Below are 115,343 nucleotides of genomic sequence, written 5' to 3' on the forward strand. Positions count from 1 at the left end.
CTGATGTCACCAATGCCGCTACACTCGTTACCGACGATGAAGTGTTCGTTGTATACCGTGCAAACACAACGGATCCGAAACTCGTAACAGATCAAGTATATAAAACAGCTTTGTCCATCGTCCCTCGCTATTATAAAGCATATGTATCAACAAACCAAAAGTTGATTTCTCAAATTCAAGGTCTTCAATCTGGTAGCTTAAACGATAAAGAATATGAACAAAGTCTTGATATGCTAAAACGTGAAATGAGTAAAAATCCTCATTTGAACAATACAGGGGATCAAACTTTGAATGATATGATTAAAAAGTAAAAGGTGGAGAAAACCTCCACCTTTTTACTATTTCTTACGATTCGCATAAACCTCCATCGCATCACACATAAACTGAGCTAATCCCCCGCCGAACTTATCAATATTTTTCGTAAAGCGCTCATCAGCGACATACATTTGACCGAGTCCCTTAAATGCATCTAATGAATATTCACCGAAGTTTTGCAAGTAATCGTACCATACCCCGATTGCGGATTGCGCCTCTTTAGAATCAGGTGCTCCATTTCGAAGTGTTGCTAGATTTCTGTAAATATTATTAAACTCCTCCTGTTTCTCTTTAGACATCCCCTTCGCTGTTTTATTCGCTTTATCTACAGCCTCATCTCCCCATCGTTCACGTGCTTCTTCTTCGTACGGGTTATGGCTAAAATCAAACCCTTCAAATTTCTCTTTATTTGTCATCTCAATGTCTCCTTTTGTATGCTTAATTGTTTTATCAATCGTCGCTATCACTTTATCCAACCTAGCTCGCTTTTCAAGAAGCATTTTCTTATGAAGCTGTAATGCCTCTTCACGGTCGAATGAAGGACTCATGATAATCTCCTTAATCTTCTTTAAAGGGAAGCCAAGCTCTTTAAAAAATAAAATTTGCTGCAACGTTTCTAAATTTTCATTGGAATACAGACGATATCCAGACTCTGTCGTCTCATCTGGGGTTAACAACCCAATTTCATCGTAATGATGCAGTGTGCGCACACTAATTCCAACTAAATTAGCTACTTCTTTTATCCTCATTGTCATGCGTATCTCCCCCTTAATACATACGATAAAGTATGACGTAACGTTAAAGTCAATAAAAATTTCATTTTGTTTTTGAAAGATTCATCTCTCCACATTCCCCTACATTTCATGCATAATATATATGTACATACATTAGAAAGCGGTGAAAGTATGGTTTCAAATACTGTAATTGCCAGTATCATAATTCAACTCGTTGTTTCGGTTCTGGTCCCAATTATTGTACTCGTTTATTTCCGTAAGAAATATAATATTAATTGGAAAATAGTTGGCGTTGGTATCCTTATCTTTATCGGGTTTACCCAAATTCTCGAAACACCATTCCAATTATTCATGCGTGGTAATCCCACAACAGCTGAGTTTTTAAAGAGCCCATTTATCTTTTCGATTTTCGGCGGACTAACTGCTGGTATTTTTGAAGAACTAGGTCGTTTCGTTGCCTTTTACTACTTACTGAAAAAATATCGAGATTATAAAGACGGTCTTGCGTACGGAATTGGACACGGCGGTATTGAATCGATTTTAGTCGGTGGATTCGCTGGGCTTCAAACTCTTACCTTTGCAACATCTATTAACAATGGTAGCTTCGCTCAAATGGTTGAACAATACCCACAACTGAGCCATATCAAGGACTTGTTAATAGAGCAACCTGCCTACTTATACTTACTCGGTAGCTTAGAAAGAATTATGGCACTCGTTCTGCAAATTGCTTTTACAATGCTTGTCGTATACGCAGTAAAACAAAAGAAATACATCTTCCTCGTATACGCTATACTATTCCACGCACTTGTAGACTTTTTCGCAGCACTTTACCAAACAAAAATGATTAACATCTTTGTAGCAGAAGGAATTACTCTTCTCTTCGCGATTGGTGCTTTCGTTCTTATTCGCAAAATGAAAGAGAAATTAGTGAGTGCTTCAGAGTAAAAATAAACCACCAATTTTGGTGGTTTATTTTTTATGTGGATTATCGCAATGATGATAACTTTTCCCTCCTTGCAGCTCCCTCTTTGTTTCTGCATCTATAACGATATATTTATGCAACTCCTCTACTTCATTTTGAGAAAAGGAAGCGAAAAAGTATACTTGGCGATCAGGATGAATAAACGAATCTTGAAGCACCACTCTACTGCGACAGCCGACAGCTGTTTTTTTTCGGAAGACAAATTCTGCATCTTGTACTTCTTTAAATAAGATTTTTTTACGAACACTATACGCCGCATTTTTGTATTCCTTATAGACCTTCTTATCTAACTGTTCATAAAATAGATCTTCATTCACAAACGACTTATTTTGATTACTCGGGTATTCTAATTCTTGATTGGATTGTGCATATGTTGTGGACAATTGTATGAGAAAACAAATACTGAATACAATGCATATCATTTTTTTCATAATTGCACCTCAAATTTTCATTTATCCACATTACTTTTCCACATCCTTAGATCACTATGCCCTTTCCAAGAAAAAGGAATTTTTTCCACATTTGTCGAAGTATATATCGTCAACTTGAAAGATAGGGATGAATTATGAAGAAAATTATTGTAATACGACATTGTTCCGCAACTGGACAAAAACGTGATGCCGAATTAACGTTTGCCGGAAAAGATCAAGCTAACACCCTTGCTACATTCCTCTTAGAAAATCAGCTACAAATAGATCATATTATTTCGAGCCCATTTGTCCGAGCTATCGATTCCATTCGGCACTATGCGCCCAAAGCTAACCTATCTATCGAAGAGGATGAACGATTAGCTGAACGTATATTAAGCAACGTTCCGATGGATGACTGGATGCAAAAACTAGAATCTACTTTTACAAACATAGATATTGCCTTTTCAGGCGGAGAGTCAACAAAACAAGCAACAGACCGTGCCATCTCACTTATTCAGGAAGTTTTAAAACTAGAGCATGACACAACATTACTCGTTACACACGGCAACTTACTCACATTAATTTTAAAGCACTTTGATCATACTATTGGCTTTGACGAATGGAAAACTTTAACGAATCCTGATATTTATGAAATTACACTTGATGAACAATCTATCATAAAACGATTATGGGAAGCGCCATCCAAGTAATATCCCTTTCCAATACATTCAGTTGACACTGCGAGAAGGTATGGTAGGGCTGCAGTAAAACATAGAGAGGGGTATCATTCAATATGTACGAAGACGTACTTTCTTTACTACATAAAACAAATGCTTCTTATGAAAAATTTGAACACGAACCAGTGCTTGACTATGAGACTGATCGAATCGTTCGTGAAAGGCTCGGCTTACAAGGTAATCCAAGTAAAAGCCTATTTTTAAAATCAAAATCCGGGGCGTATTACGTATTCTTTACGTTAGAGGGAACTCGCCTCAACCGAGGAGAGATGAAAGAAATAACAGGAGAAAGCTTATCTCTCTGTTCTCCTGATGAGCTAAGAGAAGAGACTGGTTGCATGCCAGGATGTGTAGCTCCTTTCGGTTATTCACAAGATGTAACGATTATTGTGGACAGTTCAATTTATACTTACAAAAAAGTTTTAATCACACCTGGTGTGCCTGAATTTACAATTGAATTATCCACAGAAGAATTAAAAAGAATTTTATCAACGTGTCAAAATACAGTTTTAGAGTATAAGAAAAAGGAGAGCTAATATTAGCTCTCCTTTTTCTTTATTTCGCTTCTGCTACTTTTTCTTTCGCAGAACGTACTTGCTCGTCCGCATGATAAGAAGAACGCACAAGTGGGCCAGCTTCACAGTGGCTAAATCCTTTGCTAAGTGCAATTTCTTTAAGCTCTGCAAATTCTGCTGGTGGGTAATATTTAAGAACTGGTAAATGCTTCTTAGATGGTTGTAGGTATTGTCCAAGAGTTAAAATATCCACATTGTTTGCACGTAAGTCATCCATTGCTTCAATTAAATCTTCTCTCGTTTCACCTAAGCCCACCATAATGCTCGATTTAGTTGGAATATCAGGCTGCATTTCTTTTGCTCGACGTAAAAACTCTAATGAACGGTCATACTTTGCTCTAGCGCGAACTCGGTTAGATAATCGACGTACTGTTTCAATGTTATGGTTCAAAATATCTGGTTTTGCATCCATTAACATTTTTAAGTTTTCTTCTACCCCACCCATATCAGATGGTAATACTTCGATTGACGTAAATGGATTTTCGCGACGAACAGCGCGTACTGTTTCAGCAAAAACAGCTGCTCCGCCGTCTTTTAAATCATCACGTGCAACCGCTGTTATAACAACGTGCTTTAAGCCCATTTGTACTACAGAATCTGCTACGCGTTCTGGCTCTTGTAAATCAAGCTCAGTTGGCAAGCCTGTTTTAACCGCACAAAAACGACAAGCACGTGTACAAACCGCACCTAAGATCATAAATGTTGCTGTTTTCCTTACAGCCCAGCATTCATGAATATTCGGACATTTCGCCTCTTCACAAACTGTATGAAGATTCTTAGAACGCATCATTTTCTTTAAGCCTGTATAGTTTTCATTCGTGTTTAACTTAATTTTCAACCATTCGGGCTTGCGCTTATACTCTGTTTGTTTTGTCATGGTTATCAACTCCGCACAATATGAAATAGTTTACCGTGTTCGCTTCTTTCAATGTAACATATCTATTCTAACGTATGAAAGCGATTTGCTCAAATGAAGATTCTAAGATTTTTTCCAATCGTTCCCTATAATGAAATACTCCGTATATCCCACACTAAAAAGAGTGATGTTGTGAAAGGAGTCTATTTCATGCTTCGAAAAATTTCTCTTTTGCTTTCGATTTGCTTTCTTCTCCACCAAAACATCGCTTACGGTGAAGATAATCAGCAAAGCATATATGAAAAGCGCATGGCACTATATAAAGAAACTGAGCAATCTTCAGGTATTCCGTGGTATTACTTAGCTGCAATGGATCAATACGAAAGAAACATACGGAGCGTAAGAAAGGATATTCCGAAAAAACCAGATGCCATCATTTCCCTTTATTTCAAGCCTGAAATATGGGCTGGACCTGTTAATAGTAATGATACTCTCCCCCATACGATTTCTCTATTTGGCGGAATTGGTTTAGATGGTGACAAAGATGGATTTGCAAATGCAAATACCGATCGTGATCTTCTGCATACAGCAGCAACTATTTTAAAGAAACAAGGAACGTCAGAAGATCGTATTAATATTATGCTTTGGGAATATTATAGACGTGCAAAAACAGTTGAATTAATTACAGAATACGCCCAAATTTATAAACATTATGGCCGCATTAATTTAGAAGGAAATGCTTTCCCTCTCCCGATTCGCAGTGACAATAGCTATCGTAGTACTTTTGGTGCTGGTAGAAGTTTTGGCGGCAGGAGGATTCATGAAGGAACCGATATTTTTGCTGGATATGGCGTACCAGTACGATCAACTTGCTATGGCGTTATTGAAACAAAAGGATGGAATCGTCTTGGTGGATGGCGCATTGGTATTCGTGACCTTCATAATAATTACCACTATTACGCTCATTTAGGCGGGTTCTCTAAAGAAATACAGCTCGGACAAATTGTCGAACCAGGAAAAGTAATCGGATTTGTCGGTAGTACCGGCTACGGTCCTCCTGGTACAGCTGGAAAATTCCCGCCCCACTTACATTTCGGCATGTATAAAGACAATGGCTATACAGAATGGGCTTTCGATCCATACATGCATTTAAGCCTTTGGGAACGAAAAGAACGAGCAAATACAAAACGATAACCGTAGCGAATTGCTACGGTTATTTTTTATCTGGTACAACAACACCCCCGCTTCCGTAATAAGTAGGCACTTCACCTTGAACGATGCGCGTCGCAATCGGAATGTTTTGCTTCACTTTAATTTCTTTCGTGCGTAACGGAATCATAACTTGTAACGTCACTTCCACTTCCATAATAATTTTGATCGCTGTATTATTAATTCCTTGCGGCTCAACTAATTGTTTAATATCCGTATTCACATGACCAATTGGCGTAAAATTAATCGGAATATCTGGTCCTATATTACCAAGAAGCGCATTATCAGTTATGCGTCCAAAAGGAACTGACATAGATACCCCATTCTCTTCAAAAATACCAAGTGCTTTCGTATCCCCTTTTTCTACTTGTTGTAAATATTTCTCTATGTATGCAGTAGTCGATGTTAATATTTCATTTACTTGTTTTGTATTTAAATCAATTGTAGATACTTTCCCGTTCCTATCCGTTTGTACTTTCATTAATGAATCTACATCAAACCCTTCATTAATTCGGTCTTTTACCGCTTTCGTCATAACTGCTGTTGCCATTTTATGCGTCTCTGTTTCCCCATACTTAATTAACGTTGGCTGAATACTTTTATTTACAATCCATAACCCTTGAACTACCATTACGATAAAAATGATAAACGAAATAAGCAGTATATACCGAAAGGAAATCGGTCCCCTTCGAAACCGCGAATTTTTCGAACGAAATATGCTCATAAAAAAAACCTCCTTCTTATATTATTTCTATGCAAGAAGGAGGGACGATATATGCTTATCTCATTTTTAATAGTGCATCTTTTCCGATTGTGCCGGCCGGAATCCCTAAAGCTTCGGCTTCAATCGTTACTGATTCCAGCGGTGCTTCAAGAAGTTGTTCAATCGTTCTTACACCAACCGCACGGCCAGCAATAATTCCTCGATCGCCTAACTTCTCATTTAAAAGACCTACATCTAGAGCACCGCACATAATATATCCTTTATCGCTCATTACAGCTAGCAAATTTGTCTTCGGAAGTTTTACGCTAACAGCAATGAACGTATAGTTATCAATTATAATTGGCTCCACATTAACCATAGTTCACACTCCTCTCTTTCTTATCTTTATGACAAGAGAAAAATGAGTGTTACAAGTCAACTAGCCTATAGTTTGACTGAAGATGTATAAGTTATCAACATGTCTGTTAACACATCTCTAAGTAATTCCGGCATATAATATTGTTTGTCAGAAAGTGTGGATAGCTCTGGGTATAAGTATCCGAATGTAAACATATCAATCGTTCCTACCATATATATCCGGTCTAATTCCAGCGATTCGCCATTAATCAATACATCTTCTAGTAAAATTTTATTCCCTGGAATCGTATCTGGAATCACTTCCAAACCATCGTAAATCATTTTCCCCATTACTTTTCCACGAAATCCGAATCCTTTCACCTCAAGATTCTCCATATTCGGGCGGCGCGCTTTCAAAATAACTTCTCTTAACGTTTTCCCTGGTACTTTTAATAGACATGGATTAATTGGATGTGGACAAATCCGATGAATATCTCCGCGCGTCACAACACCTTCATTTAATCCCTCAAGAAGTACACCAGCATTCACCATCCCAACATCCGCATTACACCACTCTTTAAGTGCACTTGCCAACATATGAGAAAACGTCGTCTCCTTAAACCAATCAACCGGCAATGATTCTTTTAAATGAACGACAGGCTCAGCCATTATCTGTTTACTTTCTTCCTTTAGCATTTCAATTGTGGATAACGGCTCGCTATAAGCACCTAACCGTTCTGTCTTAATCGCTCTACCGTCTTTTTTCAACAGTCTCTTCGTCTCTTTATCCACAGTAAGCTGAACGTGACCAACGTAATGTCCCCACTTTTCACAACAGCAAAGCAAAGTATTATCCACAAGAACGCCACGCTCAAATAAATGATGCGTATGTGCCCCTAAAATAACATCTATATCATAATGCTCCGCCATATACTCATCCATACTTTTTCCAAGATGAGAAAGCACAACAGTAATATGAGCTGTATCCTTAACTTCTTCTAAAATAGATTCTAAATGGATGATTGGATCTTCAATATGCCAGTCTAACATATGATAAAACTCTGGATAAGCTACCGTTAATCCAATAAAGGCAATCGTGATCCCATCTGTCGTTGTATGTAATTTATAAGGCTGCGCCCAAGCTGGACGTACACCTTCTTTTTCAAATAAATTCGCTACAAGCACCTCAAACCCAGCATCATCATATAGACGATTCAAATGCTCTTTCGCCAATGTAATTCCTTCATTATTTCCGATCGTTACATAATCATATAACGCCTCATTTAATAATTTTGTATTCCCAAGTCCATTTGTCGCTTCCGAAATACTATGAAAACGATCCACATGATCGCCAATATCCACAGTTAAAACAGTCTCTCCCGCTTCCTGTCTTCGCTTTTTCTCCCCTCGTACAAACCGAGAAATTTGCGGCCAATTTTCAAAATGACTATGTATATCGTTTGTATGATAAAGGTGGATGATTGTTTCTTTATTTATATTCAGAGAAAAAACCTCCTCTCAGTTCCTTACTGCCATTTACGCTATACGTACGCAATAATCCTGTAAATACTTTTCGTCTTTTCTTGCTATTCTACATTGTACTCGCATTATAAGAAAAAGCAAAAGATTGTCCTTTTAATATGGAAAACTTCACATTACTTTTTCTAGTCTATTGATTAGTTTGAGGGGGATTTTTTGTGAAATGATTCTAGTTGGTGGGGGGAGATTTGTCAGTATCTTTACCTTACTTACATATAGGTGCTCCTCTCGTATTTGAATGTTGAGGGGTATATGAGGGATTTCTTTTGTCTTACTTTGTCGACAAATCGATATTCCTTGTCGAACCGCTGATATATTGAAATAATCGCCGATATATTCCGAGTTGTGGTCGATATATTTGAAAAATCGTTGATATATTTAGTTTAACACCCACCCGAGTATCCCCCAACACCAATTACACACAACATAAAAAGCACCCTGCATAGCAGGGCGCTCCCTTAATATATTAACCAATAGAACCTTCCATCTCAAACTTGATTAGACGGTTCATTTCAACCGCGTATTCCATTGGAAGTTCGCGAGTGAATGGCTCGATGAAGCCCATTACGATCATTTCTGTAGCTTCTTGCTCAGAAATACCGCGGCTCATTAGGTAGAATAATTGTTCTTCTGATACTTTAGATACTTTCGCTTCGTGCTCAAGTGAAACGTAATCGTTTTTGATTTCGTTGTAAGGAATTGTATCAGATGTAGATTGGTTATCCATGATTAACGTGTCACACTCGATGTTAGAGCGAGAGTTTTTCGCTTTTGGTCCGAATTGTACGATACCACGGTAAGTTACTTTACCACCATGCTTCGCAATCGATTTAGAAACGATTGTTGAAGACGTGTTTGGTGCTAAGTGAATCATTTTCGCACCAGCATCTTGGTGTTGGCCTTTACCAGCAATCGCGATAGATAATGTTAAACCACGAGCGCCTTCGCCTTTTAAGATAACTGCTGGGTATTTCATCGTTAATTTAGATCCGATGTTACCGTCAATCCATTCCATCGTTGCGTTTTCTTCACAAACCGCACGTTTTGTAACTAGGTTGTATACGTTGTTCGCCCAGTTTTGGATTGTTGTATAACGGCAATATGCATCTTTCTTAATGATGATTTCTACTACCGCACTATGAAGTGAGTTAGTAGTGTAAACAGGTGCTGTACAACCTTCTACGTAGTGTACGTGTGCGCCTTCGTCTACGATGATAAGCGTACGCTCGAATTGTCCCATATTTTCAGAGTTAATACGGAAATACGCTTGAAGTGGTGTATCAACTTTAATACCTTTTGGAACGTAGATGAATGATCCACCAGACCAAACTGCAGAGTTTAATGCAGAGAATTTGTTGTCTGTTGGTGGGATTACTTTTCCGAAATGCTCACGGAAAATATCTTCGTTCTCTTTTAATGCGCTATCTGTATCTTTGAAGACGACTCCTAGATCTTCTAGGTCTTCTTTCATGTTGTGGTATACAACTTCAGATTCGTACTGTGCAGATACACCAGCTAAATATTTTTGCTCAGCCTCAGGAATACCTAATTTATCAAATGTCGCTTTAATTTCCTCAGGTACTTCATCCCAAGACTTCTCAGATTTCTCAGATGGTTTTACGTAGTACGTAATTTCATCGAAATCTAAGTCGTTTAAGTCGCCGCCCCATTGTGGCATTGGCATTTCATAGAACTTATCCAGTGATTTTAAACGGAAGTCTAACATCCACTGTGGTTCTTCTTTCATACGTGAAATCTCTTCAACGATCTCTTTTGTTAAACCGCGTCCAGCACGGAAAATCGAAACGTCTTTATCCTTGAAACCATATTTATAATCGCCGATATCTGGCAGTTGCTTCGCCATGTTGGTGTGTCCCTCCTTATATAACCTCGTTTTTAGGAACCTTTAACATTACTTATCTTCGTTTAAGCCCTTTTCTAACGCTTTCCACGCTAATGTTGCACATTTAATACGTGCCGGGAACTTGCATACGCCTTGTAATGCTTCAATATCTCCTAAATCAATGCTGTCATCATACTCTTTTCCTAGCATCATGTCAGAGAAAATTTTAGAAAGCTTAAGAGCCTCTTCAATTTTCTTTCCTTTTACTGCTTGTGTCATCATTGAAGCTGAAGACATTGAAATTGAACATCCTTCGCCTTCAAACTTCGCTTCTTGTACAATACCCTCTTCTACTTTCATCGTAAGTTGAATACGATCGCCGCAAGTTGGATTGTTCAAGTTAACGGTAACACTATCTTCTAACACGCCATGGTTACGAGGATTTTTGTAATGATCCATAATAACTTGACGATATAACGTATCTAAATTATTAAATGACATTTGTGAAATACTCCTTTGTCTTGATTAGCGATTCAACAAATGTATCAATTTCTTCTTTTGTATTATATAAATAGAAGCTCGCACGTGCTGTAGAAGAAGCTTTCAGCCACTTCATAAGTGGTTGTGCACAGTGATGTCCTGCGCGAACCGCAATGCCTTCTACATCTAATACAGTTGCTACATCGTGAGGATGTACTTCATCAATATTAAATGTAACTAGACCAGCGCGATGCTTTGGACCATAAATTGTAACGCCATCTACTTCTGATAGTCTCTCTAAAGCGTATTGCGCTAATTCATGTTCATGCTTTTCAATATTATGAAGACCGATTTCTTCTAGGAAATCAATTGCCGCACCAAGTCCGATTGCATTACCGATAATCGGTGTACCTGCTTCGAACTTCCACGGAAGCTCTTTCCAAGTAGACTCTTGTAAGTCTACGAAATCAATCATTTCACCACCAAATTCAATTGGTTCCATATTGTTTAGCAATTCTTTCTTACCATATAATACGCCGACACCTGTTGGTCCGCACATCTTATGAGCAGATAATGCGTAGAAATCACAGTTTAAATCTTGTACATCCACTTTCATATGAGGTGCACTTTGTGCTCCATCAACGATCATGATTGCACCGTTTTCATGTGCGATTGCTCCGATTTCTTTTACAGGGTTAATCGTTCCAAGTACGTTTGACACGTGCATAATAGAAACAATTCTTGTATTCGGTGTAACTGTTTGACGAACATCTTCTAAAGAAATTGTACCGTCTGGTTGAAGCGGAAGGTATTTTAAAGTTGCGCCAGTTTTCTTCGCAACTTGTTGCCACGGAATGATGTTACTATGGTGCTCCATGTAAGAGATGACGATTTCATCGCCTTCTTTTACATTATCAAGACCATAGCTAGCTGCTACTGTATTTAATGCAGTTGTCGTTCCGCGCGTGAAAATAATCTCTTCCATTGATTTCGCATTAATAAACTTGCGAACTTTCTCACGTGCACCTTCATACGCGTCGGTAGCTTTCGTACCGAGCGTATGAACACCGCGATGCACGTTAGAATTATATTCTTTATAATAACGTTCTAACGTTTCAATGACTTGAATTGGTTTTTGAGAAGTTGCTGCACTATCGAAATAAACAAGTTGTTTGCCGTTCACTTTTTGATCAAGAATTGGAAACTGTTTGCGTATTTCATGAATATTCATTAGCGAACTTTCCTTTCAATTACCTCAACAAGCTGTGCTTTTACTCCTTCAATTGGAAGCTCATTTACTACAGGTGCTAAGAATCCATGGATGACTAAACGTTCTGCTTCGCGTTTTGGAATCCCACGGCTCATCAAGTAGTATAATTGGTATGGATCTACGCGGCCTACTGAAGCTGCGTGACCTGCCATTACATCATCTTCATCGATTAAAAGAATTGGGTTTGCATCACCGCGAGCTTTCTCATCTAACATAAGAACGCGAGAAGATTGTTGTGCATTTGATTTAGATGCACCGTGTTCAATCTTACCAATTCCATTAAAGATAGATGTTGCACTATCTTTTTGTACTCCGTGTTTTAAAATCCAACCTTCAGAGTGTTTACCGAAGTGAACAACTTTAGTTGTAAAGTTTTGTGTTTGGTTACCACGGCCAATTGTTACTGTTTTTGTATCAGCAAATGATCCGTCGCCCATTAAGTTCGTAACGTTCTCTGAGATTGTATTTCCGTCATTCATAAGGCCTAGAGCCCAATCAATACGGCCGTCGCGTCCAACAACGCCGCGGCGGTTAACGTAAGTTGTTACGTCTTTTGCTAATAGATCAACCGCACCGAATTTCACTTGTGCGCCTTGTTCCACGATTACTTCTGCTACGATATTTGCAATACCTTTAGCATTTTCATTTGCAACGTAGTTTTCTACATATGTTGCAGCACTGTTCGCATCAGCTACGAATAATACGTGGTTATATACGTTAGCTTCTTCGCCGTCTACTAAGAATACAGCTTGAAGTGGAGTTTCAAGAACAACGTTTTTCGGAACATATACGAATGCACCGCCGTTTATTAATGCAGCATGAAGTGCAGTTAGACGATGCTCGTCTACTTTCACGCCGTCTTTCATTAAATACTTTTGTAATAGTTCAGCATGCTCTGTTGCAGCTGTTACGATATCTGTAAAAATAACACCTTTTTCTTTTGCTTCGTCTGCTAAAGAAACGAACGCAGTTGTACCAGTACGTTGTACTAGTACGCTGTTATTTTCATCGATTAAGTTTTTCACTGCTTCTGGAAGCTCTGTTAAAGAACTTACAGGCTCTTGCTTAGCAGCGTCGCCTTTTCCGATAAAGTCCCATTTTTCAATTTTCGTTTTATCAGGCGTTGGCATTGGAAGTTCAGTTGCTTGTGCAAGAGCTTGTAAGCGGAACTCAGTCAACCAAGCAGCTTCGTTTACTTCGCTTGCGCGCTGACGGATTGTTTCTTGATCGAAAGGTAATGTACCGATTGTCATGTTTATGCTCCTCTCTTACGCTTCTTGCTCTGCTGTTTCGTCTTCAATACCTAATTCTTTTTTAATCCAGTCGTAACCTTCAGCTTCTAGACGTTGTGCAAGCTCAGGGCCACCAGATTTAACGATACGACCGTTCATCATAACGTGAACGAAGTCTGGAGTGATGTAGTTTAATAAACGTTGGTAATGCGTAATCATTAGGCAGCCGAACTCTTCGCCGCGCATTTGGTTAATACCTTTAGATACAACTTTTAATGCATCGATATCAAGACCTGAGTCGATTTCATCTAAGATTGCGATTTTTGGCTCAATCATCATTAATTGAAGAATTTCGTTACGTTTTTTCTCTCCACCAGAGAAACCTTCGTTTAAGTAACGTTGTGCCATTTCTGGATCCATTTCTAGGAATTCCATATTTTTATCTAATGTACGGATAAATTTCATAAGAGAAATTTCTTCGCCTTCTTCACGACGTGCATTAATTGCAGAACGTAAGAAGTCAGCGTTTGTTACTCCGCTAATTTCACTTGGATATTGCATTGCTAAGAATAGACCTGCTAGTGCGCGCTCGTCTACTTCCATTTCTAATACATCTTCACCGTCGATGATGATGCTACCTTCTGTTACTTCATACTTTGGGTGACCCATAATCGCAGAAGATAAAGTTGATTTACCTGTTCCGTTAGGTCCCATAATTGCGTGGATTTCTCCACCTTTTACTTCAAGGTTTACACCTTTTAAAATTTCTTTACCGTCGATTGATACGTGTAAGTCTTTAACCGTTAATGTAGAACCAGCCATCTCAATACCTCCATTAATCCTCTATATACATTTTAAAAATTCCTAAAACGTTCATATTCTCATTTTATTCTCATTCTAATCTTATAGCAAATAAAATGATATCGCAAACGACGAAAAAAAGTAACAATTTTTTCACAAATGTATATAAGTATTTCCCTTGCATCCTTATATGATACACTTTTCTTCTTATATATATAAAGAAAAAAGGACTGGAAATTTCCCAATCCTTTCCTGCACTTATTCATTTACTGGAAGTACAGCACCTTTATATTCTTTATTGATAAAATCTTGAATTTCTTTTGAATGCAATACGTCTACTAACTCTTTAATTTCTTTTTTCTTCTCGTCACCTTTACGAACTGCGATAATATTTGCATAAGGAGAGTCTGATCCTTCAATTGCAATTGCATCCTTTTTTGGATTTAATTTCGCATCAATTGCGTAGTTTGAATTAATGAATAAAGCATCACCTTCATTGTTTTCGTACAGCTTCGATGAAAGTCCAGGTTCTACATCTGTTTTAAACTTTAAATTTTTCGGGTTTTCTACAACATCTTTTACTGTCGCTTTAACAACATCTACACCGTCTTTTAATTTAATAACGCCGCCTTTTTGTAACAACGCTAACATACGGCCACGCTCAGCTACGTTATTACTCATAATAACTGTTCCTCCATTTGGAAGATCTTTTAAGCTTTTATATTTCTTAGAATAAATGCCCATTGGCTCTAAATGAATTTTTCCTGCGTTGACAATTTTATATCCCTTTTCTTGAATTTCTTTATCTAAATACGGAATGTGCTGGAAGTAGTTCGCATCAATTTCCTTATCCGCTAACGCTTTATTCGGCAGAACATAATCCTGGAACTTTTTAATCTCTAATTTAATACCCTTTTTCTCTAATATCGGCTGTGCCTTTTCTAAAATAACAGCATGCGGCACGTTAGAAGCTCCAACAACAAGCTTATTCTCCTCTTTCCCCCCGCAAGCGGCTAATGTAAATACAGACAGTGCTGTAACAACTGACAATATAATCTTTTTCATATGATGTCCCCTTCTCCCCTATAGTTATGTAGTTAGAAAAAAGAGCCAGCATACACCAGCCCTTCTTCAAACAATTATTCTTTTACAGGAACAACTGCCCCTTTATATTCTTTATTAATAAAGTCTTCAATTTCTTTGGAATGCAGTACTTCTATAAGAGCTTTAATCTCTTTTTTATCTTTATCACCTTTACGAACAGCTACTATGTTTGCGTATGGAGAATCATTTCCTTCAATTGCAATCGCGTCTTTTTCTGGGTTTAATTTCGCATCAATTGCATAGTTAGAATTAATTAGAACCGCATCGCCTTCTTTATTGTTATACACTTGTGGCAATAAACCAGGCTCGATATCCGTTTTGAACTTTAAGTTTTTCGGATTATCCGCAATATCTTTTGGAGTTGCTTTAACTGGCTCTACTCCGTCTTTAATTTTTAAAATGCCTTCTTTTTGTAAAATTGCTAAACCACGACCATGATCAGTAACAGAATTACTCATAATAATTGTCGCCCCGTTTGGAAGTTCTTTTAAGCTCTTATATTTTTGAGAATACACACCAATCGGTTCTAAATGAATTTTTCCTGCTATTTCAAAGTCATATTTTTTATCTTTAATTTCCTTTTCTAAATATGGAATGTGCTGGAAGTAGTTCGCATCTAATTCTTTATCTGCTAACGATTTATTCGGTAACACGTAGTCTTGGAATTTTTTAATCTCTAACTCAATTCCTTTTTTCTCAAGTAATGGCTTTGCCTTTTCTAAAATTTCAGCGTGCGGTACGTTAGAAGCACCAACAACAAGTTTCTTTTCATCTTTATCTTTCCCGCCACAAGCAGCTAACCCAAAAATTGAAGTTGAAATAAGTGCTGTAAGTAATAATTTTTTCATTTGAAATATCCCCCTGTTTTCATTATCTTTTATCTATTCGAGTCGTTAAACTATCACCAATCCACTGAATGAAAAATACAACTAGTAATACACAAATTGTCGCAACGATTGTTACATCGTTATTTCCTCTCTGGAACCCCTCTAAATAAGCAAGTGTTCCAAGGCCACCAGCACCAACAACTCCTGCCATTGCCGTATAGCCTACTAAAGCAATTGTCGTTACCGTAATACCAGATACTAAAGCTGGTAACGCTTCTGGAATTAATACTTTCAAAATGATTGTGCTTGTTTTTGCTCCCATTGCTTTTGAAGCTTCAATTACACCTTTATCAATTTCACGAAGTGCGATTTCAACCATTCTCGCGTAAAATGGTGCCGCTCCAATAATTAAAGCTGGCAGTGCTGCACTCGCTCCAAGAATTGTTCCAAGAAGGATTTTTGTGAATGGGATCAATAAAATAATTAAAATGATGAACGGTATAGAACGGAAAATGTTTACGAATGCTCCAATCACCGTATTAATCGCTTTATTTTCCCATAAATTATCTTTCGCTGTCATAAAGAGTAATAGTCCTAAAATAAGTCCTAACACAAATGTGGCAAGCGCTGCGATTGCCGTCATATATAACGTTTCACCAGTTGCTTCTAACATTTGATTCCAATCAATATTTGCGATTAACTTATCCATGTGCAATCACCTCCAGCTCTACTTGATCTTGATGAATTCCTTCTATCGCTTGCTGGATCGCTGTTTCCTCACCATTTAAATGAACGACTAAACTTCCGTAAGAACCGTTATTCGTTTGTGCGATATTTCCTTGCAAAATGCTAACTTCTATATCGCTGCGTTGCATTAATCTTTGAAGTACTGGTCTTTCTACAGCCTCACCGACAAACTGCAAGCGAACTACTTTTCCATCTGGGTATTTTTCAATTAAACTTTCAATCGTTTCATTTGTATCTTCAGAATCCGTTAACTGCTGTACAAATCGTTTTGTAATGTCTTGCTGCGGATTACGGAATACGTCAAGTACTGGACCCGTTTCTACAATCTTCCCTTTCTCCATTACCGCCACTCGATTACAAATCTTCCGAATCACGTGCATCTCATGTGTAATTAATACAATTGTTAAGTTGAGACGCTTATTAATGTCTAATAATAAATCTAAAATTTGATCCGTCGTTTCTGGATCAAGAGCTGACGTTGCTTCATCACATAAAAGTACTTGTGGATTATTTGCTAGCGCTCTTGCAATCCCAACGCGCTGCTTTTGCCCACCACTTAGCTGAGATGGGTACGCGTCTCCTCTTCCCTCTAATCCAACAAGATGAATTAACTCATCGACACGTTTTCTTCTCTCCGCCTTATCGACACCTGCAATTTCAAGTGGGAATGCGATATTTTCACGCACAGTTCTTGACCAAAGTAAGTTGAAATGCTGAAAAATCATTCCGATTTCTTGTCTTGCCTTACGAAGTTCATTTCCAGTAATCGCTGAAATGACACGATTCGCAATTGTAATTTGGCCAGAAGTTGGTTTCTCTAACTGATTAAACAATCTGATTAAAGAACTTTTCCCAGCGCCACTATATCCGATAACACCAAATATTTCACCCTTCTCTACTTGTAAGTTGGCGTTATCTACAGCAGTGACATCACCGCTTTTTGCCTTATATATCTTCTTTACATTCTCTAATAGAATCATGATGTTCACCCCTTTTTTAAATAAAAAGCGCAAGCGGCTCGTTTAGAACAAGAGGGCGTTGGAATCCCAGACGTAGAGGCGCTTTTTGCCTCATAGGAAGGGATGAAACGACCGACTGTTCTAGCCGCTGGAGCTAGATTTGATAAAAAGCGTAAGCGGCTCGTTTAGAATGTGAAGTGGATGGAGCTTCTGACGTAGAGGCGCTTTTTGCCTCATAGGAAGAAGCGAAGCCATCGAACATTCTAGCCGCTGAAGCTGGATTTCATAAAACTTTGGATAGACTCCGCATTTTTTTATTTCTGATACGTGTAGTCCATCGTTATAGCTCCTCTTATTATTTGAATGTCCTCCGCATTCAAACAACAAAAAACCTTTCCGCTTCTAGAGAAGCAGAAAGGTTTATATGCGTATATAACAACATTATCCCTCTCTCTCATCTCTCAAAGCATTTGCTTTGCAGGAATTGGCACCATTTCAACATAAGTTGACGGTTGCCGGGCTTCACAGGGCACAGTCCCTCCACCTCTCTTAATAAGAGAAATCAGATTAAATTTTCGTCTGATTTAAAATTTATGAAATTGTCTATATTTTATGAATTGAATTGTATCAATATCCACACGCTGTGTCAACAGGAATTTTCGCAAAAAAAGAAACTTCAAAATTTTAAGCTCCGACTGACATCGGTTTACATATATGAAACATCGATTCAACTAATAACATCGTGCGATACGTTCCAGAATATTGTACCCGTCCATCACTCATTAACGTTTGCAACCTCATATTTCCAGTCACTAATTTTTGTACATCCTCTTCCTCTAAACAAACGATTTGTTCCGTTCCTCTCGCCTCTTTCAAAAGTTCTATATAATCTCTTGAAATTTGTAACGAACAGCATTCATCTCCAAAGCGAAAATTAACAGTTCTTTCTCCTTGCCTTAAAAGCGGTTCTAAATGATATTGACCATTAGCGTAATTTACAAATGATTGAAGCAAAGAATATAATTTCATCCTAAATCACATCCCTCATATCACTTTCTATTACATACCATTCCCTCTTATTAAAGCGCAATCCTGTTACTTTCGCTCGACAAATACTGTATCTATCACGCATGTCGACATATTTCCCAAGAAATATGTCGAGGCGGCAAAAACTTTGCCGCCTACTTTAATTCCGTATATAAATATTCAACCGAATGAAATGCATATATTTTCTTCATCAGTGTCCCATTTTCAAAAATAAGTAAACACGGTACACTTTCTATCCCATACTCTTTCGCTAAATGCGGGGCATAATTTAAATCTAACATTCCAATTTTCAAATCTTCAATCGTCATCTCAACGACCGTTAACATCTTCTTTGCTAATTGGCATGTTCCACACATTGGTGTATACACATATAACACTGTTTTTTCTTCATTTCCTATTAGGGCTGTAGCTTCGGCACCTGTCCAATCAATCACTTCTATCATTCCTTACCGTAAATATTCTGTATAAACGTCAATGTCAGCTCCCCATAATACATTTGCTAAATGTGAAGAAGGTGCAGTCGCCACCTCGCGATACGAGCGATCAATATAAATATGCTCTGCTTGCGGAAATTCTTTTCGGAATTGTTTCCTTAACTTTTCCCCTGCATCATCAGCATCCACTAGCACATATACGTCCTTATCAAAAAATTGATCAATGAGCTCATCCATTTTCGACAAACCAATTGTACCATTTGTACAAACAATTTCCACTGGTTCACGAATAATAGATTCAATCTTTCTTCTATCCGATTTACCTTCTACAATAATGACTTTTTCCACATAAATCATACGTCATCACCCGATCACCATATACTATACAACCTTTAACTTAGTATATAGTATATTCGTTATTTTCATGTTGTTTCCTGTTTATTTTTACAAAAGAAAAGCGGAAGCGGCTTGCTCAGAACAAGAGGGCTTTGGAACTCCTGAACTAGAGGCGCTCTTTGCCTCAAGTTCAGAAGTGAAATGACCGAATGTTCTAGCCGCTGGAGCTAGACAATAACGAAAAGCGGAACCGACTGTTCAGCCCTGTTGGCTAAGGTTCTTTCGCACAGAAGACGCTTTTTGTCTTCTCGTACGGAAGGTTCTTAGACATGAAGGGCTAGGAGGTGGAGCTAGACAATGAAAAGCGCAAGCGGCTCGTTCAGATTGCGAGGGGGATGGAGCTTCTGACGTAGAGGCGCTTTTTGCCTCGCAGGAAGACGCGAAGCCACCGAACAATCTAGCCGCTGGAGCTAGACAATAACGAAAAGCGGAACCGACTGTTCAGCCCTGTTGGCTAAGGTTCTTTCGCACAGAAGACGCTTTTTGTCTTCTCGTACGGAAGGTTCTTAGACATGAAGGGCTAGGAGGTGGAGCTAGACAATGAAAAGCGCAAGCGGCTCGTTCAGATTGCGAGGGGGATGGAGCTTCTGACGTAGAGGCGCTTTTTGCCTCGCAGGAAGACGCGAAGCCACCGAACAATCTAGCCGCTGGAGCTAGACAATAACGAAAAGCGGAACCGACTGTTCAGCCCTGTTGGCTAAGGTTCTTTCGCACAGAAGACGCTTTTTGTCTTCTCGTACGGAAGGTTCTTAGACATGAAGGGCTAGGAGGTGGAGCTAGACAATGAAAAGCGCAAGCCGCTCGCTCAGCATGAAACCTCCATGAAAAAAGTTTTTCAAAAACGTTCTCCTACATAATAATTAATATATATGTTTTTAAATTCATTATGTACACAACATAAAAAAGGACAGCACAAAGGCTGTCCTTTTTCTTCGACTATAATTAGTCTTGGTTTGTCATTTCTGCATATTTTTCTGCAGTTAATAACTTCTCAACTTGGCTTGCATCAGAAAGTTCAACTTTAACCATCCATGCACCCTCGTATGGAGATTCGTTAACTAGTTCTGGTTGGTCACTTAATTCTTCGTTTACTGCTACAACTTTACCACTTACAGGTGCGTATAATTCAGAAACTGTTTTAACAGATTCTACGCTTCCGAATGGCTCGTCAGCTTGGATTGTTGCACCTACTTCAGGAAGTTCAACGAATACGATATCGCCTAACTCACCTTGCGCAAAATGAGTAATACCGATAACAACCGCATTACCTTCTGTTTTTACCCATTCGTGTTCTTCAGAGTAACGTAAATTATTTGGAATGCTCATGACTGTACCTCCAGTGAATGTATTAATTATGTAAAAATACCTTATTGGTACTTTTTCCACACACTTTCAAACTGCTCTTCGTTAAAACCAAGTGTTACACTCGTTCCATCTGTTACAATTGGACGTTTAATTAACATGCCATCAGATGCTAAAAGCTCATACATTTCGTCTTCGCTTGCATCCTTTAACTTATCTTTTAAACCAAGTTCGCGGTAACGCATTCCACTTGTATTAAAGAATTTTTTTAATGGTAATTCACTTTTCTCATGTAAATTACGTACATCTTCTTTTGACGGTGGATTTTCAACAATATGAATCATCTCATATGCTACATCGTTTGCCTCAAACCATTTCTTTGCTTTTTGACATGTGCCACATTTTGGATATGAATAAAATGTTACTGTCATAAATTCACCTACTTTTTTACTAACCTTTACCTTTATCATATAGAAAACATTTTATTATTTCAAACGATTATTCGCTAAACTTTTACTTATTTCGTGATAATTTTTAATAATCCTGCTAATTTTTCTTATTTTTCCGCCATTTATTAAGAAAAAATAAATATATAATTTTTTAAAATTTTTTTCTCATCCCACGCCGAACATATATCTTAAACAAACGTTTGATTAATTTCATATTTTTCTACCCCAACCTTCGGAATACGTAGATTCTTTTATACCGAACATATACCTTAAACAAACGTTTGATTAATTTCATGTTTTTCTACCCCAACCTTTGGAATACATGAATTCCTCCATACCGAACATACCTCTTAAACAAACGTTTGATTAATTTCATGTTTTTCTACATCACCTTTGGAATACATGATTTTCTATACCGAACATATATCTTAAACAAACGTTTATCCCGCTATTTGCGGGCAGTAAGACTCCCACCTCGAAATTCGGCAAATGCGAGGAAGTTAGGTGGGAGATAACTGCCCGTAAAAGCCTGATTGGTGCGGTCTAATAATCAGTGTGGATGGACAAAACCCCCACTGATTAAAGTTTCACTTTATTTAAAAAATAAGAAGCCCTTTTACAGGCTCCTTCATCATCGACTTAAATAGTCCGAAATGGTTTGAAACACTACTATATACATATTATGAATACTTTCTTCTGTATTTCCACCATTCGATAAACCTACTCCCCATTGTTGCCCTTCGCCACTTCCAATATTTGCAAAACCTTGCACGTACATAGCATTTACATCTTTTCGTGCACTGTTATACTCTATCCCTTTTGTAATAAAAGTTGAATATGATTTATCTTGTAAACCAATAAAAAATACTGGTTGCTTTAGCGATGAAAATACATCTTTATACTGCTCTGTTGAGGCTTCTTGAAAGTGATCTTTCATTATTAGAAAACCATCCACTTCCTTAGCTTTCTTTTCCAATTCCTCTAACTTCACTTTTTCAAACTTTATATTTCTAAATGTATCTTTCGGCTTTTCACCAACAACTCCAATGACGAGTGCTCTCCCGTTATATTCTAAATTCTCTCCTTCTTTATCTTTTGCACACCCAGTACTCACTAGGCATAACAATATAAAAACTAAGAAATACAGTGAACGCTTCATATAGCACCCTCCCCCTCTTTTAAGTCAAGTGACAAAAATGTAAGGTGAATTCAAGAAAATGTAAGTAAAATCGATAGCCCAATTGGATTTTCTATATTATAATCAATTGAATTTATTTACATTACTAAAACATAGGAGATTATCATGAAGAAATCTAAACTTTCATCTCTTCTTCCGTTAAGTTATATACTTCTACTCGTACTCGTAAGTCCCCTTTACGATGTATTAAATAAATCTACTGTTCACGCAGTAGATGTCACAACTGTAGTAGATGATTGGATTCCATTTGTGAAAGCATTTATTATTCCTTACTTACTTTGGTTTCCATACTTATACGGTGCACTTATTTATTACTGTTTTGCTGATCGAAAGCAATATTATGTCACTTTAAGTAGTGTAATTCTTGGAAAACTTGCTTGTTTTTCGATTTATTTTTTTTGGCAGACAACTGTACCACGCCCAACCGTCGTTGGAACAGATGTATTTTCCGAACTAGTCCGCTATATTTATAGTATTGATCATCCAGTAAACTGCTTCCCAAGCATTCATGTCCTTACGACATTTGTAATTATGTTAGCTGCCTTTAAGCGTAGAGAACAGCATACTTTGGAATATTACATCCTTACTTTCTTCGGTACGCTTATTATTTTATCAACATTATTTACGAAGCAGCATGCATTTGTAGACGCCATTTCTGGAATGACGCTTGCAAGCGTACTATACTTTGGTGTTCAGCTATTATTAGCAAAAGAAACAGTACGCGTTCCAGTAAAACAAAATCATAAAATGTAAAAAAGCAGACTGTGGCTTCAGTCTGCTTTTCTCTATATTAAGGAGATTTTCAAATTAAGATTGTGGTACAGTCATGTCACCAGAATGAATACGACCTGCTTTTTTAAGAGCAATGTAAAGTATATAAGAAACAGCTACTGGAATGATGATATAAGTGATTACCATCGCTGGGACAACTTCCCACCCTTGGCTGGAAATTAAATTAATTGGTGCGATAAGAGAGCTTAATCCAAGACCTGCAATTTCTTTTCCTGCTTCCAGTTGGAAAATTAGTGCCGATACTGGGCCAACTATTGCACTAGCGACGACAGTTGGGACGAGAATCATTGGATTTTTAGTAATGTTCGGTAACTGCACTTTTGGAGTACAAAGTGCCTGGGCTAATATGCCACCTAAGTTATTTTCTTTCGCTGAAATAACAGAGAATCCGATAAATTGAGCAACACATCCTGCAAGTGCTGCACCGCCTGCAACGCCGTCTAAACTAAGTGCTATTGCTAACGCTGCTGATGAGGCCGGTGAGATAAGTAACAATCCCCAAACTACAGCAATCACGATAGAAGCGATAAACGGGCTACCAGCTGAACTATCTTTAATGAATGCTCCAACTGTATTTAAAACTGGGCTAATATTTTGAGCTAACCAAATACCGACTAAACCAGAACCTAATATTGCTGCAAATGGAACGAGCATCATATCTAAAGCAGTTTTTCCACTTAATCGTTTACCAATATAAACTGCTAAAGTCGCTGTTAATAATGCACCGATTGGTTCACCTGTTTTAATGATGAGACCAGCTTCAGTAATTGAAATGGAACCTGCTCCAATTGCTCCAGCTACCATTGCTGAGAAAATTACGAGTCCGTTTGCACCGAGCATAAAGGCAATCCCGGCTCCAATTGCTGGTGCCATAAGTGATTTTGCAACAACTCCGATTGTAATAAGTAATGGGATATCAACAATTCTTCCTATATTTTCGATCAGTAAACCAATTCCAAGGGATACGAAAATACCCTGTGCGATTCCGGCTGAAGCTTTAAACACACGAGACATTATATATTCCTTCATTTGTTTCACCTTCTCCTATAATTTAGTAACCAATTGTTTTCATATAATCGCGTAAAACATCGTTTGATTTTGCAAAGCGACTTTCTTCATCTTCTGATAAGTTTAGTTCTACCACTTCTCTTACACCATCTCTAGTAATAATTGCTGGTACTCCTGTACAAATATCGTATTCGCCATATTCACCATCTAAAATGGCTGAAACAGCGATAACACGGTGATCATCATTGAAAATTGAGCGCGCAATATAAGCTAAAGAATTTCCGATTCCGTAATAAGTAGTTCCTTTGCGCTTATAAATTTCCCATCCAGCTTTTGCAGTCTTCTCAACAATTTCATCTAAATCTATTTCACCTAAGCGTTCTTTTTGTTCCTCTAAAATTTGCAGAATTGATTTTCCACCAACAGTTACGTGAGACCAAGCAACCATTTGAGAATCACCATGTTCTCCTAATGAATACCCATGAATACTACGAGGATCTACATGTAACATTTCAGATAAAATAGTTCTTAAGCGAGAAGAATCTAATGATGTACCAGTACCAATCACACGATTTCTAGGTAAACCAGATAACTTCCACACTTGATATGTAATAATGTCAACTGGATTCGATGCGAGTAAGAAAATACCATCAAATCCACTTTCCATTACGCCATTCACAACACTTTCCATAATCTTTGCGCTTGCTCCTAAAGTGTCTAAACGACTTTGTCCAGGCTTCGGCGCTGGTCCTGCTGTAATAATGACAATGTCCATATCTTTGCAGTCTTCATAACTTCCTGCATATACTTTTGTTCTTGTATTTGTAAAGTTAATGCAGTGCGATAAATCCATCGCTTCTCCAACTGCACGTTCATGATTTATATCAATTAACAATAGCTCTTCGCAAATCCCTTGGTTTACAATGGAATACGCACAGCTTGATCCAACTAATCCAGTACCGATAATTGCAATTTTTCTTGTGTTTCTATTCATAGCAATCTCTCCTAATTGATCATGTGGTCTATTTCTTTTGTTCTTTACAACCCTAATTATAGAGATTCCCACGATAGAAACCATGGATACTTTGTGAAATATTGAGCAAACTTTTGTCCTTTTTGTGAATTGTTATATTACATTTTCGTCATATTTGTTACAACCGGAAAAATATTTTTTATGTATTTATTGACATATACCAAACAAAAAAACGAGCGAATCCATTCGCTCGTTTCATTCATCACACTATTCCGCACTTAATTGACTTTTCAATTGCTGTACAATCATTGGATTAGCAGGTGCTGCCGGTTTGTAATAACTTTTTTGCTTTGCGTATTCATACATATTACGTTGACGGGATTCATCTTGATTACGAATTTGAATTAACGTTTGATGTAACTGTTCATTATCAGACTGAGAAATATAATTTGCATAACTTGTTAAACTTGAATTTAACCCTGCTAAATAATCATTTACCATATCTTTTTCATTCATTTCTCTCTTCCTCCTATCCTAGAAAAGTCATTAACTGCTGTTTCGTATTTCGTGCATCTTGTGCATCCTTCTCAAGCATTTGCTTTAGCTTTGGGTCCGTACAAGCCTGTGCATACTGTTCCAATTTGTTAATAATCGTCGCATGTCCACCAATTAAATGACGTAAGTTTTCAACTTCAAGCTCTGTTAAGTTTTGCATATAACATACCCGCCTTTCTTTGTTCATTCATCATTAGTATTTGGTTCTTTTTGGATTGTATTCATTAACTTTTCCCACATATAAACAAAATAAAAGATGAATAGCTAGGCCATTCATCTTTTCTGCTAAATATTCATTCAATTTTATAAAGGAACAATCATACTTATACTCACAAGTAGGTTCCATACAATATGTAAAATGATACTAGGTACAATAGATTGTGTTTTCTTATATAACATAGCAAATACAATCCCCATAATCATTGCCGTAATCGGAAAACCACCATGAAGAATCCCAAAGATGAAGGAAGAAATAATGGTACCAACTAGAAAACTATATTTCTTTTCAAAAAATCGATACAAAATACCTCTATATAAAATTTCTTCTTTAATTGGTGTAATTATAGCAACACTTAACACATATATAATACTTTGTAGACTATTTTGAAGTCCTAAGCTCCCTAATTGATCTCGTTGCTGCTCTGCACTTTCAAAGCTAAACAACTCTAACATTATATACTGAGTTAATGCAATGATGATAAAACCTATTAATAAATACAAGTAGGTTTTCCCATTTTTTAAAACAGATACATCCCAAATGTTCTTAATAAAATGAAGCACTGGTTTATAAGCAAATAAAACAATAGTAACAACAGCTGCATCAAATAGAAGTAAATAATATCCCTCTAAATTAGCACGTAATACCTCTTCTCCAAAAATTCCAAGGGCTAAAGCAAGGAATAATCCCCCTAAGAGTGAGAACCCTAGAATGCTTGCAATCGTTACAACTAGATTTTTATATGTTATGTTATCTACTTCTCTTTCTGCATTATACGCGTCTAATACTGCTTTTTTCATACTATTCCTCCATTTGTTTTCATTACCTTAACAAAAACACTTAATACAAATATATAGATAATATAACAAAATTTTCAAAAAGAATAATATGCAATTTTACATATCATGAAAACTTTGTATTATATAGTTTTTGAAACTAGATTACTATAGAATAATTATTAGATGGAATTTCAAAAATTTCTTATCTATCCACCATAACCCTCGCATCATATAAAACTTATTAATTAAAGGAGAAATGAACATGAAAACACATGACTTCCTTACAGAAATCCAGAAGGGCTCTGAACCTAATCCCTATCAAGACCCTATCGCATTTATTTTCGTTTGCTTTTCCTTAGCCATATACACATTTTTCAAACCTGCAAGATAATATCATTTAATGAGAAAAAGCCTACGGTTCTTTTGGAATCATATGCACTAAAAAACCTTAGAATCGCTTCTAAGGTTTCTGGCTATTCATACTCAAAACGCCATACTTATAAGTAACGAAAAAATTAATAATATAACTACCAATCCGCCGGTTACTCTTGCTATAAATTTCTTTTGTTCACCCACACTGGAAACGGTAAATTTGAAGTATAATATGCCACCCACCGCAATAAGAATACATTCCAATATGATACTAATAGCCGGAAATCGCCACAACCCAAAACCTAGCATAGGTAAGTCTCCGAAATTCCCTGGAAGTAGCGGCAAATCAGCGCGGTGCACAAGTAAATCAAGAATCCAATGACTAAAAACTACAGCCCCAACAACAAAGCCACTCCGTTTGCCCCAAAATCTCATACCTACTATTCCTGCAACAAAGGCAATAAACAATGCCCCTATTAAAGAATGTGAATAATCTGCGTGAATGATTGCTTCACCATAACCATTACTATTAATAGGCTCAATTGTCTCTACTCCTAAAACATAAAGCGGTAAAAAAATGACATCCAATAATTGTGTGCTTAACATGAGAGCCCAAAGTGGTAGTTTAGGTGACTTTGTTTTCACTACTGCCGCTAAGCCAAAATGTCCTGCAAACATTTCACTTCACATCCTTTTGTAATCTTGTCTCCAGCAAACCGCAGCCTACTATACAAAAAGCATGATCAGTAACAAATTCACGTTTTTTTGCTTCCTATTCAATCTCTCATTACATGTAATCCCTTAATAAACGTTTCCAATAATACATGTAAACTTGTATCTAAATCTAGCGGCAAACCAAATCCACCTTGCTGTTCAATCGACGCAAATCCATGACAAATACTTCTGAATCCACGTGTCGCATGAAGTGCATTCTCTCCTTCTAAGCCGTACTGTTGTAAAACCTGAAGACAAAGCTTTACAATTCCGCCACCTGCTTTTCTTACTTCTTCGTCTCGTAAAAAGGTTGCTTCATACAGTCCAGGATGTTTGCGGACGAATGCTACATACGCTTCTCCTAAAGCATGAATTGCTTCATCCATACGTTTACCCTCGGCCGTTTCTTCCAGTCTGTTATGCAACTGTTTTATTCCGTAAATACCAAGATTTTTCCGTACATCTTGTAAACTTTTCACATGATTATATAGCGAGGGCGAACGTACCCCTAACCTTTGTGCTAATGAAGCTAACGTTACTCCTTGTATTCCATTGGTATCTGCAATTTCTGCCGCTGTTTCTACGATTTTCTGTAATGTAAGTCCGATTCTCGGTGACATAAATTAACCTTCTTTCCTACTTTCTATATTCCGCTTAGCTTCCCTAATAGCAAGTTTTATGACAGTGCCTGGATTCTTTATCATTTTCCCATGTCCTGCCGCAAGCAAGGAAGGCTCATATTCGCTTAACTTCTCTGCACTTTGTAATGATATTTCTTTGCTCCACGTTGCCATCGCAGGAAACGGAAACCAAAATTTCATTTGACCCGAAACAGCCATACCTCCTCTTGTTTGGAATGCATCCCCGACAATAAGAGCTTTATTCCGTACATCAAGAAACGACATGGATCCTGGCGTATGTCCCGGTGTCATAATCACAAGAAGCGATCCAACTCGGTCGCCATCTTCCAATAAAACATCAGGTACCGTTTTTACCTTTTTAGGTACACCGCCTTTTATCGGTATATTCGGTTCATCCTCTTGTAACGTCGTATCTCCTTCTAACAGCTTTGCGTCCCGCTTAGAAATATAGACTGGAACATTAGGAAGTACTTCCTTTAATGCGTCTAGTGCACCGATATGATCATCATGCGCATGTGTTAATACAATCTTAGTAATGGGTTTCCCTATGTTCTCAGCCGCCTGTAAAATACCTTTTGCGCTATATGGCAAAGCCGCATCAATTAAAGTTAAACCATCTTCTTCCTCCACAAAGTAACAATTCACAGGAAACACTCTTGGTAAAAATGACAATTGATATACCGTTTTTTCATGTATCACTCTCATATTTCCAGCTCCCTTTCCGAATAAAACTAATGCTATTAGTTTTATTATACTAATGGCATTAGTTTTATTATACTAATGGCATTAGTTTTATGTCACTAAAAATTTCATTTTTGCAAAAAAAAAAGAACAGTAGCCGTTTATACGACTACTGTTCTTTACAGCTATTAAACTGTGTAACGCTCATCTTCTAAAATTTTCGCAGCAATTTCACGTTTCTTCGGAATTACGTTAAGTGGTGTGTGGCGAGTTAATTTACGTAATGATGATAACATCATGCGCAGCATGTCGCCATTTTCAACTGCGATAAGTGTTTCTTTCGCATCTGCTTCGATTTCGTTGAATGCTTCTTGGCAGAATACTTCAGTGTATAACACTTTTTGTTTATTCTTTTCAAGACCAGTTGTTTTAATTGCTTTTTCTGTACGAAGAAGAGCTGATTCCATTGCGTAAAGATTGCTTACGATGTCAGCGATATTCACAAGAATTTCTTGCTCTTTATCTAATGCTTTACCGTATTTTTGAGCAGCTAATCCAGCTACCATTAAACCGATTTTCTTCGCGTTCTTTACTAAATATTTTTGAAGTGCTAATGGCTCATCGCCTACTTCTTCTGGCATCATCATCATTAACTCTTCTTGTAATTTTTGTGCTTTTTGAAGAAGTGGTAATTCACCTTTCATCGCTTTACGTAAGAACGTACCTGGTACGATTAGGCGGTTAATTTCGTTCGTGCCTTCGAAAATACGGTTAATACGAGAATCGCGGTACATTCTTTCAATCTCGTACTCTGCCATAAATCCGTAACCACCGTGAATTTGAACACCTTCATCTACTGTATAATCTAGTACTTCAGAACCGAATACTTTATTTAAAGAACACTCGATTGCATATTCAGCGATAGAAGCTGCTACTGCTTTACCGTCTTTTACTTCTTCTTCAGATAATGTGCTCATGCGGCTTTCGAATAAACCTACTGTACGATATACAGAGCTTTCAGCTGCATATGTTTTCGCTGCCATATTCGCAAGTTTCTCTTGAATTAATGGGAAGCGAGCGATTGGTTGTTTGAATTGTTGACGTTGATTTGCATATTGTGCTGAAATTTCTACTGCACGTTTCGCAGATCCAACTGTACCAACACCTAATTTATAACGGCCGATATTTAAAATGTTGAACGCAATAATATGGCCTTTACCGATTTCACCAAGTAGGTTTTCTTTCGGTACTAACGCATCTTCTAAAATTAACGTACGAGTTGAAGAACATTTAATACCCATTTTCTTCTCTTCAGGGCTTGTAGATACACCAGCGTAGTCTTTCTCTACGATAAATGCTGAGAAGTGCTCACCGTCTATTTTTGCGTATACGATAAATACGTCAGCAAATGCAGAGTTTGTAATCCATTGCTTTTCACCATTTAATACGTAATGCGTACCTTCTGCATTTAAACGTGCAGTTGTTTTTGCACCTAATGCGTCAGATCCTGAACCTGGCTCAGTTAATGCGTATGCCGCTAATTTTTCACCAGTTGCAAGTAGTGGTAAATATTTTTTCTTTTGCTCTTCGTTACCGAATAATACGATTGGTAAAGATCCGATACCAACGTGAGCACCGTGAGTGATTGCAAAACCACCAGCGCGCGAGAATTTCTCTGCGATTAACGCTGAGCTTACTTTATCAAGACCAATTCCGCCGTACTCTTCTGGTACGTCAGCGCCTAGTAAACCAAGTTCACCAGCTTCTTTTAAAAGACGCACAGAACGATCAAATTCGTGTTGCTCTAAATATTCAAGCTCCGGAAGAACTTCATTTACGATAAAGTCCTCTGTCGTTTTTGCAATCATTTTATGCTCAGATGAAAAATCTTCTGGCGTAAACACTTGATCAATCGTAATTTCCTCTACTAAAAAGCTACCGCCTTTAACCGCATTTCCTACTGTTTTTTCCATGAAAATTTCCTCCTTTATATTTTCATAAGCCGCTTCTCTCATTTTTGGAAAGCTGACTCTCACTTTTATTTTTCATACCCCTTTGTTGCTTCCATTCTTTGCTTTAGCGTCCTCTTGTTCTGAGCGAGCCGCTTACACTTTTTTACAATCCAGTTCCGGTGGCTAGAACAGTCGGTCGTTTCACCCCTTCCTTTGAGGCAAAAAGCGCCTCTTCGTCAGGGCTTCCAACGCCCTCCTGTTCTGAGCAAGCCACCTGCACTTTTTTATATAATCCAGTTCCAGCGGCTAGAATGTTCGGTGGCTTCGCTTCTTCCTGCGAGGCAAAGAGCGCCTCTACGTCTGAAGCTCCATCCCCCTCACATTCTGAGCGAGCCGCTTACACTTTTTTTATAATCCAGTTCCAGCGGCTAGAATATTCGGTGGCTTCACTTCTTCCTACGAGGCAAAATGCGCCTCTTCGTCTGAAGCTCCATCCCCCTCACATTCTGAGCGAGCCGCCTGCACTTTTTTTATAGTAATTCAAATACTCCCGCTGCTCCCATTCCGCCGCCGATACACATTGTTACGATACCAAATTGTTGGTTGCGGCGTTTCATTTCGTGAATAAGAGATAGTGTTAGTTTTGCTCCTGTACAGCCAAGTGGATGTCCAAGTGCGATTGCACCGCCGTTTACGTTTACTTTTTCTTCATCTAAACCAAGTTCACGAATAACTTGGATAGATTGAGAAGCGAATGCTTCATTTAGTTCAAATAGACCGATATCAGATAGCTCTAAACCAGCTAATTTTAACGCTTTCGGAATTGCAGCAATTGGGCCGATTCCCATTACTTCTGGTGGTACTCCAGCTACTGCGAATGAACGGAATTTTGCAAGTGGCTTCATGCCATCGCTCACTGCTTTTTCACGATCCATTAATAGTACAGATGCTGCACCGTCACTCATTTGTGAAGAGTTACCAGCCGTTACAGAACCGCGAACGTTAAATGCTGGACGTAATTTACCTAAAATGTCTAGCGTCGTCTCTGCTCTTACACCTTCGTCTTGTGCGAAAATGATTGTTTCTTCTTGCAGTTTGTTGTTTGATCCAACAGTACGTAATGTTACATCTACAGATACTGTTTCATCAGCAAAGTTCCCTGCAGCTAATGCTTTCGCAGCACGTTGATGACTTCTTACCGCGAATGCATCTTGCTCTTCACGAGAAATTCCATATTTCACAGCAACTTGCTCTGCTGTATGCCCCATACCCATATAATATTCTGGTGCTGCTTCTACAAGGCGACTATTCGGACGAACAACGTGTCCCATCATTGGAACTAAACTCATTGATTCCGCTCCGCCTGATAATACAGCTTCAGAGTGCCCAAGCATAATACGCTCTGCTCCGTAAGCGATACTTTGTAAACCTGAAGAACAGTAACGATTAATTGTAATAGCTGGAACATCGTAAGAAAGTCCTGCTAGCCCGCCGATATTACGAGCCATATTTAAACCTTGCTCTGCTTCTGGCATCGCACAACCGAAAATTAAATCATCGATTGGTCCTTCATAATTCGCACGCTTTAACGTTTCTTTTACTACTAACGCCCCTAGATCGTCAGGACGAACTGTTTTTAATGAACCCCTCTTTGCTTTTCCAATTGGTGTTCTTGCTCCCGCAACAATGACAGCTTCTCTCATGAACGATATCTCCCCTCGTTATTAGTTACGTAATGGTTTTCCTTTTACAAGCATGTGCTGCATTCTTGCTTGTGATTTCATCTCACTTACTAAGCTAATAAATGCTTCACGTTCTACATCTAATAAATACTGCTCATCAACTTCTGTTCCGTACGGCACTTTTCCGCCCGCAATGACATATGCCAGTTTCTTCGCAATGTGCAGATCATGTTCAGAAATGTAACCTGATAAATGCATTGCCTCTGCGCCAAGTACAAGCGCTGCATATCCTGTCTCACCAACAACTGGTATCTTTTTGCGGATAGGTGCTTTATAACCTGCTTCATATAAAGAAAGTGCTTTTTGTTTCGCATCATATAGTAAGTGATCACCATTCACACTAATACCGTCTTTATCGCCTAAGAAGTTGTTCGATACAGCTTCTTGTGCTGATGTAGAAACTTTCGCCATCGCTACAGATTCGAATACTTTATTCGCAACTTTTTGTAAGTCGAATTCTACACCGTTTGCCATTTTGTTTAAGTGTTTAATGTATAACTCTTTGTTACCGCCTCCGCCAGGGATTAAGCCAACACCTACTTCTACTAAGCCCATATAAGTCTCACTAGAAGCTTGAATGCTCGCAGCTGGTAAGCAAACTTCTGTACCGCCGCCAAGCGTCATACCATATGGCGCCGCTACAACTGGCTTAGAAGAGTACTTAATTTTCGTCATTGCATCTTGGAAGTTTTTCACAACCCACTCAATTTCAAAGTAGTTGTCGTCTTGTGCTTCCATTAAGATCATTGCAAGGTTCGCACCAACGCAGAAGTTCTTCGATTGGTTTCCAATAACAAGACCTTTATAATTTTTCTCTACTTCATCAACAGCGTAGTTAATCATTTGCGTAATATCCATACCGATTGCATTGCTCTTCGAATGGAATTCTAAGCAAAGGATACCATCGCCTAAATCAATTAAGCTCGCTCCGCTATTTTTCTTTAACACACCGTTTTTCTCTTTTAACTGCTTAAGAGAAATTGCTTTTTTGTTACGTTCGATTAGCTTATATTCACCATTGTCGTAATAGTAGCTATCGCCGTTATCATGTTTATAGAAAGTAGTGAAACCTTTCTCTACCATTTCTTTCACCCAAGTAGGAACAACTGCGCCGTTTTCTTCCATCTTTTGAACAGACTTTTCAACGCCGATTGCATCCCAAATTTCGAATGGTCCTTGCTCCCATCCGAAGCCCCATTTCATCGCTTGGTCAATTGCAACAATATCGTCAGCAATTTCTTTATGAAGCTTTGCAGAGTATAAAAGAGTCGGTGTGATAATATTCCATAACAACTCTCCTGCGCGATCTTTCGCGTATACAAGCGCTTTCAATTTATTCGCTAATCCTTTTTCTTGCTTACTTAACTCTACGGACGCGGCTTTTAATTTTTTGCGCGCTTCGTATTCCATCGTTTCAGGGTTTAATTCTAAAATTTCTTTTCCTTGTTTTAAGAAGAAGCCTTGACCCGTTTTACTTCCAAGCCATTTTTTATCAAGCATGTCATGCATAAAAGCAGGTACTTTAAATACATCACGCTCTTCTTCTTGTACATTTTCATATACGTTATTTGCAACGTGTACGAATGTATCTAAACCAACAACATCTAATGTGCGGAACGTTGCGCTCTTTGGACGACCAATTAATGGACCTGTTACAGAGTCAACTTCTCCAATGCTATAGCCACGCTTAATCATTTCTTGTAATGTTACAAGCAAGCCATACGTACCGATGCGGTTTCCAATAAAGTTTGGTGTGTCTTTTGCGATAACAACGCCTTTTCCAAGAACGTCTTCGCCAAATAGTTTCATGAAGCTTAATACTTGTGGATCAGTTTCTTTCGTCGGTATTACCTCTAGAAGTTTTAAATATCGTGGTGGGTTAAAAAAGTGTGTTCCTAAGAAGTGTTTCTGGAAGTCGTCTGAACGACCTTCTGCCATTTTTTCAACGGAAATGCCTGATGTATTTGAACTCACAATTGAGCCTGGTTTACGAACAGTATCTATTTTTTCAAATAGTTTCTTCTTTATATCTAAGTTTTCAACTACTACTTCAATAATCCAATCTACATCAGCAAGACGCTCAAGATCATCTTCTAAGTTACCTGCTTCAATCAGTGCTAAATTTCCTTTCACTGTCAGAGGAGCTGGTTTTTGCTTTAATAGTTTTTGCACAGCCGTATTACTAAAACGATTTCTCACACTTTTATGTTCTAATGTAAGTCCCTTCGCCTCTTCTTCTTTCGTAAGCGCCGGTGGTACAATATCAAGCAATAATGTCGGAATACCAATATTAGCTAAGTGTGCCGCAATCCCTGAACCCATTACGCCTGAACCTAGAACAGCAGCCTTTTTAATTTGGAACATCCATTTCTCCCCCTATTCTTGAATGAATGCTCATTCAATTTTTCGACATGAGTCGCAATCAATGAGTGAGCCTCTACTAATAAATATATGATACAGTTTGAATTTTCGCAATATATTTATTGATAAAATTTTCTGAAATAAATATATTTCTTTCATTTGGCTATGCTATACATGTGTATTTTCTTCATTAAAATGCACTTTTCCTTTTTATAATCTGACGAAACTGGAGGAATATATATGGCAAAACTTAAGAAGAACCCTTCAAAAGCTGGAATTAGCGCAGCGAGTGTAACTGGAAATGCAGGTCCGCATAATCACGGTGTTGAAAAAGGGCGTCAAAGTAATAACCAACAATATAAGAAGCATAATATGGGCGAAAAATAACGCTATATTTTTGGGCAGAGAACGTGGCATAATGATTAATGGCTGCTTTTTCTGCCCAATTTATTTGTACATATGGAAAACAAAAGAGGGAACGACGATGAAACGAACAATAATTATGATTGTAATGATCGCCACACTATTTACAGGGATGATTTTCTTCTCTTATGCGCATAGGCAACAAGTTGTAAGAGCAGATCAACCTAACATTACTGGGCAATACGGGATTACAATTGATGCAGACACAGGGGAAATTTTGTATGGAAAACGTGAAGATGAACGCTCTTATCCGGCTAGTATAGCCAAGATGATGACAACTCTTCTCTTACTAGAGAATGTAAAAGAAGATGAAGAAATTACGGTTACAGAGAATGCGATTAAAACAGAAAGTCAAAGTGCAAAGATTAAGCTTCGCTCGGGTGAAAAGTTAAAACGTGATGAGGCATTAAAACTTATGCTTATTATTAGTGCAGACCCAATCGCTGAGTCAATCGCTGAACATATTGCGGGATCAAAAGAAAAGTTTGTGAAAATGATGAATGCTAGAGCGAAGGAACTTGGTACAAAGCATGCGACTTTCAAAAACGCAAGTGGTGCTGATGCACTTGGAAATAAAGTATCACCTTATGATATTGCTATTATTACGAAAGAAGCATTAAAGTATCCAATTGTTTTAGATTATATGAATTCAACCCATACTACTCTACATACTTCAGAGCGATCTCCAAAAATCGCAAACTATGGACGAGAAGAACTCTATGACGATCCATATGCGATTGGAAGTAAAAGCGGTTTATCAGCACTCGGAAAATACACAGTCGTAACAGTTGATGAAAAAGACGGTAAACGCGTCATTAACGTCGTGTTATCTTCTACTCGTACGCAGCTATATCCTGATACGAAGAAAATGGCGCACTACGCATTTCAGCAATTAAAATAACCAAGGAGTATTTTCTCCTTGGTTATTTTTTGATCATACCTTTTAATACGAACGCAACGTTTGCTGGACGTTCTGCTAGACGGCGCATGAAATAGCCATACCAGTCGTTTCCATAAGGCACGTAAACGCGCATTTTGTAACCTTCTTTTACTAGCTCAAGTTGACGCTCTGTACGAATACCAAATAACATTTGGAATTCAAATTGATCCCTTGGAATGTTGTGTTCTTCCGCAAGTTTTTTCGTATATTCAATAATCGCTTCGTCATGTGAAGCAATTGCAGTGTAATTTCCATTTAATAAGTGCATTTTAATAATTTTTTTATAATTGTCATCTACATCTTTCTTTTCCGGGAACGCTACTTCTTCAGATTCTTTATAGGCCCCTTTTACAAGACGTAAATTAGGATTATAAGCGTTTAAATCTTCAATATCTTTTTCTGTACGATATAAATAAGCTTGAATAACAGTACCAATATTATCGTATTCAGATTTTAATTGTTTAAAGATATCAATTGTTTTTCCGCAGCGCGTATAATCTTCCATATCAATTGTAATAAACACACCATTTTCTTTTGCAGCTTCTAAAATACGGCGCATATTGTTCATTACGATTTCGTCAGAGATATCTAATCCCATAGAAGTCATCTTTAAAGAAAGCTGTGAATTAAGACCTTCTCTTCCAATTGCACGAATCGCTTCAATCGATTCGCTAGCCATTTCATTTGCTTCCGCTTCGTTATCAACGAATTCACCTAAATAATCGATTGTTACACAAAGACCTTGCTTATTTAATGCCTTAATTGCAGCTGTCGCTAATTCAATCGTCTCCCCTGCGACGAAGCGACCTGCACCAAAGCGTAAACCGTACTTTTTAGCCAGTTTTGTTAGCGCTTTATTTTTAGATAAGAAAAGAAACGAATTTCGCATTAATTGTTCCATGTAATTCACCCCTACGACTATAATTTATCTGTTTTTTACCCCTCTTCGAAATTATATCACTGTTTAAAATTATTTGATACAAATAATTATTTAGATAATTTATAAAATACTATCAAAACATTTAAAACCCTATATTCTCGTTTGTAAATATGAAGAAAATATTTTTCGACATTCAAAAAAACGAGTTTACTAGGGAAAAAATGAGCATGCCGAAAATATTCGACATGCTCACAAAACCATTTATACTTAATCTAAATTATATGAGGATATTAATAACAAAAACTTGAGGTAACATTATCTCAAGCCTTCTTACTTCTCATTTCGCTTCTCATCATTCAGCTTTTTAATATTCGTAATTAACTGTACCATCTCTTCTTTTGCATCTGGATACGTCTCATTCCAATGTTTCACTAAAGCTGGCATCGTCTTAGCCATATAAGAATAAAGTGCCCATTTCTGTACCTGCTCTTTTCGCTCTTCGTTGCTCTCTCCAAGTAATAGTTCCGTGTATTTCTCTAGCAATCCGTCAAATTGCTCGTTAAACTTTTCACTCATCTTATTTCCTCCTATATGAAAAAAGCAGCGAAGATCGCTGCTTTTTCTTATAATTTTGATCGAACAGAGTTTAATTTCTTCTCCATCGTGCTTACTTTATCACGACGATCATCGATACGAATTGTTGTTGCAACACGCTGTGCACCTTTCGTATATGGCACTTCATGCATTTGTTGAATTACTTCTAAAATGACAGGAAGATCGCCTTCAATTACTGTATTCATCGGTGTTAATTGATACTTCACACGATCAGCATTTTTCTCTAGTACCTTTTGTACTTCTGCTACATATTCACTAACACTTGGATTACCTGTTCCTACTGGAATAATCGATACATCAACAATCGCCATAATAATCTTCCTCCTATTACTGCTTTTTATATATCCATTGTCTATTTTACCGAAATCCTCATCATTTTACTAATACATTACTCTTCTACTTTAAACTGCTCAATCAATCTTTCTAAGTCTCTCATATTCTCTGTCAAACTTTCCATCGTGTGAGCAACTTTCTCTAGATGATTAACTTGTGACTCAGTCGCTGCATTTACCTCTTCAGAAACAGCTGCACTTTCTTGACTCGTACCAGCGATTGTTTGCATAACATCTGTAATTTCTTCTTGCTCATGACCTATATTCTGCACTTCTGCTACAATCTTCTCTACTGAAGCACTAATTGTACTTACGACTGACATGATTGTGCGGAATTCTGTCTCCGCCTCTGTCGTAACTTTATTTTGTATATCAGCAATATCTTTCAACTTACTTACAACTTCTACAACTCGCTTTACTTCTAATTGTACATCACCAATCATCGTTGCAATCTCTCCGGTTGCCTCTTTTGATTGTTCAGCTAATTTTCGAACCTCTTCAGCAACAACCGCAAATCCCTTACCTTGTTCACCTGCACGTGCTGCTTCAATCGAAGCATTTAAAGCAAGTAAATTTGTTTGATCCGAAATACCTTTTATAAGCTCTACAACATTTTGAATCGATCCAACTCTTTGCTCTAACTTACCAGACGCTTCCTCTGTATGAACAATGATAGAAGATGATTGTCCTCTCGTACGAACTAAATTCCGCATCGTATTGAGCCCCTGTTTAGATGCTTCCTCTGCTTTGCCGGTCACTCCCTTTATTTCACCAACGGAACTATTCATCTGTTCCATCGACTGTGCCATATTTTCAAGTTGTGCTGAAACTTCATCTACACTATTAGCAAGAGTAGACGCGCCTCCGCTCACATCATCCATTGCACCTGAAACTTCTCTACTAGCTGCTACAGTTTCATTCGTTAAATAATGCAGATTGTGAGTCGATTTCTGTACTGTCGATACACTATTTTTAATTTTACTTACCATTTCATTCATTTGCTCAACCATATGATTAAAGTGGGTCGTAAGCGTACCAACCTCATCTTTACTTGTCACTTTCATTTGCAACGTTAAATCACCTTCCGCTACTTTTTGAACGTGATTCGTTAATAATTGTAACGGTCTTGCTAATCTTCTTGAGAATAAATATGAAGCTAATATTCCAATTAATAAACTTATACATGCCATTATAATAACTGTATTTCTTGTTTCTACGAGTAAGTTATCAATTGACTCTTTCGGATATACAATCCCAATTTTCCATTTCATCTTATCAAACACTTGACTATAGGCTACTACATCTTTCCCATCCAATGTCGTCACCGCAAATTTCGTTTCATCTTTATTTAAACTTTTTACAAGTGGTTCTTTCGAAACATCTTTTCCTACTTTCTCCGGGTACACAATGGCAATATTTTTATCATTTACAATAAACATTTCTCCGCCATTATTATATTGAATATTATGGAGTAGCTTTTGAATCGTTCCTAGTGATACATCCATTGCTACAACCCCTAACACAGAACCATCTTGCCCGACAATGGCTTTTGAAACTCCAATACTTAACTTACCTGTCGCGATTTCATATTGTGGTTGTCCCCAAATAATCGATTTTGTATCTGCTTCAGATGTTTTATACCACGGACGACTTGTTGGATCATATCCTTCAGGTACTTTTCCTCCATCAGCAAGGTTTGCACTTAACGTTTTTTTATCTTTCGTCCCAATGTATACATCTAAAATATCAGGATGATTCTTTTTAAATCTTGAAAATTCTTTTAAAATAAAACTCTCTTCTTCTGGAGTAACCCCATCTTGTAGCATGTTTTGAATATCCTCATGAGATCCATAATGACCCATATCTTCTTCAATTCGCTGCATAAATGCAGTTAACTGCTCTGTCACAAGATCCATCGTATTTTCAGAATACTGATCTAAGGAGTGCGTTTCTTTCTCTTTTTGCAATTGATACACAGCTGTACCTAATATTACAAACATCATAGAAATAAGTACCGAAAATACTACTGCAATTTTCAAACGTAAACTTCTCAACATATTCCCTCAAGCATCCCCTTCTCGGTAAAATTTAATCGTATTAATCACTATATTAAGTATAATAGATAAATCGGAAAGCTCAATCCATATAGTTTAAAAAATTGAAATTTATTCTCATTTCAATCAACTTACTTGTTATCTCAACACTTGTGTAAAAACAAATAGTTCATTATCCTTAACATATAATCTCATTCGTTCGGAGGGAACTATGCTACAAAAATTCGGTTTCTCACAATATGAAAGCCAAGCTTATGAAGTTGTCGTATCAAGCAATGACCCATTAGATGCAACAACTATCGTTAAACATTCAGGTGTTCCAAAAGCAAAAATATACGAAGTGTTAGCACGACTCATTGATAAAGGGATGGTAATGGATTCTGTTTCTGAAAAGAAAAAATTGTATACAGCATTGCCACTCAAGCTAGCAATTGAAAAGTTAACGACAGAATTCCAATCTAATATTAAAGAACTTGAAAATAATATTTCTAAAAAATCATTTACAGATGACCGTGTTTGGAGTTTAAAAATGCAGTCTTCTATTAAAGTACAAAGTAGGCAACTTATAGAGGATGCGAAAGAATCCATACGCATCTCCGCATGGAACGATACCCTTTTAGAATATCTTCCTTTACTAGAACAAAAAGAAAAACAAGGCGTCCAAGTCGAGTCCCTCATAGTTGGAAAAGTGGAAACTGACTTAGAAAACATGCATTTTTTAATCCCAACTCAAGAACCTAACGCATTAGAGCGTTATTTACTACTCATCGTTGACGATCGTGAAATTTTATTTGCTGGTGTAGAGCAAGAATCATGGCAAGCGATGAAAACAATGTCACAACCTTTCGTGAAGTTCTTTACGGAGTTCTTCTATCATGATGTTGCACTTGCGAAAATTACAGAGAAGCACCATGATCTCTTTATGCAGGATGAGGAAATTAAGAGTCTGCTTATGAAGTTGAGGTACTAGTTGAATAATGAAAAGGAGTCTAGTTCTTCACCTAGACTCCTTTTCATTTTGTTCCTTTATCACCATTAACAGCTCAATAATTTTTTCATTTTGCTCCACTTGTTTTTCTGAGTTTTGATAGATGAAACGAACCCATCTAAGTGCAAGAATAATAAGGAACAACGGAAGCATTGAAATTAGAAAGCCAAGAATCGAAAAATTCGTATACATATACATCACCTCGCTACATACAATTTCTCCACTTTTCTACTAAAACCTGCAATTTTTTACAAACAAAAAAAGAACCTATCAAATGATAGATTCTTCTTTCGTAAGCTGATTCGAGCGTCCTCTCGTAATAGAGAAAATCGCACAAAGCAGTGCCAATATAATGAAAACGCCGCCTACCCAAGCGTTATATATAACAGATGATTTCTCAATAACAACTCCGCCCACTGTTGAGCCAAGTGCAATTCCTAAATGAAGTGCAGAGTTATTTAAACCTTGCTGAATACCAGCTGATTCTGGCGCAATTTCAATTAAATAGTTTTGCTGCGCTGGCGAAATTGCCCAGCTTAGCATACTCCAAAGCCCCATCATAATAATGAAGAGCGGGAATGAGAATGTCATCATCGGCAACATAAAGATTGCACATGCAAATACGATAATGATGGAAATAATACTTTTCTTCGATCCCCATTTATCAGCAAGCCAGCCGCCAAGGCCACCTCCAAGTACCGCTGCAATTCCGAAAATGAAGTAAAACACACTAATCCAATTTGCTTCAACATGCATCACATCTTTTAAAAACGGTGTTAAATATGCGTATAGCGTTAAATGTCCTGTTAAAAATAAAAATGATGTTAACTGTGCACTTACAATTTTTTTATCCTTTAACGTAGCAATTTGTTCTCTTATTGATAATACCGATGTCGCTGGTACTTTCGTTAAGAACAACGAAATACAAGCAATCGCCATAACCGTTAATATTGAAATTAATACAAATGGTGCACGCCATCCATATGCATTTCCGAGCACAAGACCTAGCGGTACTCCAAGTACGAGTGATCCACTAATACCCATGAAAATGATTCCAATTGCACGCGCACGGAAATGTGGCTCTACTACACTAGAAGCAAGTGTTACAGATAGTGCAATAATAAGCGATCCACTCGCTGCACAAATTACCCTTGAAAACATTAACATCTCGTAATTCACACTAAATGCCGAAATGATATTTCCAATTAAGAAAATTGATAATGCCACAACATACAATTTCTTTCTTTCAAACTTGCCTGTTAATGCTAATAAAACCGGCCCTGATAGAGCGAATACTACTGAAAATATTGTAATAAGCTGACCAGCTGCACTAATCGACACACCTAAATCATTAGCAACTAAATCAAGCGTTCCTCCTATAATTAGCTCAACCGTTCCGACTACGAAAGCCGCAATAGCTAAAATATATACACGAAAATTCAAGTCTTCCCCCACACTTTCTCTTTTGGTTACTACTATTATAGTAACCAAAAGAGAAAGTGGACGCAAGTATAATTTTTTTACAGCAAAACAGGCAGGCGTATTATACGCCTGCCCTTCAATCATTAAACTCCAGTTTCTTTCTTCTTATTTAAGTACCAATACACCGGAAGTCCAGTAAATACAATTCCAATTGATAAGAAACAACTTACCGGATCATTAATAATCGCACTTCCAAGTACAAATAATGATCCTAAAATCGCAACGATTGGTACAATCGGGAATAACGGTACACTATACGCACGCTCTTTATCCTTGTTACGTTTTCTTAAAATGAAGACACCGATAAATGTCATTACATAGAAAATATAAATGATGAATACGGAAATCTCAGATAGCTTATTCGGATCACTAATAAGCATTAAAATAATTCCTAAAATGATTTCAACAGTAATCGCATTTGCTGGTGTTTTAAATCTCGAATTTTCTTTTGCAATAAACTTAGAAAATGGAAGGTGTCCACGCTCTGCCATCGACATCGGAATACGTGGGAATGTTAAAATCTTTCCATTTAAACAACCGAAAATAGAAACGATAATACCGATACTAATAATTTTCCCGCCATATTCTCCAAGTAACATGCCCGCAGCTGTCGCTGTTGCATTTTCTCCAAGGTCTACAATTTTCGCTGCTGGTAATACATTTAATAACGCTAAGTTAATTAATACGTAAGCAGCTGTTACAATTACAATCCCAACTGTCATTGCCTTCGGTAATAACTTTGTTGGATTCTTCATTTCTCCGCCAATAGAAGCGAGTAAAATCCAACCATCATAAGCAAATAAAGTTGCTAAAATTGCCATCCCGATACTTTGATTTTCTGATATCGGTACAACTACGTTGAAGATATCACTATTCCCTTTCCAAAACCCTAGCACAACAATTAATATAATCGGAATCATCTTCCCAACTGTCGTAACCGTTTGGACGATGCCCCCATATTTTGTTCCCAAACTATTTATAACGCCTAGGAACACAACTGTTCCAATTGCGATTGGTAAATTCCATACTTTATCTAAATAGAAAAAATTGATCATTAAAGAACTAAAATACAAACCTAACGTTCCAATAATAGCTGGCCCATAAACAATCGTTTGCATCCAGCCAGATAAATACCCCCAAAAACTTCCATAAATCTCTTCTAAATACGTATACAACCCACCATTCTTCGGAATTTGCGCCCCAATTTCGGCTACTGTTAAACCACTTGCTAACGTCAACAGACCACCAATTACCCAAGCAAGGATTGCCATATTAGAACTCCCTGAGTAATCTAATACGCTCCCTGGTTTCATAAACACACCAGACCCAATAATAGTTCCTACTACGATAGAAAGTGCTACTGTTAAACCAATTTTGTTTTTCTCATCATGATGCATGCTGCGTATCCTCCTTCCAATACTAGTGTGATGCAAAAATAAAATAAAAAAACACTCCTCCCTAAAAAAGGGACGAGTGTTGTATTCGTGGTTCCACCCTTGTTTCAATTCGTAAAGTTACACACTTCACCAATTTCTCAAGTCCAAATAACGGTTTTTGCCGGCAAGCAATTACTAGGTATCCGTTCACTGCTGCAGTTCAGAGGTGGTAATCGATTTTCTCGTATTAGGAAGCTCACAGCCAAAGGCTTCCCTCTCTGAGAATCGTAAAAAATTGATCATGTCCTCATCATCACTTCTTGATGTCGAATTTTGTAGTTATTGTTCATTATATTGAATTGTTAGAAAAAATCAATATATATTTTATATAACAAAAAAATTTTTCTTTTCTTATATTATAACAGAAGCTATTATATTTCTCTAATTTCCAATCAAAAGGACCGATTTCCACATTAAGAAATCGGTCCTAAATATGTACCTTTCGGTTGCCCACACGAAAGATACTACATAATTCAATTATTTATCTTCGTTTTTCATGAACAATTTATGATGTGGCAGATCAACATTCAATTCCGCTAGTTGTTTCTTTTCATTTTCTAGAATCGCTTTCGCTTTTTCTTTCGCCTGGTCATCTAAGTTCGCAAAGATGTCTTCATGCTTTTCTTTCTCAGGAAGTTTCACACCTAATTTTGTTAATTCCTCTTTCGCTTGCTCACGTGTTAGTTTCCCGGATTTTTCTTGCTCTAAAATCGACTTCGCTTTTTCTTTTGTTGCCTCATCTAGATTCGCAAACATATCCTTGTGCTTACCCTTCTCTGGGAATTTCACACCTAGTTTTGTCAATTCTTCTTTTGCTTGCTCATGCGTTAATTTCCCAGATTTCTCTTGCTCTAAAATCGACTTCGCTTTTTCTTTTGTTGCCTCATCTAGATTCGCAAACATATCCTTGTGCTTACCCTTCTCTGGGAATTTCACACCTAGTTTTGTCAATTCTTCTTTTGCTTGCTCATGCGTTAATTTCCCAGATTTCTCTTGCTCTAAAATCGACTTCGCTTTTTCCTTTGTTGCCTCATCTAACCCTGCAAACATATCCTTGTGATTACCCTTTTCTGGGGATTTCACGCCTAGTTTTGTTAATTCTTCTTTCGCTTGCTCATGCGTTAATTTCCCAGATTTCTCTTGCTCTAAAATCGACTTCGCTTTTTCCTTTGTTGCCTCATCTAACCCTGCAAACATATCTTTGTGATTACCCTTTTCTGGGGATTTCACGCCTAGTTTTGTTAATTCTTCTTTCGCTTGCTCACGTGTTAGTTTCCCGGATTTTTCTTGTTCTAGAATCGCCTTCGCTTTTTCTTTTGTTGCCTCATCTAGATTCGCAAACATATCTTTACGTTTCTCTTTCTCTGGAAGCTTTACACCTAGTTCCTCTAATTGTTTCTTTGTATCATCCATAATTGTTTTCACTTTTTGTTTTGTAGCGGCATCTAAATCTTTTTTCGCTGTTTTTGTAGGTTGATCCGCTGCTGGAGTATTCGTTGCCGCAAATGCTGGTACACCAATTCCTCCTATAATTCCAAATGATAAAGCACCTGCAATTGCTAAATACCCAACTGTTTTCTTCTTCATAGGAAATTTCCTCCTTCACATTTCTAAAGCATGTACACTTTCGTATACAATGCCTATAGTAATGTTGATTTCTTAAAATTTCCTTAACGAGTTAAATAAAATGGAACTTTAATTAGTGGGGGGCGTTCATCCTACACTAATCGGATTGGGCTTTTACGGGACAAAAAAACACCGCTCATCACGAGCGGCGTTTATCTAAGCTTTTTGTAATTGTAATTCTTCACGTTCCATTATTTTTCTTAATACAATTGTTTGTGTCATTGTAAATAAATTACCTGTAATCCAATACAGCACAAGTCCTGACGGTGCGGCAATACCCATAAACAAAATCATTGCTGGCATCATAATTTGCTGTATTTTCAACATTTGTACTTGCTCTCCAGGCGTTATATTTGATTGGAACACCTTCATTTGAATAAATGTTGTTAACGCTGCGATAATCGGTAATATATGATATGGATCTGCATGTCCTAGGTTCACCCATAAAAATGAAGATGTACGAATCTCTTCAGTTCGGCTAATCGCATAATACAAAGCAGAGAAAATCGGCATTTGTATAAAGATTGGCCAGCACCCAGCTAACGGATTCCAACCGCCTGATTTCATTAGTTCTGACATTTCTTTTTGATACTGCTTTTGTTTTTCAAGATCTTTACCCACATCACCGTATTTCTGTTTCAGCTTCTGTAATTCAGGTTGCATTTTTTTCATTTTCGCTTGGCTACGATATTGCGAAACAGCTAATGGAATCATCGCTGAACGAACAACAAGCGTAATGATAATGATTGCAATCCCGAAGCTAGCTCCAGGTATATGATGAGCAACAAATTGAATCATAAATGAGATTGGATATACGAAATAATGGTTCCAAATTCCCGTACTATGTGAATCAATTGTACCTGCATTACTGCAGCCAGATAAAACAAAAACAAGTAATAATGATAAACTAATGAGCCTAGCTCGGTATGATTTTAACATGTTCATTCCTCCAATGTTTCGTAATTAATTAGCGAAACATTGGTGTATACGGACCTACCTCGTCACTCTCTCCACTCGATTCTTGTCTGCGGACAGAACGAATCATTCCATATTTATAAAAAATAGAAAATAGCGGTACATTTCTTGTACCCTCTTCACACGTATCAACTAGTTTAAAAGCTCTCTGTCTACCGCTCGATGCTTGCTGACGCACAAAGCGAGACACGTTAGTAAGAAAAAAGACTTCTAATACACAAAGCGCTGTCGTTACAAACGATATATATAGAATTGCATCCTGCAATAAAAATTCCATCGCTTCACATCCTTAATAAAGTCATTTTAGCACATTCCACAAACATTCTCTATTTCCTTTTATTTTCAAAAAAGAATTTTGCATATTTTCTCAAAAAATTATACTAAAAAACTAATGTATTCGCTTTCTTTAGTATATTCACACGTATCTTTGAATAGGTTTAATTTGTTAGAAATTTATAAAATTTTCGCATTATAATAAAACTATTGCCAGTTTTTGAAAAAACCTTTATTCTCTTCTTGTAATCAAAAATGAATATGGAGATGAAACATACTATGGGTCAACTAGGAGACGCCGATTACGTTCCCGACACCGCCTTTTTATCCTTCCCAGCAGCTAAAACATTTCACTTAGAATTTATGATACAGTTAGTTGTTATTTTTATAGCTTCTATTTTGTATGCAATTTCTATGAATATGTTTTTTATCCCGCATAATATGATTAGTGGTGGGTTCGCTGGTGTAGGGATGATTATCGGTTATTTAATGCACTACAATATCGGAGCACTTATCTTTTTACTAAACATTCCGCTTCTTATTTTAAGTCACTTTTACTTAGGAAAGAAGACAACCTTTTTAACGGCATACTTTGTAGCTGTATCATCTTTAGCGATGAACATTATCCCAGTACACCAAGTCTCAGACGATATTTTACTTTCTTCTGTATTCGGTGGTGTCATCTGCGGTGCTGCCTCAGGAATCATATTCCGATTTGCTTCTTCAACAGGTGGTTTTGATGTTGTTGGATTGATTGTGGCGAAACATCGCGATGTTTCAATTGGAGCAATCATCTTTGGATTCAACTTAATCTTACTTGTTGCAGCAGGATTTATTTTCGGATGGGATATTACGCTTTATACGTTAATTAGTCGGTTTGTAGTCAGCAAAGTAATTGATGCCGTGCATACAAAACATATTAAATTAACGATAATGACAATTACAGAAAAAGGTGAGGAAATAAAAAGCTCACTATTACATCACGGCATACGTGGCGTAACAATGGTAGATGCTGTCGGCGGCTATACAAACCATAAGAAAAAAATGATTTACACTGTCGTAACTCGCTATGAGTTAGGCGAAATGAAACGAATTATTCGCCAAGTAGACAATCGAGCATTTATGAATATTACTGAAACCGTTGAAATCGTTGGACGTTTCAAACGTATATAAAAAAGCGCAAGGAGCTACAGTTCCTTGCGTTTTTTATTTTTTACACTTATTACAAAATCAGATAATTCTATTAGTGTGGCAATAAATGTGTTATAATAAAAGTAGACTTACAAAAAAGAGTATATAGACTTGGAAGTTTCTCTTATTTATATAAGCAAAAAGAAACAAGAAGTCGTGTATATTTCAGACACCATACACGTAACGGCTTAAAAAAGCTGCTCATCTTAGTTATTCTTCACTGATCTTTTTATAAAAAGATTCGTACAACTAAAATTCACTTCAATATACTATACCTACCTTTTTGACTTCCAAATCATCTTATTACATAAGGAGATGAACATATGAATCAACATATACGATACACAATAGCTGTCCTGTTTGCCATTATCGGCGGCGTAATTTGCTTCTGGACAAACACAGAGCTTGGAGAGAATATCATTTTTAATGGAATCGAAACCCTTGTAAGCGCTTCAATTTTAGGCGGATACATTTTCTTCCTCTTCAATCCAGAAGAAAATGCTCAAAAAACAATGTTATTAACAATGATCGGAATCGTTGGCGGATGTATTTCCTACTCAATGACAAACTATACATTACCACTTCAATTAAGCTCAGCTTTCTTCCACGGTCTATGGACTTGGTTTATCGCATTCTGCCTAGCAGACGTATTCAACCTATTACAAGACCACGAAGAAGAAAATGGTCAACAAATTGAAAGCAACTCTTAAGCTGGAAGACACTTTTCCAGCTTTTTTGTTTCCTGTTCTTTCCTGTTCATACCCCATGCCCATCAAGCTAAGGTTGGGTTTCCTATGAACTTCCGTTCATGTTACCTACATGCTTGATATTTTGTTTATTTGTTTTTAAAAATACGCATACCAAATAAACCTTGATATGGTGTATTTTTAAAGATTATGCAGTTTTCTGCTTTAGATTGGATACAGTGCACTGATAAACGACACCTAAAATATCAAAGACTGTCTTTTTCTCATATCGATGCGATTTCCGTCCGTTTTTCTGTAAGAGGTCAAACAGACGAAGGAAAATTTTTGATACTTCTTGGGTGTCTTTTTGTATAGCTTCATATACTAAGTACAGATGATCTTGAATCATATAAATTGCTTTATATTCACTTAATTCTTTTTGTTTTTTCTGTAGTAACAGCTGTCGCATTTTGAACATAGTGGAAGAACAAAGAAAAATAGCGATTAACTGTCCATAAAGATGACATTCTAGACGCTCTCGCTTAATATTGTGACAATGATTGATACCAAAAAGAGATTTCCATGTTTTAAATACAATCTCTATTTGCCAACGTAGTGAGTAGATATCATGAACCTGTTCCATCGGAACAATTTCCCATGGTATGTTGGTAATATAAACGTTGATTTCTGTTAATCGTTTACTTTTTTCAGAGTATGTAACTCCTTTTTTCTTTTCAATATAAGTTTGCTGTTTCCTACGTTTATGAACTTGAGTTGATGTGAGTCTGTATATTACAACTCGTGAGGGTAATTTTTGTTGTCCAACATAGGCATTTCGAATTTCATATGTATCTCCTGGTTTTATCTGATGCATGATATGTTCAAGGTCAAGTAAAGCATATAAAGATTGCTTTTTTACTGTCCCATCCCGAAAGAATTCTGGAGATTCATTTTTCATATATACTCTATTATTTAATTTCAACCGTGAAAAATAGAACACCCCTCGTTGATCCATCTGGTCTAAATCTTTTAGAGAAAAGTATCCTAAATCTCGAATACATAAATCTCCTGGTCGTAAGGTATCCAAACATTCTGTACCAAAGGTTTTATCATTATTTTTACCTGGTTCCATTTGAAAATTGAGGAATTTCCCACTATGTAAATCATACTCTAGCTGAATCTTAATACCGGCTGTTTGTGCACATCCTCCTGAACCAGGATAAATAGAAGCCAAATGATTGGGTACTTGAAAAATAGTAGCATCTAAAATACGTATACGTTGAAAATAAGAGGTGTATTGGTTTGAGATTCGCGACGAATCGTTTAGTTTGCTTTTGATTAAAAGGGAGAATACACGCTGTAGAAATAAAACAGCACATCGGTTAAAACGTTGATTAAGTCCTTCTGGACTCATAAGTGTAGCTGTATTTGCATAAAGCTGGCTACATAATCGAGTAAGAGAATCGCTTGCTACATGTTGACTGATCCAAATACATAAAGCAGCCAAATCTTTTGCGCCATACTTACTTTTGCGTTTTACAAAACCTGTCTCTTGTGCAAGTTGTTGAAGAATATGTGGGGATAGATATTGCTGTAGTTCTTCAGCGAACAAATGAAACTCATCTTGAATCGATAGATTCATACAAAAACGCCACCCTTTCTCTATATTTCTAAAAAAAGAATAACGCTTTCTATGAATTATGGGTATAAAATCATCTTAGGTTAATAGTAATGTGATGCTCCCCCTCTATAAACAAAGACGAAGTCTTCAAGCAGACTCCGTCTTTTCGGCGTACAATGAATTAGAACTGTTATTAGTAACTGAATAAAATTTAACTTTTTACATAACTTTCCATTTTCTATAAAAATAAATCAATTGAAAGAGCACTATAACAATAGAAACAAAAGTAATAAGCAAAAAAGTAGTTAATTCTAGTTGTACAGAAGATAATATAAATAAAGCTAAAGCAACTAAAGGGATTGAAAAAACGGAATTATAAAAACGTTTTTTATGTATTGAATTATACTTTCTAGTTTCACACGTATTATTAACCACTAATGAATCACCTCAATATTTTTAATTATGTGTAAGTTTATTGTAAATATGGAAAAGTAATGCATATAAATATATTATCATACAATCCCTTAATCCGTCTAAAATTTCTGATTATTTAAATATTGCAAGGATGATAAATTCTCTTTATTGATACCTAAAGTTATTTAAAATGATATATTGGATTTTGTTACAAAGATTCTCAAAAACCGTTAAACTCTAGAAAAAAAGTCATGAGGAGAATACTGCGTAGGATATTATTTTGGTTATTTTTGGTTTGATAACTGAAAATTAAAACTCTCCAAACGAGAAAGATTGGTAATTTGCCAACCTTTCTTGTTTACTATCAATCAATTTAAAAAAAGCAAAATTTTCGTTTAGGGGCTACTTTAAAATCTTAAGTTGATGGGCATGTGTTCATACCCCATCACCAAAATAAAAAGAAGTTACCTCCACGGCAACTTCTTTCCCATATACCCCACTTAGTATTCAATTAAATATATCAACGATTTTTAAAATATATCGATCGTTTCTCCACTTATATCAGCGATTTTTTCATTATATCGACGGTTCGACACTCAAAACGCACAACATGCCTATCCCCCAAGTAACTTACTGCCGAACTCAACGATTAAAAAGATAATTAATAGGATCGCGAGTATCTTTAATGCTACATACGCCACTTTAAAAACAGCATAAATGAGCAAGACTATCAAAATAATCGATAAAATTTCCATATGTATCTCCTCCTATCTCTTTTATTCTACCTGTACTTCGTTTTTTATGAAATCGAATAAGATGACATATAAAAAAGAGGATACCTCACCCATCGTAAGATACCCTCGCCTGTAGCTGCTCAAACCATTCTCTCTCTACTTGTAAATATCCCATTCCACTCTTCTCAGCACTCTCCAATTCTTTATCAGCTTTCTTCATATAAATGCGGGAAGCTTCCATATCGTCCTCTAAATATTTAATAATTCCTTGTGTACGGTAATATCCGTTTAAATCCATTTTGGTAATGGCCTTTGCATGTTCCTTTGCTTCTTGCAGAGAAAGGCTATCCATCTGATAAAGAGCTTTATATAAAAGATACCAACTATGAAAGCTACTAACGAAAAACTTATTTTCTTTTGTTACAGGTAGTTGAACAATTTGTTCTACATACGGTATCGCCCTTTCCATTCCCTCTTCATCAGCTCGGGCATAAAAGACGAGCATAAGTCCACTCATTATCTCACTTATACTTTTATCCTCTTTTAATTTTTCCTCACTAAGTTCTATTAACCTCTCATCCCAATCTTTCGGTCTTTTATAACTAAATAACTCACTTGATACTTGAATCGTATATAAATGCTGCTTAGCTTTTTCATCATCTTTAATTAAAATGAGAAATTGCATGCCATCACTCAGAAACGTTCCTTTTATCGGCACGATTGTAGCTGCAAAAATCACAAAATGGAAAACGGAAAAATATAAAAGATATTGATAATAACTCACCATATATATGTAACCAAAAGTAATACCAAATAGTAAACTTGTAATCGGTCCACCTAAAGTCATCCACGCCCATTTTTTTGAAAGGTTCGGTGTCTCTATAGAAGGCGGTACTAGCATCGCCACGCCTCCAAAGTACTCCCATAATTTATTTTCTCGAATTCGTATTTTTCCTTTCTCATTTTGCACAGTAATAGGTCCTACTGTCATAAATTTAAAATTCAAACCACCTATTAAACCAAATACTACATGCCCTAACTCATGAATGGATAGCACTAATAAAAAAACTCCAAATAATGCCCATATATCCAACATTGTTTCTAATTTACCAGTTTGGATTACTCCGTATAAAATGGACAAAACTAACGCCGCCGTCATGGAACCAGCTGGCCTTCTTAAAATATCCACCTTTTTCTCCCCTTAATAAATCATTTTTCTCTGCATTTCGTACATGAATTTTCCGAGATGCAATATCCAAATAAATGAGATTAAGCCAATTAATACAAAATCGATATCACTAGCCGCTGTATATATAACGGCAGCCCACCATACATATGCCAATATTGTATTCGTAAATTCATATGCTTTATATCCAGCCTCATGCACAATGTGCTTTAATCCTTCATCTGCGTTTTTCGTCCACATTTTCATAGATTCCATATATGTTACACCTTGTTCAGGATATAGCTGATTATAACGATTTTTTGTTATGAGCCCGATAACCACTACAATAGTTAAACAGACAATAGAAGCTACTAAATTCCACACTGCAAATGACACATTTGTATCCTGTAACAGTGCACGTCTACATGTAATAACTGCATATACAAACCATGCCTGCGTAACTATATCACCTACACGTAAATATATACTTATAATGCCTAATTTTCTGCCTTGTACGCTCTCTTCTTCATCGCGTGCCTCCGCTAACATACGTGTATTCTTCCAAGTGTAGTACATCATTAAGATTCCAAAAATAGTACATACACCTATAAATGTATTAGATGATAATTTTCTCGGTTCATTCGAGAGTAAATTTAAAGCTATATAAGATGTTAAAAAGCCACCCATCATACTTAATGCTATTTTCCCCACAAAATCAAATTGTTTTTTTCGTTTACTCTTCATCTTCATCGTCCTCTTCCCCCTCCACCAACATAAATATCTCCTCCACCGGCGCTCCAAAAATTTGTGCGATTTTTAGCGATAACACAATAGATGGTGCATAATCCCCACGCTCAATTAAACTAATGGTTTGCCGTGATGAGCCAATCGCTTTCCCTAAATCCCCTTGTGATAAACGATGCTTTGCTCGAAATTCCCTCACTCGATTTTGAAGCTTCATGTCTTCCCTCTTTTTCATTTATTTAATTAAAATTGTAAATAATATCCTTATCTTTGTCAATTATAATTGGCATTTTGACGTTAATAATTGTCAGGTAATCTATATAATAAATATGGAATATTAAGCATATGAGAAGACAATAGCTTATTAACATAGATTGGAACATAAAATAAAAAAGGCAGTGCTTTTGCACTGCCTTCCTAAAATCTGACATAGAATGGATTCCATATTAACTTGCGTTTTGTAATAATACTCGTTTTAGCTGTTTGCGGAAACGAATACCTAACGTAATTGCTACAATGACAATGGCTCCGAAAATGATTTTACCGATATGATCTCCCAGTAATCCGAAAATATCATGTAAGTTACCACCTAACCAGTAGCCACCGATTAAGAAGAACGATACCCAGAATAAAGCACCTGAATAAATTGTAATCGCAAAACGGCGAAACGGTAAGTTAATGATACCTGCAAAGTATCCTGTAAAATGACGTACACCAGGAATGAAGAAACCGATAAAGATTAGAAAATATCCATACTTATCAAACCACATTCTCGTTAAATCAATTTTTCTTTGTGTTAAAAATACGTACTTCCCGTATTTTTGAACAAAAGGCATACCAAGCTTATTTCCTAAAAAGTATTGGATTGTCATTCCTACACTTGTCCCAATAAAGGATAGGATAATTAAAATAGGTAAACTTAGATCACCCTTCTGTGCTAAAAACCCCGCATATGCTAATGTTGGCTCTCCCGGAAACGGAAGTGCAATATATTCTAACAGCAGGCCTACAAGTACTACATAATACCCATATTGCTGAAATAATTCATGAACCCATTCCATGTCATCTCCCCTTTCATTCACGTACAACTTGTTACTATTATTGTATAAAAAAATTGTCGAAATAACTATCACAATAGCTTACATTTTTATTACATTTTTGTAAGGCTCATTCTAAAGTTTTTTGTTCTCTATTTACTTATATCTATTAGCATTTAAAAACAAGCTAACAACTATATATCACGCGAAGGAAATCCATTAATATACATTTTTCATCCAGTTTTTAACACTCGAAAACCACCTTATTTTGTTCTCTATAAAAAACCACCACAAACTCATATGAACTTCATATTAGCTTCATATACGTATTGTAAGATTATATCGGAATTTGTTGAAAAATTTAGCTAATATATGACTAAACATTAAACTGAATAAATATAAGTCGCTTTTCGAAATTGAAAAAAGGGTGAATAAGAAATGGAAGCTTATAAAATGCACGATTTTATTAATACGAATGTTGAATCTCATCAAAATGAAACCGTTTTTAATTTACAAATATGTGAAACAAATGAATTTGACGTAAGTTTAACAAAATCTACAACGCTGTCTTTTATCGTTTCAAAAAAGAACATTAAGATCGTCACGAGAAAATGGGTTAATTCAAATCAAGAAAGCATGATTGGCAAAAGCTACATCATTCCAACGAAAGCTTTTCACTATTTCTTACCGATTATTTCTGAAACTGAAGATGAACTAAATATTCGAGTTCAAAGTTTTGGACTACATGGTGAGCTTTTATTAAATGAAAGATTACTTATTGATAAAAACAACAAATGTAATACAAAGATTACTACCTTCTTTGAAACATTAGATGAAAATGTCAATCAAGCATTACGAGGATTACAAATTCATTGTATGTAAGACTACTACAATAAGTAAAAGGAGAATATAATGAAAAAACTATTATTAAGTGCGCTATTATCATTAGGATTTTTAACTCTTCCATTCACTACTGCAGAAGCAGCTACGACGAAAGATCAGCTTATCGTAAACACAAAAATAAATAAAATGGATTATTATCAAGATGGAAAATTCATAAAAAGTTTCACTGTCGCTACTGGAAAAGCAGCAACACCAACACCTAAGGGTACTTTTCAAATCGTAAATAAAATTAAAAACCGTCCTTACTATACAGGAAAAATTAAAGGCGGCGATCCACGTAATCCACTTGGGGACCGCTGGCTCGGATTAAATATGGCAGGAACTTACGGAACAACGTATGCGATTCATGGAACTAACAATAATCAAGCAATCGGGAAAGCAACAACACTTGGTTGTATTCGTATGTTTAACAATGATATTCACTGGTTATTTGAGCGCGTTCAGCAGCAAGCTACTGTCACTGTAAATTAGCCTAAGAACAAGATTTATGTGTAGCCAAGAATTTTATGTCTTGGCTTATTTTATTTATTCATTTACAGTAGCAAAACAACTGTATTTACATATATAATAAAAATAGATTGCATTCAACATCATCTTAACATTGATAAACATGGATATTAAAATTATACAGTTATAATATTTTATAAATTTTACAATACATACTATAATAGAACTACTGTAATTCTGAACTATTCAGTGACACTAAACAATCCCCTTGCTACTTTCATTACTATTTTATAGCGGGGGCTTATTATATGTATAAACAATCTGAGTCATCCAAAAAATGATGAATTCGAATATTGCAGTAAAAAGCGTTATTTAGGAGGTGTTACTATGACGCATATACTGGTGATTGAAGACAACCCAGATATACAAGAACTTATTCGTGAATTTCTAATGGCACAAAACTTTACTGTTGATGTAGTTGGTGCTGGAACAGAAGGCATTCTTCTTTTCCAAAAAAATTCATACGATCTTGTCCTCCTCGATGTAATGTTACCAGATATAGATGGCTATAGTATTTGTAAAATTATGCGAGGACAATCTGATGTACCAATCATTATGTTAACAGGCTTACATAATGAAGAAAGTGAAATTAAAGGATTTGAGTTAGGTATTGATGACTATATTACAAAACCGTTCCATTACACCGTATTTATAAAACGTGTAGAAGCTGTATTAAGAAGGGCAGCAACGAAGGAAGCAGAAGCTGCAACTATACTACAATTCCATGAATTGATGTTAAATTCTACAGCATATGCCGCTTATGTTCATGGTAATCAAATTGAATTGACTACAAAAGAATTTGAAATTATATATACTTTACTGCAAAATCGGGGAAAAGTACTATCAAGAAGTGATTTGTTAAATAAGGTATGGGGCTATGAACATTATGGTGATGTGAGAGTTATAGATACACATATTAAAAACTTACGAAAAAAATTAGAAATTCCTTATATTAAAACGGTGAAAGGCATTGGCTACAAAATCGAATCGTAGCAAAGACAACATCACCAAAAATATATTCATCAAAACCTTATTATTTTGTATTCTGTTATCACTTTGTCTTTATCAAATTATTTATTTTCTAGCCTCAAATTACGATAAAGATCGTTTGAAAGCTTCTGGAACGCAAACTGCGGAACAAGCGGAATCAGACAAACAAAACGACCAAAGTAAAACAAAGCAAAATAAAGCTGTGTCAGAGAGTAGCATCTCTAATTTTCAATCTTCTCAAATAGACATGAAAACACTCTCTACAGCCATCAATCATCTTTTGCAGCCTAGCCAAACTGCAAAAGCAAAAGAACATGCACAAAATATTCCGGGGAAAAGTAACACAACGTCTTCACTTACAGAAGCGGAAAAGCAAGTTACTAACAATGATGCCTTACATACACAAAATGCAGCAAGTAAAGCAAATGATACACATGATAATCCAAAGTTAACAGATGTGTTGCAGCAGTTAGCTCCACATATTGGGGCGACAATGCTTGCATTATCTCTGCTTGGATCTTTAATCTACGCAAAAATAATCGCCAAACCTTTCCGATATATGAGCGATGCTTTAAAAGATATTATGAATCTTGATTTCTCAGATAAAAAGCTACTTAACAAAAATACAGATCAAACAGATTTTAATTTGCAAGTAGCTGCCTCACAAGTACCTACTATTGTGAAAAATTTACATGAAAGCAATCAAGATTTAAGAAATGAACTCAAGAAGGAACAACAGTTAGAACAATCTCGTAAAGAATTTATGTCTATGATATCCCATGAATTAAAAACACCAATCGCAGCCGTTATGGGACAACTCGATGGCATGATTCACGGAATTGGCGCTTATAAAGATAGAGATAAATATTTAAAACGTTCATATGAGATGATGCAAGATATTAACATATTAACGGAAAAGGTGTCAGAATTATCCAAAATACAAAACCCTCAATTTAAACCAAATTTAAAAGTTATCTCATTAACTAATATTATTGAGGACGTTATAAAGAAAGTAGATTATTTTGTATCTGTAAAACAATTAAATGTTCAATCTAACATTAAACAAGATGCACAAATTTTAGCTGATCCTAAATTTATGCAAACTGCTATTTTTAACATTATTTCAAATGCAATTCATTATACAATTGACCATCAGCATGTATATATAAAACTTTATGAAAAGCCAAACGGTTACGCGTTAGAAGTATTAAATACAGGTTCTCAAATTGATGAAGATAAACTTGCCCATTTATTTGAACCATTCTATCGCGCAAATCCTGACAAACATGGCTTAGTACAAGGTAGTGGTCTTGGGTTATATATTGTAAAACAAATATTAGATAAACATCAGTTTCCTTATGGAATACAAAACACACCTCAAGGTGTAAAATGCTCTATTGTATTCCCAAAAGCAATGTAAACTACTACTATAATTTCATACCCCAAACTCATACTTCGTATGAGTGGCGGAATTTTGTAGAGTCTCTGACTCTGTTTCGTTCGCCCGTTTTCCTTATTAGGATAACGGGCGTTTTTTATTTATATAAGGAGGTTTTCACATGGAGAAATTTAAGTATTCATTACTAGTTTTATTCGGCGCTTGTAGCTACGGCGTACTTTCAACTATTTTTAAACTCGGATTCATCGACGGATTTTCCGCACACCAACTACTAGGAGGACAATATGTTTTCGGATGGATTGGACTACTTTTACTCGTTCTTTTCTTTTCACGTCATAAAGTATCAAAAAAACAATTCTTTTCGTTACTAACAGTCGGCACAACTATGAGTATGACAGGTATTTTCTATGCTATTTCCGTAGAAGAATTGCCAGCCTCTATCGCTGTCGTTTTACTCTTTCAGTTCACTTGGATTGGTGTAGTCATCGAAGCGATTGCCAACCGGACATTCCCAAGCCGTGAGAAAGTTATATCTATTATTATTTTATTTACTGGTACATTGTTTGCTGGTGGAGTATTTGAAGGTCTTGGACAAAACTTTTCTACGAAAGGTATTATTTTCGGACTATTAGCTGCCGTCTCTTTCTCATTCTATGTATTTGTAAGCGGGCGCGTTGCTACAGATGTTCCGCCTTATACGAAAAGCTTTCTTATGACAACGAGTGCTACTCTTATTGTATGCTTATTTTTCCCCCCTACCTTTTTAACGGACGGCGCTTTACAAGCAGGCCTATGGAAATATGCTTTCTTCCTTGGACTGTTCGGGGTTATTATACCTGTCATTTGTTTTTCAATTGGGGTACCAAAAGTCGGAACGGGGCTTGGTACAATATTAGGTGCAGCTGAATTACCAACAGCAATTATCGCTTCTATTACACTTGTTCATGAAGTTGTATCACCAATGCAGTGGATTGGGATTGTGGTTATATTACTCGGTATTTTCACACCACAACTACTTACTGCTAGGAAAGAAAAAAAACATAATCGTGTTCATAGTGCGTGACAACATCAACTTGTATATAAATGTGAATAAAGTTACGATATGTTAAACTTTATTACTACCTTCAAAATAACATATGATATTGCGGCTATTATTCTCGTAATCCTTGCTGTACTTTTCTTTTTGAAAGATAAGAAAGAGGGTTATACAGCATAACAAAAGACCTTTCATTTATCCCGCATTAACGGGCATTAAGACCCCCACCTCAAAATTCAGAGAAAGCAAAGAATTTAGGTGGGGGATCAACTGCCCGTAAAAGCCCGATTGGTGAGGGCTAATAATCAGTGGGGGATGAACAAAACCCCCACTGATTAAAGTTTCACTTTATTTGAAAGGCCTTTTCCTTATATTTCACTTTACCGCTCCATATAACTTTTCTACCTCATGTTCAATTTGTTTTACATCGATTCGCTCAAATAAGGGCTGCACATTATCAATTCGGTTTGGCAACGTATTTTGAGGTTCCCAATTTACTTTAACACTCGATAATGTATTTCTAACTCTTTCACTTGAAAACGGTAAAAATGGTTCCAGCAGTTGTGCAAAGTTTGCTATTAGGTAAACACAATTATAAATTGTTTCCTCACATGAAACTGGGTCGTCTTCTCTTTGTTTCCAAGGCTGCTTTTCATCAAAGTATTTATTTGCAAAGCGTACTGCATCAAATATTGTTTCTAGTGCCACCTTAAATTTAGTTTGTTCAATCGCCTCTCCTACACTTTTATATAATCCTTCTACTTTATCTTTCAGCTCTACATCAATACTTCCCTTCGGTACAGTACCACCATAATATTTTTCAACAAACTTTAATGTCCGGTTCACAAAGTTCCCGTATGCACCTAACAATTCACTATTATGACTGTAAATGAATTCACGCCATGAAAAATCAGTATCACGATTTTCTGGTGCGTTAACTGTTAAAAAGTAACGAATAGAATCTGGATTGTAGCGTTCTAATATGTCAGGCACCCATACTGCCCAGTTTTTACTTGTCGATAATTTTCTTTTTTCTACTGTTAAATACTCATTCGAAACGATATGACGCGGGATCGCTTCTTCTCCTATTCCAAGTAATACCGCTGGCCAAATGATTGAATGAAACGGAATATTATCCTTACCATGTACATAATATGTTTTCGCTCCTTTATCCCAAAACTCTTGATCATCTTTCCCTGTTTCTTCAGCCCAATTTTTACTCGCCGAATAATATCCTGTCACTGCTTCAATCCATACGTAAATTTTCTTATCTTCATATCCTGCCACTGGAATTGGTACCCCAATTGGTAAATCACGTGACACTGCCCTATCTTGTAATCCTTCCTTTAAATATCTCTCTGTTAATTGAATTGCATTGTCGCGCCATGTTCCTTTCTGCTTTGCAATTTCTACGGCCTCTTTAATTTGCTGCTGAAATTTATGCAATGCAAAATAGAAATGCTCTGTTTCCTGTACTGATGGCGTACTACCACATAACTTACATTTCTTTTCTAACAAATCGAGTGGATCTAAAATAGCGGAACAAGCATCGCATTGATCGCCCCTTGCTGCTTCATGACAATGCGGACAAATACCTTCTACATATCGATCCGGTAAAAATTGCGTACACGTTTCACAATAAGCTTGCTCAACTACTTTTTTATAAATATAACCTTCTTCTAATAGTCGCAAAAAGACTTTTTGAACAGTTTCATGATGATGCTCACTATCTGTACGTGTATAGCAATCATAAGTAAAACCAAGGCTACGAAAACATCGCTCAAACTCTTCGTGATACTTATCAGCAATTTCTTTCACCGTCACACCTTCTTGCTTTGCTCTAATTGTAATCGGTGTTCCATTACAATCACTTCCTGAAACATACAACACATGCTCACCTTTTGCCCTGTAATAACGTGCTAAAATATCTCCTGGTAACAAACTAGCAATGTGTCCAAGGTGTAACGAACCATTTGCATACGGCCAAGCGCCTCCAATAAAAATACTCATCTTATATTCCTCCTTTAAAATATAAAAAGCCCCGCCCTTATCTTAAAAAAGATAAGGGCGGGGCTGTATAAACAGTCGCGGTACCACCTTATTTCGTCAGTCATTCGCATAACTAACCTTAACAAGTACGGAGCTATGTGCTCTTATACTCTGGTTTTGATAACGAGTACCAACTCTCGTCGCCGCCTACTATTATCATTTGATAAGTTCAGGACGAAGCTCAAAGGCCATTGTTCAAATGAATATTCTTGCTTCTTCTCAGCTACCGAAGCTCTCTGGAAAGAATGGTTCCATTCTACTTTTCCTTTTCAACGCTTTTATGTATAAAACGTATTTTACGACTTAACAACAGAAAAATCAAACTTTTATTCAAAAGAACAGGAAATCCTACTCATTCACCGAATAACTATACGTTCACAAAAGGAGTGATAAAATTGAATCAAAAACAACTAAGTACTATTAATGAAAAAAGCTGGAACGCAGCTGCTTATGAAGCTTGGACAAATCGCCACGGGGCGCCAGAGGATTATGCGAAAAAGCTCATGGAAGATCCCGTGCGCGAGGTAGATCATTATTTACCTTACATACAATCTCCAAAAGGAAAGCGTATTATTAATTTACTCGGGTCAAAAGGAAATAAAGCCGTCGCTCTTTCCCTATTAGGATCTGACGTAACAGTTGTTGATATTTCAGCGAGTAATGCCAAATATGCAAATGAACTTGCAGAAGCCGCTGGTGTCTCTATCCAATACATCGTCTCTGATGTACTTGATGTAAATCTTTCCGAATCATTTGATGTCGTATTGCTGGAACTTGGTGTACTTCATTACTTTTTAGATTTAAAACCACTCTTTCAAAAGATTGCTAACTTACTTAAACAAGATGGAATGCTTATCCTTCGTGACTATCATCCTATTTACACTAAATTATTAGGTGTAGATCATCCATCATTTCGGGCCAATGGAAATTATTTCGATGAAGAATTGATTGAAGATGATGTTGCTTATAGCATTCTTCTTACAGAATCGCAGAAAGAATCATTACCGAAAACAAACATACGCCGCTGGACGTTAGGAGAAATTGTTACAACACTTGCGGAAGAACGTTTTAAAATTGAAAAGCTAGTTGAAGAACACGGGTCTCATCAAAGGTGGGTTTTCTCTTCTACTTCACCCGAAGGAATTGAAGAACGTATACCAGGTCTATACACATTAATTGCGACAACATGCAAAAAAGGATCCCTTCACGGATAGGATCCTTTTTTGCATGCTTACGCATATAAGTTGAGGTTGGAGATTACCATAATTCTGTAGAATAGGACACAAGATATTTCAACATTCGTCTCTGACTTACGTCGTCAAAAAGGGGTATGACCAACATAACGAAGAGTAATGTTTAGTTGATAGTGATAATCGTTATCAACTAATTAGAAGTATACAGGATGTTATTTCAAATTACAATACCATTTCTGATTTTTATTTATGAATTTTTTGATATACAAATGTATACATTTTAAGAACATTTACTCACATTAATCTGCCATATTCCATTATCTGCTATAATTTTCATTGAACAGATTAATAACTTCTTAATCATGTTTTTATTAATTTCGTTCTTAATATTTATAAATTACAATAAATAGTTTTTTAAAAAAGGTAGGGGTAACAATGAAATATGTTAGCATTCGAAAAAAACTACTGTTCACACTCTTAAGCATTTCTTCCTTATTTAGCATTGCTCTTATTGTTATTCTTTCATTCGCGATGAATCAAGCAAGTGAAATCGAAACATTAAAGAATGATGTATCGAAAAGAGCAACGATTTTAAAAGAACGTGGCGATTGGTTCCAAGCGCAGGTCGCTGGTTTACAAGAATATTTACTATCACATGACCAAAAAGGATTGGATAAATTCAACCGGGAAGGAAAAAAACTAGCTGATACTAGGGAGAAAGTAACAAGTGATAAAAAACTCCCAGAAGGAATGAAAGAGGCCATTTTAATGGGAGCAAAATGGCGCAGCGTCGTAGATAATGAAGTCCTCCCTCTTGCACGGGAAGGAAAATGGGATGAAGCATCCAAAATTGCTCTTGCTCAAACAGATTATGTAAATGATCTTTTAAGTCGTTTTACTAAATATGCAAATGAAGAAAATGACAAACGGGACGTATTAATTACTGACGTAGAGTCTTCTTCATCCCTTATTCAATATATTATTTTCTTCTCACTCATTACATGTACATTAACGTCTATTCTATTGGCATGGTGGTTCTCTGGTAAACTCGTTAAACCGATTCGACAAATTGATGCGAAGTTAAAAGAATTAGCTTCTCAAGATGGCGATTTAACCGCTAGATTACACGTAACGAGTAAAGATGAAATTGGTGACATCGCAAATTCCTTTAATCAAATGCTTGCTAACTTACAGCGTATAATAAAGCAAGTCCAACAAACATCAACAAGTGTAAAAGAAGCTTCAGAAAATATGTTTATCGAAACGACTGCATCTATGGATACTACCGCACACATCCAAGCAACTATGAATACACTTGATCATAATATTCGTTCACAAGTGTCTAGCATCGAAGAAAGCTCAACGGCAATGGACGATATGGCAACAAGTGTTCAGCGTATTGCAGAATCTGCCTCTTCTGTTGCTGGATTGGCTGTTACAACTTCTGAAAAAGCAGATGATGGTAGTAAAGTAATTGAAAAGTCTATTACACAAATGAATACAATCAATGAAGCTGTTAACGCTACATCGCAAGTAGTAGAGCGACTTATCACACATACTAATCACATTGATACTGCCCTTCAATCCATTTCTAACGTTGCAGAACAAACGAATCTACTTGCTCTAAATGCTTCTATTGAAGCAGCTCGCGCTGGTGAACATGGCAAAGGATTCGCAGTTGTCGCCGATGAAGTACGCAAACTTGCGGAACAATCTAAACTAGCCGCAACCGACATTAACCATTTACTTCATCAAATTCAAGAGGACACAAAAATAGCTAATGAAATGATGACACAAGGTCAATCAGAAGCTTCACAAGGAATCACTGTCATTCGTACTGCTGGCTCTTCATTCTCAGCAATTGTTAACCACATTAACAAAGTCTCTACACAGATGCAAGAAATGTCTGCAACTGCTGAAGAGATGGCCGCAAGTTCTGAGGAAATGAATGCCGCTTTAAATAATATCGCTTCTATTTCAAACGAAGTTGCCGCTGAAACAACACAGACAGCACATTCAGCTGGTGACCAAGTAAATGTAATGAAAGACATTGCTACACAGTCATCAGAAATGAAAACTGCAGTACAAGAACTCGAAGTTCTCGTTTCTCATTTCAAAACAAATGTATAAAAGTAAAAAAGAGGGATTTGTTTTTTAGCCCCTCTTTTTTACTTTAAAATATATCTTTCTCTCTCCCACTCTGTCTGCTATAATTCCTAAAGGAAATAAGAAAGCTTTATTCCAACTTTAAATAGGAATAAGGCTTTCTCTTAAATTGTTATATGAGGTAATCTTAATACTCGAATTTCACAAAGGAGGTTTTTTAATCATATGAATTTTATTAGCATTCGAAAAAAACTAATGTTCATGATGGGAATGATTTGCGCTTTATTCGGCATCGCCTTAGCTTTTATTTTATTCTTTACCATGGATCAGTCTCATAAAGCTGAAACATTACAAAAAGAAATTTCTCCTCTTGCAACAGAATTGAAAGAGCGCGGAGACGCTTATCAAGTACAACTTTCTGCTTTAAGAGGTTATTTACTACAACATGATCAAGTCGAATTAGACAAGTTTAATGAGATGAGTAAACGTCTTGAAGATACAAAAGGGCAACTTCTTTCTAACCCTAACACTTCTCAATCCGTGAAAAGCACAATGGAATTAGGATCCACTTGGAGAAATTTCATTGAAGAGAAAGTATTCACTCTTGCAAAAGAACAAAAATGGGAAGAAGCTTTACAAGTAGCTTCTACAGAGAATGGCACTGTTTATAAAGTAATCGGTGATTTCACAAATTACACTAATGAACAAGCTAAATTACGTGAACAATCTATTGAAAAAATCGATCAATCTTCACTACGAATTGAATATGTTGTCTTCTTATCACTTGTTATTTGTATTGTAACTGCAATTATTCTTGCATGGTGGTTCTCTGGTAAGCTTGTAAAACCAATTCAACAAATTGATACTAAACTAAAAGAATTAGCCTCTCAAGAAGGCGACTTAACAGCCCGTCTACAAGTAAATAGCAATGATGAAATTGGTGCAATTGCAACATCATTTAATAAAATGTTAGAAAACCTGCAACATATCATTAATCGTGTTCAAAAAACTTCTGTGGAAGTACAAAATGCTTCTGAAAATATGCTAGAAAAGACCAATACATCGCTTGATGCGACAATAAAAGTTCAAAGCTCGATGTCCAATTTAAATGCAAGCATTCAATCGCAAACTTCTAGTATGGAAGAAAGCTCTACTGCAATGGATGATATGGCATTAAGTGTTCAGCGTATTGCAGAATCAGCTTCGTCTGTGGCCGAGCTAGCTGTTACCACATCTGAACATGCTAACGATGGAAATACTGTTATCCAGAAATCTATTACACAAATGACAACGATTCACGAAGCTGTAAATGCTACATCAGAAGTAGTCGAACGTCTAATCACTCATACAAAATATATCGATACAGCTGTACAATCTATTTCTAATATCGCTGAACAAACAAATCTACTTGCATTAAATGCTTCTATTGAAGCTGCTCGTGCCGGCGAACAAGGAAAAGGATTTGCTGTCGTAGCTGATGAAGTTCGTAAACTTGCTGAACAATCAAAAACAGCTGCAACAGATATTAACCAATTGCTACATCAAATTCAAAATGACACAGAAACTGCTAGCTCTATGATGTCTCAAGGTCGTTCCGAAGCATTTGAAGGTATTAACGTCATTCGTGAGGCCGGCTCTTCTTTCACAACAATCGTTGGTCAAGTGAATAAAGTGTCTACTCAAATTCAAGACATATCAGCAACTGCTGAAGAAATGGCTGCAAGTGCTGAAGAAATGAACGCTTCACTCAATAACATCACTTCAATTTCTAATGAAGTATCAAGTGAAACTGCCGCAACAGCACAATCTGCTGGGAAAAAAGTCCTTGTTATGAATGAAATGACCCTAACTGCAAAACAAATGAAACAAACAGTTGAAGAATTAGATCAACTCGTATCTCATTTTAAAACTGAATAGCTTTTCAAAAAATATTCCTCTTTCTGAGAGGAATATTTTTTTGAGCTCATTCCCTGCACATTACACGTATTTCCGTTATAATGAGAATCGATATCATCAATCTGTAGGAGGTGCTACTTATGTCACAAGAAGCATTTGAAAATAAATTATATGCAAATTTAGAAGCTGTTATTGACCCTGAATTAGGTGTTGATATTATCAATCTTGGATTAGTTTATGACGTTACAGCAGATGAAAATAATAATGCTGTCGTTACAATGACAATGACTTCTATCGGTTGTCCAATGGCTGGCCAAATCGTATCAGACGTTAAAAAAATATTATCAACGAACGTACCCGAAGTAAATGAAATAGAAGTAAACGTCGTATGGAATCCGCCATGGACGAAAGAACGTATGTCACGTATGGCGAAAATCGCACTAGGTATTCGTGATTAAATAAGGAAAAGACCTGACAATCCAGTCAGGTCTTTTTTCTCTTATTATTTTACTCCTACAGCATCATAAGCTTTCGTTACAGCTTGTACAGCTTTAGAGTTTTTACCATATAAATCTTCTGCTGATTGAAGTGCAGCTTGACGCATCATTTTAAAGTCAGAGTTTGCAGTTAAATATTTTGTAAGAGCACGATAGTAAATTTTTTCTGTTGCTTCACGGCCCACTCCAGTTACTTTCACATTGTAATGCGTGCCGCCCTCAGACACTAAATACGCCGCCTTATTGTTAATACTACTGTTAATATGAACGCCTCCATTATCAGCTGTTCCAGTATAACGTTTATTATAGTGATCTGGGTAACCTTCACCTGGTTTTAATGGGTTTGGAATAGATGCTGGATCTTTCAGAGATCGAAGTGCATCTCCAGGTTTACCAGGTGTATAAATATCGGCACCTAAATCCCAGCTCTTCTTCTCAACCATGACACCCATAATATCAGATATCGATTCATTTAACGCTCCTGATTCATTTTTATATACAAGGTTTGCTGTATGTTCAGTTACAGCATGCGTTAATTCGTGGCCAATAACATCTAGCCCTGCTGATAATGGAATGAATGTCTTACCATCGCCATCACCATACATCATTTGCACACCGTTCCACGCTGCGTTATTCCAAGATTCACCTACGTGAACAGCAGAAATAAGTTTCGCACCTTTATCATCGAAAGAGTTACGGTTAAATGTCTTTTTATAATAATCATATACTTTTCCTGCATTCACATGCGCATCTACTGCCGCTTTATCTTCGAAGAACTTAGATTTACTTGCAATTTCTTCTCCTGTATATCCAAGAATTTGTGAGAATAAATTAAACCAGTCTTCGTTCATATTCTCTGCATCAAATGTATGGACACCTTGTCCTCGTGTACCATCAAATAAGTTGAACGCTCCTGTTTTCGTATCTTGAGCAATTTCAAATGATTGTCTAGCCCCTAATACTCCGTAACCAAATCCAGTAATGTTATCTACAGCATTATATTTCTCAATAACATTCCCATTTGTTGCATCAACAAAGTAATGCCAATATCCTGGAGCTGGTTTCGAAACCGACGCTTTTACAAGATATGCAAGATAGTATTGACCATCTTTTTCATACACATATAAATCTTTTTTCACACCATCATAATTCTTTACTTTACCAATTTCTTTCTCAATATTAGCTTTTGCAATCGTTTCTGCTTGTTCCGCACTAATACTTGCAGATGCAGGAATATTTTTATTATCTAAATTCGGAATAACTTGTCCGAAAAATGCTTTTACATTATTCTCTTTATCAAGCGTAACTGTTTGATCTGAACCATACACAGGAATGTTATTATGCTTCTCAACTAACTTCACATGTGTTGTACCAGAATCAGCATCTTTTTCTTCACCAACGATATTGAAATGTTTGTCAATATTTCCCGCTAGTTTAAACATATCCTTTTTACTCTCTAAATATTGAAAGACCGTCTCTTTTTTATCTAGTCCTTCCGGCGCCTTCCATTCTTCACCTATGTAAGCTGGTGTTTTAAACTCTTGGTGATACTGGATTTTTTGCTCTTCTGCTTTCGTCGTAGTTGCTCCAAATGCCCCAAACCCACTTGCGATAACAGTTAATGCTAATGCTGATGAAATTACTTGCTTTTTCAATCTAACACTCCCCATTTCCCTAAAAGTTTTTAACACCTTTATAAATATTCTGAATAATCTTCCCAATACCTGCTCTCAAAAATTGAGAAAGTTTTTTCTGATAATTAAACTCACCAAAAAGAGGACATCGAAAAACGATGTCCTCTTTCCTATAACTTTTCATTCCGCTATTTATATGCTGGAAAGCCACCACTGATTAAAGCCTCACTTTATTGCATTTTCATTTCAATTGCTAAATAGTGAGACTTCTCTTTCGCTTGAATGCGAATCTCTTCTTCTACAGCCTCCGCTGCATCACGCATTACAAGTGTTTCACCGTTTACAACGCTGCTACCTTCAATTTGTACAAGGTACAATTGACGTCCTTCTTTAACAGGACAATGAATTTCTTTACCCGCTTCTAATGATAAAGAATATAAATTTGCATCTTGGTGAATATGAATTGGTGCATCTCCATCAGAAGGAGATACCATATGGAACCACTCATTTTCACGTTTACTCCAATCAAATTTAAACTCACCATAGTTTGCTTTATGACCGTCGCGGTCTGGTAAAATCCAAATTTGCAATAAACGTAATGTTTCACTTCCTAAGTTATGCTCACTGTGAAATACACCAGTACCTGCACTCATATATTGAACATGCCCACGCTCAATTGTCCCGCGGTTCCCCATACTATCTTCATGTGTTAATTCACCATCTATAACGTAAGAGATAATCTCCATATCACGGTGCGGATGCATATCAAAACCAGTTTGTGGCGCTATTAAATCATCATTCATAACACGTACTGCTCCAAAATTCATGTTGTTTGGATTATAATAATTTGCAAAGGAAAAATGAAAATGTGTATTTAACCAACCGTGATTTGCTCTTCCCATATTTTTATGATCAACTTTTCTAAACATATCCTTCACCTCATATTATCTCGAAATCGAGATATTTATTTTTAATTTTATCACTGCAACTTCTTCAGTAATTCTAATAATTGTTTTTGTTCTTCTCTATTTAACTTATCAAATTGCTCTGCTTGAAATGTTTCTTGCGGCGGGACTATTTCTTCATATAGAACCTTTCCCTTTTCTGTTAATGAAATATATTTCGTGGTACCTTCTTGTTCACGCTGAATCCAATCTAGTTGCTCCATCTTATTTAAAAGTTGAGTAACATTTCCTTTCGTAACAAACAACTTATTTCCAAGTTCTTGCTGCGTTAAACGATCGTTTCCTCCAATTTGAACTAATGCATCAAACTGAGCGGCAGATACATTCCACTTTTTCAAATGCTGATTCGTCTCACGAATACTTCTATTATAAAAGCGTGATAAACGAAACCATAATATTAATCCAAGTCTTTCCTCTGCTTTCATTACATCACCTCGCTCATTTGATACTATTAGTTTAGAACTAAACTTATCAAAGGTCAACTACTTATTTTTAATTAGCAACAAATAAAAGCACAGTGATTTTCCTCCACTATGCTTCAGATTAAATTTCTATTTTTATATTCATCTAGCTTCCTCTCCGCGAAATGCCTCGCATCTTTCTCGATCCATCTTTCTTCGTATAGTTCATTTCCAACATATAGTACATCGTCCTTATGCTGCATCGCATGCCTGAATTCATGCAATAGCGTTTTGAGTACTTGCTCATACTCTTCCCACATACAAACGAAAATTAATTGTTTTTCTTTATGATAAAAACCACCTACTGGGAATAAAAACTCCTCTTCTTCTTCTCCTAATGATAAAAGTACATGATTCGCATCACACGTATCACAAAAAATAACTGGCGTTGCACTTACTTCAATAAGAGAAAACAAATCATTTCTTAACTTTTTGACATCCCAAGGAAGCTCCGAATCCAACACATACCAATTCTCAACTTCTTGATATACATTTTGAAACTGGAGTTCCATTTCTTTTTATTCCCCTTTCCAAGCTCTCTTTTTCTATATATATGCCACAATATGGTAAATATTAAACATACACTTTCATCCTTTAAAAAATGACAATAAAAAAGAATCTATGTCAGCATAGATTCTTTTTCCGTAATCACTTTTTTTTCATCATTTTTTTTAATATAAAATAACCAATTGCACAAACAATAGCAGCAAGTGCAAAGTATTTCACATATGGCCCAGCTACTTTATTAATACTTTCCCACTCTGTTCCTAATTTAAAACCTAAATATACAAATACAATTGACCATGGAATAACAGCTAGTGTAGTTAGCGTAATAAACTTAGCATGTGACATTTTCGCAATACCCGCTGGTATCGAAATAGCATGACGCACAACAGGAATAAAACGCGCTGTAAAAATAACACCAGTTCCGTAACGATTAAACCACGCTTCAGCATAATCAATATGTTTCTTCTGAATCAAAATATATTTTCCATATCGCTCAAGAACAGGTCTTCCTCCGTATCGACCGATCCAATAAATGAATAGTTGTGCGATTACACCACCAATTGTACCGAACGCGACAGCCCCCCAAAATGTAATGCTTCCTGTTGATACTAAATAACCTGCATAAGATAATACGATTTCACTTGGGATAACCTCTAGCATTAATCCCAGCATAATTCCCCAATAACCAAGTCCTTCTAGAAAAACTAAAACTGAATGAATCAACTCTCCTAACATCATTTACCTCTCTTTACTGTTTTCATTGCAAAAAATAAAAGTACAAGCAGTAAATATCTTGTACTTTTATTTTTTAAAAATTTATCTAGTCTTCGTATCCCACTTAAAGATTTTATTTAAAAATTTATATACATTCTTTGACTCTTTCGTCAGAAGTGGACCTAAGATCGATAGTATAAGTACGTATAGTGCTGAGAATGGTTTCAGTACTGACATTAAACCACCGGCGATACCGATATTAGCCATAATAATGGAGAATTCTCCCCTTGAAACAATTGTTAATCCAATATTTGTGGACGCCTTATGCGATAATCCAGCTTGTCGTCCTGCAATCATCCCTGCTACAAAATTTCCGATTATCGTCAGAAGTACAGCACCTAACGTTAACCATATCGCCCCGCCTAATGAAAACGGATCGATACTTAATCCGAAACTGAAGAAGAAAATAGCTCCGAAAAAGTCTCTAAATGGAACAACGAGATGTTCAATTCTGTCACTATGCTCTGTCTCAGAGAAAACTAATCCTAAAAGAAGTGCTCCAATTGCTTCGGCAACGTGAATTGTTTCCGAGAAACCTGCAATAAAGAATAACGAAGCAAATACTACAATAATGAAAATTTCATCTGAACTAATATTGAGCAATCTATTTAATAACGGCGTAGCCTTTCTGGCCACAATAAAGAATAGAAGCATGTATCCTAAAGCAATTCCAATCGAAGTAAGAGCACCTAAGAAGGAAGCATGATCCCCTAGAACTAAACCAGAAACAACTGATAAATATACAGCAAGGAATATATCTTCAAACATAATAATTCCTAATATTAATTCGGTCTCATTATTACCAGTTCTTCTTAAATCCACTAACACTTTAGCAACGATGGCACTAGAAGAAATCGTAATAATACCCGCAATAATTAAGATTTCAAGTAAAGGGAAGCCCATTATAAATCCATATAATAATCCAAGTGAAAAGTTAATTAAAATATAAATCGTTCCGCCAATCGCAATAGAACGTCCAGATTTAATTAGTTTTTTCATCGAAAACTCTAGCCCTAGATAGAACAGAAGGAACAGAACTCCAATCCTTCCAAGGAAGGAAATTACACTTGCACTTTCAATAAATTTGAGATCGATAACACCTATTGTCGGCGCATGCGGTCCTACTAACATGCCAAGAACAATTAGAAAAGGTATTACTGAGAATTTAAACTTTCCAGCGATTACTGCCGCAATTGCTACTAAAACTAAAGCTGTACCAACTTCAAAAATTAAAGTATCCATCTAGTCAGTCCCCCTATTCGAAAGTAACTCATTAATAATTTTTTTAATTTCTTCTCTCTCACCCGAAACTACAAGCATATCTCCTTCTTCAATTACTGTTTCTGGTCCTGGATTAAATAGCTTTTTCATATTCTTTTTCATAACTGCAATGATCGTTACGCTATATGTTTTTCTTATTTCAAGATCACCGATTGTTTTTCCGATTGCTGGAGCTGTATTCTCTACTTTAAACCACTCAATCGCTAAACCTTCAAAGACCATTTCAACATTCTCTAATGCTCTAGGCTTGTATACCATTCCACCTAATATTGCTGCAATTTGTCTTGCCTCTGAGTCACGTAATGAAATACTTGAGATGCTTTCTTCATGGTCTGAATCAAAATGATACATTTCTCTACGCCCATCATCATGAATGACAATCACCATCTTTTCGTTACCTTTCGTAACGATTTGAAATTTGTAACCAATACCCGGAAGTTCACTTTCTCTAATATTCATATTTAGCTCCTCCATAACAATTTTTATTTAAATTTTCTGTTTTTCTGTCTTTTATTCATCCAATCAATTTTAGAAATTCTAACCATTCAGGATACCTGTGATTTGGAAATCTTTTATTGTAATAATAAGTGGCCACTAGAAACATACTTGAAGATGTAGTAATAAAAAAGAAATTACTTCTCATTTTCAAACTCTTAAGACTTACTTTCAATAAAGATTCTTCTTTCAAATTATCCCCCTCTTTCTCGCTTTAAATTTAGTTTTTTAAAATGTAAATAATTCTAAAAATATTACGATGTAACTTAATCATAACATAAAGTACAATTAAGTAACATGTTTTTTTAGAAAATTTGATTCTGATATATTTTTTGCATATACTTTTCTTATTATGAAAAAAAGGAAGTGTATTATATGGTTGATATCTTTAGCAGATCCCTTGAGGTAACGAATAATATTCTGTGGTCATATATTCTTATTGCAATGTTAATCGGCTTCGGTCTTTATTTCTCTTTTAAAATGAAATTTGTCCAAATTACTCATTTCCGTGAGATGGTCAGTTTAATTAGTAAAGGATTCAATCGAAAAGAAAAGAAAAAAGATAGCATCTCTCCATTCCAAGCATTTTGCTTAAGTGCGGCAGCCCGCATTGGTATCGGGAACTTAGCTGGTGTAGCATTAGCAATTTCTATGGGTGGACCTGGCGCAGTATTTTGGATGTGGTTTATCGCGATTCTCGGAGCAGCTACTAGTTTTGTAGAATGTACGCTTGCACAAATTTATAAAGTAAAAGATGGAAGCAGATTCCGCGGGGGCCCAGCATATTACATGGAAAAAGGATTAAATAAACGCTGGATGGGTATCTGGTTTTCACTTCTAATTACAGTTGCATACGGATTAATCTTCAACTCAGTACAAGCAAATACAGTAACTATAGCGTTTGAAAATGCTTTTGGACTAGAACGAACTATCGTAGGAGCTGTTTTAGCTTTATTAGTTGCGGTAATTATTTTTGGTGGTATTAAAAGCATTTCACGTATTACAGAAATGATTGTTCCTCCAATGGCAATCATTTATATCGGAGTAGCTGTTTTTGTCGTTATTAACAACTTCAATATGTTACCAAGCATTTTTACAGAAATATTTAACAGTGCATTCGGTTTAGACCAAGCCCTCGCTGGTGGTATTGGAGCAGCAATCAAGTTCGGAATTCAGCGCGGTTTATTCGCAACAGAAGCTGGTATGGGTAGCTCTCCTAATGCAGCAGCAACATCAGATGTATCTCACCCTGTAAAACAAGGACTTGTTCAAGCATTAGGTGTTTTCGTAGATACATTCTTAGTATGTACATCAACAGCGTTTATCGTATTATGTTCTGGACTTTACAAAGGATCGAATTTAGAAGGTATTGAATTAACACAACAAGCATTAAGTTCACAAATTGGACCGTGGGCAAGCACTTTCTTAGCGATTATTATTTTCCTATTCGCTTTCAGTTCTTTACTAGGAAACTACTATTATGGTGAAACAAATATCGCATTCATTAAAGAAAGCAAAACATGGTTACTGATTTATCGTGTTGCAGTTGTCGGAATGGTGTTCTTCGGATCTATCGCTGCCCTTCAAACGGTTTGGAGTTTAGCTGATTTCTTTATGGGACTAATGGTATTTACAAACTTAATTGCCATCTCATTCCTTAGCAAATTTGCCTACGCAGCATTAGTAGACTATATAAAGCAAAAGAAACAAGGAAAAGATCCTGTTTTCATTGCAAGTTCTATCCCTGGCTTAAAGAATACAGAGTGTTGGGATGGACAGGATGTAGAAGAAAATAAAAAAGCTGTATAATAATTAAAAGCGGATGCGGCTCGTTCAGAATGCGAGGAGGATGGAGCTTTTGCCTCGCAGGAAGAAGCGAAGCCACCGAACATTCTAGCCGCTGGAGCTATATATCAAATAAAAAATCCCTATTACTTCACAGTAATAGGGATTTTTTATTTACAACAGTTCATAATTTGTTCAAATTAATTCCAGCAAAAGGGTTGATTTATACAAATTACTAGATTATAATAATTATAAATTAGTAATTTGTATAAAATAATAACTCAAGAGGAGATTGATCATAATGAATACACAAGTAATCGAAGCATTAAACAAACAAGTAGCAAACTGGAGCGTTTTATTTACAAAACTACATAACTTCCATTGGTACGTAAAAGGACCTCAATTCTTCACACTACATGAAAAATTTGAAGAGCTTTACACAGAATCAGCTACTCACATCGATGAAATCGCAGAACGCATTTTAGCAATTGGCGGCAAACCAGTAGCAACAATGAAAGAATACTTAGAACTATCTTCTATTCAAGAAGCAGCTTACGGAGAAACTGCAGAAGGGATGGTCGAAGCAATCATGAAAGACTACGAAATGATGCTAACTGAACTGAAAAAAGGCATGGTAATCGCTCAAGAATCTGACGACGAAATGACATCTGACCTACTACTAGGCATCTACACAGAACTAGAAAAACACGCTTGGATGCTACGTGCATTCTTGAATCAATAATATATTTAAAAGCGGAGGTGGCTCGTTCAGTTCTGACTGGCTAAGGTTCTTTCACATAGAAGGCGCTTTTTGCCTTCTTATGTGGAAGGTTCTTAGACACGAAGAGCTAGCCACCGGAGCTGGATACCACTTAAAAGCGGAGGCGGCTCGCTCAGAATCGCAGGGCATTGGAGCTCTCGACCTTGAAGCGCTTTTTGCTTCGAGCGAGAGAGCGAAATGACCGGAGATTCTAGCCGCTGGAGCTGGATAATAACTAAAAGCAGAAGCGGCTCGTTCAGAGTCGTAGGGCATTGGAGCTCTCGACCTTGAAGCGCTTTTTGCTTCGAGCGAGAGAGCGAAATGACCGGAGATTCTAGCCGCTGGAGCTGGATAATAACTAAAAGCAGAAGCGGCTCGTTCAGAATCGCAGGACTTTGGAGCTCTCGACCTTGAAGCGCTTTTTGCTTCGAGCGAGAGAGCGAAATGACCGGAGATTCTAGCCGCTGGAGCTGGATAATAACTAAAAGCAGAAGCGGCTCGTTCAGAGTCGTAGGGCATTGGAGCTCTCGACCTTGAAGCGCTTTTTGCTTCGAGCGAGAGAGCGAAATGACCGGAGATTCTAGCCGCTGGAGCTGGATAATAACTAAAAGCAGAAGCGGCTCGTTCAGAATCGCAGGACTTTGGAGCTCTCGACCTTGAAGCGCTTTTTGCTTCGAGCGAGAGAGCGAAATGACCGGAGATTCTAGCCGCTGGAGCTGGATAAGATTAAAAGCGGAAGCGGCTCGCTCAGAGGCGCTTTTTTTATGAAGTAATCGCACTAAAATTATATCAGCGATTTTCCTAATTCACCGATAAAACACGACAATATTAGCACTCACCTTTTCTACTTTTATCAATATATTACAATCTCTTTTATGTTAAAATATAGGAAACACCCTTTAGTAATTAGATCCAAAAAGCTTGTCCAAGTTCATCATTTACTACTTAAATGACGGGAGTGGTTCAGTTGAAAGACTACTTAATTAGAGCATTTTTTGCGTTAATAACAGTTGGGATTCTCTTACTCATAGCTAATATTTTCAATATACGTGTCGAGGTTAAAGACTATGCTTTCCTCGTTGTTGTAGCTATTGGTGGCGGTTGGGGTGGCTGGTACCTGTATAAAAAACAAAGTAATCAAAATGATAAAGGCATTCCAAAGTAATATGGAATGCCTTCCTTTTTATTTCCGTCTATAGTAAATAACGAAATTCAGACCACTGATCAAAACAATCCCAATAAACATATTAGAAGACTGCACATCGCCGCCTAAACTATATTCATCGGCAATAAATCCTAACATAACAAGTGTTATCGCAGAAACACCAATACATATAACCGAAATAAACCAAAGCGAAAACTCGTTAATCAGCTCTTTCCTCTGTCTTAAAACAATTAGCATAACAAGAATAGATGCTGCTAAAATACTTTTAAAAACAGGACGTAAATACACAAACTCCTCCATCTTTTTCTCCTTTTTAAAAACGTTATATATAAATATTAATATATTTAACTAACTTAAAAACACATGCCTTTTTACGATAAAAAAGACATGTATTTCTATAAATCGCTATAAAAATGTACTATGATAACTGCTTCCACTTCGTCCCCAAAACAGGACGCTCATAATTTTGTATTTCATGAATTAATTTAGCAGCCGTCTCAGCTGAAACGATTAACTCTTTATTCGATGGGTTCATAAAGCCTTCTTCCGCTGCGCGATCAACCATTTGCAGAATTGGTCCGTAGAAGTCTTTAATGTTTAATAAACCAACTGGCTTATCATGTATACCAATTTGTGACCAACATACAACTTCAAATAATTCCTCAAACGTTCCGTATCCACCTGGTAATGCAATGAAAGCATCCGCAAGCTCTGCCATTTTCGCCTTGCGCTCATGCATTGTTTCTACTTCAATTAATTCTGTTAATCCTGTATGTACGATTTCTCCTCGAAATAGACCACGCGGCATAACACCTGTTACACGTCCACCTAAACGAAGAACTTCGTTTGCTACTTCTCCCATTAATCCAACGCATGAACCACCGTATACAAGCTCATAGTCGTTCTCAACAAACATTTTGCCTAATTCCATTGCCTGCTCTTTAAATTCTGGTCTCTCCCCTAAATTGGAACCTGCAAACACACAAATCTTTCTCATTCCTACACCCCGAAACTATATATTGTTATGATACAATTGACATTGTACAACATATTGAAGGGATGAGGAAGAAATGGATATCGTTACATTTCAAAGATGGGTTGAGGAATTTTACGAAAAACGAAGCTGGTCACAGTATAATGCCTTTATTCGCTTAAATTTCTTAACCGAAGAAGTTGGGGAAGTTTCACGAGTTGTTCGCGCTATTGAAATCGGCCGCGATCGTCCTGATGAAGATGCGAAAACAGAAGAAGAGCTAAAACAAGAACTAAAAGAAGAACTTGGTGATGTACTATCTAATCTTATTATTCTTTCGCAAAAATATGATTTAGATTTGCAGGACATTATGGAAGCACACGTCACAAAGCTTTCGAAAAGGTTTGAAACATCTAAATGAGAATATTATCAATTATGATATAATATTATTGTCACAATAATAAGGGGGATTTTATGTTATCTAAAAAATTGCACGACGCATTAAATGAACAAATGAACTTTGAATTTTACTCTGCCCACGCTTATATGGCAATGGCTGCTTACTGTACAGCTGAGAGCTATGATGGATTCGCTAACTTTTTCCTTGTACAAGCTGAAGAAGAACGTTTCCACGCAATGAAGCTCTACAACTATATTAATGACCGCGGCGAGCACGCTATTATTACTGGATTTGATAATCCTAATAACGAATACGAATCTGTATTAAATGCTTTTGAAGTCGCACTTGAACACGAGCGTGAAGTAACGAAACGTATTTATCACTTATCTGATATCGCTTGGGATGAGCGTGAACACGCAACAATTACCTTCTTAAAATGGTTCGTTGATGAGCAAGTAGAAGAAGAAGCTTCATTCGATAGCATCATCCAAAAATTAAAACGTATTACAAGCGATTCAAACGCACTATTTATGCTAGATGCTGAGCTAGAGAAACGTACATTTACGCCTCCAGCTGAGTAATATTGTAATCACCTTAATGAGTGTATTAAGGTGATTTTTTAATTTGTTCTTTTCTAAGCTGAATAAGCTTAGCCAAATCCTTCTTATAAAGACCTGAAACCTTTTCAACAAAAGTCACTATTAGTGAAAGTCCCATCTCCTTCTTCTACTATGCTCAAGTATCCGTGTATCAATTTCAAAAACGCTCTAGCATCTTCTCCAGTTAAATGATCAATGTTCTCTATAACCTCATCAAACTCCCTTAAACTATCCCGTTCTTTCAACTTAATTCCCCCTCGCTGCGTTATTATACCAAAACAAAAAAGCCGTTCATCCCTTAAGTAAGAGATAAACGACTTCTTTACTATTTATTAAAGCATAACCCCAACGATAATCGCTGATAATATACTTACTAACGTTGCACCGTATACAAGTTTTAGTCCGAATGATGATACAACATTTGCTTGTTTGCCATCGATACTCTTCGTTGCACCTGCGATAATTCCGATAGATGAGAAGTTCGCAAATGATACAAGGAAGATTGATAAAATACCTACTGTACGGGCTGATAACTCACCAGCTACTTTTCCTAGATCAAGCATCGCAACAAATTCGTTCGTTACTAATTTCGTTGCCATAATTTGTCCCGCTGTTAGCATCTCTGATGTTGGAATACCCATTACAAATGCTAATGGTGAGAAGATATATCCTAAAATGCTTTGGAATGTGATTCCGAAAATAGAATCGAACACACCGTTAATTGCTGTAATTAATGCCACGAAACCAATTAACATTGCCGCTACTGTTACAGCGATAGAGAAACCTAGCATAATATATTCGCCTAACATTTCAAAGAATGTTTGTTTCTTATCTTCTTGTAATTCTAAAATATCGTCTTCTTCGTTTACGTCATATGGATTAATGATATGAACGATAATGAATCCACTAAATAAGTTTAGTACAAGTGCTGTTACTACATATTTCGGATCAATCATTTTCATATAAGAACCAACGATTGACATTGATACTGTTGACATTGATGATGCACAAAGTGTATATAAACGATTTTTCGGTAATTTGCTTAGTTGATCTTTTACTGTAATAAATACTTCACCTTGACCAACAATTGCAGCTGCTACCGCGTTGTATGATTCTAATCTTCCTAAACCGTTAATTTTACTTAATACGAAACCGACTGCACGAATGATAATCGGTAAAACTTTAATATGTTGTAAGATCCCGATTAATACTGCTAAGAAAATAATTGGTAATAATACTGTTAAGAAGAATGGTGCTTGTCCGTCATTTGCTAGCCCACCAAATACGAAATTAACCCCTGCTTCCGCAAACTTTAAAATAGCGCCAAATCCATCTGCAATCCCTTTTACTAATACAAATCCGATCTTTGTATTTAGTAAGAAATACGCAAGTACCAATTGAATTACAAGCATAAGTGCAATTGGCTTATATTTAATCTTCTTACGATCCGAACTTATAAGGAAACCTAGTACAAATACTACAAGTAAACCGACTAGAAACATTACTATTTTCATATATGAATCCTCCACTTCTCCCACGAGTTATTAGTCGTATAACGAATGACGTCTGACCATTGTTGTTAAAAAAATTTTAAACCCCTAAATATTATTCAACTGCCTTCTAAAATCAGTAAGCGTTTACATAAATTGCAATTTATAACAGGTAGTCTCTTCTTCTCTACCGTATTTAACGTCTGAAATGGATACCACCTACAAACCAAATTGTAAGCGTTATCTAATCGAAATGCAATATAAATTTTAAAATATTTTTATATGTTAATATATTCCTAATTAATTGGTTTTTTTATGTAAATTTACCATAAAAAATAGCCCTAGCTATGAGCTAGGACCACCCTTTTTATAACATAACACCAACGATAATCGCCGATAAAAGACTTACTAATGTCGCACCGTATACAAGTCGTAATCCGAATGATGAAACAACGTTTGATTGGTTTTCATCGATTCCTTTCGTTGCACCTGCGATAATTCCGATAGATGAGAAGTTCGCAAATGATACAAGGAATACAGAAAGAATACCGACTGTACGAGCTGATAACTCACCAGCTACTTTTCCTAGATCAAGCATCGCAACAAATTCATTCGATACTAATTTCGTTGCCATAATTTGTCCCGCCGTTACCATTTCTGATTGCGGGATACCCATTACGAATGCTAATGGTGAGAAGATATATCCTAAAATAGCTTGGAATGTAATGCCGAACACTGAATCAAACAAGCTATTGATTGCTGTAATTAATGCTACGAAACCAAGTAACATCGCTGCTACTGTAATCGCAATCGTGAAACCAAGCATAATATATTCGCTTAACATTTCAAAGAATGACTGCTTTTTCTTATTTTCTAACTGCAATGTATCTTCTTCTTCCGTAATATCATACGGGTTAATAAGATGAATAATAATGAAACCACTAAATAAATTTAATACAAGTGCTGTTACTACATATTTTGGCTCAATCATTTTCATATAAGAACCAACGATTGACATCGATACTGTCGACATTGAAGATGCACATAGTGTATATAAACGATGTTTTGGGATTTTACTTAATTGATCTTTTACTGTAATAAATACTTCTGCCTGCCCAACAATTGCGGCTGCTACTGCATTATATGATTCTAATTTTCCTAAACCATTTACTTTACTTAGCATAGTACCAATAGCACGAATAAATATCGGTAAAATTTTAAAGTGTTGCAGAATTCCGATTAACACCGCAAAGAATACGATTGGTAATAAAGCTGTTAAGAAGAATGAAACCTCTCCTTTATTAACAAGGCCTCCAAATACGAAAACGATTCCAGCTTCCGCATATCCAAGAAGCGCTCCAAATCCATCAGAAATTCCTTTTACTAAAATATAACCAACTTGCGTATTTAATAAGAAATATGATAATACCAACTGAATAACAAGCATAACCATAATTGGTTTATACTTAATCTTCTTTCGATCGGCACTTATAAGAAAACCGAGTACGAATACAACGAGTAATCCTACCAGAAACATAACAAACTTCATTAATAAAATCCTCCATTTAACTCTTCTTTAATGTTGAACGTCTGACCATTAGAAATGAGAAATAATCCGAACTTTCCCTTTATCACTAAAAATATAAAAATGAATATAAAAATCCGTCTAATCTCTTATTCCAAAGCCATTAATCATTCTAACATAAATTACAACTCACATCTGCATTTTTCTTAAAAAAAATACATTTTATTATAAAACTCTCATTAATGTTCGTCTTTTACCTCTCTCCCCTAGTTTATTACTACACAAAAAAACGAGCATCAAATTTCACTGATGCTCGTTCCTTTTTTATTATACAGCTTTTTCTTTATCTGCTACTGCTGGCTTGTCCCAGCACTCTGTGTTCGTTAAACCAGGGATAGAATCTGCACTGAAGACTGGATCTTTTCCTTGTTTCTTTTGTTTCACATAGTCCGCTAATGCTGCATACGCAAATCGGCCAAGAAGTGTAATCGCAATTAAGTTTGTGATTACCATTAGCCCCATAAATAAGTCTGCCATATTCCATACAACTTGAAGTGTCGCAACAGAGCCGAATAGTACCATTCCTACAACCGCAATACGATAAATCGTTAACCAAGTTTTACTTCGTTTAATAAATTCAATATTCGTTTCACCATAATAGTAGTTTCCTAGAAGTGAACTGAAAGCAAATAAGAAAATAATAATCGCTAAGAAGCTACTTGCCCACGAACCGATTTGTGAACTTAGCGCGACTTGCGTTAATTCAATACCTTCTAAATTTGTTGCCTTATATGCACCAGAACATAGTACGATAAATGCTGTTGATGTACATACTAAGAATGTATCTACTAATACTCCAATTGTTTGAATAAAACCTTGTTTCGCTGGATGTGTTACATCCGCTGTTGCAGCCGCATTCGGTGCACTACCCATACCTGCTTCATTCGCAAATAACCCGCGCTGAATACCAAACTTCATTGCAGCACCAATACCACCACCTACAGCTGAATCTAAACCGAATGCACCTTTAAAGATTTCTGTAAACATATCCGGTATTAAATAATAATTTTTAATAACAACGAACACAGCTACTGCAATATAAATAATTGCCATCGGCGGAACAATCATTTCTGACATACGCGCAATACTTTTCACACCACCAAAAATAATAACCGCAACCAATACCGCAAGTACAATCCCTACAACATAACGCTCAATACCAAATGCATTTTTAAATGCTAATGTCACTGTATTTGCTTGTACTGAGTTGAAAATTAAACCGTAACTAATTGTGATCAGAATAGAGAACCAAATCCCCATCCAACGTTTATTTAAACCTTTTTCCATATAATAAGCAGGACCACCACGGAAGCCACTGCCATCTTTTATTTTATAAATTTGTGCAAGCGTACTTTCTACGAAACTTGAAGATGCTCCAATAATCGCAATAACCCACATCCAAAATACAGCTCCAGGTCCTCCCATAGAGATAGCTAGCGCTACACCAGCTAAGTTACCGATACCAATACGAGCTGCTGAACTCATACAAAATGCTTGGAATGACGATACACTTCCCTTTTTACGTGTCTTTCCAGTTAAGCCATCACCCATTAGTCGAACCATTTCCCCTAAATGAGTAATTTGTACGAATTTCAATTTAATAGAAAAATAAAGCCCTAAACCAATTAACATTGCGATAAGAATATATGACCAAAGAATCGTATTCGTTGATGAAACGAATTGTTCTAAAATATTCATACAATTAGTCCCCTCCCTTTTTTCTTCATAAATTGAATTATATTTAAAAAATATTCAAAAATCAACATTTTTCGACAGGATATTGCTTCCATATGTTAGATTTTATAACATGATCATGTTATTTGTTATGTTTTATGACTTTGTATTTATAAAATGCACATACTAAAACAATAAATAATCCATTGACAAAAAAGCCAACCTGTAACTATAATGGTTACATCAGGTTGTAACAAACCTAATTACACCAAATTCATTCATTTTCACATATACACTTTAACAAAACACTTTGGAGGGATTCATTATGAAAATCGGAATTATCGGAGCAAGTGGTAAAGCAGGAAGTCGTATTTTAAAAGAAGCATTAGATCGCGGACATGAAGTAACTGCAATCGTAAGAGATGCTGCAAAAATTACAGACCAAAACGTAAAATTTTTAGAAAAAGATGTATTCTCTCTTACATCTAACGACCTACAAGCATTTGATGTAGTGGTAAATGCATTCGGTGCTCCAGCAGGACAAGAACATCTTCATGTAGATGCTGGAAACGTACTTATTGAAGCTGTGAAAGGTGCACCTAATACAAAATTACTTGTTGTTGGTGGAGCTGGAAGCTTATTTGTAGACGAAGAAAAAACAACACGTGTATTTGATACACCAGGTTTCCCTAACGAATACCTTGCAACAGCCCAAAACCAAGGTAAAAACTTAGAAATCCTACAACAAACAAATGATATCACTTGGACATTCATCAGCCCTTCTGCACTATTCGCATTAGGAAAACGTACTGGTTCTTATACAGCTGGCAAAGACAATCTTCTTGTTAACTCAAAAGGCGATAGCTACGTAAGTTACGAAGACTTCGCAGTAGCAGCACTTGATGAAATCGAAGCTCCAAAACACGTAAACGAACGCTTCACAGTAGTTTCTGAAGCTGAATAATAAAAAACGCGCATAGATACAATATCTATGCGCGTTTTTTATTATAATGTTCCCTTTACTTGTTCTAATCCACTTTGAGTGATTTTAAATACAACTTCTGTTGAAGCTACTTGTTCTGCTAACTCATTCTTTTTATACCATTTCAGACGACTTGGTTCTGCATGATACACTTTTACAACATCCCCATACTCAAATGGAGTACAATTTACTTGTTCTGCAAAATTCTTTGAGGTTTCTTGACCATCTGCTGATATATGCTTTTTCTCATTTCCATTTTGATCGTAAATCACAAAACCTAAATACTGTTCGTTCACAAAACGATAATGAATCACATCATTCGTAAATGTTGCATGTAATTTCTTTTCGTCATGATTTAACGTAACGATTGAACGTGTTACATTGGACACACCTTGATATACTATGCTATCCCCATATGTTACTTCTACAGGAACTTCTGTCACTTTCTTATTTCCGAAACGATCTTTCGTTTCTACTTTTACTTTTTGTTCACCGATTTTTGTTGTACTAGGTTTTTCCACAAAACCAACTACTTCTCCACCTTTTACTTGAACAAAGTTTTTTGCATCTAATTTTTCAGCGTCTGTTCCGATTGTCACTTTTTGTGGTACTGCTGTTACTTCTTGTAAGCTTTCCAGTTTTTCAAAACCTTTTTCCGTTATTTTAAAGTACAACTCTTGTTCCACGTTCCCTTTACCGTTACCTACAAACTCATTCTTTTGATACCACTTTAATCGATTTGATTCTGCATGATATACCTTAATAACATCACCATATGCGAAGTCTACACCATTCAACTGTTCTGCAAAACTTTCAGAAGTCTCTTGCCCTTCTACCGAAATAACTTTCTTTTCATTTCCATTTTGATCATATAGCGTGATTCCCATATATTTTTCATTCTCAAAACGATAATGAACTTTAGAATCCGTAAATGTTGCCTGTAGCTTTTTCGTATTATGATCCGCAGTTACGACAGAACGCGTTTTATTACCATCACCTTGGAAGACTAAACTATCGCCATACATTACTTCCAATGGCACTTCCGTCACTTTCTTATTTCCAAAACGATCTTTCGTTTCTACTTTTACTTTTTGTTCACCGATTTTTGTTGTATTCGGTTTTTCTACAAATCCGATTACTTCTCCATCTTTCACTTGAACAAAATCTTTTGCTTCTAATCTTTCAGCATCTGTTCCGATTACTACTTTTTGCGGTACTACTGTTACTTCTTGTTGAGCTTCCATTCTCTCAAAGCCCTTTTCTGTTACTTTAAATAATAATTCTTCCTCTACCTTCGCCCTACCTTGGCCGATAAAGTTATTATTTTGATACCAATTAAAGCGATTTGATTCTGCGTGATACACTTTTACAACGTCACCATACTCGAACTCTAACCCATTAATCGATTTTGCGAATTCTTCCGCATTTTCAACACCTTTTACAGTTGCTTTCTTTTTCTCATTTCCATTTGGATCTAGTAATGTGAATTCAAAATACGCATCTTCTTTAAAATAATAATGCACTTGATTAGAATCAGCTGTCGCACTAAACTTTTTCTGATCGTGTTGCAGTGTTACAATCGATTTAATATCAGTACTATAATTGAGCCCTTTGAATACTAAGCTATCACCATAACCAACATTTACTACAACAGGAATTAAATTTTTATTCCCTTTTTCATCTATAATTTCTACTTTTACAGTTTTTTCTCCAACTTCAGGCTTATCTTGCATAATCACACCTGTTGTTTTTACACCTTCTCCTAAATTCTGTACAAGTTCTTTTGCTTTTTTCTCATCATATGTAGTACCAATTACTACATTTTGTATTTTTTCATTATTTGGCTCGCCATATGGAATTTCATATAACTCAGTTTGTTTTTCACGAATTGGATTGCTATCTGTAGATAACCAAACTTCCTTTTCTAATTTTGGTAAATTTAATTTTTCAATCTTCTCTCTAGTATCATCAATTGGAATTATTCCCCATTTATCAAAGAAAGGAATTAAATTTTGCCCAGCTACTTTTGACGTCATGTAAATAAACATCTGCTTTTTCTCTTCATCAGATTTAGGCATTTCTGTATCATGTAACACACGATACATTTGATGTAATTTCGGATAGAACTGGTCTCCATAAGCTAAATGCAACTGCCAAAACATAACTAATTTTTCGAATTCATTCATCTTCTCTTGCGCATTCGGTTTACCTAGATAAGCAAATGCGGCTTCATAACGATTTTCTTGCTCTAACCTTGTTTTATGTCCAAATGCAGTTTGAACTGCTAAAGAATAAATGTTAACGGTTACTTCTCCAAGCCCCTCCCATAACCAAGTGTCCTGTTGATGTTGATGCCCCACTTCATGCCAAGGTCCCCATCCATCCGCAGTTAACTCTTCTAGATTTAGTACTGACTCTAAATTCCCTTTACTATAAGCTGTTCGATAATAAGTCGCATACATATAATTGTCCGTATACCAGTCTTCAACATAATGAATGGAATGTTTGCCTTGATTCGCAACACCCACACCATCTTTTGATAAACCAGATATCTTATGTTCTATATTAATTATTTCATCATGTTTCTTTAATAACGCAGCTGGATCTTCTTGCTTCAAATGTTCCGCCACAGTCTCAGGATGCATAGTTAGTAAACTATTTTCCCCTTTCATCTCGATTGCATATGAATTCGGTGTTTCCTTCAACATACGTTTCCAATCTTCTGTCGTATGTTTACCTAAAATAAATAAAGGATTTGGTATACCACCTTTTTTTACTTTAGCAACTACTTCTCCTGTGTTGTGATAATTATAAAAGTATAATAGCCCTCCATTCGGAGAAGAAATTTTATTTTCACCAGGATTTAAATTAAATTGTTTAGGTTCTTCTTTTTCATAAGAATATGTGCCAATATAAGCTTTAATCTTTTGATTCCCATCTACTTGAATAACTACTTCTTCACCTGGCTTTACATAAATACCAGTTGGTTCATAGGGAGAAAAGCTCATTCGACGCTGATGCAACTCACGTATCTCTTCTACATCACCTTTTGGCAGCAATTGATACACTCGCTCTTCTTGCTGTTTCTCCTTATCTTCAATCGTCATCTCTGCATATACCTTAGGCACTTCAAGACCATACGGAGTTAATAACGTAGCTAAAAAAACTCCAGCTACTAATACCCTACTCTTTTTCTTCTTTGACATAATCTGTGTCCCCTATTCCTTTTTTTAGACAAACTACCCTATACATTCATTTAATTGAAAATCCTATTATTTTTATAAAACCATTTAATGAATAGACTAACACCTCGCGCACCTGTATCCATTACTACCGCATTCCTCTCAATGTATTCAATTTCCTACATTATAAAATTTTTATGTATTGTATCCTCCTCACTTCTTTCTACTTGTGATGAGTTCTCTTCCTACATAAAAAGAGAATACTAAAAGATGTACTTCAGTCTTGTCATCTATACATCTAAAAATGTGAAAAACAATAGAACCTTACATTTTCTTCATATATGACCATCTATAGGTAGTTTTTCCAACTGAATTTTACACGCTTTCTATTTTGTTTGATAGCCTTTTCAATCAGAATAATGTTACAATTTTGTGAATATAATCCATTAATCTTAACGTTCGGATTTCAACATATTTTATATTATTCTAAAATATAGTTTAAACTGTCCCAATATTGTTTTCATGTTATCTATACCCGTTTATTATTTTTAACATATAATTTAACTTCTACTCAGATAAGAAAAAAGCATCGGCAAATGCCAATGCTTTTTCTACTATCTTTTAATTTGATTCGGCTTATGTGGTTCATTTGGTGTATAGGGTTTATTTGGTTTATTATCATGACCATTTGCTTTTTTCCAACTTACCGCCAACTCTGGACTTGTTTTTTCTTCACTACGCTCAAGTAACACAACCGCATTTTGAATAGTCGGTGTACCTTTATGTGCAATTCCTTGTAGTTTCGTTAAATTCCCTGATACTTTAAAGCTAAATCCACCCGATGGTGTTTGTTTCGGAATTAAAATGCGGAACTTTTCTCCTACATTAAATTCTGTTTTTCCCTCGCCTTTTTCATTTACGAACTTCGCGCCTTCTGGTGCACCTGTTGCTTGCACTTTATACGTTCCACTTTTTGCATTTGTTTGCACTGTGTATAAACCTGTTTCAAAAAACTCATTTTTTAATACTGCCTCTTGTTCTTCTGATGGTACTACACTCATCGTAATTTCTTGTAGTTCTTCACTAGCGTTTGCTTTCGCAACGATATCTTTCGTTACTTTTTCTACATTTTTATTACGGAAATCTAAATCGTTAATATCAATTTGTTTTAACGCATTCCACACCGCGAGCTGCGTTGCGTAATGTGCCTCTCTCCAATCGGAAACGCCTAATTCTTGTGGACTCTTCTGCGGATAACCGTTTAATAGTACACGGTATACGTTAATATCTACTTTACCCATTTCAGGTAAGTCTTGACCGCTCGGAGATTTCAAATCTACATTTAAGCAAAATGCAATTTTTCCATCTGCCGTTTTAATAAGCTCTGTTCGAATTGGTTTCTTCTTTGACCTACTATAACTCCAATCCATTTCATACTTCGTATGATCCATAACTTCTGCGAATGCTTTTTGAAGCGGGAATAATAAGTTCGCAAATACAAATAAAACACTCAAAAAAGCGGCCATTATCTTGAACGATCGTTTTATATTCATGTCTACAACCCCTTATAAAATAACAAATTTACTACTGTTTATTATTTAGTTAGAAACGTTTTTTATGCATAAGTAAAACAAAAAAGAGTGCAAACTATTTGCACTCTTTCTTCCACTATAAGTTTAGAAATCAAAGTTATCAGGATCTGGACCAACGCGGTGGTTCTGATTTAAAGCATCAATCTTTTCCATATCTTCTTTTGTTAATTCAAAGTCGAATATATTAGCATTCGCAATAATACGCTGTTCTTTCGTTGATTTCGGAATCGTTACAACTTCATTTTGAAGATCCCAACGTAAAATGATTTGCGCTGTTGTTTTACCGTACTTATCAGCAACTTCTTGTAAAGTTTCATTATCTAATAATTGCCCTTGCATAAGTGGTGACCATGCTTCCATTTGGATTCCTTGTTCTTTACAGAAAGCTTGTAGTTCTTTCTGTGTTAAACGCGGGTGATACTCTACTTGGTTAATCATCGGCTTAATTTCCGCACCTTCCAGTACGTCTTTCAGATGATGGATTTGGAAGTTACTTACGCCAATTGCACGCACGCGTTCTTCTTTATAAAGTGTTTCTAGCGCTCTCCACGAATCTTTATATTTCCCTTCAACAGGCCAATGGACAAGATATAAATCTAAATAATCTAGTTCTAATTTTTTTAAGCTCTCTTCATATGCAGCAATTGTCGTTTCATATCCTTGATCTGCGTTCCACACTTTTGAAGTAATGAATAAATCTTCTCGAGAAATTCCTGCTTCTTTTATACCAGCGCGAATGCCTTCTCCAACTGCTTTTTCATTTCCATAAATCGCAGCTGTATCAATGCTACGGTATCCTTCTTTAATGGCTACTTTCACAGCCTCTACAAGTTCCGGTCCATCTTCTACTTTAAATACACCTAAACCGAACCAAGGCATTTCCACACCGTTATGCAATACTGTTTTACTTTGTAAATTTTTCATTATATTTTTCTCTCCTTTATTTTGCTTGATCTCTTTTTTCTAATTTCATACTCCAAGCTGTTAAAATAACAGCGCCTACTACCATAATGCCGCCTACCCAAGCTGTATGAATTAATCCTAACGAGTTCGTTACAATACCGCCCAAATAAGCCCCAAGAGCAATTCCTGCGTTAAATGCTGCAATATTCATTGCTGATGCGATATCAACGGCACTCGGCACGAAACGCTCAGCCAATATAACGACATACACTTGTAGTCCTGGAACATTCATAAACGCGAATAGCCCCATAAAAATAATTGTGATAAGCCCTGCTACTTGAAACTGCGCTGTAAATGTTAGTACGAATAATACAATTGCTTGAACAAAGAACATGTAAAATAGTGCTCGAATTGGATTATGATTCGATAATTTTCCGCCGACCATATTCCCAATCGCAATTGCAATCCCGTACACTAACAAAATGATTGTAACGGTACTCGATTTAAATCCTGTTACTTCTTGTAATAGCGGAGATAAATACGTAAATGTTACGAATGTTCCTCCGTATCCTAATGCAGTAATGACGAAAACAAGTAAGAGTCTTCCGTTCGTGATAAGTTTGAATTGATCACGAAATGATACTCTTGTACCCTTTTTTAAGTTAGACGGAATTAACATGCTGTTTGCGACTAAGGCAACAATTCCAATGACCACAATCACCATAAAAGATGCTCTCCAGCCAAATTGTTGACCAATAAACGTTCCAATTGGTACACCTGTAATCGTCGCAACGGTTAAACCAGTAAACATAAATGCTATTGCACTAGCACGTTTATTCTCTGGTACAAGTGCAGCCGCAATTGTGGATCCGATCGACATAAAAACGCCATGTGCAAACGCAGAGACAACCCTCGCGATAAGTAACACAGTAAAACTCGTTGCTACCGCTGCAATCCCATTACCGATAATAAAGACAATCATAATCCACATTAATAATGTTTTTCGCGACATACTAGCAGTTAGCGAGGTTAAAACAGGAGCACCGAATGCTACTCCTAATGCGTATAAAGAAACGGTTAAGCCCGCTGTTGTAACAGAAACATGTAAATCTTCCGAAATAGATGGTAATAAACCGACACTAATAAACTCGGTTGTACCAATTCCAAATGCACTAATTGCTAGCGCTAATAAAGCAAACATACTTCTTCGATTCGTCTGAACAGCCGAAGATGATACTGCATATGAATTCAATTGAACTCCTCCTTAATACGAGAAATCCAATCATAATAGTGTGATAAAAAGGCCTTTTTATCTTCTACAAAAATAATGTTACTGCTGATAAATGCTATTATGAATGGCTTCACTCTTTTTTTGAAGAACGCACTTTAAAGTACGATAGGTACCTAAAAGTAACATAGGCACTTTTTAGTACCGTACTACTCATTTCCCTCTTACGTATGCTATTATGAAACATATTCAACACGATAAAAAGTACGTACTTTAAAGTGCTATAGGCACTAAAAAGTAACATTTAACTTATTTAGCTTCTTTTGTTGAAGAACTGAAATTTACATTCATCAAAGGAGATTTTTATATGAAGAAATATAATATTCCTGTCGAGGCGACTTTAGAGGTTATCGGTGGCAAATGGAAAGTCGTTATTCTTTGCCACTTAACGAAAGGTACAAAGAGAACGAGTGAACTAAAACGTTTAATGCCTGGTATTACACAAAAGATGTTAACGCAGCAATTACGCGAGTTAGAAGTAGACGGGGTTATTCAAAGAAAGGTATACAATCAAGTACCACCAAAAGTAGAATATTCCCTTACTGACTACGGATGGTCTTTAGAATCAATTCTCGATTCTCTTTGTACTTGGGGCGAATGCCACCTTGAAAAAAGTGGTAACACATCGATGCTAATTACAGAGGATGAACAATAAGAAAAAGGAAAAAATGAACAGAAATTTGTCCATTTCCCCCTTTTTTTCTTTATATATATGTACATTTTTAAGATAGATAAAATAATTTATGCGCTTTCATGCCTTGTCAGTACTAGGTTACAGAATCAATATCAAATAATTAGGAATCATTTTTATGTTAACATACGTGTATATAGTATATAATATGGGATATATATTATATACACTTTCCGATAAGGGAACTTTCCATTATGCGGACAAGCCATGTATCGGACAGTTCATAAATAATAGGTAGGACATTATGGTTTTGGATTTATGATTTCAGCTTACTTGCTGTCATAAATTTAAAGGCATTTTATTGTGCTTTGTGAAACTTTGTATAAAGTTTCGCAAGTGTTTACTATCTTACCTATCAAAAATAAGAGTATTGCTATCGTAAAGGAGAATTGGAGATGCCAGAAACTATGACTCAAACAAAGCCAGAACAAGAAACTGTACAAATTTCTGCTAGCCAAGGACAACTTGATGTACTTGATCAGTTGTTAAAACCTGAGGTACAAGAATCATTAACAACACTAGTAGAACAGCTTCCAAAATTAACTGAGCTTGTTAACATTTTAACTAAGTCTTATGACTTCGCTCAAACTGTTGCTACTGATGAAGTATTAAAAAGCGACACTGTTAGTGCAATCACAGAACTTGTAGAACCTGTAAAAGATACAGTAAAAGGCATGGCTGCAACTGCTATCGAAGCGAAAGATCGTGCTGACGAAAGTAACGAAGTTATCGGCCTGTTCGGTCTATTAAAATTACTAAAAGACCCACAAGCACAAAAAATGTTCCGTTTTGTGAACGCATACCTTCAAATTAGTGCAGAACGTAATAATAAATAATTTAACTTATAACAACAATTAGTAAAGACGGGGGATAACATACTATGTCAAAACAAATTGTCATCTTAGGCGCTGGTTATGGCGGTCTTCTTGCCGCTTTAAACGTACGTAAATATTACAGCAAATCAGAAGCACAAGTTACAGTGATTAACCAATACCCAACGCACCAAATCATCACTGAACTACACCGCCTTGCAGCTGGTAACGTTGCTGAGCAAGCAATTGCAATGCCACTTACAAAGCTTTTCAAAGGTAAAGACATCGATCTTAAAATTGCAACAGTTGAGTCATTCTCAGTTGATAGCAAAGAAATCAAACTAGCTGGTGGCACTACGCTATCTTACGATGCACTTGTAGTTGCTTTAGGAAGTAAAACTGCTTACTTCGGTATTCCAGGACTAGAAGAAAACAGCATGGTATTAAAATCTGCTGCTGATGCAAATAAAATCTACAAACACGTTGAAGACCGTATTCGTGAATACGCTAAAACGAAAAACGAAGCTGATGCTACAATCGTAATCGGTGGTGGCGGATTAACTGGCGTTGAGCTAGTTGGTGAGCTTGCTGACATTATGCCTAAACTTGCAAAAAGCCACGGCGTAAATCCAAAAGAAGTTAAACTTCTTCTTGTTGAAGCAGGTCCAAAAATCCTTCCAGTATTACCAGACCACTTAATCGAACGTGCAACTGCTAGCTTAGAAGCACGCGGTGTTACATTCTTAACAGGTCTTCCTGTAACAAACGTTGCTGGTAATGAAATTGACTTAAAAGACGGTCAAAAAATCGTTGCTAACACATTCGTTTGGACAGGCGGCGTACAAGGTAATCCATTAATTGGTGAATCAGGTCTTGAAGTAAACCGCGGTCGTGCAACTGTTGATGCACATCTACAATCTACTTCTCACAAAGACGTATTCGTTGCTGGAGACAGCGCTGTTGTCTTCTCTCCAGACGGTCGTCCATACCCACCAACTGCACAAATCGCTTGGCAAATGGGTGAGTTAATTGGATACAACTTATACGCAGCACTAGAAGGCAAAGCATTCGAAGAGTTCGCACCTATCAACTCTGGAACACTTGCTAGTCTAGGACGTAAAGATGCTGTTGCTACAATCGGAGCAAGCAATACTCCGCTTAAAGGTTTACCAGCATCATTAATGAAAGAAGCAAGTAACGTTCGTTACTTATCACACATTAAAGGTCTATTCAGCTTAGCATACTAATCTGAATATAAGCCCGAATCATGCCCTGCATGGTTCGGGCTATTTTTATCCCGCTATTTGCGGGCTGATAATCAGTGGGGATGAACATAACCCCCCACTGATTAAAGTGTCACTTTATCCGTAATTTTCTCTAACTTATTTATTCGGCAAAAGAATAATATAACCTCTTTAATTATCGAAATATACTGACTTTTTTGTGTCGAAATTGTGTATATGAAAAGAGCGGAAGTAGATATCTTCCCTACTTCCGCTCTTTCACAAGAACTATTCTCCTAATTCCACTAAGCTGTAGTTCTTCTTCCCTTTACGAATAATGATGAATCGTCCATCAAATGAATTTTCTACAGTAACATCCCTACTGACATCCGTTACTTTTTCACCATTCATAGATATAGCCCCATTATTAATATCTTCACGCGCTTGACGTCTAGAAGGTTCAATTCCTAAATCAACTAGCCACTCTACGATATTTTTCGTCTCTTTTGAAGATTGGAATGTCGGCATCTCTTTAAAGCCTTGTTCAATTTCATCAGCTGTTAACGACTTAATATCTCCGCTAAATAACGCTGCTGTAATTTTCACTGCCTGTAAAAATGCTTCTTCTCCATGAACGAATTTCGTCATTTCTTCTGCTAATACTTTTTGCGCTTCACGTTTATGAGGCTCTGTTTCTACCTTCACAGCTAATTCATCAATTCGCTCTTTCGTTAAGAACGTAAAGTATTTCAAGTATTTAATTACATCACGATCATTTGTATTCACCCAAAACTGGTAAAATTCAAACGGCTTTGTCTTTTCAGGATCAAGCCAAACCGCACCACCTGCTGATTTACCAAACTTCGTACCATCTGATTTTAATAATAATGGAATCGTTAATCCGAATACTTTCGCTTCATGACCTTCTAACTTACGAATTAAATCTAAACCACTCGTAATATTTCCCCATTGATCACTACCACCAATTTGCAATTGAACATCTTCTTTTGTGTATAAATGATGAAAATCCATCGCTTGCAAAATTTGGTACGTGAATTCTGTGAAAGAAATCCCTGTATCTAAACGACTTGCAACAATATCTTTCGCTAACATGCTATTTATGCTAAAGTTTTTTCCGTAATCACGTAAAAACTCGATAATGTTTATTTTATGTGTCCAGTCATAGTTATTTACCATCTTCACTTCGCTATTCCCGCCAAAGTCAAATAGCTTTTTCATTTGCGCTGTTAAAGCATCTACATTATGCTGGACTACTTCTAAAGTTTGCAATTGACGCTCTGATTGGCGCCCACTCGGATCACCAATTGTTCCTGTTGCTCCCCCGATTAAAATAACCGGATGATGGCCAGCTAATTGAAATCTTTTCATCATCATGAACGGAATTAAATGTCCAATATGCATACTATCACCAGTCGGATCCACTCCGCAGTATAGTGAAATCTTTTTCTCTTCTACTAACTTACGTAAACCTTCTTCATCTGTCTGTTGATTCACAGCACCGCGCCATTCTAATTCATCAATAATATTCATCTTTTGTCATCCCCTTTATTTTTTGAAAACAAAAAAGCCCCTATGTCTACGATAGACATAGGGACGATTATTCACCGTGTTACCACCCAGTTTGCATAAATAGCATAGCTATTCATACCACTCTTAGCAATAATATCGATTGCTAGTCCGCTTAGCGTTACCTAAGATACTCCAGAGTGTAATTCGCAAGTTTGTTTGTGCTAGGTTCCAGCAACCCCTAGCTCTCTTTGATAACAGTGACAAACCGCTACTGGGCTCTTTCAACGTATATTATTTGTTAAATTATTAGCCATTATATTGAATTAAAAACAAATTGTCAACAATACCCAAATGTTTTTTTAAAATAATTCACATTTTCATACGTATTTCGTTACTCTTTATCTTCTCCAATAATCCTTACTTCTCGCTCTAACTTCACGCCAAATTTCTCTTCAACAGTCTTTTGTACAAAGTGGATTAAATCAATGTAATCTTGTGCTGTTCCGTTATCAACATTCACCATAAATCCAGCGTGTTTTAAAGAAACTTCCACTCCGCCAATTCGCTTACCTTGTAGTCCTGATTCTTGAATCAATTTACCAGCAAAGTTATTTGGTGGGCGCTTAAATACGCTACCACATGAAGGATATTCTAGAGGCTGTTTTGACTCACGTTTAAACGTTAAATCATCCATTTTTTCTTTAATTTCTTCACGCACACCTTCTTCAAGCTCAAATCTCGCTTCAAGAATAATATAATGGTTGTTTGCAAATACACTCTTACGATATCCAAATTCAAATGCTTCTTTCGTTAAAGTACGTAGCTCTCCATCACCTGTCATTACGACAGCTTCTGTTAATACAAACGATACTTCACCGCCGTAAGCACCAGCATTCATATATAATGCTCCGCCAACTGAACCCGGAATACCACAAGCAAACTCAAGACCCGTTAAATTATGATCTAATGCAATACGTGATACATCAATAATTGCTGCACCACACTGTGCTACAATCGTTTTTCCTGTTACAGTCACACCTGTAATGTGAATTAAACTTACTATAATCCCGCGAATTCCACCGTCTTTAATAATGACATTCGATCCATTTCCTAAAAACGTAACTGGAATATTATATTCGTTAGCATATTTGATAACTTCTTGAATTTCATCATAATTCGTCGGCGCAACGAACACATCTGCTTTTCCGCCAACTTTAATATGTGTATGATTCTTTAACATTTCATCTTGTTTCACATGACCTTCAGGCAATACTGTACTTAAATATTTATAAACCTCGTGCATATTCATTTTACGATTCCTCTATTTCTATAATCTTTTTATCCCGCTATATACGGGTCCATAATATCCCCACATAAAAATGCATTACAAAACAACAGCTAACGTGGTGAATACAGTGTACATAAAGCACACCTATAAACCTCTTAAATTATAAGAGGTTCCACTCATATTAAAATATATATCGCATAATAAAGCAACCCAAATGGGCTACTAAACTTGACATGTAACCATATAGACAACAATTTGTAAAATATATAGGTTTTTCAAAGTAATACCCTTCAATATCTTACTATACCATACGAAAGAAAAGTGGTATTTTTTTGTAATCTTTACTTTATTTTCATCAATAAAAAAAGAGCACATCCCACAGAATGTGCCCTTTCTATACTTTTTAACTTATTTTTCGTTCTCTTCTTTTTCCTTATCAAACCATAATAGCTCATCGTCATCAACTTCACCATTATAATTGATTAGAATCTCTTCTCCCGCTTTTATATCTTTATAAGCAAAGAAGTTAAACGTATGATTCTCAAAGACAATATCATACGTTGCATTCGGATTATATGCATGATTAAATAACATGCCGTATCCTAAAAGGAATGCCGTATGATTTACCCCATACTCAAATGCGTAGTCAGCAAGTAACGTTTTCTCAATGTGTTCATGCTGTTCATTCGGATAAGAGATAACTGGTGCTGAGTGTATCAACTCACCCTTTTTAATATCACGAGTTGCAAATACACCTCTATTAAATTCTCCATCACTAAGTTCAGAAGTCTTAACTTCAATCATATGCTTCACCTATATATTTCTTTCTTCGAAGTATTTTTCTCCTTAAGCTTGGCAGAAAATGCGGAGAAAAGCAATTAAATTCCTATCAAGTGCTCTTTTTCATCGATATTATTTTTCTAGAATATCTTCTAGCAATTTCACTTGCTCGCTAACAGTATGTAACGTCTTCACCGATGTATCATTTCGATGCTTTTCTTCTTCAACACTCGCTAACACTTCTTCCGTAGCTGCAGAAGTTTGTTGAATTACGTTAGAAGCATGTGTAACGTCCTTTACGATATTCGTCGTTTTAGCTTGGAAACTTTCTTGATGACCAACAATCTCCCTCATTACATCATTAATCGCATCAATAAACTTCCCTAAATCCGTTACATTCGTCAAAACACTTGCTAACATTTCGTTACATTCTTCTTGTAATCTTTCTGACTTCTCTACCTGCACTTCTACTTTACTTGCTTGATTACTAAACTCCTTCAAAATCCCTTGAATTCTCCCCGCAGAATGATTCGATTCTTCAGCAAGCTTTAACACTTCATTCGCTACAATAGCAAAACCTTTCCCATGTTCTCCTGCCCTTGCAGCTTCAATATTTGCATTTAAAGCTAGCAAACTCGTCTGACTTGAAATATTCGTTATTACATCTACAATTTCATTAATTTGTTTCGATTGTGTCATCAATTCTCTAAATATCGTTCCTGATTGTGAAACAACATCATTTAAACTTCTCATGTTAGCTTCAAAATTTCTTAAAGTGTTTACACTACCCTTTGAGATTTCCAAACTTTTATCAACACGCATCGAAGCATTTCTTACTTGAGAGATGATTTGGTCAATATTTCCCTCCATATCATTCAATACTTCTACTGAACGTGACATCATCACTGATTGTGATTGAGTGCCAACTGCTACTTCTTCAAAAGCAAAATTAATTTCACTCATCGACTCCATCGACGTGTTCATATTCTGCCTTAAATGATTGAAATTACTATCTAACTTCACAACAGTTTCCTCAATAAGCCTTTGCGTTTCTTCTAACTCCTGAGCTTTCTTCATCACTGCTTGCTTCTCATCACTTAAACGAGCCAATAGATTAGAACCAATCTTTGTGACACCCCACATTGCGATCGTTACAATCGCTAACAAGCTTGCGAAATTTGCGGCTTCAGATGACGCTGTATAAGCAAAAAATTGATTTGGCCAATAACTACAAAGTATAAATGTAACAACAACTGCTACCCCGCCAAGGATTAAAATAAGACGTTCACTCAAATAAATAAGTGAAACCGCTAATGTAAAATAGATCATTTGAAATACAGCTGGGCTTTCATTAAAAGCTTGTACCATAATGAAAGACATAATAAGTAGCATACATGTCATGATGTATTTATACATTGCTTCCATACTTTCTATAAAAGTAAGCAGCGTTCCAAATACTACGATAGAAATACCACACATCCAAAATGCTATTGCTCTCTCTGTAAAAATATATCCGTAATACCCAATCGCGATTATCCCAAGGAAGAAACTACAAATCGTGATAAACAACAATAAATGATTTTTCTGCGATTCTTTCTCAAGGTTAGAAAAACAAGTTCTCTTTAACCACTCCATATATGAAGCCCCACCTTCTACTCATACGTATCGATTACTTCAGCTTGAATACCGCACTCACTGGGTTATGATCGCTATTTTCAAACTTCAAATCTTTCCCTTGTACATTTACAATTTCAACATTCGGTGAAACGATAAAGCCATCAATAATCGTGACAAAGTTTTCACCTTCCACGTATTTCTTTACATCATCTCTCACAGTCATAACAGACGGATCTACAGCCCACTTAAAGCCACCATCAGTAAAGTCCTTCGGTAATTCTACTAACCACTCAGGACGCTCTTTCACAAACTTAGGATCACTTAACTGAACGTTAGAAAGTAATTGATTCCAGTCTCCGCCCATTATGACATAATCACCATTTTCATAATGCTTGTTCATATATTTTTTTAAATATTCTACTTGCTGTTTTCTAATTTTCCCGCCTTCATCATAAGCAGATAAATGTAGATTTACGAGTCTAACAAATTTCCCATTATTAACAGGTATTTTATGTTCAACAATCGCTCGGTCTAAATCAAATAAACGCTTTGGCCACGGCTCCATTCCAGGAAGCTGAAATCTCTTCGCTGTTTGAACCGTATATTTAGAAAATGTACTTAATCCAGCTTCAGCATATCCCATTGGATTTGTTATTGGCACCGGAACCCATTTCGTATCGTAGTTCTTTCCGAATGACGAAGCATAATCAGGTAATCCTTTTTTCAAAAATTCATGCCCATTTACATCAAATGATCGCATTGATTTTATATCTGTTTCTTGTAATAGTGCAAAATCACTATTCTCATTTTGTAAAAACGAAAGCATATTCTTTAAGTTAGTTTCCGTTTGTTCTTTACTACTTGAACCAGACCCTTTTCCCCCATCCATAAAGAAGTCTTGATCCTTATCTAGTCCAGCATATCCAATATTAAATGTTGTAACTTTAAATTCATTTCCAGGCGCAATTACGCGCTCCTTATTGTTTTCCACCTTCAAGCTTATAACATCAGCCGGCTGTTCTTTTGTAAGTGTCATATACGCTAAAAACCCACCTACAACTCCCACCCCTACTAAAATACATATAAGTACTATTTTTAATAATTTTTTCAAACAAACGACTCCTTTTCTAAAACATACGATTTTACTTTTCTTTATTTTCAGTTAAATAAAAAAATGACAGACATACGAAACATTTTATCACACCGAAAACCTTATATCACTATATTTAGTTTATGAGTAATAATTCCCTATCTTAAACTATTAGAGAAATACAAAATACACCAACTTCTCCACTGGAAATCAAACGAAATTTTTAGTACACTATATGTAATAATTATAGGTGATGGAGTTCGCCATAACTGCTGCTTAGCTAATGACTCCTACCAGTATAACTACTGGTAGGAGTCTATTTTTTTGAGCAAGCTATTTAAAGAGGTGAGGAATTTGATTTATATTATCGTTGGCATAGCCGGTATATTAGGAGCCCTTTCCCGTTATTATTTAGGTCTTACTATTCATGTATTTTGGCATCATTCATTTCCATTAGCTACATTATTCATTAACTTAATCGGCTGTTTCTTATTAGCTTGGCTGACTACGTATATCGCTCGGCTAAACATCTTACCTTCGGAGGTTATCACAGGCATCGGAACTGGATTCATCGGTTCCTTTACGACGTTTTCAACATTCAGTGTAGAAACTGTGCAATTAATCAATCATTCTGAATGGAGCGTGGCCTTCTTATATGTAGCATGTAGCATACTTGGCGGCCTCATTATGTCTGGACTTGGCTATACACTTGGGGATTTCTTAATTAAGAAACATCTTACGGAAGGTGATTACTCATGATGGGAGCTTTATTAGTCGCAACAGGAGGGTTTTTCGGTGCCATTACACGATTTGCAATTAGCAATTGGTTTAAAAAAAGAAATAAAACATCCTTTCCAATTGCTACATTTCTTATTAATATAGCAGGAGCATTTTTACTCGGGTATATAATTGGCCGCGGAGTCTCTACAGGATGGCAATTATTATTAGGTACTGGTTTCATGGGTGCATTCACTACATTTTCGACACTTAAATTAGAGTCCATTCAGCTTCTCAATCGCAAAAAAATTTACACATTCCTTTTATATTTAAGTACTACTTACATAATTGGTATCCTATTCGCATTCCTTGGAATGAAGCTCGGTGGAATATAAAAAAGCGACTCTATTGAGTCGCTTTCTTTCATAAAAAGTATGTCCCGCCATACGGAATGGAAAATAAAGTGAAACTTTAATCAGTGGGGGTTTTGTTCTTACCCACTGATTATTAGCCTTCACCAATCGGGCGTTTACGGGCAGTTGATCTCCCACCTAACTTCTTTTTTCCTGCCGAATTTTGAGGTGGGAGTTTTACTGCCCGGCAAATAGCGGGATAAACCAGCTGGATCCACATCGTAATGTACAATTTGCATCGGAAGCTGTGAATACAGCATATACTGACTTTGCATCATTTGTGCAAGCTGTGCTTGTTGCTGCATTTGAATAACTTGATTCACAGCATGAATGGTCCCCTGTGCCCCGGCTAGCGTTATAGCTGCCCCTACTTGTCTACCATTATAAAAATAATGATTCATCATTATTCAGCTCACTTATTATTTTTCTTCCATATGGTATGTTTCTATTTCATAGTGAGTATTTTGTCCCGATTGATGAATCCCTCACTAATTAAACTTCACTTTATCTATTACTTTTTCTCAGCTTTGAAGTAATAAATCCAAATAGTAATACAGCAATACCACTAAAGAACAATACATAACTTATCGGTACTAGGAAAAAGAAAGGTTCTTCAAGAAATCCATCCGCTCCTACTTTACTGTTTGAAGCATGTATAGTTAAAGAAATAATCGCTAAGATCATGAAAGAAATAGCTACTACGTATTTATTTTTCATTTTACATTCTCCTCTATTCATATAATTCTTCTTAATTAACATCATATTATCCAAAACGAAATCATTAGTCAATAATAATTTATTGTTTCACAATAAATTATTATTGACTAGAATAAAAAAAAAAGGTTTATGAAGCATCTTAAATCGCCTCACAAACCTTTTCAATCATAAATATTACACTTCAAACCTCTTGCTTAATACAACATAAATTGAACACAATAATACGAATATCCCAGCATAAATTAACAAAATCTCTACACTAAACGCATCAGCCAAAGGACCAAATATTATCATCCCTAAAGGAAGCGCGCATGAGTTAGCAATTTGCACAAGGCTAAACATCCGCCCGTGCATAGAAGGTTCTACTTTCTCCTGCAATAACACAGTAACTGGCGTATTAAAGCATGGCATTGTTATACCAATTAAAAAATTAAAGATTAAATACATAATAAATATCGGTGCAATTCCTAGTCCTATCATAAGCAGACCATATAAAGCACAGGCTAGCGCTGTTGTATGCATACGATTACGGAAGCCACCCCACGCTGCAATTAATACTCCACCAGCCGCTGCACCAGCACTAAATGTCATCTCACTAGCAGTAAGTCTCCACATCTCCGCTCCGTAAGAACGAGTTACCATTAACGGTGTTAAAAAGGCAGCTGGACTTATTAAAATCATGACAATGATTAATAAAACGAGTAGCCTTTTAATAAATACATTTTCTTTTAAATAAGCAAATCCCTCTTTTATCCCTTGTAGATTAGATTTTTGCTTACTCTCTGCATTCACATGCCCTTCCACTTGAATAATAAACATCATACTAATTCCGATCATAGCCGTAATAACATCAATAAAAAATGTTGTTTCAATGCTAGCAATAGAAAGAATTGCGGCACTTGCCGCTGGTGAAAGAAACATAATTAAAGATGTAATACTGCTATTTATCCCATTTACTTTCATAAGATAATCTTTCGGAACGATTTGTGGAATTAACGCATTCACAGCTGGCGTTTGCACCCCTGTACCAGCTGAGCGAATGAGTAGTACTATAAAAAGTAACCAAATACTTTTATATCCTGTTAAAAATAAAATTGCCAAAACTAACGTAGCAATTGCTATAATCCCATCCGATAACATAATCATCTTTTTACGGTCATAACGATCAATCCACACACCTGCAAACAAAGATATCGCAATTTGTGGTAGGAAACCGCAAACAGTTGAAATGGTCAACATCACTCCTGATGATGTTGTAAGGGTGATATACCATATGATCGCGTACTGTACGAGAGATGAACCGAACAACGAAATCGTTTGAGCGGTCAAAAACATTATTATTTTCACTTTCCAATCATTATCATTTATCATCTTTTTTACTCTCCTCAATTAAACCGCTCTCTATGTTGAAAATACTATCTGCCCAATCATGATAAAAACTTGCTTCGTGAGATACGAGTATGATGCTACCCTTAAACTGAATTAATGCCTTTTGCAAAGATTCCTTCGCTTCTGCATCTAAATGATTCGTCGGCTCATCTAAGATTAAAAAATTACACGGTGATAATAATAATCCGCACAGTTTCACCTTCGATTGTTCACCGCCGCTTAATGTACGAAGTTCTTGTGAAACATGTGTATCTTTCACACCACACGCAGCTAAATGATGGCGTATTTCTTTCATATTCAACTTAGAAAACTGCTCCGAAATAACTTGAAGTGGTGTCAAAGAATCATTCTCCCAATTTAAATCTTGCGCATAATAGCCAATCTTTATTTGCTCTGAAAATTGAAATTCTCCAAAAATACTAGAAATATTTCCAACGATTGTTTTTAATAAGGTGGATTTCCCTACTCCATTAAATCCTGTAATAACAAATTTTTGTCCTCCTACTACCGAGAAATTCAACTTTGGTAATAAAGCAAACTCATATCCAACCTCAAGGTCATTTACTGTCAAAACCGTCTGTGCTGAAATTGAAAGCTCACGAAAATGAATAGATGGTTTATGAGTAAAATTCGGAGGTGCAATTCTTTCCATACGCTGTAGCTGTTTTCTGCGTCCTTGCGCTATTTTTGAATTCACTCCAGCAATATTTCTACGAATATACTCTTCCGTTTTTTCAATTTTCTTTTGCTGTGCATCATATTGGCGAATATAATCTTTTCTCAAATGCTCCTTTTGTCTTACAAAATCTGAGTATTTTCCGTAATACTTCTTCACCGTTCCAAACTCTACATCACATATGCAAGAAGTCACTTTTTCTAGAAAATCAAAATCATGTGACACTACAATAAACGCTCCTTCAAAACTCATTAAATAATTAGCAAGCCACTCAACATGCTCTTTATCAAGGAAGTTCGTCGGTTCATCTAGTAATAAAATATTAGGCTCTTCTAATAAAAGCTTCGCTAAAATTACTTTTGCACGTTGTCCCCCGCTTAGTTCAGCGATTATACGATTCATGCCAATAGCATCAATACCTAAGCCAGCTGCAATTTTATTAATTGTGCTATCTAACGAATAAAAATCACGAGCCTCAAGTTGTTCTTGATATGCGGCCGCTTTTAACAATTTGTCAGGATCACCTGTCATAGCACTTTCTTCATACAATTTGTTCATTCTATCTTCCATTTCAAACAAATCATGAAAAGCTCTCTTTAAATATTGTGAAATGGTATAATTCCCATCAATTTCTGCATATTGATCAAGATGCCCAATTTGAATATTAGGCTGCCACTTTATGTCTCCCTTATCAGGAATTATTTCTTCAATTAATATTTTCATTAACGTACTTTTCCCTGCACCATTCTGTCCAACAATCCCCATATGTTCTCCTTTATGCAAATCAAAAGAAGCATTTTCATATAAGACTTTATCTATAAAACTATGTGATAAACTTTCAACTTTAAGTAAACTCATTCGTATTCCTCTTTTCCTGAAATTAAAAAAAGCAGAGAGATAGCGTCATTCGACACTAGCCCTCTGCTTCGTGGTTTTTTCCTATACTACTCCAATTTATTGTAAAAACTCATCGGAATAATATACACAAAGGGCCATAGACAAAGCATTGTCTATGGCCCCTTAATCTATTTTATACATCAGCTAAAAACCAAAACCAAATAAGCATAGATAAACTATACTTTTTTAGAAAAGTTATTCAGCCGATGAATATCGGGGATTTATACCCCTTGATTAAGCTCCGTACAACGCTTCACCGTATACATTTGTGCGGAGCAAAGTTTTCTAATGAGTTTTACAAATTTTATATAAAGCATGTTCTGCACCTTCCTTAATACTTAAAAGGGATTTTAGCATACGGTTTTATGAAGCGTCAAGATTACTTCCAAATAATTCAACTACTTATTTTCAAAATATTGCTTCTGGAACATACACATTCTTATCGCATTATGATAGTTACCATCAACGAAAAACTCGTCTTGTAACTCACCCTCCACGATAAATCCAACCTTTTTATAAACATGTACAGCCTTTTCATTCTCTTTATCAACAACTAAATAAAGTTTATGCATATTTAATACAGAAAAAGCGTAATCCATCGCTAAACGCGTCGCTTCCGCTGCATAACCATGTCCTTGATAATTCGGATCAATAATAATTTGGAATTCAGTTCTTCGATGAATATAATCGATTTCCACTAACTCGACTAATCCAACCATCTCATTATCTTTCTCCAGGATAAAACGGCGTTCACTTTGATCATGTATATGTTTATCATATAAATCCTGTAGTTCTACAAATGCCTCATACGGCTCTTCAAACCAATAAGACATAATATGTGCGTTATTATTAAGTTCGTGTACAAACTTTAAATCTTCCCGTTCTAAAGGACGTAACTTTAATTCCTGACTCATTTCTATAACCTCCAAGTAAAATAACCTCTTCACTTAATTTCTCAATTTTTTTCGATTTCAAACGCCCTATTTACATTGTAAACTTTCAAGTAACTTGAAGGTCAAGTTGAAAAAGTAGTGCAAACTGATGTCTGCACTACTACTCTTTTCTCAAATCTCTCATATTTGATATGTATAAAGCAATGACTAAAACAAGAATGGATCCTGCATATAATAACGTCTCCATCGGTTCCTCATGAGATACAATAATCAATCGAATTAAAGCCGTAATTCCGATATAAATAAAATAGCGTAACGGAAAATGATAATTCGATTTAAAATACTTAATGATTAATGCGATGAACTCAAAGTATAAGAAGTAGACAATGATACTTTCAACTAATTTATAAGATGTATACTTCTTCGCCGAAAATATGTATTGAATAAACGTGATTGTCTCATTAATTAAAAAGATAGATAAAACAATGGACAATATAATTAGAGCTATATTTAATATCCACTGTAACACGCTAGCTATATAATGATCGATATTAAATGATTTCATTTTCTCTTTAAACTCCCCTTCGTATACGTACGTATTTATTATAGCAAAATTATCATTGGAAAGAAGTTAAATCATACTTCCTCCCTTTACTCTCACCGGTATATAGAACTTCCAATACTTGAAGTAACCTTTTCACGATTGAGCTTAATTGCACATTCAGAAGCTCTTCCAACTCACTATTATTAATCGTCTTTTCAATAAGACGTGTTTAATCTTGTAAAATACACTTATGTGCATAGTTAGAAACACTATTACAACTCGAACACTGCCATCCTTTTTTCACCTTAACAGATGAATATTTTTTTCGTACATAATAAAAAAATAAAAAATTTTGTCACAAAACCCGTTATTCCGGGTTCTCTATAATACAGGCATCAAATGAGAGTGAGGTTTTAACTGACATGTTAAAAATAAAAAAGGAAGACAGGCCTTTTTCGGATGTGACATTTGAAGATTTGTTTAAACAAAACTATGTTTACGTTGTGAAACAGATCGTATGGATTGTCAAAAATCAGACTATCGCTGAAGAATTAGCCCAAGAAGTCTTTTTACAGCTATATCGCAACGATTGGAAGAGAATTGAACACTTACCTGGATGGCTAATAAAATCTTCTACTTATGTAGCGTATAAATATCTACGATCTGAAAAACGACATAAGGCGAGAGTAGATAAAACCATACAATATCATGAAGTACAACATATTTCATCATTAGATGATGACTGGATTAGACAAGAAGAAATTACAAATGTACAAATGGTACTCAGTAACATGGATGAACGGGATCGAACCATTTTATTGATGAAATTTTCTGGTTTTCAGTATAAGGAAATTGCCGAAGTGCTTCAAATTGACATATCTTCTATTGGAACATTATTAGTCCGAGCCAAACAAAAGTTTCGTAAGATTTATAAACAGTTAGAGGAGGCGTAATAAATGAATTGTTATGATGTGGGATTTATTCAAGCATATATGGATGGGGAATTACCTTATGAGACAAGAAAAGAATTCACAAAACATTTAGATACGTGTAACGCATGCCAAGACCTATTACTAGAAATTAGTAAATTAAATCAATGGGAAAATGTCATGTTAGAGGAAGAAATAGTACATTCATCAAAGGAAATCAAAATTGATGTAGACCAAGCGTGGAAAGCATTTGAAAGTCGCGCAAAATTAGAAGATGTTTCTTATATCAATCAAAAACCTGAACAGAAGAAGGGATTATTTACAAATATGAATAAAAAATCAAAACGTTTCATGTATATAGCAGTAGCGGTAGCAGGGCTTTTTTCAACAGCCATGATTCCACAAGTTCGAGTGGCAGCTACAGATGTTGCCTCTTATTTTTCCAATGCAATTTCAAATGATACGATTATTGATGAAGGAAGAGACGTTACAAAAGGGCAATTTATTCCTCTTGATGAAAAGATTACAGATCAAGGTGTTACAGTACATCTGAAAGAATTATATGTAGCGGATGCACGTATATCCGTTCATTATAAAATTGAAAAAGAAAATGGAAATGTAGTACCGTTTGAATTTGATACAACGGGGTTACAACTTAAAGATGATGGCAAAGTAAATGGTCAACAAGAAAAAAACCCAGAGTATAAGAAAAATGGGTACTTCGGACAATTAGCATTTATTCAAGGAGCAAATGATGGACCATTAGAACTAAAAGCATCCGGTGAAGAATTAAAGCATATAGGTATTCGTTTTAAGGATAGACCAGAAGGTGTCATTACATTTATCGAAGGTCCTGAAGGGAAAGATTCTTTCAAACAACCACTTACATTAGATGTAAATATAAGCAGGATTGGAAAATTATCTGGTTCTTGGAAAGGTCAACTTCAAATTGATCCTACCAAATTGAAAAAATAAAGTGAATTTAAATGAAAAAAAGAATAGAACGATGTATATCCAATACCATGCTTATATTCTTCCTTGTGTTACTTACATTTATTTCATACATGATTTCTACTCTATCATTTTTAATTTCATAAACATAAAAAGGTAGTATAGAAAGTAGACGGTTCCTTAACATACAGGGAATCGGCTACTTTTCGTCCAAACGCACAATTTTCTTTTTTCGTATGGTGCCCCTACATGCAAAACTTACATAAAATCTAGATGAACTCCAAATAAACTCCAGATACTTGTTTTATGCTAAATGTAATCTTAAACAAGGAGGTAATGGAAAATGTTTAAAACATTATTAGCAGGAACACTTTTAAGTACAGGATTATTAGCGGGTGGTGCAGTAGATACAGAAGATATGAAAACGAACAAACTAGAATCGAAGAAAAAAATAGAATGGAGACAAACAAATAAAAGTGAAAAAGAATCCACAAAAAAGATGGACAAAGGTACAAAAATTGATCAAAATCAACCAATGTCAGTTACAACAAGTTTAGATGGAACAACAACCTCTTCGCCAATCCATAATTCACCTGAAGACGCAGTGCCAGCAATTCCTAACGAAGATGTGAAATCTAACCATAATCAAACCTTTGAAATGCCTGAGGACACTAAATCAAAACCTGTACATGATTCTTCTAAATAAGCTATAAAATGAAATAGGATCATACCGTCAGATAAGTAATAATAGAATCCCTGTTGCATACAGCGCAGGGGTTTTGATGTTAAAAAAGTTCCCTTCACTAGTCAAAAGCAAATAATGAAAAAAGAAAAATCAGATGTAAAATAATCAATAATTATTAAAAACAAATAAAAGGATTATCTCTTATTTAATAAGAGATAATCCTTTTATTTTTGGAACCATATCTTTCCCACCAGCAAAAAGAACCATAAACTTGCAGAAAGTTTATTTTAACTTCCCTATCGATAGGTTAACACGATAATTCCCATACTTTAATAGTCGCCCCAGAAAGTTATCCAATTCTTCATTAGAAGCAAAATGTGTTTTTAATAAATAACATCCCTCACCACTTATACGATGCACTTCAGAAATTCCTTCTTCTCCTTGAAAGAAATTCATAAACTCTTGATGATTAGCTGTTGTTACAAACAAAGTAACAAATGCAGTCACTATTTGTCCTAATTTGATTCGGTTTATTGCAATTGTATATTGTTCAATTATCCCTAAATCCTCTAATCTCCTAATTCGATTTCCTACAGCCTGACCCGTCATATGTATTTTCTGACCAAGTTCTTTCCATTGTATTCTTGAGTTTTCTCCTAATAATTTCAGTATCTCAAAATCTGTTTGATCAATGATATAAACCAATCCTTTCACCGTGAAAGTAGAAAGCCCGAAAGTGTTTCGCCAACTTATTCTGCTTATCGATACAATTCACTATACTTAGTTTATCCTCTTACATCACATTATTTATCAGTTATATTCACTTATAACATAGAGGACGTAACAAAAAAATACATCTAGATTTAAAGGAGGTTACAAATATGTTATTACAAGATATTCTATCGTTCAATGAACAATTTGTAGAAAATAAGGAATACGCTCCTCGTGAAGCGACAAAAATGCCTCAAAAACGTATGGTTGTTGTTTCTTGCATGGATGCTCGTTTAATTGAGCTACTTCCAAAAGCTTTAGATATACACGATGGTGATGCAAAAGTTATCAGAAATGCAGGTGGTAAGATTGCTTCTCCTTTCGATAGTGTTATGCAAAGTGTTATAGCATCAGTATATGATTTAAATGCAGATGAAATCTTCCTTATCGGACACCATAGATGTGGTGCGAGTCAAACTAATCCAAAAGGAACACTTCAAAAAATATTAGATCGTGGAGTAGCTTCACCCGAAATTTTATCAGCGATTGAATATGCTGGTGTTGACCTTAAAAAATGGTTATTTGGATTCGATGATGTCAACGGTTCAACTCAAGCTAATGTTGATTTAGTAAGAAATCATCCACTTATTCCAAAAGATGTTCCTGTACATGGTTTAGTTATTGATCCTCACACAGGTAAATTAGATTTAGTAGTTGATGGATATAAAGCATTAAATGGTATGAAAAATTAATTATTATTACTTAAATGGAAGGAAGTTATTAGATATGAATAGACAAGAAGCTACGCAAAAAATTATGGAAGCAAAAATTGCAAAAGGTTTAACATGGGAAGAAATTTCAAAGGTAAGTGAAAACTCTGAGACTTGGGTTGTAACAGCGTTATTAGGACAAGCTACAATGACACGTCCAGAAGCAGAAAAAATCGGAAAACTATTAGAATTAGATGAAGAAGTAGTTCAAGCATTAACAGTAGTTCCACTTAGAGGTCAAGTAATGCAAATGCCTCCTACTGACCCAATTTTATATCGATTATATGAAATGATGTTACAATACGCACCAACTCTTAGAGAATTAATTCTAGAAAAAGCTGGCGAAGGTGTAATGAGTGCAATTAACTTCAATCTAGGTGTGGACACACAAGAAGATCCAAAAGGTGGCGACCCTCGTATCGTGATTACACTTAACGGGAAATTCTTACCGTTCCGTACATGGTAATTAATTAAAAATCCATCTATATAATTAAAGTAATTTTATAGATTTACAAAATCCATCCTTTTTAATCTAGCTGTGTAGAAAGGATGGATTTTTACTATGAAATTCTTTTTCGGCAAAGGAGACTAATATGAATAAAAAATACTTTGATACGAGCTTTAGTATTCTACAGTGGTTTGTGTTTTTATTAGCAAATGCAATTGCATTGCCTATAATTATTGGTGGCATATTCCATTTATCAATAGAAGATATCTCAACATTAATGCAACGAACTTTTTTAGTTGTAGGAGTAAGTTCATTTATACAAGCATGGTTTGGGCATCGCTATCCCATAGCGGATGGGCCAGCCGGTTCATGGGTAAGTATATTTGTCATATTGGGACAAGTCGCTATGCATCAGGGACAAAGTGCAAAGGATGTATTACAACTTCTAGAAGGCGGATTAATTATTGCAGGTATATTACTCTTCGTCCTTGGTATAACAGGGCTTGTTCATCGAATTCTACGTTTATTTACACCCTTGGTTACAGGAACTTTTCTTTTAATATTATCTCTTCAGCTTAGTGGTGTGTTACTAAAAGGAATGATGGGATTACAAGGAGCTGTAACTCATCCTGATTATACAACGGCTGCTATTGCGCTCTTTGTTTTTGCCCTTATTACTTTCTTATCAATTAAAGGGAACGGATGGATGAAAAGTTACGCTGTGTTACTTGGAATTTCATGTGGTTGGCTTTTGTATGCTGTATTAGGAAAATCATCTCATATGCCTTCACACACACCGTTAGTTAAGTTACCAGAGCTATTTTCTTGGGGCACACCTAGATTAGATATTGGAATGGCTCTAACTGCAACTTTATTTACATTTCTTTTAGTTGCAAATACAATCGCTGCTATTTCGGCTGTAAAACAAGTGGCTCCGTTATCTAAAGAAAATGAAAAGCAAATACTGAACCGCGGCGTGTGGGCCGGAGGCATATCGCATATTATCTCGTCGTTGTTTTCTACAATTGGAATTGTACCATTACCTGCATCAGCAGGATTTATTCAACTAACAGGACAAAGAAAAGTGAAGTCGTTCCTTATAGCAAGTCTTATATTAGCAGGAATTTCTTTTATTCCTTCAATTGTAAACTTTATATCCTTGCTACCAGGTCCTATTGCTAATGCCGCACTTTTAGCAACATTTGTCCAAGTAATAGGCATTTCATTTCAATCCATTTTACGTGAAGAATTAAATCAACGCCGATTAACTATATTAGGAATTTCATTATTAATCAGTTTGGGAATAATGTTTCTTCCAGAAAGTGCATTTAGCGGAATTCCTTCTTCCTTACAATATGTTTTAAGTAATGGATTACTTATGGGTACCATGCTTGTCATTCTATTGGAACAGTTTTGGAAAGAGTGAAATTTGTGACTAAGTAAAAAAGCGCCCTGCTTACAGGGCGCCTTTTTATACCTAATGACTAATACTAGCAGTTGGGTATAATGTTGTTCCTCCAATTGAAACTTTTATTTCATTTGTTAATGGAACATTTTGTTCATTAATAATTGTTCTCCACCATTCCCATGCAAGACCAGTACATTCTCTTGCTACGATTTTTATATTTTTTGAATTTGGTGGAAGAGGGATAACTGTAGAGTAATGAGCCGTTTTGTCTTTGCCGCTACCATCCCATGTTTTATGTGTTAGTACTTCTTTACCATTTTGATCAAATGTGAATTCATCCCAAGATACATCAAATTGCGCAACGTAAGCACCGTAATGATCCAGTGTCATTTTAGCACTTGAATATTCTGTAGTTGTCGTCTCGATATAATCTGTATTGTTATGAACAGCAGCAGTTGCATTATCTTTTAAAAAAGTACTTGTATATGAAATTGGGTATGCTGGATTTTTAAGACTTAATTCAGCATTATCTTTAATGATATTTCGGATTTCATTGAAATCTTTAGTAACAACCTTGTTATGCTCTTTCGCATCTCCGCCTAATACTACAGCAGTAAAAGTACTTTCTTCAAAAATATCTTTGTACTGTCCATTCGTTTCGACGCTGTTATTCTTAAGTAAGGCTTTAAAAGCAACTTGTACATCTTTGCTCTTAGATGTTGTTTCTAATTTTACATAAACAGTTCTACCATAAGCTACATTTGAGACCATAACAGGTGGGGCCGAATTACTTACACCTTTACGAGTTAACTCACCAAAAGTAACACTATTATCAAAAAGGTCGGATGGATTGTTAGGTAGTTCAGCACTTACGGTATAAAATATTTGCTTATATGCCGCTACCATCACTTTTTTCTCTCCATTTGCAATCGCATTAAAATCAATGTTTAGACTGTTATCAAGATATTTAGCGTTAACGTTAAGGGCACTTGCGATTTGTGATTTACTATAAACCATAGATTCTGTATACTGCATTCTTGCGGGTAACGTATGTGTTTTAGAATACTTTTCATTCCAAGTAGATACTAAATCATCTACTGCTCCAGCCACATTACCATATGTCGGATTTTGGACAGTAATTGTATTTTCTTTTCTCATGCCAGGTAAGTCTATACTAATATTCAAAGGCTTTCTCTTAGCCACTAATAAACTCGGTTGATTGTCTGCAAAAGCTTTATTTGCAAGTTGTACCGCTCCTGGATACGTACGATTCACCACAGAATCAATAATCGAAATATCGACTGGTGAAGTTGTAAGTGATTTTTTCTCGCGTTCCACTACTACAAATTTACCATTCGAATTGATACTTTCTTTCGGAACAAAACTCTCTACTTTATCACCATTTACAGCTAAAATCTCTTGATTATTATATTTAAGATTTGCTATACCAGTATCAATGCCACTAGCATTTTTGGTTACATCAGTTGCATTACCTACTTGTGTTTCTGCGAAGGAAATAGATGAATAATTAATAGTGCATAGACTAACTAATAAACACGCAAGGAACTTTCTTCTTTTGGTTATTTTCTTAATATTCAGAAAAATCACCCCGTTCTTTTTTTAGTAAGATATGATAATGATTGATAAATGCTAGCTAACTAATAAACCTACATAAATGCTTTCAAAAGTTCTTGAATTAACGGGATTACGCCACCTACAAATTTCAAAACTGCCATTGCGATTTCCATATTATTTCCTCCTTTTTTATTGCTACGAAAATGTGATTTATCTTTATGCCCTCATTATAGTGACCCCTTACACTTTTATCAATACACTCTTATATGCAATATTACATACAAAAAAAACAAGCTGAATTCTTATAAAAAGTTATACAGAGATAAATTTTTCGTTTGGTGAATACTTGAAAATGCGAAGCGTTCCTTTGCATTTCATGAGTAATTTACAAGTTTATTGTTGGAAGCATCGCAGGACCGGAAGTAATGAAATACATGCAGGACTGTTACGAGCAGCCAAAAATATTAAGAGTTATCATGGGCAACCGCATTAAAAAAAGCTGCTGCCTATAAAATACAGACAGCAACTTCAACTAGAGTAGCTGGCATAATTTACGCAAGCTACAGTATTTTTTTAACATACTCATTTTTTACACTTTGTAACTAATAA

Annotated in this window: 116 protein-coding genes, 1 pseudogene, 2 riboswitches and 3 other annotated features (2 of these 122 only partly in view); of the genes and pseudogenes, 37 read left to right on the forward strand and 80 right to left on the reverse strand. The window is 36.1% G+C overall.

The features are described from left to right. On the forward strand, positions 1–311 hold the 3' portion of the coding sequence (locus JFT89_RS16080; protein ID WP_002068062.1) for a YhcN/YlaJ family sporulation lipoprotein. It extends 268 nt beyond the left edge of the window; only the last 311 of its 579 coding nucleotides appear in the window; its start codon lies off the left edge, out of view; the stop codon is at positions 309–311. 27 nt (positions 312–338) lie between these two features. On the opposite strand, the gene JFT89_RS16085 is transcribed toward JFT89_RS16080, so the two are convergent. Beyond that, positions 339–1,070: a MerR family transcriptional regulator gene (locus tag JFT89_RS16085; protein WP_201040351.1), complete on the reverse strand. Its 732-nt coding sequence runs from the start codon at positions 1,068–1,070 to the stop codon at positions 339–341. 108 nt (positions 1,071–1,178) lie between these two features. Here JFT89_RS16085 and JFT89_RS16090 point away from each other — a divergent pair, with 108 nt between their 5' ends. Next, on the forward strand, positions 1,179–1,994 hold the full coding sequence (locus JFT89_RS16090) for a YhfC family intramembrane metalloprotease (RefSeq protein WP_201040352.1): 816 nt from the start codon (positions 1,179–1,181) through the stop codon (positions 1,992–1,994). A 24-nt stretch (positions 1,995–2,018) separates the two neighbouring features. On the opposite strand, the gene JFT89_RS16095 is transcribed toward JFT89_RS16090, so the two are convergent. Beyond that, positions 2,019–2,462, reverse strand: a complete 444-nt coding sequence (locus tag JFT89_RS16095; protein WP_201040353.1) for a hypothetical protein — start codon at positions 2,460–2,462, stop codon at positions 2,019–2,021. 134 nt (positions 2,463–2,596) lie between these two features. On the opposite strand from JFT89_RS16095, the gene JFT89_RS16100 reads away from it, so the two are divergent. Together JFT89_RS16100 and JFT89_RS16105 are read left to right on the forward strand one after the other, a co-directional pair. After that, positions 2,597–3,151: a histidine phosphatase family protein gene (locus JFT89_RS16100; RefSeq protein WP_201040354.1), complete on the forward strand. Its 555-nt coding sequence runs from the start codon at positions 2,597–2,599 to the stop codon at positions 3,149–3,151. Between the two features lie 83 nt (positions 3,152–3,234). Further along, on the forward strand, positions 3,235–3,714 hold the full coding sequence (locus JFT89_RS16105) for a YbaK/EbsC family protein (protein ID WP_002068047.1): 480 nt from the start codon (positions 3,235–3,237) through the stop codon (positions 3,712–3,714). A gap of 19 nt (positions 3,715–3,733) precedes the next feature. On the opposite strand, the gene lipA is transcribed toward JFT89_RS16105, so the two are convergent. Beyond that, entirely contained in the window at positions 3,734–4,630 is an 897-nt protein-coding gene (lipA, locus tag JFT89_RS16110) for a lipoyl synthase (RefSeq protein ID WP_002068044.1), read from the reverse strand. A 189-nt stretch (positions 4,631–4,819) separates the two neighbouring features. On the opposite strand from lipA, the gene JFT89_RS16115 reads away from it, so the two are divergent. Next, positions 4,820–5,803: a M23 family metallopeptidase gene (locus JFT89_RS16115; RefSeq protein WP_016096602.1), complete on the forward strand. Its 984-nt coding sequence runs from the start codon at positions 4,820–4,822 to the stop codon at positions 5,801–5,803. Positions 5,804–5,822: 19 nt separating this feature from the next. Here the strand turns inward: JFT89_RS16115 and yunB are convergent, their stop codons facing one another. From yunB to JFT89_RS16205, 18 genes are all read right to left on the reverse strand, one after another. Further along, positions 5,823–6,542, reverse strand: a complete 720-nt coding sequence (gene yunB / locus JFT89_RS16120; protein WP_002145056.1) for a sporulation protein YunB — start codon at positions 6,540–6,542, stop codon at positions 5,823–5,825. A 55-nt stretch (positions 6,543–6,597) separates the two neighbouring features. Beyond that, positions 6,598–6,900, reverse strand: a complete 303-nt coding sequence (locus JFT89_RS16125; protein ID WP_016096600.1) for a YunC family protein — start codon at positions 6,898–6,900, stop codon at positions 6,598–6,600. Between the two features lie 65 nt (positions 6,901–6,965). Beyond that, positions 6,966–8,381: a bifunctional metallophosphatase/5'-nucleotidase gene (locus JFT89_RS16130; RefSeq protein WP_207197403.1), complete on the reverse strand. Its 1,416-nt coding sequence runs from the start codon at positions 8,379–8,381 to the stop codon at positions 6,966–6,968. Between the two features lie 502 nt (positions 8,382–8,883). After that, positions 8,884–10,281 (reverse strand): Fe-S cluster assembly protein SufB, encoded by a 1,398-nt coding sequence (sufB, locus tag JFT89_RS16135; RefSeq protein ID WP_002015928.1) that lies wholly within the window; start codon positions 10,279–10,281, stop codon positions 8,884–8,886. A gap of 48 nt (positions 10,282–10,329) precedes the next feature. After that, positions 10,330–10,761: a Fe-S cluster assembly sulfur transfer protein SufU gene (gene sufU / locus JFT89_RS16140; protein WP_002089369.1), complete on the reverse strand. Its 432-nt coding sequence runs from the start codon at positions 10,759–10,761 to the stop codon at positions 10,330–10,332. Next, entirely contained in the window at positions 10,751–11,971 is a 1,221-nt protein-coding gene (sufS, locus tag JFT89_RS16145; protein ID WP_201040355.1) for a cysteine desulfurase SufS, read from the reverse strand. The genes sufU and sufS overlap by 11 nt, the downstream gene beginning before the upstream one ends. Beyond that, the gene (gene sufD, locus JFT89_RS16150; RefSeq protein WP_201040356.1) at positions 11,971–13,263 is read right to left on the reverse strand and encodes a Fe-S cluster assembly protein SufD; all 1,293 of its coding nucleotides are present in this window, start codon (positions 13,261–13,263) and stop codon (positions 11,971–11,973) included. Before sufD ends, sufS begins: the two co-directional genes overlap by 1 nt. Positions 13,264–13,278: 15 nt before the next feature. Next, positions 13,279–14,064, reverse strand: a complete 786-nt coding sequence (gene sufC / locus JFT89_RS16155; protein WP_002015933.1) for a Fe-S cluster assembly ATPase SufC — start codon at positions 14,062–14,064, stop codon at positions 13,279–13,281. Between the two features lie 237 nt (positions 14,065–14,301). Continuing rightward, entirely contained in the window at positions 14,302–15,108 is an 807-nt protein-coding gene (gene metQ, locus JFT89_RS16160; RefSeq protein ID WP_002068025.1) for a methionine ABC transporter substrate-binding lipoprotein MetQ, read from the reverse strand. A gap of 74 nt (positions 15,109–15,182) precedes the next feature. Then, positions 15,183–15,995 (reverse strand): methionine ABC transporter substrate-binding lipoprotein MetQ, encoded by an 813-nt coding sequence (metQ, locus tag JFT89_RS16165; protein ID WP_002068023.1) that lies wholly within the window; start codon positions 15,993–15,995, stop codon positions 15,183–15,185. A gap of 22 nt (positions 15,996–16,017) precedes the next feature. Beyond that, the gene (locus JFT89_RS16170) at positions 16,018–16,683 is read right to left on the reverse strand and encodes a methionine ABC transporter permease (protein WP_016096599.1); all 666 of its coding nucleotides are present in this window, start codon (positions 16,681–16,683) and stop codon (positions 16,018–16,020) included. Continuing rightward, entirely contained in the window at positions 16,676–17,701 is a 1,026-nt protein-coding gene (locus tag JFT89_RS16175; RefSeq protein ID WP_016096598.1) for a methionine ABC transporter ATP-binding protein, read from the reverse strand. The genes JFT89_RS16170 and JFT89_RS16175 overlap by 8 nt, the downstream gene beginning before the upstream one ends. 430 nt (positions 17,702–18,131) lie before the next feature. Then, positions 18,132–18,239, reverse strand: a riboswitch (SAM riboswitch). Between the two features lie 125 nt (positions 18,240–18,364). Further along, on the reverse strand, positions 18,365–18,709 hold the full coding sequence (locus JFT89_RS16180) for a hypothetical protein (RefSeq protein ID WP_002068015.1): 345 nt from the start codon (positions 18,707–18,709) through the stop codon (positions 18,365–18,367). A 152-nt stretch (positions 18,710–18,861) separates the two neighbouring features. Then, positions 18,862–19,170, reverse strand: coding sequence for a thioredoxin family protein (locus tag JFT89_RS16185; RefSeq protein WP_002015940.1), 309 nt, complete (start codon positions 19,168–19,170; stop codon positions 18,862–18,864). Positions 19,171–19,173: 3 nt separating this feature from the next. Then, positions 19,174–19,518, reverse strand: coding sequence for a toprim domain-containing protein (locus tag JFT89_RS16190; protein ID WP_000640865.1), 345 nt, complete (start codon positions 19,516–19,518; stop codon positions 19,174–19,176). Positions 19,519–20,499: 981 nt separating this feature from the next. Then, positions 20,500–20,883 (reverse strand): glycine cleavage system protein GcvH, encoded by a 384-nt coding sequence (gcvH, locus tag JFT89_RS16195; RefSeq protein WP_000026895.1) that lies wholly within the window; start codon positions 20,881–20,883, stop codon positions 20,500–20,502. 41 nt (positions 20,884–20,924) lie between these two features. Next, positions 20,925–21,290 (reverse strand): arsenate reductase family protein, encoded by a 366-nt coding sequence (locus JFT89_RS16200; RefSeq protein ID WP_002124230.1) that lies wholly within the window; start codon positions 21,288–21,290, stop codon positions 20,925–20,927. Between the two features lie 649 nt (positions 21,291–21,939). After that, entirely contained in the window at positions 21,940–22,467 is a 528-nt protein-coding gene (locus tag JFT89_RS16205; RefSeq protein ID WP_016096597.1) for a hypothetical protein, read from the reverse strand. A 144-nt stretch (positions 22,468–22,611) separates the two neighbouring features. Here JFT89_RS16205 and JFT89_RS16210 point away from each other — a divergent pair, with 144 nt between their 5' ends. Next, complete coding sequence (locus JFT89_RS16210) at positions 22,612–23,259, forward strand: phosphatase PAP2 family protein (protein ID WP_002068009.1); 648 nt, start codon at positions 22,612–22,614, stop codon at positions 23,257–23,259. Between the two features lie 54 nt (positions 23,260–23,313). On the opposite strand, the gene JFT89_RS16215 is transcribed toward JFT89_RS16210, so the two are convergent. The 11 genes from JFT89_RS16215 to JFT89_RS16265 all read right to left on the reverse strand — a co-directional run bounded on the left by JFT89_RS16215 (position 23,314) and on the right by JFT89_RS16265 (position 35,296). Continuing rightward, positions 23,314–24,327 (reverse strand): PTS sugar transporter subunit IIC, encoded by a 1,014-nt coding sequence (locus tag JFT89_RS16215; protein ID WP_002089394.1) that lies wholly within the window; start codon positions 24,325–24,327, stop codon positions 23,314–23,316. Positions 24,328–24,349: 22 nt separating this feature from the next. Further along, a complete protein-coding gene (locus JFT89_RS16220) occupies positions 24,350–25,300 on the reverse strand; it encodes an L-lactate dehydrogenase (protein WP_016096596.1) in 951 nt (316 codons plus the stop codon). Positions 25,301–25,546: 246 nt separating this feature from the next. Then, complete coding sequence (locus JFT89_RS16225; RefSeq protein ID WP_002034620.1) at positions 25,547–25,795, reverse strand: spore coat protein; 249 nt, start codon at positions 25,793–25,795, stop codon at positions 25,547–25,549. A 13-nt stretch (positions 25,796–25,808) separates the two neighbouring features. Continuing rightward, positions 25,809–25,994, reverse strand: a complete 186-nt coding sequence (locus JFT89_RS16230; RefSeq protein ID WP_002068004.1) for a hypothetical protein — start codon at positions 25,992–25,994, stop codon at positions 25,809–25,811. Between the two features lie 143 nt (positions 25,995–26,137). Continuing rightward, positions 26,138–26,851, reverse strand: a complete 714-nt coding sequence (locus JFT89_RS16235; RefSeq protein WP_201040357.1) for a CPBP family intramembrane glutamic endopeptidase — start codon at positions 26,849–26,851, stop codon at positions 26,138–26,140. Between the two features lie 462 nt (positions 26,852–27,313). Next, a complete protein-coding gene (locus tag JFT89_RS16240) occupies positions 27,314–27,880 on the reverse strand; it encodes a hypothetical protein (RefSeq protein ID WP_002068001.1) in 567 nt (188 codons plus the stop codon). A gap of 98 nt (positions 27,881–27,978) precedes the next feature. Further along, the gene (locus JFT89_RS16245) at positions 27,979–28,536 is read right to left on the reverse strand and encodes a TetR/AcrR family transcriptional regulator (RefSeq protein ID WP_002067998.1); all 558 of its coding nucleotides are present in this window, start codon (positions 28,534–28,536) and stop codon (positions 27,979–27,981) included. Between the two features lie 3 nt (positions 28,537–28,539). Continuing rightward, the gene (locus JFT89_RS16250) at positions 28,540–29,262 is read right to left on the reverse strand and encodes an MBL fold metallo-hydrolase (protein ID WP_201040358.1); all 723 of its coding nucleotides are present in this window, start codon (positions 29,260–29,262) and stop codon (positions 28,540–28,542) included. A gap of 164 nt (positions 29,263–29,426) precedes the next feature. Continuing rightward, on the reverse strand, positions 29,427–31,211 hold the full coding sequence (locus JFT89_RS16255; protein ID WP_002089410.1) for an acyl-CoA dehydrogenase family protein: 1,785 nt from the start codon (positions 31,209–31,211) through the stop codon (positions 29,427–29,429). Between the two features lie 509 nt (positions 31,212–31,720). Beyond that, positions 31,721–32,893, reverse strand: coding sequence for an acetyl-CoA C-acetyltransferase (locus tag JFT89_RS16260; RefSeq protein ID WP_001206343.1), 1,173 nt, complete (start codon positions 32,891–32,893; stop codon positions 31,721–31,723). A 21-nt stretch (positions 32,894–32,914) separates the two neighbouring features. Further along, entirely contained in the window at positions 32,915–35,296 is a 2,382-nt protein-coding gene (locus JFT89_RS16265) for a 3-hydroxyacyl-CoA dehydrogenase/enoyl-CoA hydratase family protein (RefSeq protein WP_002067994.1), read from the reverse strand. A gap of 237 nt (positions 35,297–35,533) precedes the next feature. Between JFT89_RS16265 and JFT89_RS16270 the strand changes: the two genes are divergently transcribed. Next, on the forward strand, positions 35,534–35,680 hold the full coding sequence (locus tag JFT89_RS16270) for a YuzL family protein (protein ID WP_002034611.1): 147 nt from the start codon (positions 35,534–35,536) through the stop codon (positions 35,678–35,680). Between the two features lie 97 nt (positions 35,681–35,777). Continuing rightward, positions 35,778–36,617: a D-alanyl-D-alanine carboxypeptidase family protein gene (locus JFT89_RS16275; RefSeq protein ID WP_201040359.1), complete on the forward strand. Its 840-nt coding sequence runs from the start codon at positions 35,778–35,780 to the stop codon at positions 36,615–36,617. Positions 36,618–36,639: 22 nt separating this feature from the next. On the opposite strand, the gene JFT89_RS16280 is transcribed toward JFT89_RS16275, so the two are convergent. The 4 genes from JFT89_RS16280 to JFT89_RS30910 form a co-directional block, all read right to left on the reverse strand. Further along, positions 36,640–37,557: a proline dehydrogenase family protein gene (locus tag JFT89_RS16280; RefSeq protein ID WP_002067989.1), complete on the reverse strand. Its 918-nt coding sequence runs from the start codon at positions 37,555–37,557 to the stop codon at positions 36,640–36,642. Positions 37,558–37,866: 309 nt separating this feature from the next. Then, a complete protein-coding gene (locus JFT89_RS16285) occupies positions 37,867–38,112 on the reverse strand; it encodes a YusU family protein (protein ID WP_001290599.1) in 246 nt (81 codons plus the stop codon). Between the two features lie 47 nt (positions 38,113–38,159). Continuing rightward, positions 38,160–38,462: an MTH1187 family thiamine-binding protein gene (locus JFT89_RS16290; protein ID WP_001018862.1), complete on the reverse strand. Its 303-nt coding sequence runs from the start codon at positions 38,460–38,462 to the stop codon at positions 38,160–38,162. 77 nt (positions 38,463–38,539) lie between these two features. After that, complete coding sequence (locus JFT89_RS30910; RefSeq protein WP_002067986.1) at positions 38,540–40,540, reverse strand: methyl-accepting chemotaxis protein; 2,001 nt, start codon at positions 40,538–40,540, stop codon at positions 38,540–38,542. Positions 40,541–40,748: 208 nt separating this feature from the next. Between JFT89_RS30910 and JFT89_RS16300 the strand changes: the two genes are divergently transcribed. Continuing rightward, the gene (locus tag JFT89_RS16300) at positions 40,749–41,507 is read left to right on the forward strand and encodes a TrmB family transcriptional regulator (RefSeq protein WP_201040360.1); all 759 of its coding nucleotides are present in this window, start codon (positions 40,749–40,751) and stop codon (positions 41,505–41,507) included. A 27-nt stretch (positions 41,508–41,534) separates the two neighbouring features. On the opposite strand, the gene JFT89_RS16305 is transcribed toward JFT89_RS16300, so the two are convergent. From JFT89_RS16305 to JFT89_RS16330, 6 genes are all read right to left on the reverse strand, one after another. Further along, the gene (locus JFT89_RS16305; RefSeq protein ID WP_002067983.1) at positions 41,535–41,717 is read right to left on the reverse strand and encodes a hypothetical protein; all 183 of its coding nucleotides are present in this window, start codon (positions 41,715–41,717) and stop codon (positions 41,535–41,537) included. 78 nt (positions 41,718–41,795) lie between these two features. Continuing rightward, complete coding sequence (locus JFT89_RS16310) at positions 41,796–43,091, reverse strand: MFS transporter (RefSeq protein WP_201040361.1); 1,296 nt, start codon at positions 43,089–43,091, stop codon at positions 41,796–41,798. Then, a complete protein-coding gene (locus JFT89_RS16315; RefSeq protein WP_201040362.1) occupies positions 43,091–44,404 on the reverse strand; it encodes an APC family permease in 1,314 nt (437 codons plus the stop codon). The genes JFT89_RS16310 and JFT89_RS16315 overlap by 1 nt, the downstream gene beginning before the upstream one ends. Before the next feature lie 65 nt (positions 44,405–44,469). Continuing rightward, positions 44,470–44,706 (reverse strand) — a binding site (T-box leader). Positions 44,707–44,920: 214 nt separating this feature from the next. Beyond that, positions 44,921–46,030: a hypothetical protein gene (locus tag JFT89_RS16320; protein WP_201040363.1), complete on the reverse strand. Its 1,110-nt coding sequence runs from the start codon at positions 46,028–46,030 to the stop codon at positions 44,921–44,923. A 195-nt stretch (positions 46,031–46,225) separates the two neighbouring features. Then, positions 46,226–47,008 carry a membrane protein insertase YidC gene (locus JFT89_RS16325; protein ID WP_002145018.1) on the reverse strand — a complete coding sequence of 261 codons (783 nt, stop codon included), beginning with the start codon at positions 47,006–47,008 and terminating at the stop codon, positions 46,226–46,228. Positions 47,009–47,036: 28 nt separating this feature from the next. Next, a complete protein-coding gene (locus tag JFT89_RS16330) occupies positions 47,037–47,321 on the reverse strand; it encodes a hypothetical protein (protein ID WP_002145017.1) in 285 nt (94 codons plus the stop codon). A gap of 275 nt (positions 47,322–47,596) precedes the next feature. Here JFT89_RS16330 and JFT89_RS16335 point away from each other — a divergent pair, with 275 nt between their 5' ends. Together JFT89_RS16335 and JFT89_RS16340 are read left to right on the forward strand one after the other, a co-directional pair. After that, entirely contained in the window at positions 47,597–48,490 is an 894-nt protein-coding gene (locus tag JFT89_RS16335; RefSeq protein WP_201040364.1) for a YitT family protein, read from the forward strand. 341 nt (positions 48,491–48,831) lie between these two features. Then, on the forward strand, positions 48,832–49,218 hold the full coding sequence (locus tag JFT89_RS16340) for a DUF3938 domain-containing protein (RefSeq protein WP_201040365.1): 387 nt from the start codon (positions 48,832–48,834) through the stop codon (positions 49,216–49,218). Between the two features lie 184 nt (positions 49,219–49,402). On the opposite strand, the gene JFT89_RS16345 is transcribed toward JFT89_RS16340, so the two are convergent. The 6 genes from JFT89_RS16345 to JFT89_RS16370 all read right to left on the reverse strand — a co-directional run bounded on the left by JFT89_RS16345 (position 49,403) and on the right by JFT89_RS16370 (position 54,933). Next, entirely contained in the window at positions 49,403–50,836 is a 1,434-nt protein-coding gene (locus JFT89_RS16345; RefSeq protein WP_201040366.1) for an IS4 family transposase, read from the reverse strand. Between the two features lie 1,007 nt (positions 50,837–51,843). Beyond that, entirely contained in the window at positions 51,844–51,984 is a 141-nt protein-coding gene (locus JFT89_RS16350) for a DUF3985 family protein (RefSeq protein ID WP_000404757.1), read from the reverse strand. Between the two features lie 85 nt (positions 51,985–52,069). Continuing rightward, a complete protein-coding gene (locus tag JFT89_RS16355) occupies positions 52,070–53,122 on the reverse strand; it encodes a M50 family metallopeptidase (RefSeq protein ID WP_033707677.1) in 1,053 nt (350 codons plus the stop codon). A gap of 42 nt (positions 53,123–53,164) precedes the next feature. Beyond that, positions 53,165–53,872: a DUF3169 family protein gene (locus JFT89_RS16360; protein ID WP_033707676.1), complete on the reverse strand. Its 708-nt coding sequence runs from the start codon at positions 53,870–53,872 to the stop codon at positions 53,165–53,167. Then, positions 53,862–54,107: a helix-turn-helix transcriptional regulator gene (locus JFT89_RS16365; protein WP_002067963.1), complete on the reverse strand. Its 246-nt coding sequence runs from the start codon at positions 54,105–54,107 to the stop codon at positions 53,862–53,864. The genes JFT89_RS16360 and JFT89_RS16365 overlap by 11 nt, the downstream gene beginning before the upstream one ends. 211 nt (positions 54,108–54,318) lie before the next feature. After that, positions 54,319–54,933, reverse strand: coding sequence for a DedA family protein (locus JFT89_RS16370; protein WP_033707268.1), 615 nt, complete (start codon positions 54,931–54,933; stop codon positions 54,319–54,321). Between the two features lie 414 nt (positions 54,934–55,347). Between JFT89_RS16370 and JFT89_RS16375 the strand changes: the two genes are divergently transcribed. The 5 genes from JFT89_RS16375 to JFT89_RS16395 all read left to right on the forward strand — a co-directional run bounded on the left by JFT89_RS16375 (position 55,348) and on the right by JFT89_RS16395 (position 59,771). Further along, positions 55,348–55,791 carry a DUF3978 family protein gene (locus tag JFT89_RS16375; RefSeq protein ID WP_002034632.1) on the forward strand — a complete coding sequence of 148 codons (444 nt, stop codon included), beginning with the start codon at positions 55,348–55,350 and terminating at the stop codon, positions 55,789–55,791. A 30-nt stretch (positions 55,792–55,821) separates the two neighbouring features. Further along, positions 55,822–56,283, forward strand: coding sequence for a L,D-transpeptidase (locus JFT89_RS16380; protein WP_002015973.1), 462 nt, complete (start codon positions 55,822–55,824; stop codon positions 56,281–56,283). 363 nt (positions 56,284–56,646) lie between these two features. Continuing rightward, positions 56,647–57,312 (forward strand): response regulator transcription factor, encoded by a 666-nt coding sequence (locus JFT89_RS16385; protein WP_000148832.1) that lies wholly within the window; start codon positions 56,647–56,649, stop codon positions 57,310–57,312. After that, entirely contained in the window at positions 57,290–58,729 is a 1,440-nt protein-coding gene (locus JFT89_RS16390) for a sensor histidine kinase (RefSeq protein WP_002139246.1), read from the forward strand. The genes JFT89_RS16385 and JFT89_RS16390 overlap by 23 nt, the downstream gene beginning before the upstream one ends. Before the next feature lie 139 nt (positions 58,730–58,868). Further along, on the forward strand, positions 58,869–59,771 hold the full coding sequence (locus tag JFT89_RS16395; protein ID WP_002015976.1) for an EamA family transporter: 903 nt from the start codon (positions 58,869–58,871) through the stop codon (positions 59,769–59,771). A 348-nt stretch (positions 59,772–60,119) separates the two neighbouring features. Here JFT89_RS16395 and metG read toward each other — a convergent pair whose 3' ends face one another. Beyond that, entirely contained in the window at positions 60,120–61,754 is a 1,635-nt protein-coding gene (gene metG, locus JFT89_RS16400) for a methionine--tRNA ligase (protein ID WP_201040367.1), read from the reverse strand. A 50-nt stretch (positions 61,755–61,804) separates the two neighbouring features. Continuing rightward, positions 61,805–62,075, reverse strand: a binding site (T-box leader). Here metG and JFT89_RS16405 point away from each other — a divergent pair. The 4 genes from JFT89_RS16405 to JFT89_RS16420 all read left to right on the forward strand — a co-directional run bounded on the left by JFT89_RS16405 (position 62,039) and on the right by JFT89_RS16420 (position 67,446). Further along, positions 62,039–63,007: a class I SAM-dependent methyltransferase gene (locus JFT89_RS16405; protein ID WP_002068134.1), complete on the forward strand. Its 969-nt coding sequence runs from the start codon at positions 62,039–62,041 to the stop codon at positions 63,005–63,007. (Overlaps the previous feature by 37 nt.) A gap of 414 nt (positions 63,008–63,421) precedes the next feature. Then, positions 63,422–65,116 (forward strand): methyl-accepting chemotaxis protein, encoded by a 1,695-nt coding sequence (locus JFT89_RS16410; protein ID WP_201040368.1) that lies wholly within the window; start codon positions 63,422–63,424, stop codon positions 65,114–65,116. A 201-nt stretch (positions 65,117–65,317) separates the two neighbouring features. Continuing rightward, positions 65,318–67,009, forward strand: a complete 1,692-nt coding sequence (locus JFT89_RS16415) for a methyl-accepting chemotaxis protein (RefSeq protein WP_201040369.1) — start codon at positions 65,318–65,320, stop codon at positions 67,007–67,009. Between the two features lie 119 nt (positions 67,010–67,128). Further along, positions 67,129–67,446 (forward strand): metal-sulfur cluster assembly factor, encoded by a 318-nt coding sequence (locus tag JFT89_RS16420; protein WP_002068130.1) that lies wholly within the window; start codon positions 67,129–67,131, stop codon positions 67,444–67,446. A 44-nt stretch (positions 67,447–67,490) separates the two neighbouring features. Here the strand turns inward: JFT89_RS16420 and JFT89_RS16425 are convergent, their stop codons facing one another. From JFT89_RS16425 to JFT89_RS16455, 7 genes are all read right to left on the reverse strand, one after another. Next, positions 67,491–69,140 (reverse strand): M4 family metallopeptidase, encoded by a 1,650-nt coding sequence (locus JFT89_RS16425; protein WP_016096579.1) that lies wholly within the window; start codon positions 69,138–69,140, stop codon positions 67,491–67,493. Positions 69,141–69,349: 209 nt separating this feature from the next. Then, complete coding sequence (locus JFT89_RS16430) at positions 69,350–70,048, reverse strand: pirin family protein (protein ID WP_201040370.1); 699 nt, start codon at positions 70,046–70,048, stop codon at positions 69,350–69,352. Between the two features lie 50 nt (positions 70,049–70,098). Beyond that, positions 70,099–70,509, reverse strand: coding sequence for a MarR family winged helix-turn-helix transcriptional regulator (locus tag JFT89_RS16435; protein ID WP_002068118.1), 411 nt, complete (start codon positions 70,507–70,509; stop codon positions 70,099–70,101). Positions 70,510–70,622: 113 nt separating this feature from the next. Next, positions 70,623–71,057, reverse strand: coding sequence for a DUF3920 family protein (locus JFT89_RS16440; RefSeq protein WP_201040371.1), 435 nt, complete (start codon positions 71,055–71,057; stop codon positions 70,623–70,625). Positions 71,058–71,193: 136 nt separating this feature from the next. Beyond that, positions 71,194–71,787: an undecaprenyl phosphate transporter UptA gene (gene uptA / locus JFT89_RS16445; protein WP_002068116.1), complete on the reverse strand. Its 594-nt coding sequence runs from the start codon at positions 71,785–71,787 to the stop codon at positions 71,194–71,196. Positions 71,788–71,868: 81 nt separating this feature from the next. Then, positions 71,869–73,068 carry a cation:proton antiporter gene (locus tag JFT89_RS16450; RefSeq protein WP_002129832.1) on the reverse strand — a complete coding sequence of 400 codons (1,200 nt, stop codon included), beginning with the start codon at positions 73,066–73,068 and terminating at the stop codon, positions 71,869–71,871. Then, a complete protein-coding gene (locus JFT89_RS16455; protein ID WP_001026076.1) occupies positions 73,069–73,566 on the reverse strand; it encodes a cation:proton antiporter regulatory subunit in 498 nt (165 codons plus the stop codon). A gap of 411 nt (positions 73,567–73,977) precedes the next feature. Between JFT89_RS16455 and JFT89_RS16460 the strand changes: the two genes are divergently transcribed. From JFT89_RS16460 to JFT89_RS16470, 3 genes are all read left to right on the forward strand, one after another. Continuing rightward, complete coding sequence (locus JFT89_RS16460; RefSeq protein ID WP_033707277.1) at positions 73,978–75,411, forward strand: alanine/glycine:cation symporter family protein; 1,434 nt, start codon at positions 73,978–73,980, stop codon at positions 75,409–75,411. 277 nt (positions 75,412–75,688) lie between these two features. Further along, positions 75,689–76,129: a Dps family protein gene (locus tag JFT89_RS16465; protein WP_002034654.1), complete on the forward strand. Its 441-nt coding sequence runs from the start codon at positions 75,689–75,691 to the stop codon at positions 76,127–76,129. A gap of 985 nt (positions 76,130–77,114) precedes the next feature. Continuing rightward, positions 77,115–77,312 (forward strand): hypothetical protein, encoded by a 198-nt coding sequence (locus tag JFT89_RS16470; protein WP_000656312.1) that lies wholly within the window; start codon positions 77,115–77,117, stop codon positions 77,310–77,312. A gap of 18 nt (positions 77,313–77,330) precedes the next feature. On the opposite strand, the gene JFT89_RS16475 is transcribed toward JFT89_RS16470, so the two are convergent. After that, entirely contained in the window at positions 77,331–77,612 is a 282-nt protein-coding gene (locus tag JFT89_RS16475) for a hypothetical protein (protein ID WP_002068154.1), read from the reverse strand. Positions 77,613–77,730: 118 nt separating this feature from the next. Further along, positions 77,731–78,309: an LOG family protein gene (locus JFT89_RS16480; protein ID WP_033707281.1), complete on the reverse strand. Its 579-nt coding sequence runs from the start codon at positions 78,307–78,309 to the stop codon at positions 77,731–77,733. 73 nt (positions 78,310–78,382) lie between these two features. Between JFT89_RS16480 and JFT89_RS16485 the strand changes: the two genes are divergently transcribed. Then, positions 78,383–78,706 (forward strand): MazG nucleotide pyrophosphohydrolase domain-containing protein, encoded by a 324-nt coding sequence (locus JFT89_RS16485; protein ID WP_201040372.1) that lies wholly within the window; start codon positions 78,383–78,385, stop codon positions 78,704–78,706. Between the two features lie 53 nt (positions 78,707–78,759). Next, positions 78,760–79,266 carry a ferritin gene (locus JFT89_RS16490; protein ID WP_201040373.1) on the forward strand — a complete coding sequence of 169 codons (507 nt, stop codon included), beginning with the start codon at positions 78,760–78,762 and terminating at the stop codon, positions 79,264–79,266. Between the two features lie 25 nt (positions 79,267–79,291). On the opposite strand, the pseudogene JFT89_RS16495 reads toward JFT89_RS16490, so the two are convergent. The 4 genes and pseudogenes from JFT89_RS16495 to JFT89_RS16510 form a co-directional block, all read right to left on the reverse strand. Then, a pseudogene (locus tag JFT89_RS16495) lies at positions 79,292–79,529 on the reverse strand (hypothetical protein). A gap of 87 nt (positions 79,530–79,616) precedes the next feature. Further along, positions 79,617–80,798, reverse strand: coding sequence for a NupC/NupG family nucleoside CNT transporter (locus JFT89_RS16500; protein WP_016096573.1), 1,182 nt, complete (start codon positions 80,796–80,798; stop codon positions 79,617–79,619). 343 nt (positions 80,799–81,141) lie between these two features. Then, the gene (locus JFT89_RS16505; protein ID WP_002016016.1) at positions 81,142–82,323 is read right to left on the reverse strand and encodes a NupC/NupG family nucleoside CNT transporter; all 1,182 of its coding nucleotides are present in this window, start codon (positions 82,321–82,323) and stop codon (positions 81,142–81,144) included. A 303-nt stretch (positions 82,324–82,626) separates the two neighbouring features. Then, the gene (locus JFT89_RS16510) at positions 82,627–84,057 is read right to left on the reverse strand and encodes an alanine/glycine:cation symporter family protein (protein WP_002068141.1); all 1,431 of its coding nucleotides are present in this window, start codon (positions 84,055–84,057) and stop codon (positions 82,627–82,629) included. 301 nt (positions 84,058–84,358) lie between these two features. On the opposite strand from JFT89_RS16510, the gene JFT89_RS16515 reads away from it, so the two are divergent. Continuing rightward, positions 84,359–84,997 carry an NAD(P)-dependent oxidoreductase gene (locus JFT89_RS16515; protein ID WP_063218069.1) on the forward strand — a complete coding sequence of 213 codons (639 nt, stop codon included), beginning with the start codon at positions 84,359–84,361 and terminating at the stop codon, positions 84,995–84,997. A 41-nt stretch (positions 84,998–85,038) separates the two neighbouring features. Here JFT89_RS16515 and JFT89_RS16520 read toward each other — a convergent pair whose 3' ends face one another. From JFT89_RS16520 to JFT89_RS16535, 4 genes are all read right to left on the reverse strand, one after another. Next, a complete protein-coding gene (locus tag JFT89_RS16520; protein ID WP_201040374.1) occupies positions 85,039–88,221 on the reverse strand; it encodes a putative mucin/carbohydrate-binding domain-containing protein in 3,183 nt (1,060 codons plus the stop codon). A 590-nt stretch (positions 88,222–88,811) separates the two neighbouring features. Continuing rightward, a complete protein-coding gene (locus tag JFT89_RS16525; RefSeq protein WP_078185084.1) occupies positions 88,812–89,750 on the reverse strand; it encodes a thioester domain-containing protein in 939 nt (312 codons plus the stop codon). 123 nt (positions 89,751–89,873) lie between these two features. Then, positions 89,874–90,713, reverse strand: a complete 840-nt coding sequence (locus JFT89_RS16530) for an aldo/keto reductase (RefSeq protein WP_207197388.1) — start codon at positions 90,711–90,713, stop codon at positions 89,874–89,876. Positions 90,714–90,729: 16 nt separating this feature from the next. Then, a complete protein-coding gene (locus tag JFT89_RS16535) occupies positions 90,730–91,893 on the reverse strand; it encodes an MFS transporter (protein WP_201040450.1) in 1,164 nt (387 codons plus the stop codon). A 394-nt stretch (positions 91,894–92,287) separates the two neighbouring features. Between JFT89_RS16535 and JFT89_RS16540 the strand changes: the two genes are divergently transcribed. The 3 genes from JFT89_RS16540 to JFT89_RS16550 all read left to right on the forward strand — a co-directional run bounded on the left by JFT89_RS16540 (position 92,288) and on the right by JFT89_RS16550 (position 94,730). Further along, positions 92,288–92,635 carry a winged helix-turn-helix transcriptional regulator gene (locus tag JFT89_RS16540; protein WP_002016005.1) on the forward strand — a complete coding sequence of 116 codons (348 nt, stop codon included), beginning with the start codon at positions 92,288–92,290 and terminating at the stop codon, positions 92,633–92,635. A gap of 431 nt (positions 92,636–93,066) precedes the next feature. After that, complete coding sequence (locus JFT89_RS16545) at positions 93,067–93,507, forward strand: DUF1641 domain-containing protein (RefSeq protein ID WP_001115312.1); 441 nt, start codon at positions 93,067–93,069, stop codon at positions 93,505–93,507. Positions 93,508–93,551: 44 nt separating this feature from the next. Next, positions 93,552–94,730 carry an NAD(P)/FAD-dependent oxidoreductase gene (locus JFT89_RS16550; RefSeq protein WP_002016002.1) on the forward strand — a complete coding sequence of 393 codons (1,179 nt, stop codon included), beginning with the start codon at positions 93,552–93,554 and terminating at the stop codon, positions 94,728–94,730. Positions 94,731–94,994: 264 nt separating this feature from the next. On the opposite strand, the gene tyrS is transcribed toward JFT89_RS16550, so the two are convergent. From tyrS to JFT89_RS16575, 5 genes are all read right to left on the reverse strand, one after another. Further along, on the reverse strand, positions 94,995–96,257 hold the full coding sequence (gene tyrS, locus JFT89_RS16555) for a tyrosine--tRNA ligase (protein WP_002068243.1): 1,263 nt from the start codon (positions 96,255–96,257) through the stop codon (positions 94,995–94,997). Between the two features lie 56 nt (positions 96,258–96,313). Beyond that, positions 96,314–96,530: a binding site (T-box leader), on the reverse strand. A gap of 97 nt (positions 96,531–96,627) precedes the next feature. Further along, positions 96,628–97,545, reverse strand: a complete 918-nt coding sequence (gene murB, locus JFT89_RS16560) for a UDP-N-acetylmuramate dehydrogenase (protein WP_201040375.1) — start codon at positions 97,543–97,545, stop codon at positions 96,628–96,630. A 387-nt stretch (positions 97,546–97,932) separates the two neighbouring features. Then, a complete protein-coding gene (locus tag JFT89_RS16565; protein WP_000573650.1) occupies positions 97,933–98,328 on the reverse strand; it encodes an SET domain-containing protein in 396 nt (131 codons plus the stop codon). A 108-nt stretch (positions 98,329–98,436) separates the two neighbouring features. Next, complete coding sequence (locus tag JFT89_RS16570) at positions 98,437–99,939, reverse strand: DUF4077 domain-containing protein (protein WP_201040376.1); 1,503 nt, start codon at positions 99,937–99,939, stop codon at positions 98,437–98,439. Positions 99,940–99,973: 34 nt separating this feature from the next. After that, a complete protein-coding gene (locus tag JFT89_RS16575; protein WP_002068235.1) occupies positions 99,974–101,032 on the reverse strand; it encodes an endonuclease/exonuclease/phosphatase family protein in 1,059 nt (352 codons plus the stop codon). A gap of 219 nt (positions 101,033–101,251) precedes the next feature. Next, positions 101,252–101,311, forward strand: a riboswitch (Fluoride riboswitch). A gap of 54 nt (positions 101,312–101,365) precedes the next feature. Here JFT89_RS16575 and crcB (JFT89_RS16580) point away from each other — a divergent pair. Both crcB (JFT89_RS16580) and crcB (JFT89_RS16585) read left to right on the forward strand, forming a co-directional pair. Then, entirely contained in the window at positions 101,366–101,770 is a 405-nt protein-coding gene (gene crcB / locus JFT89_RS16580; protein ID WP_002068234.1) for a fluoride efflux transporter CrcB, read from the forward strand. Beyond that, entirely contained in the window at positions 101,767–102,123 is a 357-nt protein-coding gene (crcB, locus tag JFT89_RS16585; protein ID WP_033707285.1) for a fluoride efflux transporter CrcB, read from the forward strand. Before crcB (JFT89_RS16580) ends, crcB (JFT89_RS16585) begins: the two co-directional genes overlap by 4 nt. Positions 102,124–102,257: 134 nt before the next feature. Here the strand turns inward: crcB (JFT89_RS16585) and JFT89_RS16590 are convergent, their stop codons facing one another. The 6 genes from JFT89_RS16590 to psiE all read right to left on the reverse strand — a co-directional run bounded on the left by JFT89_RS16590 (position 102,258) and on the right by psiE (position 107,278). Next, complete coding sequence (locus JFT89_RS16590; RefSeq protein ID WP_002068232.1) at positions 102,258–102,545, reverse strand: DUF3947 family protein; 288 nt, start codon at positions 102,543–102,545, stop codon at positions 102,258–102,260. Positions 102,546–102,645: 100 nt separating this feature from the next. Beyond that, positions 102,646–102,879 (reverse strand): DUF3955 domain-containing protein, encoded by a 234-nt coding sequence (locus JFT89_RS16595; protein WP_080001786.1) that lies wholly within the window; start codon positions 102,877–102,879, stop codon positions 102,646–102,648. Between the two features lie 153 nt (positions 102,880–103,032). Then, a complete protein-coding gene (locus JFT89_RS16600; RefSeq protein WP_042889808.1) occupies positions 103,033–104,226 on the reverse strand; it encodes an MFS transporter in 1,194 nt (397 codons plus the stop codon). Continuing rightward, positions 104,219–105,781, reverse strand: coding sequence for an ABC-F family ATP-binding cassette domain-containing protein (locus tag JFT89_RS16605; RefSeq protein ID WP_002068229.1), 1,563 nt, complete (start codon positions 105,779–105,781; stop codon positions 104,219–104,221). The genes JFT89_RS16600 and JFT89_RS16605 overlap by 8 nt, the downstream gene beginning before the upstream one ends. Positions 105,782–106,218: 437 nt before the next feature. Further along, the gene (gene speG / locus JFT89_RS16610) at positions 106,219–106,734 is read right to left on the reverse strand and encodes a spermidine N1-acetyltransferase (protein ID WP_016096564.1); all 516 of its coding nucleotides are present in this window, start codon (positions 106,732–106,734) and stop codon (positions 106,219–106,221) included. A 139-nt stretch (positions 106,735–106,873) separates the two neighbouring features. Then, positions 106,874–107,278: a phosphate-starvation-inducible protein PsiE gene (psiE, locus tag JFT89_RS16615; RefSeq protein WP_002129862.1), complete on the reverse strand. Its 405-nt coding sequence runs from the start codon at positions 107,276–107,278 to the stop codon at positions 106,874–106,876. A 401-nt stretch (positions 107,279–107,679) separates the two neighbouring features. Between psiE and JFT89_RS16620 the strand changes: the two genes are divergently transcribed. From JFT89_RS16620 to JFT89_RS16630, 3 genes are all read left to right on the forward strand, one after another. After that, positions 107,680–108,210 (forward strand): RNA polymerase sigma factor SigX, encoded by a 531-nt coding sequence (locus JFT89_RS16620; protein WP_016096563.1) that lies wholly within the window; start codon positions 107,680–107,682, stop codon positions 108,208–108,210. 3 nt (positions 108,211–108,213) lie between these two features. Then, positions 108,214–109,161: a DUF4179 domain-containing protein gene (locus JFT89_RS16625; RefSeq protein WP_016096562.1), complete on the forward strand. Its 948-nt coding sequence runs from the start codon at positions 108,214–108,216 to the stop codon at positions 109,159–109,161. A gap of 319 nt (positions 109,162–109,480) precedes the next feature. Next, complete coding sequence (locus JFT89_RS16630; protein ID WP_002068215.1) at positions 109,481–109,843, forward strand: hypothetical protein; 363 nt, start codon at positions 109,481–109,483, stop codon at positions 109,841–109,843. Between the two features lie 261 nt (positions 109,844–110,104). Here JFT89_RS16630 and JFT89_RS16635 read toward each other — a convergent pair whose 3' ends face one another. Then, entirely contained in the window at positions 110,105–110,536 is a 432-nt protein-coding gene (locus JFT89_RS16635) for an Lrp/AsnC family transcriptional regulator (protein WP_002068214.1), read from the reverse strand. 167 nt (positions 110,537–110,703) lie between these two features. Between JFT89_RS16635 and JFT89_RS16640 the strand changes: the two genes are divergently transcribed. From JFT89_RS16640 to JFT89_RS16650, 3 genes are all read left to right on the forward strand, one after another. After that, a complete protein-coding gene (locus JFT89_RS16640; RefSeq protein WP_002068213.1) occupies positions 110,704–111,285 on the forward strand; it encodes a beta-class carbonic anhydrase in 582 nt (193 codons plus the stop codon). A gap of 34 nt (positions 111,286–111,319) precedes the next feature. Next, positions 111,320–111,769: a cyanase gene (gene cynS, locus JFT89_RS16645; RefSeq protein WP_001081567.1), complete on the forward strand. Its 450-nt coding sequence runs from the start codon at positions 111,320–111,322 to the stop codon at positions 111,767–111,769. 127 nt (positions 111,770–111,896) lie between these two features. Further along, positions 111,897–113,177, forward strand: a complete 1,281-nt coding sequence (locus tag JFT89_RS16650; protein ID WP_002068211.1) for a purine/pyrimidine permease — start codon at positions 111,897–111,899, stop codon at positions 113,175–113,177. A gap of 51 nt (positions 113,178–113,228) precedes the next feature. On the opposite strand, the gene alo is transcribed toward JFT89_RS16650, so the two are convergent. Both alo and JFT89_RS16660 read right to left on the reverse strand, forming a co-directional pair. Beyond that, a complete protein-coding gene (gene alo, locus JFT89_RS16655) occupies positions 113,229–114,767 on the reverse strand; it encodes an anthrolysin O/cereolysin O family cholesterol-dependent cytolysin Alo (RefSeq protein ID WP_201040377.1) in 1,539 nt (512 codons plus the stop codon). A 569-nt stretch (positions 114,768–115,336) separates the two neighbouring features. Beyond that, on the reverse strand, positions 115,337–115,343 hold the final stretch of the coding sequence (locus tag JFT89_RS16660; protein WP_002144935.1) for an iron ABC transporter ATP-binding protein. Its footprint extends 746 nt past the window's final position; 7 of the gene's 753 nt are visible here — the last part of the coding sequence; the start codon falls outside the window, past its right edge; the stop codon is at positions 115,337–115,339.

It is taken from the genome of Bacillus sp. TH25 (assembly GCF_016650935.1).
GTDB lineage: Bacteria > Bacillota > Bacilli > Bacillales > Bacillaceae_G > Bacillus_A > Bacillus_A mycoides.

Coding starts and splice junctions, on each gene's coding strand:
- JFT89_RS16455 (WP_001026076.1), bottom strand. CDS start 73,566: ATGAATATTAGAGAAAGTGAACTTCCGGGTATTGGTTACAAATTTCAA.
- JFT89_RS16570 (WP_201040376.1), bottom strand. CDS start 99,939: ATGGAGTGGTTAAAGAGAACTTGTTTTTCTAACCTTGAGAAAGAATCG.
- JFT89_RS16435 (WP_002068118.1), bottom strand. CDS start 70,509: ATGAAAGCAGAGGAAAGACTTGGATTAATATTATGGTTTCGTTTATCA.
- JFT89_RS16490 (WP_201040373.1), top strand. CDS start 78,760: ATGTTATCTAAAAAATTGCACGACGCATTAAATGAACAAATGAACTTT.
- JFT89_RS16515 (WP_063218069.1), top strand. CDS start 84,359: ATGAAAATCGGAATTATCGGAGCAAGTGGTAAAGCAGGAAGTCGTATT.
- JFT89_RS16300 (WP_201040360.1), top strand. CDS start 40,749: ATGCTACAAAAATTCGGTTTCTCACAATATGAAAGCCAAGCTTATGAA.
- JFT89_RS16260 (WP_001206343.1), bottom strand. CDS start 32,893: ATGAGAGAAGCTGTCATTGTTGCGGGAGCAAGAACACCAATTGGAAAA.
- JFT89_RS16255 (WP_002089410.1), bottom strand. CDS start 31,211: ATGGAAAAAACAGTAGGAAATGCGGTTAAAGGCGGTAGCTTTTTAGTA.
- JFT89_RS16190 (WP_000640865.1), bottom strand. CDS start 19,518: ATGATTTATGTGGAAAAAGTCATTATTGTAGAAGGTAAATCGGATAGA.
- JFT89_RS16505 (WP_002016016.1), bottom strand. CDS start 82,323: ATGAAGTTTGTTATGTTTCTGGTAGGATTACTCGTTGTATTCGTACTC.
- JFT89_RS16380 (WP_002015973.1), top strand. CDS start 55,822: ATGAAAAAACTATTATTAAGTGCGCTATTATCATTAGGATTTTTAACT.
- JFT89_RS16100 (WP_201040354.1), top strand. CDS start 2,597: ATGAAGAAAATTATTGTAATACGACATTGTTCCGCAACTGGACAAAAA.
- uptA (WP_002068116.1), bottom strand. CDS start 71,787: ATGTTAGGAGAGTTGATTCATTCAGTTTTAGTTTTTCTAGAAGGACTT.
- JFT89_RS16200 (WP_002124230.1), bottom strand. CDS start 21,290: ATGACAGTAACATTTTATTCATATCCAAAATGTGGCACATGTCAAAAA.
- JFT89_RS16410 (WP_201040368.1), top strand. CDS start 63,422: ATGAAATATGTTAGCATTCGAAAAAAACTACTGTTCACACTCTTAAGC.
- JFT89_RS16335 (WP_201040364.1), top strand. CDS start 47,597: ATGGGTCAACTAGGAGACGCCGATTACGTTCCCGACACCGCCTTTTTA.
- JFT89_RS16360 (WP_033707676.1), bottom strand. CDS start 53,872: ATGAAGAGTAAACGAAAAAAACAATTTGATTTTGTGGGGAAAATAGCA.
- JFT89_RS16085 (WP_201040351.1), bottom strand. CDS start 1,070: ATGACAATGAGGATAAAAGAAGTAGCTAATTTAGTTGGAATTAGTGTG.
- JFT89_RS16325 (WP_002145018.1), bottom strand. CDS start 47,008: ATGTTAAAATCATACCGAGCTAGGCTCATTAGTTTATCATTATTACTT.
- sufD (WP_201040356.1), bottom strand. CDS start 13,263: ATGACAATCGGTACATTACCTTTCGATCAAGAAACAATCCGTCAGCGC.
- JFT89_RS16350 (WP_000404757.1), bottom strand. CDS start 51,984: ATGGAAATTTTATCGATTATTTTGATAGTCTTGCTCATTTATGCTGTT.
- JFT89_RS16355 (WP_033707677.1), bottom strand. CDS start 53,122: ATGACGGCGGCGTTAGTTTTGTCCATTTTATACGGAGTAATCCAAACT.
- JFT89_RS16245 (WP_002067998.1), bottom strand. CDS start 28,536: ATGTCACCGAGAATCGGACTTACATTACAGAAAATCGTAGAAACAGCG.
- JFT89_RS16375 (WP_002034632.1), top strand. CDS start 55,348: ATGGAAGCTTATAAAATGCACGATTTTATTAATACGAATGTTGAATCT.
- JFT89_RS16365 (WP_002067963.1), bottom strand. CDS start 54,107: ATGAAAAAGAGGGAAGACATGAAGCTTCAAAATCGAGTGAGGGAATTT.
- JFT89_RS16460 (WP_033707277.1), top strand. CDS start 73,978: ATGGTTGATATCTTTAGCAGATCCCTTGAGGTAACGAATAATATTCTG.
- JFT89_RS16520 (WP_201040374.1), bottom strand. CDS start 88,221: ATGTCAAAGAAGAAAAAGAGTAGGGTATTAGTAGCTGGAGTTTTTTTA.
- cynS (WP_001081567.1), top strand. CDS start 111,320: ATGAATAGACAAGAAGCTACGCAAAAAATTATGGAAGCAAAAATTGCA.
- JFT89_RS16650 (WP_002068211.1), top strand. CDS start 111,897: ATGAATAAAAAATACTTTGATACGAGCTTTAGTATTCTACAGTGGTTT.
- JFT89_RS16395 (WP_002015976.1), top strand. CDS start 58,869: ATGGAGAAATTTAAGTATTCATTACTAGTTTTATTCGGCGCTTGTAGC.
- JFT89_RS16115 (WP_016096602.1), top strand. CDS start 4,820: ATGCTTCGAAAAATTTCTCTTTTGCTTTCGATTTGCTTTCTTCTCCAC.
- JFT89_RS16640 (WP_002068213.1), top strand. CDS start 110,704: ATGTTATTACAAGATATTCTATCGTTCAATGAACAATTTGTAGAAAAT.
- JFT89_RS16620 (WP_016096563.1), top strand. CDS start 107,680: ATGTTAAAAATAAAAAAGGAAGACAGGCCTTTTTCGGATGTGACATTT.
- JFT89_RS16630 (WP_002068215.1), top strand. CDS start 109,481: ATGTTTAAAACATTATTAGCAGGAACACTTTTAAGTACAGGATTATTA.
- JFT89_RS16385 (WP_000148832.1), top strand. CDS start 56,647: ATGACGCATATACTGGTGATTGAAGACAACCCAGATATACAAGAACTT.
- JFT89_RS16170 (WP_016096599.1), bottom strand. CDS start 16,683: ATGGATAAGTTAATCGCAAATATTGATTGGAATCAAATGTTAGAAGCA.
- JFT89_RS16175 (WP_016096598.1), bottom strand. CDS start 17,701: ATGATTCTATTAGAGAATGTAAAGAAGATATATAAGGCAAAAAGCGGT.
- JFT89_RS16180 (WP_002068015.1), bottom strand. CDS start 18,709: ATGAAATTATATTCTTTGCTTCAATCATTTGTAAATTACGCTAATGGT.
- JFT89_RS16440 (WP_201040371.1), bottom strand. CDS start 71,057: ATGGAACTCCAGTTTCAAAATGTATATCAAGAAGTTGAGAATTGGTAT.
- JFT89_RS16315 (WP_201040362.1), bottom strand. CDS start 44,404: ATGCATCATGATGAGAAAAACAAAATTGGTTTAACAGTAGCACTTTCT.
- JFT89_RS16525 (WP_078185084.1), bottom strand. CDS start 89,750: ATGAATATAAAACGATCGTTCAAGATAATGGCCGCTTTTTTGAGTGTT.
- JFT89_RS16475 (WP_002068154.1), bottom strand. CDS start 77,612: ATGGAGGAGTTTGTGTATTTACGTCCTGTTTTTAAAAGTATTTTAGCA.
- JFT89_RS16595 (WP_080001786.1), bottom strand. CDS start 102,879: ATGAATAGAGGAGAATGTAAAATGAAAAATAAATACGTAGTAGCTATT.
- JFT89_RS16590 (WP_002068232.1), bottom strand. CDS start 102,545: ATGATGAATCATTATTTTTATAATGGTAGACAAGTAGGGGCAGCTATA.
- murB (WP_201040375.1), bottom strand. CDS start 97,545: ATGAATATGCACGAGGTTTATAAATATTTAAGTACAGTATTGCCTGAA.
- JFT89_RS16485 (WP_201040372.1), top strand. CDS start 78,383: ATGGATATCGTTACATTTCAAAGATGGGTTGAGGAATTTTACGAAAAA.
- JFT89_RS16280 (WP_002067989.1), bottom strand. CDS start 37,557: ATGGAACAATTAATGCGAAATTCGTTTCTTTTCTTATCTAAAAATAAA.
- lipA (WP_002068044.1), bottom strand. CDS start 4,630: ATGACAAAACAAACAGAGTATAAGCGCAAGCCCGAATGGTTGAAAATT.
- JFT89_RS16125 (WP_016096600.1), bottom strand. CDS start 6,900: ATGGTTAATGTGGAGCCAATTATAATTGATAACTATACGTTCATTGCT.
- JFT89_RS16340 (WP_201040365.1), top strand. CDS start 48,832: ATGAATCAACATATACGATACACAATAGCTGTCCTGTTTGCCATTATC.
- JFT89_RS16540 (WP_002016005.1), top strand. CDS start 92,288: ATGAAGAAATATAATATTCCTGTCGAGGCGACTTTAGAGGTTATCGGT.
- sufS (WP_201040355.1), bottom strand. CDS start 11,971: ATGAATATTCATGAAATACGCAAACAGTTTCCAATTCTTGATCAAAAA.
- JFT89_RS16285 (WP_001290599.1), bottom strand. CDS start 38,112: ATGAGTGAAAAGTTTAACGAGCAATTTGACGGATTGCTAGAGAAATAC.
- metQ (WP_002068025.1), bottom strand. CDS start 15,108: ATGAAAAAGATTATATTGTCAGTTGTTACAGCACTGTCTGTATTTACA.
- JFT89_RS16625 (WP_016096562.1), top strand. CDS start 108,214: ATGAATTGTTATGATGTGGGATTTATTCAAGCATATATGGATGGGGAA.
- JFT89_RS16500 (WP_016096573.1), bottom strand. CDS start 80,798: ATGAAAATAGTAATGTTTCTAGTCGGTTTACTTGTAGTATTTGTACTA.
- JFT89_RS16510 (WP_002068141.1), bottom strand. CDS start 84,057: ATGAATATTTTAGAACAATTCGTTTCATCAACGAATACGATTCTTTGG.
- sufC (WP_002015933.1), bottom strand. CDS start 14,064: ATGGCTGGTTCTACATTAACGGTTAAAGACTTACACGTATCAATCGAC.
- sufU (WP_002089369.1), bottom strand. CDS start 10,761: ATGTCATTTAATAATTTAGATACGTTATATCGTCAAGTTATTATGGAT.
- speG (WP_016096564.1), bottom strand. CDS start 106,734: ATGAGTCAGGAATTAAAGTTACGTCCTTTAGAACGGGAAGATTTAAAG.
- JFT89_RS16215 (WP_002089394.1), bottom strand. CDS start 24,327: ATGAAGGAATATATAATGTCTCGTGTGTTTAAAGCTTCAGCCGGAATC.
- JFT89_RS16090 (WP_201040352.1), top strand. CDS start 1,179: ATGCATAATATATATGTACATACATTAGAAAGCGGTGAAAGTATGGTT.
- crcB (WP_033707285.1), top strand. CDS start 101,767: ATGATGGGAGCTTTATTAGTCGCAACAGGAGGGTTTTTCGGTGCCATT.
- JFT89_RS16310 (WP_201040361.1), bottom strand. CDS start 43,091: ATGATTGAAGGGCAGGCGTATAATACGCCTGCCTGTTTTGCTGTAAAA.
- JFT89_RS16565 (WP_000573650.1), bottom strand. CDS start 98,328: ATGATTGAAGTTAAGACTTCTGAACTTAGTGATGGAGAATTTAATAGA.
- metG (WP_201040367.1), bottom strand. CDS start 61,754: ATGAGTATTTTTATTGGAGGCGCTTGGCCGTATGCAAATGGTTCGTTA.
- sufB (WP_002015928.1), bottom strand. CDS start 10,281: ATGGCGAAGCAACTGCCAGATATCGGCGATTATAAATATGGTTTCAAG.
- JFT89_RS16240 (WP_002068001.1), bottom strand. CDS start 27,880: ATGTTTGCAGGACATTTTGGCTTAGCGGCAGTAGTGAAAACAAAGTCA.
- psiE (WP_002129862.1), bottom strand. CDS start 107,278: ATGAAATCATTTAATATCGATCATTATATAGCTAGCGTGTTACAGTGG.
- JFT89_RS16320 (WP_201040363.1), bottom strand. CDS start 46,030: ATGAAGAAGAAAACAGTTGGGTATTTAGCAATTGCAGGTGCTTTATCA.
- JFT89_RS16210 (WP_002068009.1), top strand. CDS start 22,612: ATGAAGAAATCTAAACTTTCATCTCTTCTTCCGTTAAGTTATATACTT.
- JFT89_RS16185 (WP_002015940.1), bottom strand. CDS start 19,170: ATGATAGAAGTGATTGATTGGACAGGTGCCGAAGCTACAGCCCTAATA.
- JFT89_RS16290 (WP_001018862.1), bottom strand. CDS start 38,462: ATGGCGATTGTTGATGTATCGATTATTCCAGTAGGAACAGGTAATCCA.
- JFT89_RS16270 (WP_002034611.1), top strand. CDS start 35,534: ATGGCAAAACTTAAGAAGAACCCTTCAAAAGCTGGAATTAGCGCAGCG.
- JFT89_RS16430 (WP_201040370.1), bottom strand. CDS start 70,048: ATGTTTAGAAAAGTTGATCATAAAAATATGGGAAGAGCAAATCACGGT.
- metQ (WP_002068023.1), bottom strand. CDS start 15,995: ATGAAAAAATTATTACTTACAGCACTTATTTCAACTTCAATTTTTGGG.
- JFT89_RS16420 (WP_002068130.1), top strand. CDS start 67,129: ATGTCACAAGAAGCATTTGAAAATAAATTATATGCAAATTTAGAAGCT.
- JFT89_RS16330 (WP_002145017.1), bottom strand. CDS start 47,321: ATGGAATTTTTATTGCAGGATGCAATTCTATATATATCGTTTGTAACG.
- JFT89_RS16230 (WP_002068004.1), bottom strand. CDS start 25,994: ATGCAAAACTTAACAGAGCTTGAAGTTGAAAACTTACGTCATTTAATT.
- JFT89_RS16225 (WP_002034620.1), bottom strand. CDS start 25,795: ATGAATGAAAAAGATATGGTAAATGATTATTTAGCAGGGTTAAATTCA.
- JFT89_RS16265 (WP_002067994.1), bottom strand. CDS start 35,296: ATGTTCCAAATTAAAAAGGCTGCTGTTCTAGGTTCAGGCGTAATGGGT.
- JFT89_RS16415 (WP_201040369.1), top strand. CDS start 65,318: ATGAATTTTATTAGCATTCGAAAAAAACTAATGTTCATGATGGGAATG.
- JFT89_RS16550 (WP_002016002.1), top strand. CDS start 93,552: ATGTCAAAACAAATTGTCATCTTAGGCGCTGGTTATGGCGGTCTTCTT.
- JFT89_RS16530 (WP_207197388.1), bottom strand. CDS start 90,713: ATGAAAAATTTACAAAGTAAAACAGTATTGCATAACGGTGTGGAAATG.
- yunB (WP_002145056.1), bottom strand. CDS start 6,542: ATGAGCATATTTCGTTCGAAAAATTCGCGGTTTCGAAGGGGACCGATT.
- JFT89_RS16480 (WP_033707281.1), bottom strand. CDS start 78,309: ATGAGAAAGATTTGTGTGTTTGCAGGTTCCAATTTAGGGGAGAGACCA.
- JFT89_RS16305 (WP_002067983.1), bottom strand. CDS start 41,717: ATGTATACGAATTTTTCGATTCTTGGCTTTCTAATTTCAATGCTTCCG.
- gcvH (WP_000026895.1), bottom strand. CDS start 20,883: ATGAGCATTCCAAATAATTTACGTTACTCTGAAGAACACGAATGGGTA.
- JFT89_RS30910 (WP_002067986.1), bottom strand. CDS start 40,540: ATGTTGAGAAGTTTACGTTTGAAAATTGCAGTAGTATTTTCGGTACTT.
- JFT89_RS16370 (WP_033707268.1), bottom strand. CDS start 54,933: ATGGAATGGGTTCATGAATTATTTCAGCAATATGGGTATTATGTAGTA.
- JFT89_RS16605 (WP_002068229.1), bottom strand. CDS start 105,781: ATGAGTTTACTTAAAGTTGAAAGTTTATCACATAGTTTTATAGATAAA.
- JFT89_RS16545 (WP_001115312.1), top strand. CDS start 93,067: ATGCCAGAAACTATGACTCAAACAAAGCCAGAACAAGAAACTGTACAA.
- JFT89_RS16105 (WP_002068047.1), top strand. CDS start 3,235: ATGTACGAAGACGTACTTTCTTTACTACATAAAACAAATGCTTCTTAT.
- JFT89_RS16535 (WP_201040450.1), bottom strand. CDS start 91,893: ATGTTTGCTTTATTAGCGCTAGCAATTAGTGCATTTGGAATTGGTACA.
- JFT89_RS16345 (WP_201040366.1), bottom strand. CDS start 50,836: ATGAATCTATCGATTCAAGATGAGTTTCATTTGTTCGCTGAAGAACTA.
- JFT89_RS16235 (WP_201040357.1), bottom strand. CDS start 26,851: ATGAAAAAAGCAGTATTAGACGCGTATAATGCAGAAAGAGAAGTAGAT.
- tyrS (WP_002068243.1), bottom strand. CDS start 96,257: ATGAATATTATTGATGAATTAGAATGGCGCGGTGCTGTGAATCAACAG.
- JFT89_RS16220 (WP_016096596.1), bottom strand. CDS start 25,300: ATGAATAGAAACACAAGAAAAATTGCAATTATCGGTACTGGATTAGTT.
- JFT89_RS16275 (WP_201040359.1), top strand. CDS start 35,778: ATGAAACGAACAATAATTATGATTGTAATGATCGCCACACTATTTACA.
- JFT89_RS16405 (WP_002068134.1), top strand. CDS start 62,039: ATGGTTCCATTCTACTTTTCCTTTTCAACGCTTTTATGTATAAAACGT.
- JFT89_RS16450 (WP_002129832.1), bottom strand. CDS start 73,068: ATGGATACTTTAATTTTTGAAGTTGGTACAGCTTTAGTTTTAGTAGCA.
- JFT89_RS16250 (WP_201040358.1), bottom strand. CDS start 29,262: ATGAGAGTGATACATGAAAAAACGGTATATCAATTGTCATTTTTACCA.
- JFT89_RS16465 (WP_002034654.1), top strand. CDS start 75,689: ATGAATACACAAGTAATCGAAGCATTAAACAAACAAGTAGCAAACTGG.
- JFT89_RS16095 (WP_201040353.1), bottom strand. CDS start 2,462: ATGAAAAAAATGATATGCATTGTATTCAGTATTTGTTTTCTCATACAA.
- JFT89_RS16205 (WP_016096597.1), bottom strand. CDS start 22,467: ATGAAGCGTTCACTGTATTTCTTAGTTTTTATATTGTTATGCCTAGTG.